This window comes from Sandaracinobacteroides sayramensis (assembly GCF_022014495.1).
Lineage (GTDB): Bacteria > Pseudomonadota > Alphaproteobacteria > Sphingomonadales > Sphingomonadaceae > Sandaracinobacteroides > Sandaracinobacteroides sayramense.
The window spans coordinates 1-112582 of the sequence record NZ_JAKLSQ010000007.1 but is presented as its reverse complement, the minus strand read 5'-3'; the positions used below and the strand labels follow the sequence as shown (position 1 = coordinate 112582).

General features: G+C 68.2%; 100 protein-coding genes, 1 tRNA gene and 1 pseudogene (1 of these 102 cut by a window edge). 61 read left to right on the top strand and 41 right to left on the bottom strand.

Annotated features, from left to right (window positions below; all coding sequences use genetic code 11):
* The 3 genes in view from L6Q21_RS06035 to L6Q21_RS06025 are tightly spaced (at most 23 nt apart) and all read left to right on the top strand, a layout consistent with a single transcriptional unit that may run on beyond the window.
* Positions 1 to 1043, top strand: partial view of an acyl-CoA dehydrogenase family protein gene (locus L6Q21_RS06035; protein ID WP_237829775.1) — the 3' portion only. It extends 142 nt beyond the left edge of the window; the window shows 1043 of its 1185 coding nt (coding positions 143–1185); its start codon lies off the left edge, out of view; its stop codon occupies positions 1041 to 1043.
* Entirely contained in the window at positions 1040 to 2629 is a 1590-nt protein-coding gene (locus tag L6Q21_RS06030) for a long-chain-fatty-acid--CoA ligase (protein WP_237829773.1), read from the top strand. Before L6Q21_RS06035 ends, L6Q21_RS06030 begins: the two co-directional genes overlap by 4 nt.
* Before the next feature lie 23 nt (positions 2630 to 2652).
* Positions 2653 to 3735 (top strand): acyl-CoA dehydrogenase family protein, encoded by a 1083-nt coding sequence (locus tag L6Q21_RS06025; protein ID WP_237829772.1) that lies wholly within the window; start codon positions 2653 to 2655, stop codon positions 3733 to 3735.
* A gap of 20 nt (positions 3736 to 3755) precedes the next feature.
* Here L6Q21_RS06025 and L6Q21_RS06020 read toward each other — a convergent pair whose 3' ends face one another.
* Positions 3756 to 4514, bottom strand: coding sequence for a TetR/AcrR family transcriptional regulator (locus L6Q21_RS06020; protein ID WP_237829771.1), 759 nt, complete (start codon positions 4512 to 4514; stop codon positions 3756 to 3758).
* A gap of 117 nt (positions 4515 to 4631) precedes the next feature.
* Positions 4632 to 5621, bottom strand: coding sequence for an NAD(P)H-quinone oxidoreductase (locus L6Q21_RS06015; protein WP_237829770.1), 990 nt, complete (start codon positions 5619 to 5621; stop codon positions 4632 to 4634).
* 232 nt (positions 5622 to 5853) lie between these two features.
* On the opposite strand from L6Q21_RS06015, the gene L6Q21_RS06010 reads away from it, so the two are divergent.
* The 8 genes from L6Q21_RS06010 to L6Q21_RS05975 all read left to right on the top strand — a co-directional run bounded on the left by L6Q21_RS06010 (position 5854) and on the right by L6Q21_RS05975 (position 16005).
* Positions 5854 to 8277 carry a TonB-dependent receptor gene (locus L6Q21_RS06010; protein WP_237829769.1) on the top strand — a complete coding sequence of 808 codons (2424 nt, stop codon included), beginning with the start codon at positions 5854 to 5856 and terminating at the stop codon, positions 8275 to 8277.
* 156 nt (positions 8278 to 8433) lie between these two features.
* Positions 8434 to 8736, top strand: a complete 303-nt coding sequence (locus L6Q21_RS06005) for an NIPSNAP family protein (protein ID WP_237829768.1) — start codon at positions 8434 to 8436, stop codon at positions 8734 to 8736.
* Complete coding sequence (locus L6Q21_RS06000; RefSeq protein WP_237829766.1) at positions 8733 to 9491, top strand: ThuA domain-containing protein; 759 nt, start codon at positions 8733 to 8735, stop codon at positions 9489 to 9491. The genes L6Q21_RS06005 and L6Q21_RS06000 overlap by 4 nt, the downstream gene beginning before the upstream one ends.
* 15 nt (positions 9492 to 9506) lie before the next feature.
* The gene (locus tag L6Q21_RS05995; RefSeq protein ID WP_237829764.1) at positions 9507 to 10265 is read left to right on the top strand and encodes an SDR family NAD(P)-dependent oxidoreductase; all 759 of its coding nucleotides are present in this window, start codon (positions 9507 to 9509) and stop codon (positions 10263 to 10265) included.
* Positions 10237 to 11106 (top strand): sugar phosphate isomerase/epimerase family protein, encoded by an 870-nt coding sequence (locus L6Q21_RS05990; RefSeq protein ID WP_237829763.1) that lies wholly within the window; start codon positions 10237 to 10239, stop codon positions 11104 to 11106. Before L6Q21_RS05995 ends, L6Q21_RS05990 begins: the two co-directional genes overlap by 29 nt.
* Positions 11107 to 11228: 122 nt before the next feature.
* Entirely contained in the window at positions 11229 to 12929 is a 1701-nt protein-coding gene (locus L6Q21_RS05985; RefSeq protein WP_237829762.1) for an FAD-binding protein, read from the top strand.
* Positions 12926 to 14536: a GMC family oxidoreductase gene (locus tag L6Q21_RS05980; RefSeq protein ID WP_237829761.1), complete on the top strand. Its 1611-nt coding sequence runs from the start codon at positions 12926 to 12928 to the stop codon at positions 14534 to 14536. Before L6Q21_RS05985 ends, L6Q21_RS05980 begins: the two co-directional genes overlap by 4 nt.
* A gap of 320 nt (positions 14537 to 14856) precedes the next feature.
* A complete protein-coding gene (locus tag L6Q21_RS05975) occupies positions 14857 to 16005 on the top strand; it encodes an acyl-CoA dehydrogenase family protein (RefSeq protein ID WP_237829760.1) in 1149 nt (382 codons plus the stop codon).
* A 49-nt stretch (positions 16006 to 16054) separates the two neighbouring features.
* Here L6Q21_RS05975 and L6Q21_RS05970 read toward each other — a convergent pair whose 3' ends face one another.
* Complete coding sequence (locus L6Q21_RS05970) at positions 16055 to 17398, bottom strand: carotenoid oxygenase family protein (RefSeq protein WP_237829759.1); 1344 nt, start codon at positions 17396 to 17398, stop codon at positions 16055 to 16057.
* 255 nt (positions 17399 to 17653) lie between these two features.
* Here L6Q21_RS05970 and L6Q21_RS05965 point away from each other — a divergent pair, with 255 nt between their 5' ends.
* Both L6Q21_RS05965 and L6Q21_RS05960 read left to right on the top strand, forming a co-directional pair.
* Positions 17654 to 18058, top strand: coding sequence for a RidA family protein (locus L6Q21_RS05965; RefSeq protein ID WP_237829758.1), 405 nt, complete (start codon positions 17654 to 17656; stop codon positions 18056 to 18058).
* Positions 18048 to 19214: a pyridoxal phosphate-dependent aminotransferase gene (locus L6Q21_RS05960; protein ID WP_237829757.1), complete on the top strand. Its 1167-nt coding sequence runs from the start codon at positions 18048 to 18050 to the stop codon at positions 19212 to 19214. Before L6Q21_RS05965 ends, L6Q21_RS05960 begins: the two co-directional genes overlap by 11 nt.
* Before the next feature lie 21 nt (positions 19215 to 19235).
* Here the strand turns inward: L6Q21_RS05960 and L6Q21_RS05955 are convergent, their stop codons facing one another.
* The gene (locus L6Q21_RS05955) at positions 19236 to 21365 is read right to left on the bottom strand and encodes a M3 family metallopeptidase (RefSeq protein ID WP_237829755.1); all 2130 of its coding nucleotides are present in this window, start codon (positions 21363 to 21365) and stop codon (positions 19236 to 19238) included.
* 236 nt (positions 21366 to 21601) lie between these two features.
* Here L6Q21_RS05955 and L6Q21_RS05950 point away from each other — a divergent pair, with 236 nt between their 5' ends.
* The 7 genes from L6Q21_RS05950 (at position 21602) to L6Q21_RS05920 (ending at position 26995) form a co-directional block, all read left to right on the top strand.
* Positions 21602 to 21991, top strand: coding sequence for a BlaI/MecI/CopY family transcriptional regulator (locus L6Q21_RS05950; protein ID WP_237829753.1), 390 nt, complete (start codon positions 21602 to 21604; stop codon positions 21989 to 21991).
* Positions 21988 to 23739 carry a M56 family metallopeptidase gene (locus tag L6Q21_RS05945; RefSeq protein WP_237829752.1) on the top strand — a complete coding sequence of 584 codons (1752 nt, stop codon included), beginning with the start codon at positions 21988 to 21990 and terminating at the stop codon, positions 23737 to 23739. The genes L6Q21_RS05950 and L6Q21_RS05945 overlap by 4 nt, the downstream gene beginning before the upstream one ends.
* Before the next feature lie 115 nt (positions 23740 to 23854).
* Entirely contained in the window at positions 23855 to 24406 is a 552-nt protein-coding gene (ppa, locus tag L6Q21_RS05940) for an inorganic diphosphatase (RefSeq protein ID WP_237829751.1), read from the top strand.
* 65 nt (positions 24407 to 24471) lie between these two features.
* The gene (gene leuD / locus L6Q21_RS05935) at positions 24472 to 25071 is read left to right on the top strand and encodes a 3-isopropylmalate dehydratase small subunit (RefSeq protein WP_237829750.1); all 600 of its coding nucleotides are present in this window, start codon (positions 24472 to 24474) and stop codon (positions 25069 to 25071) included.
* A gap of 39 nt (positions 25072 to 25110) precedes the next feature.
* A complete protein-coding gene (leuB, locus tag L6Q21_RS05930) occupies positions 25111 to 26169 on the top strand; it encodes a 3-isopropylmalate dehydrogenase (RefSeq protein ID WP_237829749.1) in 1059 nt (352 codons plus the stop codon).
* Positions 26166 to 26846, top strand: a complete 681-nt coding sequence (locus tag L6Q21_RS05925) for a DUF502 domain-containing protein (RefSeq protein WP_237829748.1) — start codon at positions 26166 to 26168, stop codon at positions 26844 to 26846. Before leuB ends, L6Q21_RS05925 begins: the two co-directional genes overlap by 4 nt.
* Before the next feature lie 74 nt (positions 26847 to 26920).
* Positions 26921 to 26995, top strand: a tRNA-Val gene (locus L6Q21_RS05920).
* A 137-nt stretch (positions 26996 to 27132) separates the two neighbouring features.
* On the opposite strand, the gene L6Q21_RS05915 is transcribed toward L6Q21_RS05920, so the two are convergent.
* The 4 genes from L6Q21_RS05915 to L6Q21_RS05900 all read right to left on the bottom strand — a co-directional run bounded on the left by L6Q21_RS05915 (position 27133) and on the right by L6Q21_RS05900 (position 31814).
* Complete coding sequence (locus L6Q21_RS05915; protein WP_237829747.1) at positions 27133 to 29556, bottom strand: TonB-dependent receptor; 2424 nt, start codon at positions 29554 to 29556, stop codon at positions 27133 to 27135.
* Positions 29540 to 30490 (bottom strand): FecR family protein, encoded by a 951-nt coding sequence (locus L6Q21_RS05910; RefSeq protein WP_237829745.1) that lies wholly within the window; start codon positions 30488 to 30490, stop codon positions 29540 to 29542. The genes L6Q21_RS05915 and L6Q21_RS05910 overlap by 17 nt, the downstream gene beginning before the upstream one ends.
* A gap of 33 nt (positions 30491 to 30523) precedes the next feature.
* The gene (locus L6Q21_RS05905) at positions 30524 to 31039 is read right to left on the bottom strand and encodes an RNA polymerase sigma factor (RefSeq protein WP_237830022.1); all 516 of its coding nucleotides are present in this window, start codon (positions 31037 to 31039) and stop codon (positions 30524 to 30526) included.
* A gap of 127 nt (positions 31040 to 31166) precedes the next feature.
* On the bottom strand, positions 31167 to 31814 hold the full coding sequence (locus L6Q21_RS05900; RefSeq protein WP_237829744.1) for a M23 family metallopeptidase: 648 nt from the start codon (positions 31812 to 31814) through the stop codon (positions 31167 to 31169).
* Positions 31815 to 31962: 148 nt separating this feature from the next.
* On the opposite strand from L6Q21_RS05900, the gene L6Q21_RS05895 reads away from it, so the two are divergent.
* The 9 genes from L6Q21_RS05895 (at position 31963) to L6Q21_RS05855 (ending at position 42048) form a co-directional block, all read left to right on the top strand.
* Entirely contained in the window at positions 31963 to 32772 is an 810-nt protein-coding gene (locus L6Q21_RS05895; protein ID WP_237829743.1) for an aldolase/citrate lyase family protein, read from the top strand.
* A 3-nt stretch (positions 32773 to 32775) separates the two neighbouring features.
* Positions 32776 to 33609, top strand: a complete 834-nt coding sequence (locus L6Q21_RS05890; RefSeq protein WP_237829742.1) for an inositol monophosphatase family protein — start codon at positions 32776 to 32778, stop codon at positions 33607 to 33609.
* Complete coding sequence (locus tag L6Q21_RS05885; RefSeq protein WP_237829741.1) at positions 33606 to 35474, top strand: SLBB domain-containing protein; 1869 nt, start codon at positions 33606 to 33608, stop codon at positions 35472 to 35474. The genes L6Q21_RS05890 and L6Q21_RS05885 overlap by 4 nt, the downstream gene beginning before the upstream one ends.
* Positions 35471 to 36571 carry a capsule biosynthesis protein gene (locus L6Q21_RS05880; protein WP_237829740.1) on the top strand — a complete coding sequence of 367 codons (1101 nt, stop codon included), beginning with the start codon at positions 35471 to 35473 and terminating at the stop codon, positions 36569 to 36571. Before L6Q21_RS05885 ends, L6Q21_RS05880 begins: the two co-directional genes overlap by 4 nt.
* A complete protein-coding gene (locus L6Q21_RS05875; protein ID WP_237829739.1) occupies positions 36568 to 37527 on the top strand; it encodes a glycosyltransferase family 2 protein in 960 nt (319 codons plus the stop codon). Before L6Q21_RS05880 ends, L6Q21_RS05875 begins: the two co-directional genes overlap by 4 nt.
* A gap of 6 nt (positions 37528 to 37533) precedes the next feature.
* The gene (locus L6Q21_RS05870) at positions 37534 to 38817 is read left to right on the top strand and encodes a hypothetical protein (protein ID WP_237829737.1); all 1284 of its coding nucleotides are present in this window, start codon (positions 37534 to 37536) and stop codon (positions 38815 to 38817) included.
* The gene (locus L6Q21_RS05865; RefSeq protein ID WP_237829735.1) at positions 38814 to 39845 is read left to right on the top strand and encodes an NAD-dependent epimerase/dehydratase family protein; all 1032 of its coding nucleotides are present in this window, start codon (positions 38814 to 38816) and stop codon (positions 39843 to 39845) included. The genes L6Q21_RS05870 and L6Q21_RS05865 overlap by 4 nt, the downstream gene beginning before the upstream one ends.
* A complete protein-coding gene (locus L6Q21_RS05860; RefSeq protein ID WP_237829734.1) occupies positions 39842 to 41662 on the top strand; it encodes a thiamine pyrophosphate-binding protein in 1821 nt (606 codons plus the stop codon). The genes L6Q21_RS05865 and L6Q21_RS05860 overlap by 4 nt, the downstream gene beginning before the upstream one ends.
* The gene (locus tag L6Q21_RS05855; protein ID WP_237829732.1) at positions 41659 to 42048 is read left to right on the top strand and encodes a GtrA family protein; all 390 of its coding nucleotides are present in this window, start codon (positions 41659 to 41661) and stop codon (positions 42046 to 42048) included. The genes L6Q21_RS05860 and L6Q21_RS05855 overlap by 4 nt, the downstream gene beginning before the upstream one ends.
* Before the next feature lie 19 nt (positions 42049 to 42067).
* Here L6Q21_RS05855 and rfbG read toward each other — a convergent pair whose 3' ends face one another.
* Positions 42068 to 43198, bottom strand: a complete 1131-nt coding sequence (gene rfbG, locus L6Q21_RS05850; RefSeq protein ID WP_237829731.1) for a CDP-glucose 4,6-dehydratase — start codon at positions 43196 to 43198, stop codon at positions 42068 to 42070.
* Entirely contained in the window at positions 43195 to 43968 is a 774-nt protein-coding gene (gene rfbF, locus L6Q21_RS05845; RefSeq protein WP_237829730.1) for a glucose-1-phosphate cytidylyltransferase, read from the bottom strand. The genes rfbG and rfbF overlap by 4 nt, the downstream gene beginning before the upstream one ends.
* Positions 43969 to 43997: 29 nt before the next feature.
* Between rfbF and L6Q21_RS05840 the strand changes: the two genes are divergently transcribed.
* Positions 43998 to 45650, top strand: coding sequence for an ArnT family glycosyltransferase (locus L6Q21_RS05840; RefSeq protein ID WP_237829729.1), 1653 nt, complete (start codon positions 43998 to 44000; stop codon positions 45648 to 45650).
* Here L6Q21_RS05840 and L6Q21_RS05835 read toward each other — a convergent pair.
* Genes L6Q21_RS05835 through L6Q21_RS05815 form a run of 5 tightly spaced genes read right to left on the bottom strand, consistent with a single transcriptional unit; the run spans position 45635 to position 50195 of the window.
* Positions 45635 to 46471 carry a ChaN family lipoprotein gene (locus L6Q21_RS05835; protein WP_237829728.1) on the bottom strand — a complete coding sequence of 279 codons (837 nt, stop codon included), beginning with the start codon at positions 46469 to 46471 and terminating at the stop codon, positions 45635 to 45637. The genes L6Q21_RS05840 and L6Q21_RS05835 overlap by 16 nt on opposite strands.
* An 11-nt stretch (positions 46472 to 46482) precedes the next feature.
* Positions 46483 to 47241 carry a heme ABC transporter ATP-binding protein gene (locus L6Q21_RS05830; protein WP_237829727.1) on the bottom strand — a complete coding sequence of 253 codons (759 nt, stop codon included), beginning with the start codon at positions 47239 to 47241 and terminating at the stop codon, positions 46483 to 46485.
* Positions 47238 to 48311 carry a FecCD family ABC transporter permease gene (locus tag L6Q21_RS05825; RefSeq protein WP_237829726.1) on the bottom strand — a complete coding sequence of 358 codons (1074 nt, stop codon included), beginning with the start codon at positions 48309 to 48311 and terminating at the stop codon, positions 47238 to 47240. The genes L6Q21_RS05830 and L6Q21_RS05825 overlap by 4 nt, the downstream gene beginning before the upstream one ends.
* A 1-nt stretch (position 48312) precedes the next feature.
* The gene (locus L6Q21_RS05820) at positions 48313 to 49131 is read right to left on the bottom strand and encodes a heme/hemin ABC transporter substrate-binding protein (protein ID WP_237829725.1); all 819 of its coding nucleotides are present in this window, start codon (positions 49129 to 49131) and stop codon (positions 48313 to 48315) included.
* On the bottom strand, positions 49128 to 50195 hold the full coding sequence (locus tag L6Q21_RS05815; RefSeq protein ID WP_237829724.1) for a hemin-degrading factor: 1068 nt from the start codon (positions 50193 to 50195) through the stop codon (positions 49128 to 49130). The genes L6Q21_RS05820 and L6Q21_RS05815 overlap by 4 nt, the downstream gene beginning before the upstream one ends.
* 141 nt (positions 50196 to 50336) lie before the next feature.
* Between L6Q21_RS05815 and L6Q21_RS05810 the strand changes: the two genes are divergently transcribed.
* On the top strand, positions 50337 to 52577 hold the full coding sequence (locus tag L6Q21_RS05810; protein WP_237829723.1) for a TonB-dependent hemoglobin/transferrin/lactoferrin family receptor: 2241 nt from the start codon (positions 50337 to 50339) through the stop codon (positions 52575 to 52577).
* A gap of 226 nt (positions 52578 to 52803) precedes the next feature.
* On the opposite strand, the gene L6Q21_RS05805 is transcribed toward L6Q21_RS05810, so the two are convergent.
* From L6Q21_RS05805 to L6Q21_RS05795, 3 genes are read right to left on the bottom strand one after another with little or no spacing between them, the layout of a single operon-like run.
* Positions 52804 to 53412: a DUF938 domain-containing protein gene (locus L6Q21_RS05805; RefSeq protein WP_237829722.1), complete on the bottom strand. Its 609-nt coding sequence runs from the start codon at positions 53410 to 53412 to the stop codon at positions 52804 to 52806.
* Entirely contained in the window at positions 53409 to 54425 is a 1017-nt protein-coding gene (locus L6Q21_RS05800) for a YeiH family protein (RefSeq protein ID WP_237829721.1), read from the bottom strand. The genes L6Q21_RS05805 and L6Q21_RS05800 overlap by 4 nt, the downstream gene beginning before the upstream one ends.
* Positions 54426 to 54431: 6 nt before the next feature.
* Entirely contained in the window at positions 54432 to 54911 is a 480-nt protein-coding gene (locus tag L6Q21_RS05795) for a DUF2244 domain-containing protein (RefSeq protein ID WP_237829720.1), read from the bottom strand.
* A 21-nt stretch (positions 54912 to 54932) separates the two neighbouring features.
* Here L6Q21_RS05795 and nth point away from each other — a divergent pair, with 21 nt between their 5' ends.
* A complete protein-coding gene (gene nth / locus L6Q21_RS05790; RefSeq protein ID WP_237829719.1) occupies positions 54933 to 55643 on the top strand; it encodes an endonuclease III in 711 nt (236 codons plus the stop codon).
* Positions 55644 to 56033, top strand: a complete 390-nt coding sequence (locus tag L6Q21_RS05785; RefSeq protein ID WP_237829718.1) for a DUF6491 family protein — start codon at positions 55644 to 55646, stop codon at positions 56031 to 56033.
* A gap of 6 nt (positions 56034 to 56039) precedes the next feature.
* Here L6Q21_RS05785 and L6Q21_RS05780 read toward each other — a convergent pair whose 3' ends face one another.
* A complete protein-coding gene (locus L6Q21_RS05780; RefSeq protein WP_237829717.1) occupies positions 56040 to 57215 on the bottom strand; it encodes an acetyl-CoA C-acyltransferase in 1176 nt (391 codons plus the stop codon).
* On the bottom strand, positions 57212 to 58732 hold the full coding sequence (locus L6Q21_RS05775; RefSeq protein ID WP_237829716.1) for an ABC transporter substrate-binding protein: 1521 nt from the start codon (positions 58730 to 58732) through the stop codon (positions 57212 to 57214). Before L6Q21_RS05775 ends, L6Q21_RS05780 begins: the two co-directional genes overlap by 4 nt.
* Positions 58733 to 58787: 55 nt before the next feature.
* Here L6Q21_RS05775 and L6Q21_RS05770 point away from each other — a divergent pair, with 55 nt between their 5' ends.
* The 19 genes and pseudogenes from L6Q21_RS05770 (at position 58788) to ftsZ (ending at position 79600) form a co-directional block, all read left to right on the top strand.
* Entirely contained in the window at positions 58788 to 59798 is a 1011-nt protein-coding gene (locus L6Q21_RS05770) for a cysteine synthase A (RefSeq protein ID WP_237829715.1), read from the top strand.
* Between the two features lie 86 nt (positions 59799 to 59884).
* Positions 59885 to 60217 (top strand): hypothetical protein, encoded by a 333-nt coding sequence (locus L6Q21_RS05765; protein ID WP_237829714.1) that lies wholly within the window; start codon positions 59885 to 59887, stop codon positions 60215 to 60217.
* A 21-nt stretch (positions 60218 to 60238) separates the two neighbouring features.
* Positions 60239 to 61024 carry a hypothetical protein gene (locus tag L6Q21_RS05760; protein WP_237829713.1) on the top strand — a complete coding sequence of 262 codons (786 nt, stop codon included), beginning with the start codon at positions 60239 to 60241 and terminating at the stop codon, positions 61022 to 61024.
* A gap of 282 nt (positions 61025 to 61306) precedes the next feature.
* Positions 61307 to 61744, top strand: a complete 438-nt coding sequence (locus tag L6Q21_RS18120; RefSeq protein WP_237829712.1) for a division/cell wall cluster transcriptional repressor MraZ — start codon at positions 61307 to 61309, stop codon at positions 61742 to 61744.
* Entirely contained in the window at positions 61741 to 62736 is a 996-nt protein-coding gene (rsmH, locus tag L6Q21_RS05750) for a 16S rRNA (cytosine(1402)-N(4))-methyltransferase RsmH (RefSeq protein WP_237829711.1), read from the top strand. Before L6Q21_RS18120 ends, rsmH begins: the two co-directional genes overlap by 4 nt.
* Positions 62724 to 63311 (top strand): hypothetical protein, encoded by a 588-nt coding sequence (locus tag L6Q21_RS05745; protein ID WP_237829710.1) that lies wholly within the window; start codon positions 62724 to 62726, stop codon positions 63309 to 63311. Before rsmH ends, L6Q21_RS05745 begins: the two co-directional genes overlap by 13 nt.
* Before the next feature lie 3 nt (positions 63312 to 63314).
* Positions 63315 to 65018, top strand: coding sequence for a peptidoglycan D,D-transpeptidase FtsI family protein (locus L6Q21_RS05740; protein ID WP_237829709.1), 1704 nt, complete (start codon positions 63315 to 63317; stop codon positions 65016 to 65018).
* Positions 65015 to 66451, top strand: a complete 1437-nt coding sequence (locus tag L6Q21_RS05735) for a UDP-N-acetylmuramoyl-L-alanyl-D-glutamate--2,6-diaminopimelate ligase (RefSeq protein ID WP_237829708.1) — start codon at positions 65015 to 65017, stop codon at positions 66449 to 66451. The genes L6Q21_RS05740 and L6Q21_RS05735 overlap by 4 nt, the downstream gene beginning before the upstream one ends.
* A pseudogene (locus L6Q21_RS05730) lies at positions 66448 to 67738 on the top strand (UDP-N-acetylmuramoyl-tripeptide--D-alanyl-D-alanine ligase). Before L6Q21_RS05735 ends, L6Q21_RS05730 begins: the two are co-directional and overlap by 4 nt.
* Complete coding sequence (gene mraY, locus L6Q21_RS05725; protein WP_237829707.1) at positions 67735 to 68808, top strand: phospho-N-acetylmuramoyl-pentapeptide-transferase; 1074 nt, start codon at positions 67735 to 67737, stop codon at positions 68806 to 68808. Before L6Q21_RS05730 ends, mraY begins: the two are co-directional and overlap by 4 nt.
* Positions 68808 to 70145, top strand: coding sequence for a UDP-N-acetylmuramoyl-L-alanine--D-glutamate ligase (gene murD, locus L6Q21_RS05720; RefSeq protein WP_237829706.1), 1338 nt, complete (start codon positions 68808 to 68810; stop codon positions 70143 to 70145). Before mraY ends, murD begins: the two co-directional genes overlap by 1 nt.
* On the top strand, positions 70142 to 71311 hold the full coding sequence (locus L6Q21_RS05715; protein ID WP_237829705.1) for a peptidoglycan glycosyltransferase FtsW: 1170 nt from the start codon (positions 70142 to 70144) through the stop codon (positions 71309 to 71311). The genes murD and L6Q21_RS05715 overlap by 4 nt, the downstream gene beginning before the upstream one ends.
* Complete coding sequence (locus L6Q21_RS05710; protein ID WP_237829704.1) at positions 71308 to 72405, top strand: UDP-N-acetylglucosamine--N-acetylmuramyl-(pentapeptide) pyrophosphoryl-undecaprenol N-acetylglucosamine transferase; 1098 nt, start codon at positions 71308 to 71310, stop codon at positions 72403 to 72405. Before L6Q21_RS05715 ends, L6Q21_RS05710 begins: the two co-directional genes overlap by 4 nt.
* Complete coding sequence (gene murC / locus L6Q21_RS05705) at positions 72402 to 73853, top strand: UDP-N-acetylmuramate--L-alanine ligase (RefSeq protein WP_237829703.1); 1452 nt, start codon at positions 72402 to 72404, stop codon at positions 73851 to 73853. Before L6Q21_RS05710 ends, murC begins: the two co-directional genes overlap by 4 nt.
* Entirely contained in the window at positions 73853 to 74773 is a 921-nt protein-coding gene (gene murB, locus L6Q21_RS05700; RefSeq protein WP_237830020.1) for a UDP-N-acetylmuramate dehydrogenase, read from the top strand. Before murC ends, murB begins: the two co-directional genes overlap by 1 nt.
* Positions 74770 to 75717: a D-alanine--D-alanine ligase gene (locus L6Q21_RS05695; protein WP_237829702.1), complete on the top strand. Its 948-nt coding sequence runs from the start codon at positions 74770 to 74772 to the stop codon at positions 75715 to 75717. The genes murB and L6Q21_RS05695 overlap by 4 nt, the downstream gene beginning before the upstream one ends.
* Positions 75714 to 76667 carry a cell division protein FtsQ/DivIB gene (locus tag L6Q21_RS05690; RefSeq protein ID WP_237829701.1) on the top strand — a complete coding sequence of 318 codons (954 nt, stop codon included), beginning with the start codon at positions 75714 to 75716 and terminating at the stop codon, positions 76665 to 76667. Before L6Q21_RS05695 ends, L6Q21_RS05690 begins: the two co-directional genes overlap by 4 nt.
* Entirely contained in the window at positions 76667 to 77974 is a 1308-nt protein-coding gene (gene ftsA, locus L6Q21_RS05685) for a cell division protein FtsA (protein ID WP_237829700.1), read from the top strand. Before L6Q21_RS05690 ends, ftsA begins: the two co-directional genes overlap by 1 nt.
* A gap of 15 nt (positions 77975 to 77989) precedes the next feature.
* Complete coding sequence (gene ftsZ, locus L6Q21_RS05680) at positions 77990 to 79600, top strand: cell division protein FtsZ (RefSeq protein WP_237829699.1); 1611 nt, start codon at positions 77990 to 77992, stop codon at positions 79598 to 79600.
* A 246-nt stretch (positions 79601 to 79846) separates the two neighbouring features.
* Here ftsZ and L6Q21_RS05675 read toward each other — a convergent pair whose 3' ends face one another.
* The 4 genes from L6Q21_RS05675 to L6Q21_RS05660 all read right to left on the bottom strand — a co-directional run bounded on the left by L6Q21_RS05675 (position 79847) and on the right by L6Q21_RS05660 (position 83156).
* Entirely contained in the window at positions 79847 to 80617 is a 771-nt protein-coding gene (locus tag L6Q21_RS05675; RefSeq protein ID WP_237829698.1) for a M48 family metallopeptidase, read from the bottom strand.
* Positions 80614 to 81453, bottom strand: a complete 840-nt coding sequence (locus L6Q21_RS05670) for a GNAT family N-acetyltransferase (RefSeq protein WP_237829697.1) — start codon at positions 81451 to 81453, stop codon at positions 80614 to 80616. The genes L6Q21_RS05675 and L6Q21_RS05670 overlap by 4 nt, the downstream gene beginning before the upstream one ends.
* A 133-nt stretch (positions 81454 to 81586) precedes the next feature.
* Positions 81587 to 82900 (bottom strand): AmpG family muropeptide MFS transporter, encoded by a 1314-nt coding sequence (locus tag L6Q21_RS05665; protein WP_237829696.1) that lies wholly within the window; start codon positions 82898 to 82900, stop codon positions 81587 to 81589.
* Positions 82901 to 82958: 58 nt separating this feature from the next.
* The gene (locus L6Q21_RS05660) at positions 82959 to 83156 is read right to left on the bottom strand and encodes a YdcH family protein (protein WP_237829695.1); all 198 of its coding nucleotides are present in this window, start codon (positions 83154 to 83156) and stop codon (positions 82959 to 82961) included.
* A 295-nt stretch (positions 83157 to 83451) separates the two neighbouring features.
* Between L6Q21_RS05660 and L6Q21_RS05655 the strand changes: the two genes are divergently transcribed.
* Entirely contained in the window at positions 83452 to 83610 is a 159-nt protein-coding gene (locus L6Q21_RS05655) for a YdcH family protein (RefSeq protein ID WP_237829694.1), read from the top strand.
* 89 nt (positions 83611 to 83699) lie between these two features.
* On the opposite strand, the gene dksA is transcribed toward L6Q21_RS05655, so the two are convergent.
* From dksA to hemB, 4 genes are all read right to left on the bottom strand, one after another.
* Complete coding sequence (gene dksA, locus L6Q21_RS05650) at positions 83700 to 84128, bottom strand: RNA polymerase-binding protein DksA (protein WP_237830018.1); 429 nt, start codon at positions 84126 to 84128, stop codon at positions 83700 to 83702.
* A gap of 282 nt (positions 84129 to 84410) precedes the next feature.
* A complete protein-coding gene (locus tag L6Q21_RS05645) occupies positions 84411 to 85277 on the bottom strand; it encodes a C40 family peptidase (protein ID WP_237829693.1) in 867 nt (288 codons plus the stop codon).
* A complete protein-coding gene (locus tag L6Q21_RS05640; RefSeq protein WP_237829691.1) occupies positions 85274 to 86671 on the bottom strand; it encodes a leucyl aminopeptidase family protein in 1398 nt (465 codons plus the stop codon). Before L6Q21_RS05640 ends, L6Q21_RS05645 begins: the two co-directional genes overlap by 4 nt.
* On the bottom strand, positions 86668 to 87663 hold the full coding sequence (gene hemB / locus L6Q21_RS05635) for a porphobilinogen synthase (RefSeq protein WP_237829690.1): 996 nt from the start codon (positions 87661 to 87663) through the stop codon (positions 86668 to 86670). Before hemB ends, L6Q21_RS05640 begins: the two co-directional genes overlap by 4 nt.
* Before the next feature lie 48 nt (positions 87664 to 87711).
* Between hemB and L6Q21_RS05630 the strand changes: the two genes are divergently transcribed.
* Positions 87712 to 88065: a ribose-phosphate pyrophosphokinase gene (locus L6Q21_RS05630; protein ID WP_237829689.1), complete on the top strand. Its 354-nt coding sequence runs from the start codon at positions 87712 to 87714 to the stop codon at positions 88063 to 88065.
* Between the two features lie 12 nt (positions 88066 to 88077).
* On the opposite strand, the gene L6Q21_RS05625 is transcribed toward L6Q21_RS05630, so the two are convergent.
* A complete protein-coding gene (locus L6Q21_RS05625; RefSeq protein WP_237829688.1) occupies positions 88078 to 88455 on the bottom strand; it encodes a DUF4345 family protein in 378 nt (125 codons plus the stop codon).
* A gap of 66 nt (positions 88456 to 88521) precedes the next feature.
* Entirely contained in the window at positions 88522 to 89301 is a 780-nt protein-coding gene (locus L6Q21_RS05620) for a helix-turn-helix transcriptional regulator (RefSeq protein ID WP_237830016.1), read from the bottom strand.
* 183 nt (positions 89302 to 89484) lie between these two features.
* Here L6Q21_RS05620 and L6Q21_RS05615 point away from each other — a divergent pair, with 183 nt between their 5' ends.
* From L6Q21_RS05615 to L6Q21_RS05595, 5 genes are all read left to right on the top strand, one after another.
* Complete coding sequence (locus L6Q21_RS05615) at positions 89485 to 90168, top strand: hypothetical protein (RefSeq protein WP_237829687.1); 684 nt, start codon at positions 89485 to 89487, stop codon at positions 90166 to 90168.
* A 77-nt stretch (positions 90169 to 90245) separates the two neighbouring features.
* Positions 90246 to 90629, top strand: a complete 384-nt coding sequence (locus tag L6Q21_RS05610) for a VOC family protein (protein WP_237829686.1) — start codon at positions 90246 to 90248, stop codon at positions 90627 to 90629.
* Between the two features lie 41 nt (positions 90630 to 90670).
* The gene (locus L6Q21_RS05605; RefSeq protein WP_237829685.1) at positions 90671 to 93058 is read left to right on the top strand and encodes a ligase-associated DNA damage response DEXH box helicase; all 2388 of its coding nucleotides are present in this window, start codon (positions 90671 to 90673) and stop codon (positions 93056 to 93058) included.
* Positions 93059 to 93202: 144 nt separating this feature from the next.
* A complete protein-coding gene (locus tag L6Q21_RS05600) occupies positions 93203 to 94807 on the top strand; it encodes a hypothetical protein (RefSeq protein ID WP_237829683.1) in 1605 nt (534 codons plus the stop codon).
* 74 nt (positions 94808 to 94881) lie between these two features.
* Entirely contained in the window at positions 94882 to 97554 is a 2673-nt protein-coding gene (locus L6Q21_RS05595) for a TonB-dependent receptor domain-containing protein (RefSeq protein ID WP_237829681.1), read from the top strand.
* Positions 97555 to 97859: 305 nt separating this feature from the next.
* Here the strand turns inward: L6Q21_RS05595 and L6Q21_RS05590 are convergent, their stop codons facing one another.
* The 6 genes from L6Q21_RS05590 to gyrA form a co-directional block, all read right to left on the bottom strand.
* Complete coding sequence (locus L6Q21_RS05590; RefSeq protein ID WP_237829679.1) at positions 97860 to 98927, bottom strand: glycosyltransferase family 4 protein; 1068 nt, start codon at positions 98925 to 98927, stop codon at positions 97860 to 97862.
* Complete coding sequence (locus tag L6Q21_RS05585) at positions 98924 to 99823, bottom strand: UDP-2,3-diacylglucosamine diphosphatase (protein WP_237830014.1); 900 nt, start codon at positions 99821 to 99823, stop codon at positions 98924 to 98926. Before L6Q21_RS05585 ends, L6Q21_RS05590 begins: the two co-directional genes overlap by 4 nt.
* Positions 99824 to 99958: 135 nt before the next feature.
* Complete coding sequence (locus L6Q21_RS05580; protein WP_237829677.1) at positions 99959 to 100939, bottom strand: NAD(P)H-dependent glycerol-3-phosphate dehydrogenase; 981 nt, start codon at positions 100937 to 100939, stop codon at positions 99959 to 99961.
* On the bottom strand, positions 100939 to 101646 hold the full coding sequence (locus L6Q21_RS05575) for a hypothetical protein (protein ID WP_237829676.1): 708 nt from the start codon (positions 101644 to 101646) through the stop codon (positions 100939 to 100941). Before L6Q21_RS05575 ends, L6Q21_RS05580 begins: the two co-directional genes overlap by 1 nt.
* A gap of 24 nt (positions 101647 to 101670) precedes the next feature.
* Positions 101671 to 102705 (bottom strand): tRNA (adenosine(37)-N6)-threonylcarbamoyltransferase complex transferase subunit TsaD, encoded by a 1035-nt coding sequence (gene tsaD, locus L6Q21_RS05570; protein WP_237829675.1) that lies wholly within the window; start codon positions 102703 to 102705, stop codon positions 101671 to 101673.
* Complete coding sequence (gene gyrA, locus L6Q21_RS05565; protein WP_237829674.1) at positions 102702 to 105452, bottom strand: DNA gyrase subunit A; 2751 nt, start codon at positions 105450 to 105452, stop codon at positions 102702 to 102704. Before gyrA ends, tsaD begins: the two co-directional genes overlap by 4 nt.
* Positions 105453 to 105537: 85 nt before the next feature.
* Here gyrA and L6Q21_RS05560 point away from each other — a divergent pair, with 85 nt between their 5' ends.
* Positions 105538 to 106164, top strand: coding sequence for a hypothetical protein (locus tag L6Q21_RS05560; RefSeq protein WP_237829673.1), 627 nt, complete (start codon positions 105538 to 105540; stop codon positions 106162 to 106164).
* A 211-nt stretch (positions 106165 to 106375) separates the two neighbouring features.
* On the opposite strand, the gene L6Q21_RS05555 is transcribed toward L6Q21_RS05560, so the two are convergent.
* The 5 genes from L6Q21_RS05555 to L6Q21_RS05535 form a co-directional block, all read right to left on the bottom strand.
* Entirely contained in the window at positions 106376 to 107311 is a 936-nt protein-coding gene (locus L6Q21_RS05555) for a peptidoglycan DD-metalloendopeptidase family protein (RefSeq protein WP_237829672.1), read from the bottom strand.
* A 452-nt stretch (positions 107312 to 107763) separates the two neighbouring features.
* Positions 107764 to 108807: a FecR family protein gene (locus tag L6Q21_RS05550; RefSeq protein WP_237829671.1), complete on the bottom strand. Its 1044-nt coding sequence runs from the start codon at positions 108805 to 108807 to the stop codon at positions 107764 to 107766.
* A 57-nt stretch (positions 108808 to 108864) separates the two neighbouring features.
* On the bottom strand, positions 108865 to 109410 hold the full coding sequence (locus tag L6Q21_RS05545; protein WP_237829669.1) for an RNA polymerase sigma factor: 546 nt from the start codon (positions 109408 to 109410) through the stop codon (positions 108865 to 108867).
* Entirely contained in the window at positions 109410 to 110162 is a 753-nt protein-coding gene (locus L6Q21_RS05540; protein ID WP_237829668.1) for an STN domain-containing protein, read from the bottom strand. Before L6Q21_RS05540 ends, L6Q21_RS05545 begins: the two co-directional genes overlap by 1 nt.
* A complete protein-coding gene (locus L6Q21_RS05535) occupies positions 110159 to 110842 on the bottom strand; it encodes an energy transducer TonB (protein ID WP_237829667.1) in 684 nt (227 codons plus the stop codon). Before L6Q21_RS05535 ends, L6Q21_RS05540 begins: the two co-directional genes overlap by 4 nt.
* Positions 110843 to 111135: 293 nt before the next feature.
* Between L6Q21_RS05535 and L6Q21_RS05530 the strand changes: the two genes are divergently transcribed.
* Complete coding sequence (locus tag L6Q21_RS05530; protein ID WP_237829666.1) at positions 111136 to 112005, top strand: AraC family transcriptional regulator; 870 nt, start codon at positions 111136 to 111138, stop codon at positions 112003 to 112005.
* Positions 112006 to 112582: the final 577 nt, after the last annotated feature.

Here is a 112582-nt window from a genome sequence, read left to right as displayed (position 1 = left end):
ACTGGCACCTGACCCTTTATCAGAAGGGCTGGATCACTCCGTCCTGGCCGGTCGCCTATGGCGGCACGGGCTGGACGGCGGCGCAACGGCTGACTTTCGAGGTGGAGTGCGCCGCCGCCAATGCCCCGGTGCTTCCGGCCATGGGCCTGCAGATGTGCGGCCCGGTGCTGATCGGCCATGGAACGGACGAGCAGAAGGCCCGCTTCCTGCCAAGGATCCGCTCGGCCGAGGATTACTGGTGCCAGGGCTATTCGGAGCCCGGCGCCGGTTCGGATTTGGCCAGCCTGCGCTGCCGGGCCGTGCGCGATGGTGATGATTATGTCGTGAATGGAACGAAGATCTGGACCACGCACGCGCAGTTCGCCAATTGGGTGTTCCTGCTGGTGCGTACGTCTTCGGAAGGGCCGCAACAGGCCGGAATTACCTTCCTTCTGGCACCGATGGACAGCCCCGGGCTGACCGTCACTCCGATCATCTCCATGTCTGGCGAACATGAGGTTAACCAGCTTTTCTTCGACAATGTGCGGGTTCCTGTGGCGCTGCGCGTGGGCGCGGAGAACAATGGCTGGGAAGTCGCGAAATATCTGCTGCAGTTCGAGCGCGGTGGCGCGGCGGCCGGCGGCCGGCCGCTGCGTCTGCTGCGCAGCATAAGTGCACTTATGCAGGATGCCGCCGGCGAGCCGGAACATGTGGTGCACAGCCCGCAGTTCCGTCGCCGCCTTACGCTTCTGGAAATCGAATTGTCGGCGACTATGTGGACCCAGCGACGGGCGCTTTCGGCTGTTGCCTCCGGCGACCCAATGGGGGTGACGGCTTCGTCGATCCTGAAACTGAAGGCCACGGAAATGACCCAGATGGCATCCGAACTGGCGCTGGAAGCGCTGGGGCCTTTCGCTTCGGTGGACCAGTCGGTGGCGGCGGTAGGGCCGGTCGCCGGGAGATCGGTTGCGGCCCGCTATCTGAACATGCGCGCAGTCAGCATTTTCGGCGGCAGCAGCGAGGTGCAGCGGACCATCCTGGGCAAGGAGCTGCTGCGGCGATGAACTTGCCTCGCATCGCTTCGCAACCGCGCTGGATCACCTTGCCCGACATGGCAATGGAACAGGCGGAACGGCTGGGGGAGAAGCCCGCCCTGGATTTTCGTGATCGCAGGATCAGCTACGCCGGACTTGCGCGCAATATGTGGCGTATATTCCACGCTCTGCGGTCGGCGGGCTGCGCACCGGGAAGCCGTGTGGCCTGGTTCGGTAAAAATCGCGACGTTTATTATGAATTGTTGTTGGGCGCTGCCGCCGCTGGCGTGGTGGTGGTGCCGGTGAACTGGCGGCTGGCCGACCCGGAAGTCGAATGGATTCTTCGGGATTCGGAATGCCGGATCATCTTTGCCACCGCAGAGTTCGTGGAGCGAATAGCAGCCTTGGCCTTGCGTCTCCCGTCCGATGTCACCGTGATCGGCGTCGATGCCGCGGAAGGCCTTGCCTATTCCGATTGGCGGGATAGGCAGCCGTCGACACCGGTGACTGGCACGACGGATCCGGATTCGGCGGTCGTGCAGCTTTATACCTCCGGCACCACAGGCCATCCCAAAGGGGCGCTTCTCAGTCAGAGGGCCCTGCTGGTTTTCCGCTCTATTCCGGCGGCGCAGCAACCGGAATGGAACCGCTGGAGCGATGACGATGTCAGCCTCATCGTCATGCCGCAATTCCACATCGGCGGCACTGGTTTCGGCTTGCAGACGCTATGCTCAGGAGCGACCGGACTGGTGGAGGAGGAGTTCGATGCCGGTGCCGTGCTCGAAGCCATCGCGAGCCGGGGGCTGAGCAAGTTCTTCACTGTTCCTTCCGCCATTCAGATGCTGCTTCAGCACCCTCGTGTGCGCCAGATCGATTATTCGCGCATGCGTGCCATCGTATATGGCGCTTCGCCAATCCCGCTAGAATTGCTGCGCGAGGCGATGGACGTGTTCCGCACGGATTTCGTGCAGCAATATGGTATGACCGAGATGTGCGGCACGATCGCCGTGCTGGGGCCGGAGGCGCATGATGCCGCCGGGAATCCGCGCATGCTTTCTGCGGGGCGAGCGCTGCCCGGCGTGGAAATCGCCATTCAGGCACCGGATGGTGAATCGCTGCCGGCTGGCGTCACCGGCGAAGTCGTCATTCGCTCGCCGACCTGCATGCTCGGCTACTGGAAGATGCCTGAGGCCACCGCCGCTGCTCTTGACCCAGAGGGTTGGTTCCACACCGGCGATGCGGGTTATCTGGACGAAGAAGGCTATCTGTTTCTTCGGGACAGGCTGAAGGACATGATCGTGTCCGGCGGGGAGAATGTGTTTCCGGCGGAAGTGGAGAATGCCATCTTCAGCCATCCTGCCGTTCGCGAAGTGGCGGTGATCGGCGTTCCCGATGCGCGTTGGGGCGAGACGGTGAAGGCCGTGGTGGCGCTCCATCCCGGCGCGCAGGCGGATGCGGAAGAAATCCGCACTTGGGCGCGTGAGCGCATAGCAGGCTTCAAAGTGCCGAAATCGGTGGATTTCATTGCCTCCCTGCCGCGCAACGCCAGCGGTAAGATTCTCCGCCGCGAACTGCGCCAACCATATTGGGCCGGGCATGACCGGGCCATCAACTGACAGAGTTCCGGGAAGTGGCCGCAATGAGTGATGCACAGGAAAGCCGCGCGATCCTGAAGGACATGCTGAGGCGGATGCTGTCGAACAGGCAGGGCGAGGGCGATATGATGGCCCGCTGGCGGCAATTGCGCGACGAACTTGGCTTGCTGGCAGCGCCTCTGCCGGAAGCGCGCGGCGGGCTGGGCGGTGGCTTTGCCGACAGCGCGCTGATCGCGGAAGAACTGGGCTGTTGGCTGATGCCCGTGCCCTTTGTCGCGACTTCTGTGATCGCGATTGGCTTGTTCGATGCGCTGAGTCGAGAGGATCTGTCCGATCAGGTGGTGTCGGGCGACATTCTGCCCGTGCCTGCGCTGATGGAGGATGGGCGGGTAATGCGCGTGCGGCCAACAGCCACGATGTTGCGCGAGGAGGATGGCGTGTTGCGTCTGCGGGGGCGTAAGGAACTCGTGGAAGATGTGGACATGGCCAGCCATCTCCTTGTTCCCGCATGCGCCGATCGCAGCGGCGAACCCTTGCTGCTTCTCTTGCCTGCGGCTTTGCCTGGCATGGGCTGGAGCCGCTATCGTCTGCTGGACGGCCGGGAAGCCGCGACTGTGGTGTTCGACGACATCACGATTGCGCCAGATGCGGTAATCGGTAGAGGAGAAGCGGATTGGCAGCGGTTCGAGGCTGTACTGGACCGCGCCATGGTGGCCACATGTGCGGAAGCCTTGGGGCTCATGCGCGCAATGCTCGGGCAGACGGTAGATTATGTGAAGCAGCGGCGGCAATTCGGAAAGACGATCGCCAGTTTCCAGGTGGTCCAGCACCGGCTGGCAGACATGCTGATCGAGGTTGAGCAGGCCGCTTCCGTAACCGCAATGGCCGTGCAGGCGTTGCCCGACCCGATCGCAGCTTCCACGGCCAAGGCGCGGACGTCGCAGGCATTGCGCTTCGTGGCGCAGAATGCCGTGCAGCTTCACGGCGGTATCGGCACGACCGAGGAACTGGCGCTTTCCCGATATTTCAAGCGCGCGATGCTGCTGGAAACGCAATATGGTTCTGCCGAACAGCACCTCGCTCGGGTGGAGAGATTGCGCGAGGTGGAACGGTCGTTGATCGGTTAGGTGCGGCTCGCGGATGCCATTCAGACAGCAGCTTCTTCTTCCACGGAGACAGGCGGCGTGTAGACTGGCTTCGGATATTCCGGGAGCTTTCCTGTTTCACGGATGTTGCGCAGCATGGCACGTGCCTGTTTTTGTGTGTTTCCGCGCGTAACGCCGGCCGCGAGCGACAAAACCGCTGTGATCAGGCGGCGGACATAATCTTCATCGGAGATATGCCCCTTGGCCCAATCGTTGATCACGGCATATTCCAGGTTGGCGAAGTCGCCCGCCACCTCGTCCAGGATGACCCATTCCTCCAGGTCTCCATCTGCCGCCACACGGTTCAGCCATTGCTGCAGATTCAGGAAAGCCATGCCCCGCAAGGCGTCCCAAACGTCGCGGCTGCTGTTTTGCGAAAAGTAGATGGAGGTCACGGCCTGGGTGTAGTTGCGGGCTTTCAGGTTGCGGCGATTGACGGCGATGAGCCTGTCCACGATGCCCTCCAGCGTGTCGGCCGAGGTGCGATAACGCATATAGGCGTTCACCTCTTCATAGGCCTCGCGGATGGCGAGCGCGATGATCCGGTCCTTGTCGTGAAACGCATTATACAATGTGCGTTGCGCGACATCGGCCTGGCGGCACAAGGCTCTTATGCTGAAACCTTCGATGCCTTTTTCCGCAATCATCTTGCGTGTTTCGCGCAGAATACGCCTCCGCCGCTCCTGAATGCTGCTGCTGCTGTAAATCAGCGGCTTTTCCGGATGGGCTGCAAGGATCGCCGAACCTTCAGCATCATTCATCACATCGATCCCACTTCGGAAATGGTCAGAGACAATAGGTCCATGTTTATACATCGGTTGAGTGCCGAGAATAGCGCAGGAAATATGCCAGGGATTTAGCGGGGCAGGCCGGACAAGTCACGGAATCAACGTGACCTTGCCGAACTGGCTGCCGGTTTCGAGATGGCGATGGGCCGCGGCGGCCTCCGACAGCGCGAACTCCCGATCCACCGGCGGTCGCACTTTCCCATCCTTTACCCACGGCCAGACATGCGTCTCAATTTCGCGTGTGATACGGGCTTTTTCTTCGGCCGGCCGAGCCCGCAGAGTGGAACCGGTGATGGTGAGACGCTTGAACAACAGCAGGCCCAGATTGAGCGTGACTTCCGCGCCATCCAGAAAGGCGATCTGCGCCAGCCGCCCGTCCGGCTTCAGGGCGGCAATGTTCCGATCAAACCAGGAGCCGCCGCCAATGTCGAGTATCACATCCGCTCCGCCCAGTTCCGTTACGACGGCTACGAAATCTTCGGCCGAATTGTCCACTGGACGATCCGCCCCGAGTTGTCTCGCCCAAGCGGCCTTTTCCGCGTTGCGCGCGGTGGCGACCACGCGCGCGCCAGCGGCCTTTGCCATGAGGATGGCGGTCGTGCCGATGCCACTGTTCGCGCCGTGGATCGCCACGGTTTCACCGGCTTGGAGCCGGCCCCGCTCGAACAGGTTCGCCCAGACCGTGAACAGCGTTTCCGGCAAGGCCGCAGCTTCGGAATAGCCCATACCGTCCGGTATCGGGAGTGCGTGGCGGGCGTCGACCACGGCATATTCCGCGTAACCGCCGCCAGGCAGCAGGGCTGTCACTTTGTCTCCGATTGTCCAGCGCGGGGTATCCGGCCCCATGTCGACGACATCGCCGGCCACTTCGAGCCCGATTATCTCCGACGCGCCGGGCGGAGGGGGGTAATTGCCTTCGCGTTGCGCGATATCCGGTCGGTTGACTCCTGCCGCGCGCACACGGATCAGGATCTGCCCAGGCCCGGGCCGTGGCATGGTGACGGTGACGACATGAAGTGCTTCGGCGGGCCCCTTGCCCTCGCGCACGGCAATGGCGCGCATGGTATCTGCTCTGGTCATGCAGCCACTGTTCGCAGCGGCGGCAAAAGTGTCAAGGCAAAATATATAGCGCGATATTCAATTATTTCTCAAACGACTTGCGGCACGAGCGTCATGCTCTGCCGCCGGTGTGCGAGATACAAGATCGGGCAAATCTTATAACGCGATACATGTTTGTTGACAGTAGAGATATTGCGCGTTATCCATTTGCTGCCGTCGCCGGAAAAATGAGCGATGCCCGATGGGAGGGAATATGAAAAAGAGCGTTCTGATGCGGGAACGAATCGTGGCCGCTGCCGCCATTGCGCTGCTCGCGGGGCCTGCCCCGTCTTTCGCGGCAGCGGATGGGGCTGCGGATACCGGGTCGTCGGTGAGCGAGGCCGATATCATCGTCACCGCTCGCAAGCGCAGCGAAAGCCTTGTGGACGTGCCGGTGGCGATCAGCGCCCTCTCCGGCGACCAGCTCGCGCGCTACAATGTGAACGACTTGAACCGGGTCGCGATCATGCTGCCCAATGTGACCATTGTGAAGGCCGCTTCCGGCACCGGTGCCAGCATGACCATCCGTGGCCTCGGCTCCACCTTCAACGATTTCGGCATCGATCAGACGGTTTCGGTGAACATCGACGGCATTCAGATCAGCCGAGGCTTCATCACCAACGTCGCTTTCTTCGATGTGGCGCAGGTGGAGGTGCTGAAAGGCCCGCAGGCGCTCTTCTTCGGCAAGAACAGTCCGGCAGGCGTCGTTTCCGTCCGTTCGAATGATCCCGGCGCGGAGTTCGAGGCTTCCATTCGTGGCGGTTACGAATTCGTGGCGGACGAGGCTTATCTGGAAGGCTATGTCTCCGCTCCGCTGACCGACACGCTGGGCGCGCGGCTGGCGGTGCGCTACTCCGACATGAAGGGCTATCTGCGGAATACCTCCGGTCCGATCCCGGACAATCCCCTGGAGCCTTCGGCGCCACTGCCGGGCGGCCCCGACCGCGCGGTGGGCAGCGATACCCTTACAGGTCGTCTGACCCTGAAATGGGATCCGATGGACAGATTCACCGCGAACCTGAAAGTGCTGGGCAACCGCTATCGTGACAATGGCATGGGGCAGATTGCCCAGTCTGTCCGCTGCGCGGACGGCTATGACCTGCCCACCACGACCAATGGCGTTCTGCGCGTGACCGATCCTTATGGGGACTGCCGCGCCGATAACCGTATCCAGGCCGGCAACCTGCCCGAGAATGTGGCCGCCGGCTATCCGGGCGCGCGCGACGGCAAGATGTACTCCGAAGTCGACGCCGTTCTGGCCACGCTCAACATGAACTATGATCTGGGGTCGATCGCCCTTACCTCTGTCACCGGTTATAGCTGGGGGGATTTCGAGACCTTCTCCAACTATGGTTACGACAGTTTCATGCGTTTCCCGGGCTATGTGACGGAGACGTCGCGTCTGTTCACCCAGGAACTGCGGGTGAACAGCGATTTCGACGGCCCTGTGAACTTCGCCGTCGGCGCCTATTTCGAGAAGTCCAAGCGCGAGGGGCAGATCAATACGCGGGGGCCCGGATCGCCCCAGCCGGATCCGGCGACGGGGCTGACCGTCTCCAACCTTCGGGTGCATAGCATCCGTAACGAGGCCATCTCCGTTTTCGGCCAGATGATATGGGATATTACGGACACCATCGAACTGGCGGGTGGCGCGCGCTTCACGCATGAGACCAAGGATACGGTGCAGGGCAATACCTATGTGCACCCGACGTCGATAAATGTGCTGCTGCCAGCCGGATTGATGCTGAAGCACAATTTCAAGGACGACAATATCTCGCCCGAGGTCACGCTGAGCTGGCGTCCCCAGGATGACCTGACGATTTACGCTGCCTACAAGACTGGTTACAAATCTGGAGGCGCCTCGATCCCCACGGGCATGACCATGTCGCTGCTGGAGACGGACCTTGGTTTCGGGCCGGAAAAGGCGAAGGGCGGCGAAATCGGCATCAAGGGTCTGGCGCTCGACCGGCGGCTTTCTTTCAGCGCCGACGCCTATAGCTACAATGTGAGCGGTCTTCAGCTAGTGGCGGTGGAGAATTTGCCGAGCGGTATATTCACCAATGTGGTTCGAAATGCCGCCGAGGCACGCACGCGCGGGGCAGAGGTGGAGGTGAGCTATCGGGCGACCGAGGATCTGTCCGTGCGCTCCTCCCTGTCTTACAACGAGGCCATCATCACCAGCTATCCGGCGGCGCCCTGCTGGGCTGGCCAGACTGCGGCGACGGGCTGCGTGACTTCCACCGGGCCTGGAGGCGCTGTCGTCCGCACCACGGACAGGGCGGGCGATCCGCTTTCCAAGGCCCCGAAATGGACCTTCACTGCAGGTTTCGACTATGATGTGCCGATCAGTTCCAGCCTTTATCTGGGTGTGTCTGGCGCAGGCAAATATGTAAGTTCCTATCGCACCCAGGACGATGGCGCCCCCTATGCGTTCCAGCCGGCCTATATGACCGTGGACGCCACGCTTCGCCTGCGGGAAGCAGACGACAAATGGGAACTGGCGGTGATAGGCCGCAACCTGACCAACGAATATTATCTACAGGTGTCGTCGGCGAAGCCGGGCGGTTTGCCCGGTGAGTTGCATGGCGTGATCGCGCGACCGCGCGAAGTGGCCCTGCAGGCGACCGTGAAGTTCTGAGTTCCTCCCTGGAAGGGCGTCCGTCCATCCCATGGGGCTGGACGGTACGCTTCTTCCGCGAGGGGCTGTGTCATATCATGGCTGACTGCCCGGTTGCCGCATGTGATCTTGGCGGAGGACCGGAAAAGGTCGGCTGAGAAGGAAGGGCGTTCGGGAATGGCCGTTTACCTGCACAATGTGATCCGCGCAGTGCCGGGCAAACGGGCCGAATTGCTGGAGGTGATCCAGACCGAGCTGAAACCGATGATGGAGCGCGAGGGCTGGAAGCTGCTGTCGGTCTATTATGGGCTTTCCGGGGCCATCAACCATTACACGGCCTGGTGGGAACTCGCCGATGTGGACAGCTATGAGCGGGGTCGTGCGGCGGTGGCCGCGCATCCGGATTTCCCACGTGTGCGCGCCTTGCTGGATTCCTGCCTGGCGGACGAGACCATCACCCTGATGGATCGACGCTTGTGACGGCGAGCCCCACGATGCGGCGCGATGCGGTGCTCGTGGCGTCGGGCCGCTATCACGACATAGATTACGCCCGCGCGGAGTTGCTGATGCATCTGGGCGAGCGGATGGAAATCCGCACGCGCGTGCGAGAGGACTATGCCGATATAGGGCTTCTAGCCGCGTCGAGCATGATGATTTCCTATACCTGCGACGTGGTGGCGACGCCCGAGCAGGTGGCCGGCATCCGGGATTGGCTGAGCGACGGAGGACGCTGGTTCGCTCTGCATGGCACCAACTCCATTCTCCGCTTCACCGACGATGGGCGCGTCGATACGCCGGATGAGGCCCCGGAGTTCATGCAGCTTCTGGGTTCCCGCTTTGCCGCGCATCCGCCTATCGAGCGCTATCGGGTGGATGTGGCCGACCCGGCCCACCCGCTGGTGCGCGGGATCGAGCCATTCGAGGTGACGGACGAGCAGTATCTCGCCCATCTCACCGCCCCCGTGCATGTGTTGCTGGACACCTGGTTCGAGGGGGAGACGCCGCGTTTCGTCGACAGCCAATGGCCGGGGCGGCGGCATCCGATATTCTATCTGCGGCGCGTGGGGCGTGGAGGCATTCTCTATCTGACGCTGGGCCATTGCCGTGGCCATCACGACATGCAGCCGCTGACCGATTGGTGGCCCGATGTGGATCGCGGAAGCTGGGAGGAGCCGGCTTTTCGCGAACTGGTGCGCCGGGGCATCGGCTGGGCGGCCGGCGACGGATCAATCTAACCACGGGAGTTTGCAATGGATCTGGGACTGAAGGGGCGCAAAGTCATCCTTACCGGCGGCAGCCGGGGCATCGGCCGTGCGGCTCTGGAACTGTTTGCCGCCGAGGGCGCCGACGTCGCTTTCTTCTCGCGGAATCCCGAGCAGGTGGCGGAGGCGGTTTCCAGTCTGCAGCGCCATGGCGGCAAGGTATTCGGCGAAGCCTTCGAGCTTGCCGATCCCGACGCTTATCGCTCCTGGCTCGTGCGTGCTGCCGAAGCCTTGGGTGGAGCGGATATTTTCGTCCACAATGTAAGCTCGTCGGGTTCGGGCGCTGGCGGCGACTGGAACGCCACGTTGAATCTGGACATTCTGGGCGCTGTGCATGGGGTGGAGGCGCTGACCCCCTTCCTTGAAAAGTCCGACCATGCCTCGGTGATCTTTCTCACTTCCACCGCGGCGCTGGAGACCTTCCTGTCGGCCAATGCCTTCAACGCGCTGAAGGCGGCGCTCATCACCTATGCCAAGCAGCTTTCGCAAGCACTCGGGCCGAAGGGAATCCGGGTCAATTGCGTGGCCCCGGGGCCGATCCTGTTTCCAGGCGGAAACTGGGAAAAGATCAAGGCCGGACGGCCGGAATTGTTCGAACAGACGGCGGCGAAGATGGTGCATGGCCGCTTCGGCAGCGCCGAGGAAGTGGCGAAGAGCATCGTCTTCCTGGCCAGCCCGGCCTCTTCCCATACCACCGGCGTCAATCTGGTCGTGGACGGTGGCTATACGAAACGCGTGCAGTTCTGACGGTATCACCCCCATCGCGCTCCACCAGCTGAGCGCGATGGAGGTGCGGCCGATGGAGGCCTTTGTCCGCCTGGCGGCCGAGGCCGGTTATACTGCTGTCGATATCTTCGTTCGCTGGCGCCCTGCGATGATCGCAGGCCCGGCGATGATCGACGGCGCACAGGAACTGCAAGAAGTGCGGGCCATATTGGCGGACAATGGCCTTGTTGTCAGCAACCTCGAATCCTTTCCGATCGTGCCGGAGTTCGATTGGCAAGCCTTCGAGCGGGCGGTGGCCTTGGGCGGAGAATTGGGCGCACGCAGCCTGACCATGTTCCTGTGCGACCCGGACATGGCGCGCGGCTGGGCGACATTGGCACGTGCCGCCGAACTGGCGGCCAGCCATGGCTTGTGGATCGGCATAGAGACCACCCCTATCAACCGCATTCCGAGGCTGACCGATCTGGCAAGGGCAATCATCGCCGAAGGAATCGGCAACCTGCGCTGCGTCGTGGATATCCTGCACGCGCACCGCAATGGGGAAGGGCCTGCCGACATGGCGGAAATCGCCCCCGGGCTGGTGGGAGGCGTGCAAGTGATGGATGCGCCGCTGGCGCTCCCGGGGCCTGCCGACCATGAGCCCTTCCAGCGGAGGATGATGGAAGCGCTGACGCAGCGGCTCTTTCCGGGAGAGGGCGAACTGCCCCTTGCCGGCTGGCTGGCGGCACTCCCCGCAGGCGCGCCTCTTTCACTGGAGGTGCCACATGCCCGTGCGGCGGAACATATGGATGCTTCGGCCCGCGCCCGTGCTGCGTTGTGTGGGTTGCGGGCGATTCTGGCCCAGATGTCCGACCATCCCTGACACATGTCATAAGAACCGAAATTCTGGACTTGTCCGGCAAATGGATAGAATATAATGCGTGTTATATTAATTGGGGAGATGGGAATGCGCAGACGTCGCCGGTCTAAGGGAAAGCTGCAGCCATGACCGCGGCCGCGCAGGCTGACAGCGTGGACGTGCTGGTCGTCGGAAGTGGAGCGGCCGCCTTTGTGGCGGCGATCACCGCCCGCAAGGCCGGGCTCGACGTGCTGATGGTGGAGAAGGCCGACATCTATGGCGGCACAAGCTGCTTTTCCGGCGGCGTGCTTTGGATTCCCGGCAACCATCATTCCGCGACCCTTGGGCCTGACAGCCGCGAGGCCGCGCGCACCTACATCGCCCATGAGGCGGGCAATCTGTTCGACGCCGAGCGCGTGGACGCCTTCCTGGAAAATGGGCCGGAAATGGTGGCCTTCCTGGAGCGGGAGACGGAAGCTGAGTTTTTCCCTTTCCCCTATCCCGATTATCATCCGGACTATCCAGGGCATAGCGCTGTGCGCTCGCTGGGGATCAAGGATTATGAGGCATGGCGGCTGGGCGAGCATCGCAAACGGCTGCGCCCCGGTCTGACCCAGATGAACTTCATGGGGCTGGCCGTCGGCTCCAATGTGGAGATGAAACAGTTGATGAGCGCCGGTCGGTCCCTGAAAGGACTGGCCTTCGTCGCGCGGAAGTTCGGGCTGCTGCTGAAGGACCTGCTGCGCTATGGTCGGCCGGACCCTGTGGTGCGCGGACGCGCGCTGATTGCCCGGCTCTCGCGCACCGCCTTCGATATCGGCGTGGAACTCTGGCTGGAGGCGCCGGCAACGGAATTGACGATGGAGGGGGGCCGGGTGACGGGGGCCGTCATCTCCGTTCGCGGCCAGCCCACCGAGGTGCGGGCAAGGCGCGGCGTGGTGCTTTCCAGCGGCGGCTTTCCACATAATGCCGAGCGCACGGCAAAAGCCTATCCGCATGTGGCGGCCGGCCGGCGCCATCACAGCCTTTCCGTCCCGACCAATACGGGCGATGGTGCGAGTCTCGCCGAAAGCGCCGGCGGTTTCGTCGAGGAAAAGGTGCAGCAGCCGGCAGCGTGGATGCCCGCTTCCGTCATCCCCGGGCGTCAAGGGCCGGCGGCGATGTGGCCGCACATCGTGGACCGGCAGAAACCTGGCTATCTGGCCGTGACGGCGGACGGGCGGCGCTTCACCAATGAATCCGCCCCCTATCACGACTTCGTGCCGGCCATGGTGGCCGCTACCGCGCACCTGCCGGAAACCTGCGCTTGGCTGGTGTGCGACAGCCGCACCATCCGCCGCTATGGCCTGGGCTTCGTGAAGCCCGCGCCGGTGCCGTTCGGCCAGCATGTGCGTTCGGGCTATATCCTGCGCGGCGAGACGCTCGCTGAACTGGCGGCGCAGGCCGGGATCGACGCCAATACCTTTGAGGCGACCGTGGAGCGATTCAACCGCTTCGCGCGGCTGGGACAGGACCCGGATTTCCAGCGCGGGCAGGACAGCTACGACCATTCCCAGGGCGACCCCGAGGCGCCGCACCCCAATCTCGGGCCGGTGGAGCAGGGGCCTTTCTATGCCTTGAAACTGGTGCCGGGGGACATTGGCACCTTTTCCGGAATCCGCACGGACGGCCGCGCGCGGGTGGTGGACTCGCATGGGAGGCCAATTCCCGGCCTTTACGCTGCGGGGAACGACGCGCTGAGCTGCATTTCCGGCGGCTATGCCGGGGCGGGCGGAACGCTGGGGCCGGGCATGACGCTGGGCTACATCGCCGGCAAGGAACTGGCGACGCTGGAACCGCAGGCATGAGCGCGCCCTGGGACTATATCATCGTCGGCGCCGGATCCTCCGGCTGCGTGCTGGCCGAGCGGCTTTCGGCCGACCCGCGCTGCCGGGTGCTGCTGCTGGAAGCGGGTGAGGTGGATGACGCTTTTCTGGTGAGTATGCCCAAGGGGATAGGCAAGCTGGCTTCCAACCCGCGCCACGCCTGGATCTATCCCGTCGAGCAGCGGCGCGTCGCCGATGTGCCGTCCACGGAAAGCTGGGTGCGTGGAAAGGGCCTGGGCGGCTCTTCCGCCATCAACGGCATGATCTGGGTGCGCGGCCGACCGGAGGATTACGAAGCCTGGGAAAGGCTTGGCGCCACCGGTTGGGGAGCCGACACTATGCGCGACGCCTTCATGGCGATCGAGGACCATGAACTGGGCGCGGGGGATGGGCGCGGCGTGGGCGGGCCGGTGCATGTGAGCAGCGGCAAGTTTCGCTATCCGCTGGCCGAAGCGCTTATCGAGGCGGGCGAGACCATGGGGCTCCGCCGCAAGGAAGATCTGAACAGCCCCGGGCAGGAAGGGATCGGCTATTATGCGCACAACATCCGGCACGGGCGCCGGCAGAGCGCGGCCACGGCCTTCCTGAAACCGGCGCGTCGTCGCCCCAATCTGCAGATTGAAACCGGTGTGGCGGTGGAGCGGATTCGCTTCGACGGGCGCCGGGCGGTGGCGGTGGAGGCGCGAGGGCCGGAAGGGCCGCGTGTCTACACCATCGGTGGCGAAGTCATCCTGTCGACCGGGGCGGTGGTGTCTCCGGCGATTCTCCAGCGCTCGGGCGTGGGGCCGGGGGCGTTGCTGTCCGGGCTGGGGATCGACGTCGTTGCCGACCGCGCCGGGGTTGGGCGGCACATGCAGGACCATCTGGGCTTCTCCATGCCTTTCCGCCTGCGCGGCGTGGCGGGAAACAATCGCGAGTTCCATGGGCTTGGCTTGGCGCGCAACGTGCTGCGCTACCTGCTGACACACAGCGGGCCGCTGGCGACCGGGCCATATGAAATCGGTGCTTTCCTGCGCTCCCGCCCGGAGGTGGCGCTGCCGGACATGCAGCTTTTCGGTTCCGCCTTCACGTTCCGCCGTGTGTCCAACGCCAATTATCCGGTGCAGCTTGCGGCGGTGGAAAAGGAGCCGGGGCTCACCCTCTATGCCCAGCTCATCTCGCTGGAGAGCGAAGGCGAGGTGTATATCCGTGGCGCCGGATCGGACGATGGTCTGGTGATCAAGCCCAACTGGCTCTCCACCGCCAATGACGAGGCAACGGCTGTGGCGGCGGTGCACACCATGCGCCGGCTGATGGCGCAGCCGGCCATCTCCCGGTTCCTCAGCGAGGAACTGGCTCCCGGCTCCACCGTGGAAACCGACGCGGAAATCCTGCAAGCGTTCCGCCTGCTTTCCCGCTGCGGCACCCATGCGGTCGGAAGCTGCCGTATGGGCGGCGAGGCGGAGGTGTGCGACCCGCGGCTTCGTGTGCGCGGCGTGGAGGGCGTGCGCGTGGCGGACTGTTCGGTGATGCCGGGGCTGGTGTCCGGCAACACCAATGCCCCGGCCATGGCGCTGGGGTGGTACGCGGCCAGCCTGATCCGGAGTTGAGTGTTAGCCCTGCAATATGAACGCACGGGCTGACGCCGTGGCAATTTCGCTGCCGCGCGGCAGCGAGCGACCCATCTGCCTGCATGTTTGCAGCCCATATATGCAATTTCGCCGATTGCCTGCGCGCTTGCGACACCGCAGGAGTGAGGTGGGAGATCACGCGGCGAAAAGCGGTGAGGGGGGGGCGAATATGGCGCATCCGGTCGCCGGTAAGTCGGCCTTGCCCTGTCTGCGCTTCGGCGGCGATAACCCGCACCATATGATCCGTGCTTCCGGACCGAAGGGGAACATCTTCGGCCATTCGACCTTGAGGTGACGACATGCCGCAATTCGCCCTGACTGAGGACCAACTCGCCATCCAGGACATGGCGCGCCGCTTCACCGCGACGGAGATCACCCCCTTTGCGGCCGAGTGGGACGAGAAGCACCACTTCCCGCGCGAAACCATCGTGAAGGCGGCGGAACTGGGCTTCGGCTCCATCTACGTCAGCGAGGAATCGGGCGGCATCGGCCTCGGCCGGCTGGAATCGGCGCTCATCATGGAAGCGATGGCCTATGGCTGCCCCTCCACCTCCGCCTTCATCTCCATCCACAACATGGCGAGCTGGATGATCGACCGCTTCGGCGACGCAGCGGTGAAGACGAAATACCTCCCCCGGCTGGTGCTGATGGAGCTGATCGCCAGCTATTGCCTCACCGAACCCGGCTCCGGCTCCGACGCGGCGGCGCTGAAGACCAGCGCAGTGCGGGACGGAGACCATTATGTCGTAACCGGCTCCAAGGCCTTCATCTCGGGCGGCGGTGCCAATGATATCTATGTCACCATGGTGCGCACCGGCGACGGCGGCGCCAACGGCATCTCCTGCCTGGTGATCGAGAAGGACATGCCCGGCGTCTCCTTCGGCGCCAATGAGCGCAAGCTCGGCTGGCGCTCGCAGCCCACCTCGCTGGTGCATTTCGATGGGGTACGTGTGCCGGTGGAAAATCGCGTGGGCGAGGAAGGCCAGGGCTTCCGAATCGCCATGGCCGGGCTGGACGGTGGCCGCCTCAACATCGGCGCCTGTTCGCTGGGCGGCGCCCAGCGCGCCATCGACGAGACCCTCGGCTATGTCCGCGACCGGCGGCAGTTCGGCAAGGCCATCGCCGACTTCCAGGCGACGCAATTCACCCTATCTGACATGGAAACCGAGCTTCAGGCGGCGCGTGCGCTTCTCTATCTCGCCGCCGCCAAGGTGACGGCGGGGGCGCCCGACAAGACGAAGTTCGCGGCGATGGCCAAGCGCTTCGCCACCGACACCGGCTCCGCCGTCGTCGACCGGGCGCTGCAATTGCACGGCGGCTACGGCTATCTGATGGATTATCCGATCGAGAAGCTGTGGCGCGATCTCAGGGTCCATCGCATCCTCGAAGGCACCAACGAGATCATGCGCGTGATCATCGCCCGCGAACTGCTGCGCGAAAACGGCTAGGCTCCCCTGTATTCAGGTCGCTGTTCCGCTTCTGAGCGAATGCAAGCGGTCAGCTCGCCACCCAGTTGCCGTGGAAGCCTGGTGGCACCCGGTGGGGGATATGGATTCGCGCGACAGGCTCAGCTTCGAACGCCTGCGCGTCTAGGATGACGAGGTCGGTGTTGTCGTTGCGGCTGTCGATCACCAGCCCGATCAGCCAGCCCTGCTGTTCGGCGGCATCGGCGCCTTTGGGCACGAACATGAATTCGCCCGGGAAGCGGCCTTCGCCGAAATCGTGAATCTCCTTCGCGCCGCTTTCAAGATCGTGGCGGTAGAGGGCGCTGCCGCCCGGCGCCGTGTCGGCGGGATCCCGCGGCTGTGAGAGGGTGTGGATCCAGCGGTGCTGCCGGCCGAGAAGCCGCTCGTCTATCCGGGGGAACTCCTGCGGCGCGCTGTCGATGACGCGGATGGAAATGGTTCGCGCGTCCGGGTCGATCGTCCAGCGCTCCAGTCCCCGGCATCGGTCCGGATGCTCGGCGAACATGGTTTCGAAGGCGCAGACATCTAGGGTCACCTTACCGTCGTCCGCGTCATAGGCATTGGCTACGTGATAGACATAGGAAAGCGGCGCCTCGCACCAGAGGATGTCGGCGGCCGTGCCGTTGCGCGGCAGCAGGCCGACGCGGCAGGGTAGATCAGGCTGCCAGGCATAGGGCAAAGGGCTTCCGGCTTTGGCCGCTTCGGGCACGAAGGCGGCGGGCATGTCCAGCAGGATCAGGAAGCGTCGGGTGATGGCGCAGTCGTGGATCATCGGCCCGTGCGGCAGGCCCAGCGGCTCCTCCCGCATAACCTTCCCCGCCGCGTCGATCACCACATGCGCGGCCTTGCCGGGCTCCATCCACTGGTAGCTGACGGCATGGGTTTCGCCGGTCAGCGGGTCCAGATGCGGGTGGGCGCTGTAGGCGCCGGCCAGCGTGCCGCCGAAGTCGCTGTAGCGCTGGTTGCGCAGATCGGCCGACAGGGCGACCGGGGTGCTGCCGCTTTCGATCAGGCCATAGAGCTGCCCGGCGATCGGGGCGACATTGGTGTTGACGGTGTCCGCCACGCCATGGCGCGGGCCCGGTGCCGGTTCCTCGCCCAGCGCCTCGGCCACGCGGTGCGAGCGGATGAAGCGGTTGCGATACCAGAGCGCCTTGCCACCCGAGACGGCGATGCCATGCACCATGCCGTCGCCGATGAAGGGGTGGTAGAAGCTCGGGTCGGCGCGCAGCGGGTTCGGCCCCATCCGGTAATAATGGCCCTGGAGGTCCGCCGGAATCGTGCCGGTCACGGCCAGTTCGCCAAGGTCCAGTTCGTCGCGCATCGGGGCCCAGAGGCCCGACAGAAAGGGGTTCGCAGGCAAATCCCGGGTCATGCGGGCCGGTCCTCCACAAGCTGCTCCAAAGGCTGGTCCTGCATTGATCGTGTCTCACTTGCCGATGTCTGGTGCCAAGGGGTCCGTTGACCCCTTCCTGAAGCTGGCTTCTAGAAGCTGGCCGGGCGGCAAGTCTTGTCGCTTTCCCGCCTGTCTCTTTGCATTTTTCCGAACCTGCCCTGTCAGAGCGGGGAGTGGCAGTTGTGCCCATGCCGCGGCTTTCCATCCGGCCGGGCGGCGGCTAGAGCCCGGGGCATGGCCAGCCCGCTTCCCCGCACCACCGCTTCTTCTGGCTCGCCCTATGAGGCGAGCATCGGTTTTTCCCGCGCCGTGCGCGTGGGGAATCGTATCCTGGTTTCCGGCACCGCGCCTGTCGAGGCGGACGGTTCCAGCACGCCGGGCGATGCGGAAGTGCAGGCGGCGCGCTGCTTTCAGTTGATCGTGCAGGCGGTGGAAACGCTGGGCGGAACTGCCGCCGACATCGTGCGCACACGGATGTTCCTGGTGGACGCCGCCGACGCTGAAGCGGTCGGCCGGGCGCATGGAGCCGTTTTCGCGGCCATCCGCCCCGCCGCCACGATGGTGGCCGGCGCGGTGTTGCTGCGGCCGGAATGGCGGGTGGAAATCGAAGCGGAGGCGATCGTCGGCGATGATGGCTGAACGACGCAAACCCCGCCTTTCCCCGATGGCCGGCCGGCTGGCGGCGGGCGGGCAGTCCTCCGCCTGGGCGATCGCCGACGAGGTTCTGCGGCGGACATCGCTCGGTGAGCCGCTGCTGCTGCTGACGCTGGGCGATCCCGTCTGCCCGCCGCACCCGGCCATCGTCGCGGCGACGAAGGCGGCGCTGGACGCGGGCCGCACCCATTACACGCCGCTGCTGGGCGAACTGGCGCTGCGCGACGCCATCGCCCGGCGCGAAGGGGCCGACGCCGCCAATGTCGCCGTGGTGCCCGGCGCCCAGCACGCCTGCTACGCCGCGCTGGCGCTGCTGGCGGGGGAGGGGGACGAGGTTATCCTGTCCGACCCTTATTACGCCACCTATCCCGGCGCGGTGGCGGCGACCGGCGCCCGCGCGGTGATGGCGCGCGCCCGGCCGGACCTGTCGATCGACATCGACGCCATCGCCGCCGCCATCACGCCCGCCACGCGGGTGATCTTCCTGAACAGCCCCGCCAACCCCAGCGGCGCGGCGCTTTCGGTGGCCGACTACGCCCGCCTGTCGGACCTGGCCGAGACGCGTGACCTGTGGCTGATGGTGGACGAGGTTTACGCGAGCTTCGGTTTCGGCGCCCCGCCGCCGCGCGCCTGGGCGCATGGCCCGAAGGGGCGGACCATCGTCGTCAACAGCCTGTCGAAGAGCCACGCCATGACCGGCTATCGCATCGGCTGGGTGCTGGCGCCCGAAGAGGTGACGGTTGCGCTGGGCGACTGGAGCGCCGCCGCGCTGTTCGGGGTGAGCCAGTTCGTGCAGGACGCGGCGCTAGAGGCCCTGGGCCTGCCGGAGGCGGAACTGGCGGATTATCACGGCGGCTTCGCGAAGCGCGCGGCGCTGGTGGTGGAGCGGGCCAACGCCATCCCCGGTCTGAAGGCCGCCATGCCGGCCGGGGGTATGTTCGTGATGATCGACTGCCGCGGCGTCGAAGCCGACGATGTGGCCTTCGCCTATAGGTTGCTGGAAAAAACCGGTGTCGCCACCATGCCGGCGAGCGGTTTCGGCGACGTCGGGCGCGGGCATCTACGGATCAGCCTGACGCCAGATGCGGCGACGCTTGAAGAGGCGTTCGACCGCATTGCCCAACATCTCCGGCGGGGCTGACCCCGCCGGAGAGATCAGAGCCTATTTCAGGCCACGGTTGCGCAGCAGCGCGTCGGGCGTCGGCATGCGGCCGCGGAAGGCCAGATAGCTTTCCTCCGGCGGGCGGCTGTTGCCGACCGAGAGGATGTTCTTGCGGTAGCTGTCGGCGATCGAACGGTCCCAGATGTTGCCGGCTTCTTCCCATTTCGCGAAGGCGTCGGCCTCCAGCACTTCCGCCCAGGTGTAGGCGTAATAGCCGGCCGAATAGCCGCCGTTGAACAGATGGCCGAAGTGCGACAGGCGGTGGCGCATCCCCACCGCGTGCGGCACGCCATATTTCGCCAGCGTGTCGCGCTCGAACGCCTGCGGGTCGAAGTCGGCGGGGATCGTCTCCAGCTTATGCAGTTCCATGTCGACGATGGCCGAGGCCAGTTGCTGCACCGTCAGATAGCCCTGGTTGAAGTTGCGGGCCTTGTTCAGCGCATCGAGCAATTGCGTCGGCATCGGCTCGCCCTTCGCGTTGCGGGCGTGGCGCTCGAGGATGCCCCGGTCCGACAGCCAATGCTCATAGACCTGGCTGGGGAACTCCACGAAGTCGCGATAGACGTTGGTGCCCGAAAGCGAGGCGTAGCGGGTGTTCGACAGCAGGCCGTGCAGCGCATGGCCGAATTCGTGGAACATCGTTTCCGCATCGTCGTAGGAAATCAGCGCCGGCTGGCCGGCGGCGGGCGGCGTGTAGTTGGTGTTGTTGGCGACCTGCGGTGTGGCGCCGGTCAGGCCGTTCTGCATGCGGACTTCGTTCATCCAGGCGCCCGGCGCCTTGGTGTCGCGGCCGAACCAGTCGCCGTAGAAGAGGCCGATGCGGCGGCCGTCCGCCTCGAACACGTCGAAGGTGCGCACGCCCTGCGTCCAGGTGGGGATGTCCTTGCGCTCGACCAGCTTCACGCCGAACAGCCGCTCGTTGGTTTCCTTCAGGCCGTTTAGGATGCCTTCCAGCGGCAGATAGGGCTTAAGCTGATTCTCGTCGAAGGCGTAGCGCTCGGCCCGGACCTTTTCGGAATAGAAGCGCCAGTCCCACGGCTCCAGCGTCTGCACGCCGTCCGAGGCGGCGAGTTTCAGAAGATCGGCTTCCTCGATCTTCGCCTGCCGCAGGCCGGCGCCATAGACCTGGTTCAGCAGCGCCATCGCCGCATCGGGCGTGCGCGCCATAGAATTTTCCAGCGCATAATCCGCGTGCGACTTGTAGCCGAGCAGCTTCGCCCGCTCCAGCCGCAGCGTCACCATTTCCCTGATGAGGGCGTTGGTGTCGTTGGCGTTGCCATTGTCGCCGCGGTTGTCGAACGCCCTGAATATCTTTTCCCGCGCGGCGCGATTGCTGCCGAGCGTCAGGAAAGGCTCGAAGTCGGAGCGGGTGGCGCTGATCAGATATTGCCCCGGCTTGCCGGCGGCGGCCTTGGCGGCGGCGGCGGATTTGAAGGCTTCGGGCAGGCCGGCCATCTCGTCGGCGCCGAGCAGCGTGTCGCCCGCCTTCTGGTCGGCGAGCACGCGCTTGCCGAACTCGAAGCTCAGCTTCGCCAACTGCTCGTCGATGGCGGAGAGGCGCTTGCGCCCGGCCTCCGGCAGGGCGGCGCCGGCGCGCACGAAGTTCATGTGCGTGACCTCCAGCAGCCGTGCCTGCTCGGGCGTGAGGTTCAGCTTCTCCCGCTGCTTGTAGAGCGTGTCGATGCGGGAGAAGAGAATGGGGTCGAGATAGGTGTCGCTCTGGAAGCGGGCGAGCCTGGGCGAGATTTCCTCTTCCACCTTCTGGATTTCCGGAGTGCCGTCGCTGGGGGCGACGGTGAAGAAGGCGAGAGAAGTGCGGTTGAGGAGCTGGCTGCCGCGTTCGATCGCTTCGATCGTGTTCTCGAAGGTCGGCGCGGAGCGCTGGCGGCCGATGCTGTTCAGCTCCTGTCGGGCGAGGCGCATCCCTTCCTCGAAGGCGGGGAGATAATGTTCCGGCTTGATCCGGTCGTAGGGCGGGGCGCCGTCGGGCGTGGTCCAGTCGCCGACCAGCGGGTTTGCGGCGAGCGCGGCGTTGGCCGCATTCTGGCCGGGGGCGGCGAGAGCGGGAGCGCTGGACATCATGAGGAGCGCCGCGAGGGCCGCGGCGGAAACGGAATCGGATAGTCGCAAGGAAATTCTCCTGTGGGAGCCATGGCGCGTTTCAACTCCAAAGGGGAGCGCTTGTCCAGTCCATGGGAAATGGGGGGCGGGCCAGTTTGAATAGAACAGGACGAGTCGTCGCCCCGGGTCAAGCCCGGGGTGACGAATGTAGACGTTTCGTTCAAACCGCCCCGGCGGCGGGAAATGGGGTCTTTTCCCGCTGCTACATTTGTGGCATGTGACAAATGTAGCATTGAGAGGATGCCATGATTCCCGTCCTTCCCCGCCGAGAGCGCGAGATATTCGAGATATTGTGCGGCCTCGACGAAGCGACGGCCGCCGAGGTGCGCGAGCGCATGGCGAATGCGCCCGGCTATTCGGCGGTGCGCACCATGCTGGCGCGACTGGAAGCGAAGGGGCTTATCCGCCACCGGGAACAGGATGGCGCTTATGCCTATGCCATCGTCCCGCGCGAAAGCGATGTGCGCGAATCGGCGCTGAAGCAGATGGTGAAGACCTTCTTCGACGGCTCGGCCGCCAGCGCCGCAACGGCGCTTCTGGGCCTGACGCGCGGCCTGGCGCCCGACGAAGTGGAAAGCCTGCAGCAGGCGATCGACCGAGCGAGAAAGAACCAGGCGGCGGAGCAGCAGGCATGACCCCCGCCTTCTTCCTGGAGATGGGCTGGAAATCCGCCCTGGTCGTGTTGCTGGGGCTTTCGCTTCTGCTGCTGCTTCGGCACCGTTCGGCGGCGGACCGGGTGTTCCTGCTGCGGCTGACGGTGTTCCTGCTGCTGGCCTTGCCGCTGGCGGCGGCCTTCGGGCCGAAGCTGGAGGTGGAACAGCCGGCGGCGCTGGCCGGGCTTGCGCCCGCCCATGCTCCGGCGCTGGCGCCCGTCGGCGCGCGCCTGGCGCCAGCGGACGAAACCATGGCCGTTGCCGCCGTCGAAACCGGCGCATTGCTCGATTGGCCCTTCCTGCTGCTGGTCGTCTATGGCCTGGGCGTGGGGGCGGTGCTGTCGCATCTGGCGACCGGCATCTGGACGCTGCGGCAATGGACCCGGAACGCCAGCCCGGTGGTGCATCCCCTGTGGGATGCGGCCGAGGAGCGGGCGAAATACCGCACCGGCGTGAAGCGCCCTGTCCGGGTGCTGCAATCGGCGGATGTTCCGGCGCCGCTCGGCTGGGGCCTGCGCCGCCCGGCCATCCTGCTGGACCGGCGGACGGTGAAGCGCGACGAGCAGGCCGAAGCGGTGCTGGCGCATGAATATGCGCATATCGCCGGCGGCGACTGGCCGATGCTGATCCTGTCCCGGCTGGCGCTGGCGCTGTTCTGGTTCAATCCGCTGGTCTGGCTGCTGGACCGCAGGCTGGCCGAGCAATCGGAGGAGGCCGCCGACATGACGGCGGTCAGGCGGCTGGACCCGGGCAGCTATGCGCAGGCGCTGCTGAGCGCGGTCGCCTTGCCGCCGTGCAACGCCTTGCCCGCCACGCCGATGGTCGCCTCCAGCGGCCTCGGCCGCCGCATACACCGCATATTGGACGATGGCGCCCGCAACCGCCTGTCCGGCTCGCTCTGGACGGTGCTGGCCGGACTGGCGGTGTTCGCGGGCGCGGTTTCGCTGGCGATGCTGCAGATCGTGCCGGCGCCCGCTGTCGCGGCAAGGCCGGGCGTTCCGCCGGTTCAGGCGCTTGCGCCGGTGGAGGCGGTGCCGCAGCCCGAAGATGTGGTGGCCCCGGTCGTCTTCGCCGACCAACTGGTGGAGACGGAAGAGCCGGCGCTGGTCGCCGATGTCGCCGTGGCATGGCCGGAACCCGAAACTCCGGCTCCCGCCTCGCCACCCGTGGCGGTTCCCGCAGCCGCCATCGCCCCGCCCCCGCCCGTGCCCCCGGCGCCGCCTGCGGATATGGCCGCCGATGTGCCGGACGCCTGGGACGTGGCGGCACCGCCCCGGCCGCCGATCCCGCCTCGCCCGCAGGTGCGGGTCGTGGTGCGGCAGCAGGCGATGCAGGATCCCGCGCTGTGGGCCATGGGGGTGACGCCGGCCTATCTCGCGCAGATGGCGCTGGCCTTCGGGGTTCCCCGGATCAGCGCCGACGATGCGGTGGAGATGAAGGCGATGGGGCTGAGCCCCGGCTTTGTGCGGGGTATCGTGGCGGCCGGCTACCCCGGCATCTCGCTCGACGAGCTGCACGAGTTGATCGCGATGGGCGTGACGCCCGGATATATTCGCGGCCTTGCGGCGGCGGGTTTCCAGAAGCTCAGCGTCGACGAGCTGGTCCAGCTGCGCGCGGTGGGCGTGACGGTGGAATTCGCCCGCGACGCGCACAGGAAGGGGCTGGCCGGCTGCGCCGACGAGCTGGCGGAGCTGCGGGTGTCGGGTCTGTCCGATCGGGTGGCGGGCTGATTTTCCGCCGAACGCCTGTTTTTCTTTGAACGCATGGCTCATGCCCGCCATGGGCATAAGCCATGCCGTTTGTCTGGCTTGACGGATCGGCCTCGCGCCATCATGGCCCCCGGACATGGATATCAGCCAGATCCCGACCGGGGAAAATCCGCCCAAGGACCTCTACGCCATCATCGAGATTCCGATGGGGGGCGTGCCGGTGAAATATGAGCTGGAGAAGAAGTCCGGCGCCATGTTCGTCGACCGCTTCCTGCACACGGCGATGTATTATCCGGGCAATTACGGCTTCGTGCCGCACACCCTGTCGGACGATGGCGACCCGATCGACATCATCGTCATCGGCCCGCACGCCGTGGTGCCGGGCGCGGTGATCCGCGTGCGGCCGGTGGGTGCGATCCTGATGGAAGACGAATCGGGCGGCGACGAGAAGCTGCTGGCCGTGCCGGTGGACAAGCTCCACCCCTTCTATTCCAATGTGAAGAACTACACCGACCTGCCGCCGGTGCTGATCGAGCAGATCGGGCATTTCTTCCAGCACTACAAGGATCTGGAAAAGGGCAAGTGGGCGAAGTTCGGCCGAATCGTCGACGTGGCGGGCGCCGAGGCGCTGCTGGTCGCGGCGGTCGAGCGCTACAAGGCCAGCAAGGAAGCCAAGGCTGCCGAGTAATCGGCCGGCTGGCCGGCCGGAGAGGCTGGCATCCGGCGGTTTCCCGGTCTAGAGGCGGGCGCATCATGCAGCCCGTCTCCACCCTTTCCGGCCGCGCGGTGCCGTTCGGCGCCGCCAATGTCGACACCGACGTCATCATCCCCTCGCGCTTCCTGAAGGCCGTCACCCGCGATGGTCTGGGCCGTGGCGCCTTCGCGGCGATTCGCGAGAATCCCGACAATCTCTTCGACCGGCCGGAGAACAAGGGCGCGCCGATCCTGATCGTCGGCGACAATTTCGGCTGCGGCTCCAGCCGCGAACATGCCCCCTGGGCGCTGATGGACCTGGGCTTCCGCGCCATCATCGGCCCCAGCTTCGCCGACATCTTCTCGGGCAACAGCTTCAAGAACGGCCTGCTGCTGGTGAAGCTGCCGCAGGAGCAGGTGGACCGGCTGATGCAGGTGGCGGCCGAAGGTCAGCCGATCACCGTGGACCTGGAGAATCAGGTGGTGACCACCCCCTATCAGGACCGTTTCGAATTCCCGATCGACCCGTTCCGCAAGCATTGCCTGCTGAACGGGCTGGACGAGATCGGCCTGACGGAAGCGATGGCGCCCGAGATCGCCGCCTATGAAAGCCGGCTGCAGAGCGAACGCCCCTGGATCGCGGGCGCCGCCGGCCGCTGACGGTTTGCATTTGCGGCGCGGCCGCTTATGGCAGGCGCCATGTCCACCCTGCTCCTCCTCCCCGGCGACGGCATCGGCCCCGAAGTGACGGCGCAAAGCCGTCGGATCCTCGATGCGCTGGCGCTGCCCGGCCTTGAAATCACCGAAGGCGCTTTCGGCGGCGCTTCGATCGACTCCCATGGCGTGCCGCTGACGGACGCGGTTCTGGACCGGGCGCTTTCCAGCACGGCCGTGCTGATGGGGGCGGTCGGCGGCCCGAAATGGGCGGACACCGCTTACGACAAGCGCCCCGAGGCCGGCCTGCTGAAGCTGCGCGAGGCGATGGCGGTCTATGCCAATCTGCGTCCGGCGCGCTGCTTCGCGGCGCTCGCCAGCGCCTCCACGCTGAAGCCGGAGGTGATCGAGGGGATCGACATCCTCTTCGTGCGGGAACTCGTGGGCGGCGTCTATTTCGGCCAGCCGCGCGGGATCGAGACCCTGCCCAATGGCGAGCGGCGCGGCTTCAACACGCAAAGCTACACCACGCATGAAATCCGCCGCGTGGCCACCACCGCCTTCGAACTGGCGCGGGCGCGGGGCGGCAAGGTCTGCTCGGTGGAGAAGGCCAATGTGATGGAATCGGGCGTGCTCTGGCGCGAGGAAGTGCAGAAGCTGCGCGACGAAAGCTATGCCGATGTGGCGCTCACCCATATGTATGCCGACAATTGCGCCATGCAGCTGGTGAAGGCGCCAAAGCAGTTCGACATCATCCTGACCGACAATCTGTTCGGCGACCTGCTATCCGATCTCGCCGCCATGTCGACGGGATCGCTCGGCATGCTGCCGTCCGCGGCGCTGGGCGAAAAGTGCAGGCCCGGCCTCTACGAGCCGATCCATGGCTCCGCGCCCGACATCGCCGGGCAGGGCGTCGCCAACCCCTGCGCCTCGATCCTCAGCCTGGCGATGGCGCTCCGCCATTCGCTGGGCGCGCCGGAAGCGGCCGACAGGCTGGAAGCGGCGGTGGAGGCGGCGCTGGACTCCGGCGCCCGCACGGCCGATCTCGGCGGCCGGCTTTCCACCCGCGAGATGGGCGACGCCATCCTCGCGCGGCTGGCATGAAGCTGCCCCGGGTCTACACCTTCGGGACGATAACCCGGGCTTTCCTCACCGGCCTCGCCTTTCTGGGACCGCTGCTGCTGACGGCGATCGTGCTGGCCTGGGTGTTCTCCCAGCTCATCGGCTTCGTCGGCCCGGATTCGCTGGTGGGCCATGTGCTGACCGCCGGCGGCCGCCTGTTCGCGGGCGAGCGGGCGCATCCGCTCTTCTCCTTCGCGATCGGCGTGCTGCTGGTGGGCGCCTTCGTGACGGCTTTGGGCTTTCTGGTGCAGGACCGGGCGAAGAAGGCGCTGGAGGAGTGGGTCGACGGGATGGTCGGCCGCATTCCACTCCTGGGCAATGTCTATCGGCCGGTGGCGCAGCTTCTGCGCTCGATGGGCGGCGGCAAGGCGGAGGAGATGCAGTCGATGGGGGTCTGCCGGGTGGAGTTCGGCGGCGGCGTGGAGACCATCGCTTTTCTAGCCTCGGCGGAGACCTATGACGTCGGCGGCGGCCCGGCGCGGCTGGTGCTGATCCCGACGGCGCCGGTGCCGATCGGCGGCGCGCTGCTGCTGGTGGCGGCGCACAAGGTGCATCCCATCCCGGAGATGAAGTTCGACGATCTGGCGCGCCTCTATCTCACCATGGGGATGACGCCGCCGGCGCATTTCAGGACGGTCGCCCCGGCCGCGCTCGACTGAGCGGCCGGGGGCTTGCCCTTTCGGGCCGGCACGGCTATGGCCGCCTCCCCGATGCCTTTGCATCGGCCAAGTGTGGGCGCGTAGCTCAGTGGTAGAGCACTGTGTTGACATCGCAGTGGTCGCAAGTTCAATCCTTGCCGCGCCCACCATTTCCATTTCCGTCGAATCCTGCTTTTTCAGGCGGCCGGCAGATGCAAGGCGGGATTCCCCTGTGCCGGCCCAGTAAGGGTCTGTCTCGGAATTCCGCAGGTCGGCGCCGTCGATTTCTTCTGCCGGACGTGACCGATCAGAAGCTGGTTTCCAGCCCCAGCCGGATCCGGCGGGGCTGCAGCGGCGTGATCTGGTTATGGTCCCGCACCAGGAAGGGAGAGCCCAGCGCGAAGCGGTTGCCGCGTGAATCGAGGATGTTGGTGACCGAGAGGCTGAGCGCATGCCGTTCGCCCGAGATTCGGAATTCCAGCCCGGTGTCGAGATAATTGCCCTGCAGCTGGCCCAGGATCGGCCCGACGCCCAGGGTGGATTTGCCGACATAGCGGCCATAGCCGCTGGCGGCGAAATCCAGCGAGGCGGTCATCGCCGTCTGATAGCTGAAGCCCAGGCGGCCCGTCGCGTCCGCGACGTTGGGCAGGCGGTCGAAATCCTGCGGCACGGCGGTTTCCGCCCCCGAAAGCGCCGAGACATAGGAAGTGACATGGCTGTCGTTCAGATAGAGCGCCGCATCCAGTTCCAGCCCCGGCAGCGGCCGCCAGCCGGCGAAGAAGCCGACCGAGCGGACCCGCCCGTCGCCGATGTTGAAGGTGGTCGGGAAGCCGAAGCCGTCCACCAGATCGGCCTGGATGTCGTGCCAGCGGGTCCAGGAAAGGCTGACCGAGATATCCAGACGCTCGTCGCCATAGCGCGCGCCGCCTTCGATCGATTGCAGGCGGTCGCCGTCGAAGCGCTGGATGAAATCGCGCCGCACCACGATCCCGCCGGGGCGGAAGCCCTGCTGGTAGCGCGCGAACAGCGTGAGGTCGTTCGCCGGCCGCCAGGCGGCGGCGAAGGAAGGCAGGAAGCGGGTTTCAGTGCGGCTGCTCGCGGCTTCCGGGTCCATGCGCAGGGCCATCACCGGCAGGGTGTCGCGCGACTGGCCGGAAAGCCGGGCATGCGCCAGCCGGCCGCCGAAGGTGAGCACCAGATCGGCCGCCGGCTCGAACGCGGCATCGCCGTAGAGCGTATATTCGTCGACCTTGTTGTGGACCCCGGTCAGCGGCAGGCGCATCATGTCGGTCTGCATCTGCCGGGAGACGGCGGCCACATTGTGCAGCAGGCTGGCGCCGATCAGCCAGCCGGTGCCGTTGGGGCCGCGGCGGGAAAGGCGCGTCTCGGCCGACAGCATCGAGATCCGGTCCCGCTGCGAAAAGCGCGCCGCCATCGCTTCCCGGCTCGGCTCCAGCTCCGGATCGGCGAGCGCGGCTTTCGTGGAATCGCTGGCGGCGACGACGACCAGCGGCGGGCCTTCGAACCGCTCGAACACATTCTGCCGCGCGTAGCCGAAGGAGGATGTCAGCTCCAGCTCGTCCCATTGCTTGCGAACCACCAGGTCGGCCAGCCAGAAGTCGTTTCCATGCGGCTGGGCGTGGCGGCTGGAGCGGCTGAGCCCGTCGCCATCGCGTTCGGCATATTGGCTGTCCGCCCCGGCGATATGCTGGCCGACCGCGCTCAGGTTCACCGACCAGCCGTCGCCCGGCTCGAAGCGCAGCGCGGCGCGGCCGCCATAGGTGCGCACCTCGTTCACATCCTTGAGGTCGCGCCCCTTGTCGTCGATGTAGCCGCCGTCGATGGCGCCGAAGGCGAGCGCGCGCAGAGCGAGGCGGCCTTCGGAGAGCGGCAGGTTGAGGATCGCGCCGGCATCGCCGCCGGGCTGTCCATGCGCGACCGTCTGCGCCCCCACCCACGCTGTTCCGCCTGTCGACCTGAGATCGGGCTCGCGCGGCACCACCCGCACCACGCCGCCCAGCGATCCGGCGCCGTAGAGCGTGCCCTGCGGCCCCTCCAGCACTTCGATCCGGCCGACGTCGTAAAGCCGCAGGCTCGGGTCCGGCGCGCTGTAGGAGATGCGGCTGTTGCCCCAATATTGGCCGACCGTCGCCTGCGTGGGGCCGACGAAGCTGGAATCGGCGACGCCCCGGATGAACAGCTTGTTGCGCCCCGGCCCCAGATGCGTGGTGGCGACGCTGGCCGCGCGCGCCTCGATCGCATCGGAGCCGCGCGCGCCGTCGGCGATCGTCAGGCGCTCGCCGTCGATGATCTGGATTCCGCCGGGATAGAAGCCGATGGGAACGGCGCGCTTGGTGCCGGTCACCAGGATTTCGGGCTCGGGCGGCGGCGGGGCGGCGGCAGCCGGCGGTGGGACGGTGACCGGCGCGCGGGGCGCTTTTTCCACCAGCCAGGCGCCGGGCGCCACGCGGCGGGCGCGGGCGCCACTTTCGCGCAGCATGGCGTCGAGCGCCTGCTCCGGCGTGTAGCGGCCGCGCACCGCCTTCACCTTCAGCCCTTGCAGCGAAGCGTCGTGGAAGCCGACGCTCACCCCGCTCTGGTCCCCCAGCCTGCGGATCGCCTCGGCCAGCCGGCTTTTGGGAATATCAATCGGAACCGCCGGTTCCTGGGCGAGAACCGGCGGGGCAAGAAGCAGGGCTGTGGCGGCCAGGAGGCTATTTCGACATGGCATTGGCCGGTGTCATCGTCCAGGCTTCGCCTTGGGGGGTGAATTTCACCCCCAGCAGCGGGGCGGCGCGCGTCAGCACCTGTTCGGGGGTTCCCTTCACCATCAGCGTTCCGGAAAAGCGCATATGCTCGGCCCGGCCGCTGGGGTGGATCGGCCGGCCGATGTTGCGCGAAAGGTCGCGGGCGACGTCGGCCAGCCGCGCATTCTCATATTGCAGCCGGCCCTCCTGCCAGCCGCCGATGCTGCGGGCATCCACCTTGCCGACGACGGGGGTGGCGCCGGGTTCGGACAGCGCCAGCGTCTGGCCGGGATCCAGGCGGATTTGCTTCGGACCGGGCTCGAACACCACCGCGCCCTCGGCCACCGCCACCTGCATCGCCTTGCCCTCGGCGACGACGTTGAAGACGGTGCCGACATCCAGCAGCCGCGCACCGCTGGCGACCACCAGGAACGGGCGGGCTTCGTCATGCTCCACATGGAAAAGCGCTTCGCCCCGATCCAGCGTGACGGTGCGCGGCGATTTGGGATCGAAGCGGATCCGGGTGCCGCCGTTGAGGGTGATGGTGGAACCGTCCGCCAGAGCGACGGTGCGATGTTCGCCAGGCGCGGTGCCGATTTGCTGCAAGGGGTCGGGGCGCAGCATCGTGAGGCTTCCGACCAGCGCCACCGAAGCGGCCAGCGCGCCGAAGGCCGCCACCGACAAGCGCTTCCACGGGCGACGGACCGGCTCCGCCGCCGGCGGCGCGGGCTGCGGCGTGGCCAGTGTGGCATCCGCCCAGGCCGCGTCCTCCGCCGCCTTTTCATAAGCGGCGAGGTGGCGGGCGTCGGCCTCCAGCCACCGGGTGAAGCCATCCCAGTCCTGGAAGGCGGGGTCCTGCACCCGGATCGCCCACAGCCGCGCGGCTTCGGCCAAGGCTTCGCTATCGTTCATATTCATGCCCATGACCTTGAGAGGACGGAGGCGGGCCGGTCACTCCGCATCATATTTCGCTTTCAGTTCGGAAAGCGCGCGATAGGCCTTCTGCAAATCCTTTTCCACCGAGCTGAGGCTGATCCCCAGCTCGCGCGCGACGGCCGGTTGCGAAACCCCCTCCAGCCGGCAGCGGCGGAACACCAGTTCCACGCGATGGCCGAGCCCCGCCAGCACGGTTTCCGCTTGGCGCAGCCGCTCGCGGGCGATCAGCACCCGCTCGCCCAGCGGCGCGTCCGCATCGCTGTCGCCGCTTTCGAACCAGTGCTGCTGCCGGCGCGCGCGGCTGAGGTTGGAGCGATGCCGGTCGCGCATCAGATTCTCCGCCGCGCGGAACACATAGGATACCGGCTCGGCGACGGGCTGCGCCGGGGCCGAGCCGAGGCGTTGCAGCAGGTCCTGCACCACATCCTCCGCTTCGTCTCCGGCGCCGCGCGCGATGAGGAAGCGCAGCAGCCGCGCCCTTTCCCGAAGGACGATACCCTGCAATCCAGAGCTTTCCCGATCCTGCGTCATTTCGCGCTGCGGTCCATATCCTGCCTGATCGATCCGGGCTGCCGTGCGGGCCATCATCGCCGTGGCCCGGAGCAATTTCGAAGCCTGCCCGCGATATTCAAGGGGAGCGGCTGCGGGGAGTGGCCGTTCACGGGGCCGCCTCGGCCACGGCCGCGATGGAATCGCGCTGCCGCGCGAAGGCGGATCGATGTGGCAGCGCCCCTGCCTGCTGCGAGGGCGGCGCGTCAAGCTGGAAGTAGCCGTCCGGGGCAACGGCGCGCCCCGCTTCGCGGACCTCGAAATGCAGATGGCTGCCAGTCGCGCGGCCGCTGGAGCCGACGAGCCCCAGCGTCTCGCCCCGGCCAACCCGGGCCCCGGAGCGGACCAGACGGCGGGAAAGATGCGCATAGCGGGTGACGAGGCCGCCGCCATGGTCCAGCTCCACCATGTTCCCATAGCCTCCCGCCTCGCCCGAGAAGCGCACCACGCCCTCGACCGAAGCGCGGACCGGGGTGCCGTGGCGGGCGGGAATGTCGATGCCGCCATGGTGCCGCGCGCTGCCGTCCAGCGGGTCGCGGCGCGGGCCGAAGGGCGAGGAAATGGCGGGAAATGCTTCAGTCGGGCGGAGCTTCGGCCTGGACGGGTCGGGGGCCTGGCCCGTCCAGGCCAGCATGCGTTCGCGAAAGCGGGCTCCATTGCCCTCGGGCAGGGCGGAAGCTTGCGCGAACGCCGGCGCTCCGTCTCCGGCGGGAGACAGGATGATGAGGACCAGAAGCAGGGGTGTCGCAGGTCTCATTATGCTTTCCGACGGAGGCGTCGGGGCGATCCCGTAAGACTCCCCGCGAAAATTTTTCGCGGCGCCGTTCCTTGCGGGACAGCCGCCGACGCTCCGTCTCCCCTTCCAGCCACATGGTTTTGCTGAGGGCTTTGCTGAGGAGGTGCTTGTGAACCAGACCGAACGCCGCATGCTGGACATGCTGAAGAGGGGGCGGGACCAGTTCGGCGTCGTCGCGGTGAAGGCCGAGTTCGAGGCGGAGGGAACCCGCCCGGACGAGCTTCTGCGCTTGCTGGAGCTGGCTTGGCGCGCCGACCTGGGGCTGGCGCTGAAGATCGGCGGCTGCGAGGCCGTGACCGACCTTCACGCCTCGCGCCTCTATGGCGCCGACCATATTATCGCGCCGATGGTGGAGACGCCCTATGCGCTCTCCAAATTCGTCGATGCCCGCGCCAAGGTTTATGGGGAGGCGGACGACAGCGGCGCGCATTTCCTGTTCAATCTGGAAACCCAGACGGCGCTGGAGAATCTGCCGGCTATGCTGCCGCTCGCCCGGAAGGGGCTGCACGGCATCGTCTTCGGACGGGTGGATTTCACCCTGTCGCGAGGAATGCCGCGTGGCGCCATCAACGAGCGCTCCATCACCGACGCGGTGCTGGAGGTGGCCAAGTCTTGCGCCGCCAGCGACTTGGAACTCGTCGTCGGCGGATCGGTGGCGCTGGAGGCGCTGCCGGCGCTGCGCGAGATCCGCTCGGTCAGGCTGGACCGTTTCGAGACGCGCAAGGTGATCTTCGACGGCGCCGCCGTCGAAAGCGCGCAGATCGAAGCCGGGATCGCCAATGCCGTCGAGTTCGAGCTGGCCTGGCTGGAGAACAAGCGCGATTATTACGCCGCCATCGCCGACGAGGACATGCCGCGCATCCGCATGATGCGCGAGCGCAGCCTGGCCGGCAAGCGCAGGCGGCTGGCGGCGGCCTGAACCATGCCGCTTGCCGAAAGGGTCGCGGCGCTGATGCGCGAGGTGGCGGCTGAGGTGGTGATGCCGCGCCACCGGGCGCTGGCCGCCGGCGACGTGCAGGAAAAAAGCCCCGGCGAGATCGTCACCGTGGCCGACCGCGAGGCCGAGCTGCGCCTGCGCGACGGGTTGGAAGCGCTCGACCTCGGCATCCGCATCGTCGGCGAGGAAGCGGCCGCCGAGGATCCGGCGCTGCTGGACGATGTGGGGCAGGGCCTGCTGTGGCTCGTCGACCCGCTGGACGGCACCGCCAATTTCGCCTCCGGTAACGGCCCCTTCGGCATGATGGTGGCGCTGGTGGAGGATGGGGTGCCGCTTCTGGGGCTGATCCTCGATCCGCGCGACGGGCGCCTGTGCCTCGCCGAGCGCAACAGGGGCGCGACTCTGGACGGCGAGAAGCTGCGCGCGCGGCCAAGCGGCCGCAGGCCGCCGGTTGCGGCGCTGGGCACGCATTTCCTCTCCGCCGGGGAGCGGGCGAAGGTGCACGCCCATGCGCAAACGCATCTGAAAGTGGTGCCGGTGCCGCGCTGCGCCGCCGCCAGCTACCCCCGGCTGGTGACGGGGGAAGAGGACATCGCCCTGTTCCAGCGCAACCTGCCGTGGGACCATGCGCCCGGCGCCCTGTTCCTGACCGAGGCCGGCGGGATGGTGACGGACTGGTCGGGTGAGCCCTATCGCGTCGGCCGGGGTTTCGGAATCCTCGCCGCCTCCGATCCCGGGACATGGGCCGATGCGGCGGGCCTGCTGCTGGCGCCCGAAGCCGGGCTTCCCATGGGCGACGGTTGGAAAAATCCCTGGTGACGGTTTCGAAACGGCTTTTCGCGGCGGCGGTGTCCGTCTTTCTGATGGTTCCGGCGCAGGCGCAGTTCATGCCGCCCGTTTCCGCCGCCGACCAGGCGCAGTCGGGCGCGGCGGAGCAGAGCGGCCGCCGCGCCGCGTCGCGGCAGGTGGCGGTGCCCGCGGTCGAATCCGCGCCCTTCGCGCCGGCGGTGATCGAGGGATCGGCAGCCCGGCCGGCGGCGAAGCCCGCCGAGCCGCCGCAGGCCTCGCCGCCTCCGCCGCCCGAGCCGAGCGAATATGAGCGTTTCGTTTCCGATGCGGCCGGAACGCCATTGCGGCGTTTCGGCGCCAGTCTGCTGGTTCCCGGCGCCGGCGATTTCGCCGCGCCCGTCACCGCCGCCGTCCCGCCCGACTACCGGATCAACCCCGGCGACGAACTGCTGCTGGGGCTGACCGGCTCGGTGCAGGCCAGCAACCTTCGGCTGAAGGTGGACAATGACGGGCGAATCTTCATCCCGCGCGTGGGCGCGGTGCGCGTTGGCGGGGTGGCGCAGCGGGATCTGCACGATGCGGTCGCGGCGGCCGTCTCCCGCCAGTATCGCGGCTTCGACCTCACGGTCTCGGTGGCGCAATTGCAGGGCATCACCGTCTATGTCACCGGCTTCGCGGCGCGGCCGGGCTCCTTCACCGTCAGCAGCCTTTCCACCCTCGTCAACGCCGTGCTGGCGGCGGGCGGGCCTTCGGCCGGCGGCAGCTTCCGCTCCATCCAGCTTCGGCGCGGCGGGCAACTGGTCAGCGACTTCGACCTCTACGACCTGCTGCTGAAGGGCGACAAGAGCGGCGACTCCGTGCTGCGCAACGGCGACGTCATCTACATCGCCCCCGCCGGCGTGCAGGTGGCGGTGATCGGCAGCGTCAACCAGCCGGGCATCTTCGAAGTCGGCGCCGGGGAGACGCTGGAGGATGCGCTGCTCTACGCCGGCGGAATCAACACCGTCGCCGACGGCAGCCGGCTGATGCTGCTGGACGCGCTGGGCGCCGGCAACGCCGGCTGGCAGGAACTGGGTGCCGGAGAGGCCGCCAGCCGCAAGGCGCGGCGCGGCGACGTGATCCGCGTGCTCTCCGGCGTCGGCATCGCTCGCCCGGTCGAGCAGCAGCCGGTGCTGGTGACCATCAGCGGCGAGGTGGCGAAGCCGGGCCGCTATTATTTCGCGCCGGGCACAAGGCTCGCCGATGTGGTGGAAAAGGCCGGCGGCCTGACCGGCGGCGCCTTCCCCTTCGCCAGCGTCATCACCCGCGAAAGCGTGAAGGCGCAGCAGCGCGACAGCTTCGATCGCGCCATCCGCGACATGGAACTGCAACTGAGCGCGGAGCCGCTCACCTCGGTCAACCGCGCGCAACTGGCGAACACGCAGAATCTGGAACTGGTGCGCGCCATCGTCGCCCAATTGCGCGCGCGCGAGCCGGACGGGCGGCTGGTGTTCGACCTGCCGGTGAACGCCACCACGCTGCCCGAAGAGCTGATCCTGGAGAATAACGACAGCATCTATGTGCCGCCGCGCCCGATCACCGTCGGCGTGTTCGGCGCGGTGCCGAGCGCGGCCTCCTTCGCCTGGCGCGAGGGCGAGAGCATCGGCGACTATCTGAAAGCCGCCGGCGGAGTCCGCAAGATGGGCGACAAGGGCGAGATCTTCGTGATCCGCGCCAGCGGCCGGGTGGAGGCGGGCGGCGGCAGGCTGCTGTCGGCGAAAGCGCTTCCGGGCGATCTCATCTATGTGCCGGTCGACGCCAACCGCGGCGAATTCTGGGCCCGCATGCGCGACATTTCCGGCACGCTGTTCGGCGGGCTGGTGGGCGCGGCCTCCATCAAGTCGCTGGTGGAATGATGGCGTTCGGGGGATGGTGGGCGCGCCTGTCGGAGGCGCGGCTGCGCCGCCGGCTCTATGCGGCGGCCGCGCTGTTGCTGGCGGTGCTGGCGGTGGTGCCGCAGCCCTATGTGGCGCGCGCGAAGCTGGTGCCGCAGGACAGCAACAGCCTCGGCCTCGGCTCGATGATGAGCGCCATCGGCGGGCAGTTGCAGGGCTTCGCCGCGCTGCTGGGCGGCGGCCGGCAGCCGGTGGATTTCTATCTGGCGATCGCCCGCGGCGCGGAAGTGCGCGACGATGTGATCGAGCGGCTGAAGCTGGTGGGGCCAGGCGGCTATGCCAGCGCCGACAAGGCGCGCCTGGCGCTGATCCGCGACGTGGACATCCATTCGCTGACCGGCGGCATCGTCGAGATCGAGGTGGAAACGCACAGCGCCGCCCGCTCGGAAGCGCTGACCGCCGCCTATCTGGCGGCGATCACCGAGCGCATCCGGGCGCTGGGGCATGAGCGGATCGAGCGCAAGCGCGAACTGGTGCTGGGGCGCTTCCGCGAGGCTTCCGCTCGGGTGGCGGAAGCGGAGCAGGCGCTGAACGCTTTCCGCAAGCGCAACAATCTCGCCGAGCCGGAAGCGCAGCTCGGCTCGGAGCTGTCGCTGCGCGTCGGGCTTCAGGCGCAGCTGCAGGCGAAGCAGGTGCAACTGGATACGCTCGCCCAGTTCCAGGGGCCGGACAATCCCGAGCAGCAGGCGCTGCGCGCCGAAATCGCCTCGCTGCGCGCGCAGATCGGGCGCAGCACGCGGCCGGATGTGGGCGCCGCCGGGCCGAACGTCGCCGGCCTTTCCGACGTGCACAGCCAGTATCTGAACCTTTACCGCGACTATCGTTTCGCGCAGGCGCTCTACGAAATCTACGCCCGTTCCTCCGAACAGGTGACGGTGGAAAGCCTCGCCTCCGAAAGCGTGTCGGACGTGCAGGTGATCGAGGCGCCCCGGCTGGACCCTGACCGCAAATATAATCTGCCGGCGCTGGCGCTACTGGCCTTGTTGGCGCTGCTGGCCTTCTTCACCGAAATTTATGCGCCTGCCACCGGAATCCGCCTCTGGAAGGATAGGGGATGACTTCGGAGCCGGAGCTTTCCATCGTCATCCCCTGCTTCAACGAGGAGACGAATGTCCGCGCCATCTGCGCCGCCGTCACGGCGGAGGCCGAGCGGCACGCGCAAAGCCATGAGATCATCCTGATCGACAACAAGTCGACCGACCGCACCCGCCAGTTGATCCGCCGTCTCTGCGCGCAGGACCGGCGGATCCGGGCGATCTTCAACAACCGCAACTATGGGCAGATGCGCTCGCCCACCCATGGCATCTATCAGGCGGGCGGCCGGGCGGTGATTGGCATGTGCGCCGATTTCCAGGACCCGCCCGAGATGATCGGCCCCTTCCTGGAAGCCTGGCGCGGCGGCGCGGAGATAGCGCTGGCCCAGCGGTTGAGCGAACGGGCCTCGCCGCTCAACAGGCTGGCGCGCAGCCTTGGCTATGGTTTCCTGCGCCGCTTCGGCGACTATCCGGTGATTCCGGGCGCGACCGGCTTCGGCCTTTACGACCGCAAGGTGGTGGACGCGCTGGCGCAATGGGACGAGCCGGAGCCTTTCTTCCGCGGAATGCTGGTGGAAAGCGGCTTCCGCCTGACGCTGCTTCCCTTCCACCGGCCGGAGCGGGCGGCGGGGGCCAGCAAGAACGGTTTCGCCAGCCTGCTGTCCTTCGCGCTGTCGGGGTTGGCGGGGTCCGCGAAGTCGCTGCTGCGGCTGCCGCTGATGCTGGCGCTGTTGGTGCTCCCTCTGGCCGTTTGCTGCGCTTTTGCTGCAATTCTCGTCGCGGTTTTCGGTGGCCCCGCCTGGCCGCTGGCGGCGCTCTCGTTGGGCCTTCTTCTTTTCGGTACGATCCTGCTGTTCCTCGGCCTCATCGGCGAGCAGGTGCGGCTGCTCGCCGAGCGGAGCCGCAATGTGCCGCTGGTGATCGAGGAGGAGCGAATCAACTTCNCCTCCCCCCATAGGGGGGAGGGGGTCGGCCGCTAAGCACTCGTGGCGCGCCTTCCCCGCCTTGTCGAAGCGCTTCTGGCGCTCGGCGTATTGGCCAGCCTCGTCTCTACGGCGCTGTTCTTCCGCGCCCACGGCTATCTGCCCCAGCCCTTCGTGTTCGACACCAATGACACCTTCATGGACTGGTTCAACACCGCCTATTGGGCGAACAACGCCGGGGCCTATGATGTGTGGCGCAGCATCTATCCGCCGCTGTCCTTCGTCTTTCTCGACCTCGCCAGCCTGCCGGGCTGCTATCTATCCTCTCCCTTCCATGCCCGGGATTGCGACGGCTTCGCCCGCTTCACCATCTACGCCCTCTATGCCCTGAATGTCTGGCTGGGCTGGCTGAGCTTTCGCCGCGCCGATCGCGCAACCGCGCCGATGCGGGCCATCGCCTTCGGGCTGGGGCTGCCGCTGCTGTTCACGCTGGAGCGCGGGAACCTGATCCTGGCGGCGCTTCCCTGCTTCATGCTCGCCCATGGCCCCTTGCTGCGCTCGGAAGGCTGGCGGGCGCTGGCCGTTGCCGCGACCATCAACTTCAAGCCCTATCTGCTGCTGCCGGCGCTCGGCCGCGCCTTCAGCCGCGAATGGCGGCCGCTGGAATGGGCCGGGCTCGCCACCATCGGGCTTTACCTGCTGACGCTGGCCGCCGTGGGCGGCGGCACGCCCGGCGAAATCGTCTCCAACACCGCCAACTGGATCGTCTATCAGGGCGGGCAGGTGTGGAACGAGGTGAATTATTCCACCAGCTACGCGCCGCTCCTGATGCTGCGGCTGGCGCCGATCCCGCTCCTCGATTTCGTGCCGTCGCAAACGGTGGAGCGGATCGAATGGCTGGTGCCGCTTATCATCCGCGCCAGCCAGGTGGTGGCGCTGCTGGCGCTGGCCGCCGCCTGGGTGCAGCCGCGCGCGCTTTCCCCGCAGCGGATCGCCGCGTTGCTGCTGGGAGTCTATCTCGTCACCCAATCGCCGGGCGGCTACACACAGGCCTTCCTGCTGTTTCTGGTGTTTCTCGAGCGATGGAAGGGCGCCGGGCCGATCGCGGCCATCGTTTCGGCCTATCTCCTCTGTCTGGTGGCGGACTGGCCGCTTGCCAGCATCCTCGAGCTGAACAGCAACGGCTGGCTTAGCGGCCGTCCGGTCATCCCCAGCTTCGGCCTGACCGCCGGGCATTTCCTGCGCCCCGGGCTCGTCGTGCTGATCCTCTGGGCGCTCAGCCTCGACAGTCTGGCGCGCGTCGCCCGCGCCCACCGGCTGCACCGCCCGACATTGGGGCTGGCATGAACCCGATACTGGAAGAGGATCTCGCCCGCGTGGGGGCAGCGCTGGCGCCGCTCTGGCCGCGCCTCAGCGGCGCGCGCCTCTTCATGACCGGAGGAACGGGCTTCATCGGCCGCTGGATGCTGGAGGTGCTGGCCCGCGCCGACACGGATGCGACGGTCACCCTGCTCAGCCGCAACCCTGCGGCCTTCGCCGCGCGCGCGCCGCATCTCGCCCGGCGGTTCGAGATGGTCGCGGGCGATGTGCTGGATTTCCTGCCTCCCTCCGGTCGCTTCACCCATGTCATCCACGCCGCGACCGACGCCAGCGCCGACCTGAACGCCCGCGACCCGCGCCGCATGTTCGACACCATAGTCACCGGCACCCGCCGCGCGCTGGACATGGCGGTGGCGTGCGAAACCCGGCGCTTCTTCTTCCTCAGTTCCGGCGCGGTCTATGGCCCGCAGCCCTGGGAAATCTCCCATGTGGGGGAGGACTGGCGCGGCGGCCCGGACCAATGCGACCCCCGCTCGGCCTATGGCGAAGGCAAGCGCGCAGCGGAAATGCTCTGCGCCATCTATGGCAGGCAATTCGGGCTGGATGTGGTGAACGCCCGCATCTTCGCGCTGCTCGGCCCGCTGCTGCCGCTGGACATCCATTTCGCCGCCGGCAACTTCATCCGCGACGCGATGACCGGCCGGACCATCCGCGTGCAGGGCAGTGGGCAGGCGGTGCGCTCCTACCTCTACGCCGCCGACCTCGCGCAATGGCTGTGGACGCTGCTGCTGGCCGGAGAAGCAGGCGCGGTGTTCAACATCGGTTCCGAGGAAGCCGTCAGCATCGCCGATCTCGCCCGCCGCACCGCTGGCCTGCTGGGCGGCCCCGGAGTCGAGATTCTCGGCCGCCCCGACCCCGGCTGGAATCCCGGCCGTTATGTGCCCTCCACCGCCGCCATCCGCGCGGCGCTCGGGCTTTTTCCCCGCATCGGCCTCGACGAGGCGATCCGGCGCACGGCGCTGGCGAATGGATGGACCCCCAGAGAGATCCCATGACGAAGATGAAGCTTTCCAACTGGCTCGCGCAGTTTCTGGCCGACAAGGGCATCGAACAGACATTCATGCTAACCGGCGGCGGCGCCATGCACCTCAACCATTCGCTGGGCACGCACCCGCGCCTGAAGACGTTGTTCACCCACCATGAGCAGGCGCTTTCGATGGCGGCGGAAGCCTATTACCGCCTGACCAACCGGCTGGCGGTGGTGAACGTCACCTCCGGCCCCGGCGGCACCAACGCCATCACCGGCGTCTATGGCGCCTTCGTCGATTCGATCGGCATGCTGGTGCTGTCCGGGCAGGTGAAATATGAAACCACCGTCCGCTCGACCGGCCTGCCGCTTCGGCAATATGGCGATCAGGAACTGGACATCGAGGAACTGGTCCGCCCGATCACCAAATATGCGGCGATGGTGACCGAGCCGGACAGCATCCGCTGGCATCTGGAAAAGGCGCTGCATCTGGCCGTCAGCGGCCGCCCCGGCCCGGTGTGGCTGGACATTCCGCTGAACGTGCAGGCGGCGATGATCGAGCCGGAGAAGCTGCGCGGCTTCGACCCGGCCGAACTGGACGAGCCGTGGCGGCAAACCGATTTGCAGGCGGCCGCGCGCGAAATACTGGCCCGCCTGCGCGCTGCGAAGCGCCCGGTAGTGTTCGCCGGTGGCGGGGTGCGGCTTTCGGGCGCGCATGCGGACTTCCTGAAGCTGATCGAGCGGCTGGGCGTGCCGGTCGTCACCGGCTGGAACGCGCATGACGCGCTGTGGAACGCGCATCCGCTTTACTGCGGCCGGCCGGGCACGGTGGGCGATCGCGGCGGCAATATGGTCACGCAGAGCGCCGACCTGCTGCTGGTGCTCGGCAGCCGGCTGAATATCCGGCAGGTGAGCTACAACTGGCAGAGCTTCGCCCGCGAGGCGTTCAAGATCTGGGTGGATATCGACCCGCTGGAATTGCAGAAGCCCAATGTGGTGCCGGACATGCCGGTGGTCGCCGACCTCAAAGACCTGATTCCGGCGCTGCTGGCCGAACCGGATGCCGGCCGAAGCGCGGAACAGGCGGAATGGCTGGATTGGGCGCGCGAGCGCGTCCGCCGCTTTCCCGCCGTGCTGCCCGATTATCGCGCGCATGGCCCGCTGATCCACCCCTATGTGGCGATGGACGAGCTGTTCCGGCAGCTCCAGCCGGAGGATGTCGTCGTCACCGGCAACGGCAGCGCCTGCGTCGTCAGCTTCCAGGCGGCGGAGATCAGGGAAGGCCAGCGGCTGTGGACCAACAGCGGCTGCGCCACCATGGGCTATGACCTGCCCGCCGCTATCGGCGTCGCGGCGGCGACCGGCGGGGACAAGCGGGTGATCGCCATCGCCGGCGACGGCTCGATCATGATGAACCTGCAGGAGATGCAGACGATCGCCGGCTATGGCTTCCCGGTGAAGGTGTTCCTGCTGAACAACAGCGGCTATGTGTCGATCTTCCAGACGCAGCGGAACTTCTTCAACGGCGTGGAAGTGGGCGGCGGGCCGAAGAGTGACGTCACCTTCCCCGATTTCGCCAAAGTGGCCGCCGCCTTCGGCTTCGCCTATTGTCGCGCGGCAAACCATGCGGAATTGCCGGGGGCGATCGCGCAGGCGCTGGCGACCGACGGGCCCGTGATCTGCGAACTGATGCTGGACGAGCATGTGGGCTTCGCCCCCAAGCTGGGCGCCAAGGCCCATCCGGACGGGCGGATCACCTCGCCGGCGCTGGAGGATCTGTCGCCGTTCCTGCCGCGCGAGGTGCTGCGCGAGAATATGCGGATAGAGCTGATGGACGAGGCATGAGGGAGAAGGCCCGCCGCCCCTTGCGCTTCCTGCTGGCGGGCGGCGTGAACACGCTGTTCGGCCTCGGCGTCTATCCGCTGCTGCTGGCGGTGGCGCCGGCCTTGCATTATCTCGTGGCGCTGGGGGTGGCGCAGATGCTGAGCCTGTGCTTCGCCTTCACCACACACAAGCTGTTCGTGTTCCGCTCGCGCGGCAATATACTGCGGGAATTTCTGGCCTTTTCCAGCTTTTACCTGTCCACTTACGCCGCGAACTGGCTGGCCCTGCCGCTGCTGGTGGAAGTGGCGGGCCTGAAGCCGGTGGTGGCGCAATTCTGCTTTGCCATCCCGGTGGTGGTCGGCAGTTACTTCTGGCACTCCCGCGTGAGTTTTCGAAGCCGTTCCTGAAACCGGGGGTGCAGGGGCGTCACGTCCCTGCCGGGGTAAAGGGGCGGAGCCCCTTCGAGCTTTCTTCTGCCGTCATCCGGCGACGGGGGATAGAGTCCGCCCCGCCGGAGGCAAGCGCAGCATAATCCGCGATCTGCCGCAAACTGATGCCGCGCGCATCCTCGCCGCCAGCCACCGCCTTGTGCCACGCCACCAGCCACTCCAGCGCCTGCTCCAGCCGCAAAGCCGGCCGCCAGCCAAGCGCCGCCTGCACCTTGGCGCAATCCAGCCGCAGCACGCCGGCCTCATGCGGGGAAGGGCCGGTGTCGGCCACCGGCGCCTCCCCCCCCCAGAGCGCGCGCATCCGCTCCACGATCCACGCCACGGCCCGCGCATCCTCGGGCGCCGGGCCGAAATTCCAGCCGTCGGCGAAGCGCGCCTCTCCGGCCAGCATCCGCTCGCCGATCATCAGATAGCCACCGAGCGCTTCCAGTACATGCTGCCAGGGCCGCACCGAACGCGGCGAGCGGATGCGGGGGGGCATGCCCGCCTCGAAGGCGCGCACCAGATCGGGCAGCAGCCGGTCGGCCGCCCAGTCGCCGCCGCCGAACACGTTGCCGGCCCGCACCGAGGCGATGGCCGGGCCTTCCGGGTAGGAACGCCGCCAGGCCGAGACCACCAGTTCGGCGGCGCCCTTGCTGCTGCTGTAGGGGTCGTGCCCGCCCATCGGGTCGCTCTCGCGATAAGGCCAGACCCATTCGCGATTCTCGTAGCATTTGTCGCTGGTGACGCAGACGACCGCGCGCACGCCGGGAACGCGGCGCGCGGCTTCCAGCAGATGCACGGTGCCCATCACATTGGTGGCATAGGTTTCCACCGGCTCGGCGTAGGACAGCCGCACGAGGGGCTGGGCCGCCAGATGGAAGACGATCTCCGGCCGTTCCGCCTCCACCGCCCGGCGCAGGCCATCCGGGTCGCGCACATCGCCTTCGTGGTGGCGGATCAGCTCGCCGATCCGCGCCGCCTCGAACAGGCTGCGGGCGGTGGGCGGCGGCAGGGCGAAGCCGGAAACTTCCGCTCCCAGCGCGTGCAGCCAGAGGCAGAGCCAGCTGCCCTTGAAGCCGGTATCTCCCGTGACCAGAACGCGGCGGCCCGCCCATGCGGCGCTCACCAGCGCTTCCATGGCGCGCGGTCGGTCTTCCAGAGCTCTTCCAGATAGAGCTTGTCGCGCAGCGTATCCATCGGCTGCCAGAAGCCGTCGTGGCGATAGCCCATCAGTTCACCGCCATGCGCCAGCGCTTCCAGCGGCCCGGTTTCCCAACTGGTCTGCGGCCCCTCCACGAGGTCGAGCACGGAAGGGTCGGCGACGAAGAAGCCGCCGTTGATCCGCCCGCCGTCTCCGGCCGGTTTTTCGCGGAAGCTGGTCACCCGTTCTTCCTCGAACTCCAGCGCGCCGAAGCGGCCGGGCGGGGTGACGGAGGTGATGGTCGCGCGCCGGCCATGGGCCTTGTGGAAGCGCACCAACTCGCCGACGTCGATATCGGCCACGCCGTCGCCATAGGTGAAGCAGAAGGGCTCGTCCGGGTCCAGATAGTCGCGCACGGCGGCGAGGCGGCCGCCGGTCATCGTCTCGGCGCCGGTGTCGACGAGGGTGATGCGCCAGGGCTCGCTACGAGCGTGGTGGACGTTGAGGCCATTGCCGCCGCGCAGGTCGATCGTGACATCGGAACTGTGCAGGAAATAATTGGCGAAATATTCCTTGATCAGCCAGCCCTTGTAGCCGAGGCAGATGATGAAGTCGTTGAATCCGCTGGCGGAATAGATCTTCATGATGTGCCAGAGGATCGGCTTGCCGCCGATTTCCACCATCGGTTTCGGCCTCACGACGGTTTCCTCGCCCAGGCGCGTGCCCAGGCCGCCGGCCAGAATTACGGTATGCATCGTTGCTCCACGTCTTGGCTTTCGACAGCATGACGGAACCGTTCGCCCCAGCCCGCAACACGCAACCGGCAACCCGGGGGGAAGCCTGGTTGCTGGCGCTGATAATGTGCGCGGGGGCGCTGCTGCGGCTGAATGGCATAGGCTTCGGCCTGCCGGCGCTGAACGACCCGGACGAGCCGCTGTTCATGACGACCGCGCTCGACATGCTGCGCAACAAAAGCCTGAATCCGCACTGGTTCGGCCATCCGGGGACTGTGACGCTATATAGCTTGGTGCTGGTCAGCCTGGGCGTGGCGGCGCTGGGCCTTGCGACAGGGCGTTTCGCGGATACCGACGCCTTCGTGGCGGCCGTCTATGCCGATCCCGGAATCCTCTTCCTGCCGGCGCGGATTTTCATCCTGCTCTGTGGGCTGGGCTGTATCTTTCTGCTCTGGCGGATCGGCCGGCGGATCGGCGGGGCGCGGCTCGGACTCGTCGCGGCGACGCTGCTGGCGGCCAGCCCGCTGCATGTCGGCTATTCGCAGCTCATCCGCACCGATGTGCAGGCGAGCCTCTTCATGCTGCTTTCGAGCAGCGCCGCGCTTTCCATCGTGGAGCATGGCCGGCGCGGCGACTATCTGCGCGCCGGCCTCTGGGCGGGGCTGGCCTGCGCCACCAAATGGCCGGCGGCGCTGGTCCTCGCCAATCCGCTCGGCGCGGCCTTATGGCGGCGCGGCGGCTGGCGGCGGATCGCGCTGCTGCTGGCGGCGGCGGCGGCCGGGCTGCTGCTGGCCTCTCCCTTCCTGCTTCTCGATCACCAGACATTGCTGCGCGACCTCGCCGGCGAAGCCCGCCCGGCGCACCCCAGCGCGACCGGGGAAGGGCCGATCGGCAATCTTCTCTGGTATCTGCGCGGGCCTTTGCGCACGGCGTTCGGCGCCGCCGGGCTGCTGCTGTCGGTGGCGGGTGTCGGCCTCATGTGGCGCAGGGCGCCGCAGGCGGCGACCGCGCTGTTCCCGGCGGCGCTGCTGCTGGCGGCGGTGATCGTGGCGCAGCCCCTGCGCTGGGAACGGTGGGTGGTGCCGCTGCTGCCTTATATGGCGCTGGCGGCGGCCTATGCCCTGTCCGCGCTTTCGAACGCCTTTCGCCTCCGCTTCGGGCGCAGGCTGCCATGGGCGGAAGCCGCCGGCCTGTTTTTGCTGCTGCTGCCGATGCTGCACGGCACGCTTTCCCGCGCGCGGGAACGGCAGAATGACACAAGGCAGATCGCGTCGGACTGGGTGCGCGCGCATGTCCCGCCGGGCAGCAGCATCCTGATCGAGCATGCCGCCTTCGATCTGTTCCAGGGCCCGTGGCGGTTCCGCTTCCCGCTGGGCGCGGCCGGCTGCGTCGACCCGAAGGCGGCGCTGGCCGGCAAGATCGGCTATGACAAGGTGGAGGCGCAACGGGTGGGCCGGCCGGTGATCGACCTCGGCAATGTCGCCCCCGAGCGCATGGAAAGCTGCCGCGCCGACTATGCCCTGTTCGTGAACTACGATCGCTACCGGCAGGAACCGCAGCATTTCCGCCGGGAACTGGAGCGTTACCGCGACGTGCTGCGCGGCAGTTGCGAGGTGAAGGTCGTGCGGCCGGAGGCCGGCGTGTCGGGCGGCTGGGCCGTGCGTATCCTGCGCTCCGGCCCCTGCCCTCAGCCGGCGCCGTAGAGCAGGTCTCCGGCGGTCGCGGGCGTGTCGCAGCCGGCGGCCGGAACCGCCGTCAGCACCTGTGGCAGCCCCAGCGCCCGCAACTGGTGCGCGGCGCCATGGCCATTTTCCACATGCCCCTGGCCCATCACGCCGACGGCGAGGGCCCCGGGGTGGGCGGCCAGCGCGTCGCGTAGGCCTTCAGCGAAGGCCCGGTCCCACACCGTCTGCGCGGCGATGAACCGCGCGACCGCCTCGGGGCTTGCCTCGCGGGCGTGCTGGCGGAACACGTCGGTCAGCGATTGCGCATAGGCTGGGTCCGGCTCGGCCGGCTTGCCGACCGGCGCGCCACCCGGAAAGCCGGCGGCGGCCTTGTCGAAGCCCTCGCGGCTGACCTGGCGGATGAAATCCCGGTCTATGTTGAGGGCGAGCATGGGAATCTTCCGCTCCCGCGCCAGGTCGAACAGCGGGCGATAGGCGTCGAAGTCGTGCCGCCACAGCTCCGCCCAGCGGCTCTTCTCGAAAAAGGCTTCCGGCGTCAGTTCGCCGGCCACCCACTGGTCCAGCACCGACTGCATGGAGCGCGGCAGATATTCGATTCCGATCACCACCGGCTGGCCGGAATCGAGAAGCGCGCGGATCGTCTGCGCATGCCATTGGTGGTGGGCCGGAGTGGCGTGCTTCTCGCCCAGCAGCAGCACGCGGTTGGCGCGGATCGTCTGCAGCGCGGCGTCGGCGGCGAGAGGCGCGCTTCCCGCCTGCCACTGCCCGGCCGGCACGCAGACGCCTTCGGCAAGGGCGGGAAAGGCCAGCAAAGCCAGCAGCAGTACCAGCGATTTCATATGTCGTCCTTTCAAGCCGCCTGCGGCACAAGCCCGGCGGCGGACCGGCTGTCCAGCCCGTAAAGCCCGGCGATGCGCTCCGCCGTCAGCAGCTCGGCGGGCGGGCCGTCGCCGACGATGGCGCCCGATTCCATCAGCAGCAGCCGGTCCGCCACGCGCGCCGCCAGCGCCAGATCGTGCAGCGAGACGATCACCGTCGCGCCGTTCCTCGCCGCGCGGCGCAGCACGTCGGCGAGCGCGAACTGGTGGCGATAATCGAGACCGCCGGTGGGCTCGTCCAGCAGCAGCAGCGGCCGTTCCATGGCGCGGGCCTGCACCAGAATGCGGGCGATATGGGCGCGTTGCTGTTCCCCGCCCGAAAGCCGGGTGACGGGGCGGGCCGCCAGATGCCGCAGGTCCATGTCGAGGATCGCGTCTTCCACCAGCCGCTGCCCGTCCGGGCGGCTGGCGGCGATGCCGTGCGGGTGGAGGCCCATTTCCACCACCTGCCGCACGCTGAAATCGAAGGCCACCCCGGCGCGCTGCGGCAGCATGGCCCGGCGGCGGGCGCGGCTTTCCAGCGAGACCTGCGCCAGCGGCTCGCCGTCCAGCAGCAATTCGCCCCGGCTAGGCAGCAGTTCGCCGCAGAGCGTGTCGAGAAGAGTGGACTTGCCGGCGCCGTTCGGCCCGGCCAGCGCCACCACCTCGCCGGCGGCGAAAGCCAGCGTCACGCCGGAAAGCACCGGGTTCGCGCCCCGGCGGACGTGGATGTCGCGCGCCTCGATCCTCACGACAGGCCCCGCGCGTTCTTCAGCAGCATGGCGATGAACAGCGGCGCGCCGACCAGCGCGGTGACGATGCCCACCGGCACTTCCGCCGGCAAGGCGATGAGACGGCCGACGAGATCGGCGGCGGAAAGCGCCAGCGCTCCGCCCAGCGCCGCCAGCGGCATCAGCGCCCGGTGCGCCGGGCCGACGGCAAGGCGCACCATGTGCGGCACCACCAGCCCCACGAAGCCGATGATCCCGGAAATGGAAACGGCGGCGCCCACGGCCACCGCCGTCAGCAGCCCCAGCCGGCGGCGCAGGCGGTCGGTGTCGATGCCCAGATGTCGCGCTTCGGCCTCCCCCAGCGCCAGCAGGTCGAGAAGGCGCGCGGTCCGCATCAGCCCGAAGGCGGCGAGCGCCATCAGCAGCAGCGCCGGGCCCAGCACCGGCCATTCCACCTGCGCGAAGGAGCCGAGCAGCCAGATGGAAAGGGCGCGCATCTCGGTGTCGGTGCCCATGAAGGTGGCAAGGCCGATCACCGCCGCGCCGATCGCGTTCACGCCGATCCCCACCAGCAGCATCAGCACCGTCGCCCCCGGGCCGCCACGCCGGCCGAGCGACAGCACGGCCAGGATCGCCAGCAACGCCCCCAGAAAGGCAAGCCCCGGAAGCAGGAAGGGTTGCAGCCAGGCGATGGCGACAAGCGGCGCCAGCAGCGCCGCGCCGAACACGAACCAGACGGCGGCGCCCATCGCCGCGCCCGTGGAGACGCCGAGCAGGCCGGGCTCGGCAAGCGGGTTGCGGAACAGCGCCTGCAACGCCGCGCCCGCCAGCGCCAGCGTCGCCCCCACCGCCAGAGCCGAAAGCAGGCGCGGCAGGCGGATTTCCCGCAGCACCATCACATTGCCGGCGTCCCCCTCGCCCAGTCCCAAGGCGCGCAGTCCCAAAGCGTCCAGCATGTCGGCGGTGGAAATGGGCACCGCGCCGAAGCGCAGGTTCAGCAGCACCGAAAGCGCCAGCAGCCCGGCCAGCACCACGCCGGCAAGGGCAGGGCGCGCCAGCCGGACCGGCGGGTTCGCGGCGATCGTCGCCACCTCAGCGCGTCTGCTGCGCGAGCTTCGCCACCGCTTCCGGCAGGCGCGGCCCGAAGTTCAGCGCCGCCAGACTGTCCACCACGATGATCCGCCCGGCCGTCGCCGCCGGCGTGCGCGCCAGCGCCGGATCCTTGCGGATGGCGTCCAGGCCGCCGGCCAGCCCCAGCACATGGCTGGGAATCAGGATATAGTCGGGCTTGGCGGCCAGCGCGCCTTCGGCCGAAAGCGGCTTGTAGCCGCTGCCGGGAAAGGCGTTGGTGCCGCCCGACAGGCGGATGAAGCTGTCGCCGGCCGTCTCCGATCCGGCCGCGAGCAGCCGGCCCGGCGCCTGCGCCAGAAGCAGCAGCATGCGCGGCTGGCGCGGGTTCGCCGGCACCTTCGCCAGCCGGGCGGCGATGTCGGCCGCCAGCTTCTCCCCTTCCGCCGTGCGGCCGGTGGCGGCGGCCACGGTGCGCACCTTGGCGGAGACGCCGGCGGGCGTGTGCGGCGATTCCAGCCGAACCACCTTCACTCCGGCGCTTTCCAGCTTCGTCAGCACCGTCGCCGGGCCGGCGCCGTCGGCGGCGATCACCAGAGTCGGCTTCGCGGCGAGGATCGGTTCGGGCGCGAGCGCGCGGAAGTAGCCGAGCTTCGGCAGCTTCGCGGTGCCGGCCGGATACATGGAAGTGTCGTCCACCCCGACGATCTCGTCGCCCTTGCCCAGCGCGTAGAGGATCTCGGTCGCGTCGCTGCCCAGCGAGACGATGCGCTCCGCCGCCAGCGCGGCGCCGGGCGCCGCCAGCAGCAGCGCGGCAAGGAGGCAGGCAAGCAGCCGCTTCATGCGAGGCTTTCCACTTCGCGCACCAGCGCCTGCCAGCTTTCCAGTTCGGGAAGGCCGGGTTTGCGCTCGCCGAAGAACTGGGCGATCAGCTCGCCCTCGGCGTCGAACAGCTCGATCGAGTGCACGGCGCTGTCCTTCTGCGGCTTCCAGACGGCGAAGGCGCGGGCGATATGGTCGGTGCGCAGGTGCAGGTTGAAGCCCTTGTCCAGCACGTTCAGCCACGGCCCCATCACCTTGATGTTGCGAACCGGGCCGCTGTGGATCTGGATGCAGCCCCTGTTGCCGACGAAGCACATGATCGGCACTTCGCGCGCCGAGGCCTGCTCCAGAACCGTGCGGATCGCGTCCGCCGGCACTTCGCGGGCGTAGGGGGCGCCGACCAGCCGCATCGCCTGCTCCCGGCCGACCTTCAGCTTCTTCAGCAGCGCGAAGAAGTCGTGCACGTCCTGCAGCTTCGCCCAGCCGTCGCGCAGGGCTTCGAGGTCGATCTCGCTATCCGGGCGGTCGGCGACCGGCACCGGCGCCGGGGAGACGCTGAGCGGCCCAGCGTCGGCGTCGGTGAAATCGGCCACCAGCCGGTCGAAGGCGGCCATGTCGGTCGCCGGGCGGGCGAACAGCTTGAACACGGCGACGCCGCTGGCGTCGAAGAACTGCAGGCTGCGGCGCACCGAGCCATCGTCCAGCCGGCGGGAAACGGCGAAGCCCGAAACCCAATGGTTCAGGAAGATGCGCAGGTCGATGTCGTGGTTCAGCACCACGCCCATCACCTTGCCCAGATCGACATGGTCGAAGCGGCCGTCCTTCTCGTGCACGCAGGAGGCGTTGCGGGTCAGCACCATCACCTCGCCCAGCTCGGGCATGCGGCGGATGATGTCGGCGGCGGGAAGCCGCAGGCGGACGGCGTCACCGGCTTCCTGCCGGGCGATCAGCTCGCCTTCGGAAATGCCCAGCTCGGCGGCGCGATCGACCGGGCGGACGGTGCGGGCGGCCGCGGCCAGCGCGGCGGTGGAGTCTGCCGCGCTCTGCGCGGCGGCGGAATCGGAAACGGGGGAGGAGGCGGACATCGGCAGCTTTGCGCTTTCTGCAACAGTGGATGTGAAATCGCAGATGCCACTATTGAGAGTCACTTGCAATCTTGTCTCGCCGCTTGCATGGAGCCGCTAATGAGAACCGCTAGCAGATAGCGGATTGCGAAAGGAAAAAGGATGAACCGCACCAAGGGGTCGCCGGCCGGGATCGCCGGGCTTTTGAGGACCCTTTCCCTGCTTCCGATGCTGGCGATGGCCGTTGCGGCGCAGGCCGAAGCCGATGCCGCCGCCGATACCGCGCCCGCCGACTCGCAGCTTCTGCCGATCACCGTCACCGCCACCCGCGCGCCCGTGTCGCTGCTGGAAGCGCCGGCCACCGTCACCGTGATCGACGCCGAGGAAATGGCCGACAATATGGTCAGCGACATCCGCGACCTCGTCCGCTTCGAGCCCGGCGTTTCCGTCCGCCGCGCGCCCGCCCGCTTCGGCGCCGCCTCCGGTTCCACCGGCCGCGACGGCAATTCGGGCTTCAACATCCGTGGTCTGGACGGCAACCGCGTGCTGCTGCTGGTGGATGGAATCCGCGTGCCGGACGGCTTCGATTTCGGCGCCCAGCTGGCCGGCCGGGGCGACTATGTCGATCTGGCGCTCATCAAGCGGGTGGAAATCCTGCGCGGGCCGGCCTCGGCGCTCTACGGCAGCGACGGCCTTGCCGGCGTCGTCAGCTTCCTGACCGCCGACCCTCAGGATTTCCTGAAGGACGGCCGGAATATCGCCGGAATGGCGCGCGGCGGCTATGAAAGCGCCGACGACAGCTGGTCGGCGACGGGCGTGCTCGCCGGGGGCACCGGGGCGCTTTCGGCCATGGTCGCCTACACCCGGCGGCAGGGCCATGAACTGAAGAACATGGGCGAGAACGACGCCCCGAACTCCACCCGCACCAAGCCGAACCCGCAGGACATCAAGTCCGACTCGGTGCTGGCGAAGCTCGTCTATGATGTCGGCGGCGGCCACAGCCTGCGCGCCACCTACGAGCATCTGAGCGACCGGGTGGACACCGACGTGCTGAGCGGCCGCGCTCCGAACCCGATCGCCGGCACCGCCGTCATCGACCTCCAGGCCTTCGACCGGGTGAAACGCGACCGCGCCTCCCTCGACTGGCGCTATGTGGGCGACGGTCTGGTCGAAAGCGCGCAGGTCACAGGCTATTGGCAGCAGGGGCGCAACCGCCAGGAATCGCACGAGGACCGGCTGACCGCCGCCGACCGCACCCGGATCAACACCTTCGACAACCGCGTCTGGGGCGCGGCCGGCGACGTGACCCTGGGCTTCGACACCGGCGGCGTCAGCCACCGGCTCTCGGCCGGGGGAGACATGAGCTTCACCAGGCAGGAAGGCCTGCGCGACGGCACCGTGCCCACGGCGCCCGACGTCTTCCCCAGCCGCGCTTTCCCGGTGACGGACTATACGCTGGTCGGCGCCTTCGTCGGCGACGAGATCCGCTTCGGCGACAGCGGCCTGATCCTGTTCCCGGCGATCCGCTTCGACCATTTCAAGCTGGACCCGCAGGACGACCCGCTGCTGCCCGATTTCCAGGGACTCGAAACGTCCGGCTCGCGCTTCTCGCCGAAGCTGGGCGTGACTTGGCGGGTGTCGGAGGGCTTCTCGCTCGTCGGCTCCTACGCGCGGAGCTTCAAGCCGCCGGCGCCGGGGCAGATGAACCAGTTCTTCGAGAATCTGACCTCGCCATTCGCCGCCTACAAGGTGGTGCCGAACCCCGAGCTGAAGCCGGAAACCAGCGAGAGCTTCGAAGGCGGAATCCGCATCGCCTCGGGGCCGGTGACGGGCATGGTGACGGCCTTCACCGGACGCTACAAGAATTTCATCAGCCGCGAGGCGGTGGGCGGAACCGGCAGCATCAGCAATCCGCTCCTCTTCCAGTTCATCAACCTCGAATCCGCGAAGATCCATGGGGCGGAAGCGCGCTTCTCGGTGGTGCCGGTCGCGGGCGTGACTCTGGACGGCGCCATGGCCTGGGCCAAGGGCACGACCGACCGCGACGGGGTGGAAGCGCCGCTGGAGTCGATCGACCCCCTGAAGTTCGTGCTGGGCGCGGGCTGGGACGACAGCGAACAGCGCTTCGGCGGGCGGGTGATCGCCACCTTCGTCGGCGCCAAGGAGGCGCGGCTGACGAGCACCATTCCGTCCGACGGCCACACGGTGATCGATCTCACCGCCTATGCGAAGCTGGGCGAGCATTTCACCCTGCGCGCCGGCCTCTTCAACCTGCTCGACGAGAAATATATCGAATGGTCGGACCTCAGGAACCTTGCCGACACCGCGGCCAATCGCGCCGTAATGGACGCCTGGACCCAGCCGGGCCGCAATCTGAGCGTATCGCTGACAGCGCGCTTCTAGGTTGGGAACCCATATAAGCCACTGTTGTATTTTCCCGTCACCCCGGGCTTGACCCGGGGCCCAGCTTTTCTGCTGGCGCCGAGCTTGAGGAAGAAAGCGGGACCCCGGGTCAAGCCCGGGGTGACGAAGGATAAGAGAGGTGCCGAAGGGGAATTTGAGTCCCCGACCTAGATAGCTGCCTGAGCGGCCGGCGGCGCCCTTCCGAGGGGGGCCGCCGGCACCGCCTTCAGCCCGTCCGCTGAAAGAGGAGGGCGAGGTTGTTGGCCGGAAGCGCGTGGCGGGCAACCGGCCGCAGGCCGTGGGCGAGGCCCGCGCCTTCCACCTCGTGCCGCCAGCGCAGGCCCCATTCGGGATCGCGCGCTTTCAGGCTGGCGTCGAAGGCCAGATTGGAAGCGGCGGTTTCCACGCCTTCCTCCAGATAAGGCCCATAGATCAGAAGGCGCGCGCCGGCCGGCAGAACGCGGGCCGCGCCTTCGAACAGGCCGAGCGTCGCCGTCCATGGGCTGATATGCAGCATGTTGATGCAAAGCGCTGCGTCCGCCCGCTCGATCGGCCAGCGCAGGGGCGCGGTGGCGTCCAGTTCCATCGGCGGCAGGATGTTGGAAAGGCCGCTGTCGGCCACATGCGCGCGGATGGAAGCGCGGGCTTCGGCCGACGGATCGCTCGGCTGCCAGTAAAGGCCGGGCAGAGCCCGGGCGAAATGCACTATATGCTCGCCGGAGCCGCTCGCCACTTCCAGCACGAGGCCTTCCGCCGGGAAGGAGTCGCGCAGCAGTTGCAGGATCGGCTCCCGATTGCGCCGCGCCGCCGGGGAGGAAAGCCGCGCCTCCCTCATGCGCCGATCCAGAGGATCAGCGCCGTCACCACCAGAAGCTGCCAGCCGGTCTGCGCCAGCAGAGTGAGCGCCAGCGTCGGCCGGGCGGCGCGCAGTTCGCCGAAGCCGGTCTTCAGGCCGATGGCGCCCACGGCCGCCGTCAGCAGCCAGGCGGCGGCGGTGCCGGCCAGTTGCGACACCTGCGGCGGCAACAGCGCCGTGGAGGTGACGACGGCGAACAGGAAGAACAGCACCAGGAAGGTCGGCGGCCGGACCGCGCGCCAGCGGCGGCCGGCCTGCGCGTCGCCGCTGCCCAGGAAGGCGAAGGCGATCCCCGTCACCACCGGCAGCAGGCAAGCGACCCGGATCATCTTCACCGTCACCGAGCGGACGCCCACCTCCTCGGAAACGGCGAAGCCGGCGCCCGCCACCTGCGCCACGTCGTGGATGGCGCCGCCCAGCAGCAGCGCGGTGGCGCCGGGGCTGAAATCCAGCGCCCGAGCGATCAGCGGATAGCCGAGCATCGCCGCTGTCGACATCAGCGAGACGATGAGGATCACCAGCACCGTCTCCCGCTCCAGCCCCGGCCGGCGCGGCACGGCGGCGGAGGCGGCGAGCGCGGCGGACGCGCCGCAGATGGCGACCGAAGTCGCGGAAACGGTGGCGAGGTCGGCCGGCTGGCGCAGCAGCCGGGCGATGCCGATCCCCCCCAGCACCGTCGCCGCGACCGAGGCCAGCACCAGCGCCAGCGCCGGCCAGCCGAGCGCCAGAAGATCGTCCGCCACCACCCGGAAGCCCAGCAACGCCACGCCGGCGCGCAGCACGGTGGCGGAGGTGAAGCCGATCCCCGGCGCCGCCCAGGCCGTCAGCCGTGGAAGCGCCAGCCGTGTCGCCATGCCCAGCGCCAGCACCACCAGCATCGCCGGCAGGCCGGCAAACGCGCTTGCCAGCAGCGCGAGCTTGGCGATCAGCGCGCACAGCAGCAGGCCGCCGGCAAAGGCGGAGGGGAATCGGCGGCGGGCGGCTTCGGTCATATGGTCTCAGCGATGGCCGGCGCGGAAGCGGGCCAGGCCATCCTCGATCACGTGGGCGATCTCGGCTCGCTCGGCCGGGGACAGAAAGGCGCCGAGCGGATGCCGGGCGCCGCGCGCCGTCAGCCACAGCCGGTTGCTGCCCTCGCCCTGCGACTCCAGTTCCACCTTGGCCCAATAGGGCTCGATCCGCATGCGGCGGACGGGGCCGTGCGGCTGGATGCGGATCAGTTCCAGCCCGTCCGAATCCAGCCGCAAATGTTCGGACTGGCGGCCGGAGCGTTTTGATTCCCCAAGCGCCCACCAGAGCAGGCCGAGGTCGAGCAGCATGAAGGGCAGGATCGGCCAGGCGCCAAGGAACAGGAAGCGCAGCCCCATCAGCCCGAACAGCAGCGCCACGCCCGCCAGCAGCAGCCACATCTGCCGGGGCTGCATCGGCCGGCTGGGGCGCAATTCCAGATCGAAGATGGCGGGCTTGCGGGGCGGCATGGCCCTGCTCTAGCAGCAGCCATGCGCGAAGCAAAACGCCCCCGATCCACCGCGAAACGCCTGCCGCAGGCCGAGGTGGACGCCATCTTCGACATCCTGGGCGCCGCCAACCCGGACCCGAAGACGGAGCTGGAGTTCGTGAACCCCTACACGCTGCTGGTGGCGGTGGTGCTGTCGGCGCAGGCGACCGATGTCGGGGTCAACAAGGCCACCCGCCAGCTGTTCCAGGAAGTGCGGACGCCCGAGCAGATGCTGGCGCTGGGGCTGGACGGGCTGAAACGGCATATCCGCACCATCGGCCTCTTCAACGCCAAGGCGGCGAACGTCATCCGCCTGTCGGAACAGCTGATCGAAAAGCATCATGGCGAAGTGCCCCGCGCCGAGGCGGAACTGGTGGCGCTGGCCGGCGTCGGCCGCAAGACCGCCAATGTCGTCCGCAACGAAGCCTTCGGCGAGCCGACGCTGGCGGTCGACACCCATGTGTTCCGCGTGGCGCACCGCATCGGCCTTTCCGCCGGCAAGACCCCGGATGCGGTGGAGCGTGACCTGCTGGCGCAGGTGCCCGCCCGCTGGGCGCGGGCGGCGCACCACCTGCTGATCCTGCATGGCCGCTATCTCTGCAAGGCCCGCACGCCGGAATGCTGGCGCTGCCCGATTGCAACGCTCTGCCGTTTCACGGCAAAGTCGCTGCAACCGCCGGCGCAAAGGCTGGCCACCCCGGGGAGAGCCTGAATGAGGAAATCCATTGCATTCCTGCCGGCCATGGCTTTGCTGGCCGCCTGCTCCAGCCAGCCACCGCGCCAGCCGCAGCCCATGGCGCCCGCCGGCGATCCGCTGAGCTGCATCCAGACCAACCGTATCCGCAGCACCCAGATCGTCGACGACCAGACGGTGGATTTCCGCATGTCGGACGGCACGATCCTGCGCAACACGCTGCCCAACAACTGCCCCGGCCTCAGGATGGCGAACGCCTTCAGCTACAGCAGCAGCCAACCGCGGCTCTGCAGCGTGGACGTGATCCGCGTGCTCAACACCTCGGGCGGGCCGCGCCTCGGCGCCGCCTGCGGCCTTGGCCAGTTCGTGCCGGTGAAGCCGGCCGGGGAAAACGCTCCGGCCGGCTGACCGGCCTCAATGCACCTGAAGCGCGACGGCGGTGGCTTCGCCGCCGCCGATGCAGAGCGAGGCGACCCCCGTGCCGCCGCCGCGCTTCTGCAAGGCGTGAATCAGCGTGACGAGGATTCGCGCGCCGGACGCGCCGATCGGATGGCCGAGCGCCGTCGCCCCGCCGTTCACATTCACCCGGTCGTGCGGGATGCCCAGTTCGCGCATGGCGACCATGGTGACGACGGCGAAGGCCTCGTTCACTTCGAACAGGTCGATGCCCTCCACCGTCCAGCCCAGCCGCTCGACCAGCTTGCCGATGGCGGGAACCGGGGCGGTGGTGAAAAGCGCCGGCTTCTGCGCGTGCACGCTGTGGCCGAGGATGGTGGCGATGGGGGAAAGCCCGCGCGCCTCGGCGGTTTCCCGCCGCATCAGCACCAGCGCCGCGCCGCCATCCGAGATGGAGCTGGAATTGGCCGCCGTCACCGTGCCGTCGGCCGCGAAGGCGGGCTTCAGGTGCGGGATCTTCTCCGGCCTTGCCTTGCCAGGCTGCTCGTCGATCAGCACATCCCCGGCCTTGGTGGCGACGGCGGTGATTTCTTTCACGAAGCTGCCGTCGGCGATCGCCCGCTGGCTGCGGGCCAGCGATTCCAGCGCGAAGGCGTCCTGCGCTTCCCGGGTGAACTGGTAGGCGCGCGCCGTTTCCTCGGCGAAGGTGCCCATGGCGCGGCCGGGTTCATAGGCGTCTTCCAGCCCGTCCAGGAACATATGGTCCATCACCCGGCCATGGCCCATGCGGTAGCCGCCGCGCGCCTTGGGCAGCAGATAGGGGGCGTTGGTCATGCTCTCCATGCCGCCGGCGGCAACGATGCCGGCGCTCCCGGCCTTCAGCGCGTCGTGCGCGTCCATCACCGCCTTCATGCCCGAGCCGCACATCTTGTTGAGCGTCACGCAGGCGGTGCCGAGGTCGAGGCCCGCCTTCAGTGCCGCCTGCCGCGCCGGCGCCTGGCCGAGGCCGGCGGGCAGCACGCAGCCCATCACCACCTGCTCCACGTCGGTCGCGCCAAGCCCGGCGTCGGCGACGGCGGCCTTCAGCGCGGCGGCGCCGAGGTCCGGGGCGGTCACGTCGCGGAAGTCGCCCTGGAAGCCGCCCATGGCGGTGCGGCGGGCGGAGACGACGACGATATCGGAAGAAGCGCTCATCGGATGAAGGTCCTTTCGGGGGAGAGGCTGAGGTGCCGCAGCGAATGGCTGCCGCCGGGGTTGGGGGCAATGCCCGAAATGCGGGGGGAAACGAGCGACCAGCCCAGCGGCTGGACCAGGCCGATGACCGCGCCATCCTCCGCCCAGAGCCGTTCGGCCGCCGCCAGCTTCGAAAGCCGCTCGGCGCGAGTCGCGGCGTTCCAGCTTTCCGCCACCAGCTCGTCCGCCTCGGGCAGGCAGACGCCGTGGCGGTTGCGGTTGCAGAGGTTGGGCAGCAGGAAGGGCAGCGGCGAGTCGATGGGTGTGTCGCGGCGGACGAGGGCAAGGTCGAAATCGCCTTCCCGGATCGCCTTCAGATGCGCTTCCGGGCTGCGGCGGGCCAGATTCAGTTCCACGCCGATCGCCGCCAGATCGGCGGCGACGGCTGTCAGCAGGCGCGCTTCCGCCGGGCTGCTGGTGACGGCGACGGTGAATGTCAGCCCTGGCGGCGCCTCATCCCCGGTCGCGGCCGGCGCCTGCCGGGCTTCGGCCAGCAGCCGGTCCGCTTCCAGCTGGCGGGACGCGAAGGGCAGGTCCACCCAGTCGGGCCGGGGCGGGGTGTAGCCGGCGATGTTGCCCGGGGAAAGCGCCGCCACCGGGGAGGCCGCCTGTGTTCCGAACAGCCCTTGCGCCAGCGAATCCCGGTTGATCGCCAGTTGCAGCGCCCGGCGGACGTTGCGCTCGGAAAGGCCCGGCCGGCGGTGGTTCACCAGCAGCAGCAGCCCGGCGCGCGGGCGTTCCAGCATCAGCGTGTCGCGCTTCGCCGTCACTCTGGCGGTGCCAAGCCCGTCCAGACCGCCGCCGAGCACCAGCAGCGTTTCCCCGCGGTTGAAACGACGAATGGATTCTTCCACGCTGTGGGAAGCGACGATCGCGCCCTCCATCTCGACGGTGTCGGCGGCAAAATAATCCTTGTTGCGCAGAAGGCGCGTGCCGAGAGGCGCAGGCGGTTCTCCCGCATCGGGAACAGGCGCGGCTTGCAGCAGAAAGGGGCCGATGCCGGCGTTGTGCCTGGGGCTGCGGATCGCCAACTGCGGAGTCGCCAGCAGCTCCAGCAATTCCGGCTGCGGCGTGGAGAGCTGGATTTCCACCACCGTTTCCAGCGGCGCGTTCACCTGCGTCACGCCGGCCAGCAATTCGGCGACCTGCGGCCCGGCCTTGCCCTTGCGGGCGGCTTCGATCGCCGCGACCGCGTGCGTGGCCCCGATCGGCGTGCCGTCCGGGAAATGCGCCGGCCGCAGGCGGAATACGATGGAGCGGCCCTCGTCGAACACGCGCCAGCTTTGCGCCAGCGCCGGCACGACGCGCCCGGCCGGGTCCAGCGCCGTCAGTCCGGCGGAAACCGCGTCGGCGACGATGGCGCGCTGGGCGCGCGGGCCGATGGCGTCGACGACCAGCGGCGGCTGCTCCCCCGCGCCCGGGCGGCAGGCCGCCAGCAGGAGGGCGGCGAGGGCAAGGAAAGGCTGGATCGCGCGCATTGCGTGCCTCCGTTCGCGCAAAGAAAGGCGGGTGGCAAGCTCTGTCGGGGCTGATATGAAGGCGGCCATGCTTTCCGTTTCGAACGATATCGCCGGTCTCGTCGGCCGAACGCCGCTGGTGCGGCTGAAAGGCCCCTCCGAACGCACCGGCTGCGACATCTATGGCAAATGCGAATTCCTGAACCCCGGCGGTTCCGTGAAGGACCGCGCGGCCCTGTGGATCATCCGTGACGCGGAGGGGAATGGCACGCTGAAGCCCGGCGGCATCATCGTCGAAGGCACGGCGGGGAACACCGGCATCGGCCTTGCGGTGATCGGCGGCGCGCTCGGCTACCGCACCGTCATCGTCATGCCCGAGACGCAGAGCCAGGAAAAGAAGGACGCGCTTCGGGCCCTGGGCGCGGAACTGGTGCTGGTGCCGGCCACCAGCTACGCCAACCCCGGCCATTATGTGCACACCTCGCGCCGGCTGGCGGCGGAAACGCCGGGCGCCATCTGGGCCAACCAGTTCGACAATATCGCCAACCGGCTGTCGCACATCAAATCCACCGCGCCGGAAATCCTGGAGGCGCTGGAGGGCGGGGTGGACGGCTTCATCTGCGCCGCCGGCACCGGCGGCACGGTCGCCGGCGTCGGGCTGGGGCTGAAGGAAGGCAATCCCGACATCGTCGTCGGCCTCGCCGATCCGGACGGCGCCTCGCTCTACAACTGGTTCGCCAACGGCGAGCTGAAGGCGGAAGGCTCCAGCGTCGCCGAAGGCATCGGCCAGAGCCGCGTCACCGCCAATCTGGAAGGGGCACCGATCGACATCGCCTTCCGCGTGCCCGATCTGGAGGCCTTCCCGATCCTCTACGAGCTGATGGCGCGCGACGGCCTGCACCTGGGGCTTTCCAGCGCCATCAATGTCGCCGGCGCCGAGCGGCTGGCCCGCCACATGGGGCCGGGCAAGCGCATCGTCACCATCCTGTGCGACAATGGCAGCCGCTATCTTTCCACCATCTGGAATCCCGAATGGCTGGAAGCGCGCGGGCTGCCGCTTCCGCCCCGGCGGCAGCCGGGGATCTGAGCTTCGCCGGCAAAGGGTCGGCAAAGGGAATGCCAGTTTTTCGACAAGGCTCGACTTTGCCGTGAACCGTTGCTAAAATGCATCATATGGATCGCGTGCGAGTTGGCCTCTCGGGTCTTGGCGTCGTATTCCTGCTGACGCTCGGCGTTTCGCTGGCGTTTGGCGGGCGCGATGCCCCAACCCCGCTGATCGAGAGCCTGAAGGAGCCGGGCGAGCCCCTGGCGCAGCTCGGCGTGGCGCCCGGCAGTGAAAAGGCTATGGGCGGTGAAAAGACGGAGGAACCGTCCCACCCGCACATCGTGGTCCCCCCCGCGACGCCGGAAAGCGCGCTCGTCCCGCCCGGCAATGGCGCGGTGAACGAAAGCCCCGTGCGCACACCTCCCGGCCAGCGCGCCGACGAGGTGGTCATCGCCATCTGACATCCGGCCGGCCGGCGCGCCTTGGATACCCGCCGCCTGGTTCTGGCGCTGCTTCTGGTGCCCCTCGTCGTTTTCGGCTTTCTGGCCGTGCGCGACCAGGCCGGCCGCGAACGCCTGCTGCCGCGTTTCGATCCGGCCGATGTCGCGCGCCTGGAGTTGTCGCGGGGCGGCGAGGCGCTGGAACTGCGGCGCGCTCCAAGCGGCGAATGGACGATCCCGTCCGCGGCCGACGTGCCGGGCGATCCCGCGCGGATCGAGGCCGCGCTCGACCGGCTGGCGCGGCTGGACGGCCGGCCGATGGAAGCGAAAGCGCCGCGCCCGAACCGCGAGCCCGTGCGCCTGCGCCTGCTCGACGAACAGGGAAAGCCGCTGGCGGAGGCCGCCTTCTGGAGCCGGGAAGCCGAGGCGCTGCCCGATGGCCCGCGGCTGGCGATGGAGAAGCCGCCGGCCCTGCCGCTCTGGCCGTCCGCATGGTCCAGCCAGCAGCCCCCGCGCATCGATCCGGCCGGCGTCGTGAAGGCCGAGCGGCTGACGCTCGCCGGGCCGCAGCCGCTGACCGATTCCGAAACGGCGGAGGTGGCGACGCTGCTGGGCCAGCTTTCGCCCGTGGGCTTCGTGGCGGGCAGCCGCATCGACTGGAAGGGCGCGCGGCTGCTGCGCGTGACGCTGGTCGACGGGTCGTTCATCGATCTGGCGCAGGTGCCCGATGGCGAAGGGCGTTACTATCTGCGCCTCGCTTCCGACACCGATGCCGGGGTGCGCGCCACGCGGCGGCTGGCCTTCAGGGTTTCGAAGCCGCTGCCATGAGGTAAGTTCCGAACAGAGTTATCCACAGTCATTTACATTTTCCGTGCCGGAATCCGGCTTTGGAAAAGCGCCTGTTTTTCAATCTATTGCGACGAAGAGCCCGAATCCGACCATAAAATCCCATTGAATACCCATGAAAGCCCATGCTATCCCTTTTCCACAGGGATCGGCGTGCGGCCGGCCGCTGTTTCCAGGCACTCCCCCGCCTGAAGCGAGCGGCGGCGCAGGCACGGTCCCTGAAAGAGGGGATCCGTCATTCGCGGCTATTTTTCAGGGACTTATGTGAACGGGGTCGATGCCAAGCATCGGCTCTCCGTTCCGTCGTCCCTGCGCGAGACGATCGAGGCGCGCAGCCAGACGAAGGCGCTGGTGCTGAGTCCCGCCGAGCACGCGCCCTGCCTGATCGGCTATGACGTCAGCTATTTTTCCCGCATCGAGGCGCGGCTGGAAGCGGAGTTCGCGCAGGACTTCGGGCCGGGGCGCGGGCAGAAGGCGCGCATGCTGTTCGCCATGGCCGAGCAGCTGAAATATGACGACACCGGCCGCATCATCCTGACGCCGACGCTGCGCGACGCCGGCGAACTGGCGTCGCAGGCGGTGTTCCTGGGCGCGGGCGATTATTTCGAGCTCTGGTCGCCGGACGTGCTGCTGGCCGAGCCGGACCTCGACCCCCGCATGTCGAGGGCGGTGAAGTCGCTGCTCGCGGGCCGCGCGGCATGAGCGGCCTTTCCCATGTCCCGGTGATGCTGGACGAAGTGATGGCGGCGCTTGCCGTCGGGCCCGGCGCGCATGTCGTCGACGGCACCTTCGGCGGCGGCGGCTATGCGGCGGCGGCATTGGCGCGCGGCGCCGAGGTGACGGGCTTCGACCGCGATCCGCGCGCCGTCGAGCGCGGCGCGGCGATGGTCGCGGCTTCCGGCGGCCGGCTGCGGCTGGTGAACCGCACCTTCGCCCATATGGCCGACGAGCTGGGCGAGGCTTCGGTCGACGCGGTGGCGCTGGACCTCGGCTATTCCTCCATCCAGATGGACGATCCCGCTTATGGCCTTTCCTTTCAGGCCGACGGCCCGCTCGACATGCGGCTGTCCGGCTCGGGCGAAAGCGCGGCGGATTTCCTGAACACCGCCGACGAGGCGGAAATCGCCGACGTGCTGTTCCATTACGGCGAGGAGCCGGCGGCGCGGCGCATCGCCCGCGCCATCGTCGCCGACCGGCCGTTCCACGGCACCGGCGAACTGGCCGGCCTCGTGCGCCGGGTGGTGAAGGCGGGGAAGGGCAGCAAGGCGGACGCGAAGCGCGATCCGGCCACCCGCAGTTTCCAGGCGATCCGCATCCGCGTGAACGACGAGCTGGGCGAGCTGGAACGCGGCCTCGAAGCGGCGGAGGCGGTGCTGAAGCCCGGCGGCCGGCTGGCGGTCGTCAGCTTCCACAGCCTGGAGGACCGGATCGTGAAGCGCTTCCTGGCGGAGCGTTCGGGCAGCCTGCCGGCAGGCTCGCGGCACCTGCCGCAACGCGCGCAAGCGCATGAGGCGAGTTTCGGGCGCCCGGCCAGGGCCGAGCGCCCCGGCGAGCGCGAGGTCGCGGCCAATCCGCGCGCGCGTTCGGCGACCTTGCGGGTGGCGCGGCGCAGCGCGGCGCCGGCCTGGGGGGCGATGCGGGCCGGCCCGCAGGCGGAAAAGTCAGAGAAGGAGGCGGTTCAATGGCGCGTCTGATGCGGGCAGCGGATGAGTCGGCGGCTTGGGGGGCGGAATCCGGTTCGCGCTCGGCGGCGCGGCGCAACTGGGCTTCGACCGCCTGGCTGGTCGCGGGCACCATCGCGGTCGCCGTCACCAGCTACAGCCTTTCCCTGAAGGTGGCGAACGAGCGGCGGGAGATGGAGAAGGTGGCCCGCCAGAACAATGCGCTGGCAAGCGAGCTGAAGGCGCTGGACGCCGAGCTGCGCGTGCGGATGCGCATGCCGCAGCTTCAGCGCTGGAACGACAATGTGCTGGGTCTGGTGCCGATTTCCGCCGGGCAGTATCTGGAAAATCCGGTGCGGCTGACGAGCTATGGCAAGCCGCTGGAATCGGAAATCGCGCCCGCGCAGCTTCCGCAGGCGCAGCTTGCGGTGCGCGACGTGGCCCCGGCGCAGGCCGTGGCGCCGCGCCCGCAACTGGTGAGCGCGGAAGTGGCGCCGGCGGCTCCCCGCCCGGTGGCGGCGATCGCCCGCCCGGAAGAGGCGGCCCCGGCCGACCTGCTGCGGCAGGTGGAAATGACCTTCGGCCCCTCGACGGGGGGTCAGCCCTGACGCATGAGCCCGGTCAGCCTCGCCCGCACGCAGATCCGCCTTCCCGGTCATCGCCAGATGGCCCTTGGCGTCGCGCGCCAGCGGCTGGCGATCGGAATCCTGCTGTTCGGCGCCTTCACCCTGCTTCTGGGTCTGCGCCTGGTGGAGCTCGCCATGTTCGATGGCCCGGTGCGGCACAACCGCCCGGCCGTCGCTTCCCCGCATCTGCGCGCCGACATCGTCGACCGCAACGGCGTGACTCTGGCCTCCAGCTTCGAGGCTTACGCGCTGGCCGCCCGGCCGTTCGACATCGTGGGGGACAAGGAAGTCCTGGTCGCGAAACTGTCCGCCATCCTGCCCGAGCGCGACCCCGGTCTCATCCGCACCGCCGTCTATCATGACGGCAAGTTCCGCTATGTGACGCGCCGCATCCTGCCCGAGCAGGCCGAGGCGATCCGCCGCCTGGGCGAGCCGGGGCTGACGCTGGAGCGCGAGGCGGAGCGGCTTTACCCGCATGTCGGGCTCGGCGCCCATTATGTCGGCTACACCGGAGTCGACGGGCGCGGCGAGGGCGGGATCGAGCGCGCCTTCGAGGAGCGGCTGACCGATCCGGCGCAGCGCGACAGGCCGCTGGTGCTGTCGATGGACGCGCGCGTGCAGCAGGCGCTGGAGAGCGAGCTCAACAAGCGCATGCTGGAAACCGAGGCCAAGGGCGCGGCCGGCGTGGTGATGGACGTGCACAGCGGCGAAGTGCTGGCGCTGGCCTCGCTTCCGGCCTTCGATTCCAACCGCCCCGGCGGGCTGGTCGGGATGCCGAGCCACATGAACCGCGCCACGCTCGGCGTCTATGAGCTGGGCTCCACCTTCAAGGCCTTCACCATTGCCATGGCGCTGGACACCGGCGCCGTCACCGATCTGGGCGAGCGCTTCTCGATGGGGCCGATCCGCGTGGGCAATCACACCATCCGCGACCTGCACCCGCGCGCCAGTCCGATCACCGTGCCGGAAGTGCTGATCCTGTCGTCCAACACCGGAACCGCCAAGATGGCGGAGCGGGTGGGCCGGGCGCGGCAGGAGGAATTCCTGAAGAAGCTCGGCATGATGGACCGGGCGTCGGGCGAGATTCTGGAAAAAGGCCGCACGCTCACCCCGCCGAAGAACAACTGGGGCCTGTCGGCGGTGATGACGGTCGGTTTCGGCCATGGCATCGCCGTCTCGCCGCTGCATCTCGCCGCCGCGTATTCGGCGCTGGTGAACGGCGGCGTCTATCGCCCCGCCACCTTCCTGAAGGCCGAAGGCGAGCGCCCGGGCGAGCGGGTGTTCACCGAGCAGACCTCGCATATGCTGAACGGCATGCTGCGCCTCGCCGTGCTGGACGGCACCGGGCGCCGGGCCGATGCCGCCGGCTATCGCGTCGGCGGCAAGACGGGCACGGCGGAAAAGAAGATCGAAGGCGGGCGCGGCTACGACCGGCGGCGCAACATCACCACCTTCGCCGGCGCCTTCCCGATGGACGACCCGCGCTATGTGATCGTGACGATGATCGACGAGCCGCAGGGCGCCAACCGCCAGGCGGGTTTCGTCGTCGGCCCGGTTTCGAAGAATGTGGTGAACCGAATCGCCCCGGTGCTCGGCGTGGCGCCCAGCGACACGAAGGATGTGGACGTCTCCGAATTCGACGGCCTCTGGAAGCAGCGCGCGGTGCGCGGCGAAGCGAGCGTGCGATGAAGCTGCCGGAGTCCATCCGCGCGAAGGTGACGGGCTTCGCGATCGACCACCGGAAGGTGGCGCCGGGCAATGTCTTCGGGGCCTTCCAGGGCGCGCGCTTCGATGGCGAAAGCGTGATCACGCAAGCCGTGGCCGCCGGTGCGATCGCGATCGTCGCCCGGCCGCAGGCGCAAGTGGAGGGCGCGCTGCACATCGCCGCCGACGAGCCGCGCCGCGCCTTCGCGCGGCTGGCCGCCGACTTCTACGCGCCTTTCCCGCCGGTGACGGTCGCCGTCACCGGCACCAACGGCAAGACCTCCACCGTGGAGATCGTCCGCCAGCTCTGGCATCTGGCCGGCGAGCGGGCGGCCAGCATCGGCACGCTGGGGGTGACGACGGCGGGCGAGCAGGTGAAGGCCGGTTCCGGCGGGCTGACGACACCGGACATCGTCACCTTCCTGTCGAACGTCGCGGGCCTCGCGCGCGAGGGGCTGACGCACATCGCCTTCGAGGCCAGCTCGCACGGCCTCGCGCAGTTCCGCACCGAAGGGCTGCCGGTGCAGGCCGCCGCCTTCACCAACCTGACGCGCGACCATCTCGACTATCATGAGACGATGGAGGCCTATTTCGAGGCCAAACTCCGCCTCTTCACCGAAGTGCTGGACGCCGACGGCACCGCCATCGTCTGGCTCGATCGGCAGGCGGCGGGCGCCGAATATAATCTGCGGGTGATCGAGGCGTGCAAGGCGCGTGGGCTGAAGCTGCTGACGGTCGGCCCGGACGGCGACGATCTGAAGCTCACGAGGCGTATCCCGACGCTGCTGGGCCAGTCGCTCACCATTTCCGCCTTCGGCGCCGCGCAGACGGTGACGCTGCCGCTGATCGGCGGCTATCAGGCGGCGAACGCGCTGGTGGCGGCCGGGCTGGCGCTCGCCACCGGCGGCGAGCCGAAGGCGGTGCTGGCGGCGCTCGCCCGCATCGGCGGCGTGCGCGGCCGGCTGGAGCGCGCGGTGCTGACTCCGTCAGGCGCCCCCGTCTATGTCGATTACGCCCACACGCCCGACGCGCTGGAGGCGGCGATCGCCGCGCTCCGCCCGCACACGGCGAACCGGCTGATCCTGCTGTTCGGCTGCGGCGGCGACCGGGATAGGGGCAAGCGCCCGGAAATGGGCGGGATCGCGGTCCGGGACGCCGATCTGGTGATCGTGACCGACGATAACCCCCGCAGCGAGGACCCGGCCGCGATCCGCGCCGAGATCATGGCCGCCGCCCCCGGCGCCACCGAAGTGGCGGGCCGGGCGGAGGCGATCCGCGCGGCGCTGGCGGCGGCGAAGGAAGGCGATGTGGTGCTGCTGGCCGGCAAGGGGCATGAGCAGGGGCAGATCGTCGGCCGCGACGTGCTGCCCTTCGACGATGCGGAAGTGGCGCGCGCCGCCGCGAGGGCGCTCGCATGAGCCGGCCGCTCTGGACCGGCTCCGAAATCGCCGCCGCCACCGGCGGCACGCTCTCCACCGCCTTCGAAGTGGAGGGCGTGGCCTTCGACAGCCGCGAAGTGCTGGGCGGCGAGCTGTTCGTGGCGATGCGCGGCGAACAGGCGGACGGGCATGGCTTCGTGCCGCAGGCGGCGGCGCGCGGGGCGGCGGGCTTCCTCGTCGAGCATCCCGTGGAACAGCCGCATGTGCGCGTGGCCGACAGCTTCGAGGGTTTGCGGGCGCTCGGCCGCGCGGCGCGGGCGCGGGTGGAGGCGACCGTCGTCGGAGTCACCGGCAGCGTCGGCAAGACCGGCACCAAGGAGGCGCTGCGCCTCGCCTTCGAGCGGATGGCGCCGGATGCGACCCATGCCTCGGTCAAGAGCTACAACAACCACACCGGCGTGCCGCTCAGCCTCGCCCGGATGCCGGCGGGCACGCGCTACGGCGTGTTCGAGATGGGCATGAACCATGCCGGCGAGATCGCCGAACTCACGCGGCTGGTGCGCCCGCATGTGGCGGTCGTCACCTGGGTGGCGCCTGCCCATATCGAGCATTTCGAGGATGGCGAAGCGGGCATCGCCCGCGCCAAGGCGGAGATTTTCGAAGGCGTGGAGGCAGGCGGCACGGCGGTCTGGNGGGTGGAAGGCCGAAGCCGACGTCCGCGTTCTGCGCGCGGACGTCGGACCTTTCGCCACCGAACTCGTCGCCGATGTGGCGGGCGAGGAAGTCCATTGCCGGGTCGGCATGGCCGGGCGCCACTGGGTGGGGAATGCGCTTGCCGTGCTGGCGGCGGTGAAGGCGGCCGGCGGCGATCTCGCCGAAGCCGGGCTGGCGCTGGCGGCGCTTTCCGATCTGCCGGGGCGCGGCGCGCGCGTGCCGCTGAAGCTGGCGGATGGCGCGGCGCTCTTGATCGACGAAAGCTACAACGCCAATCCGGTCTCGATGGCGGCGGCGCTGGCCGTGCTGCGCGACGCCCCGGCCAAGCGCCGGATAGCCGTGCTGGGGGCGATGCGCGAGCTGGGCGCCGGCGGCGAGGCGCTGCACGCCGGGCTCGCCGCGCCGATCCGCGAGGCGGGCGTCGCCGAACTGGCGCTGGTCGGGCCGGAAATGCAGGCGCTGAAGCTGGACGGCGCGGCGCATCTGCCGGACGCGGCCGCCGCGCTCGAATGGGCGCGGGCGCAGTTGCGCGACGGCGATGTGCTGCTGGTGAAGGGATCGAATTCGGTGGGATTGGGTGCGCTGGTCGCGGCGCTGAAGGAGGCCGCATGATCTTCCATCTCGCCGAATGGCTCGGCTTCCCCGGCGCGCTCAACGTGGTGCGCTACCTGACCTTCCGCTCGGGCGCGGCCTTGATGACGGCGCTGCTGATCGGCTTGCTGATCGGCCCGCGCTTCATCGCCTGGCTGCGCGCCAACCAGGGCAAGGGCCAGCCGATCCGCGAGGACGGGCCGGCCAGCCACCTCATCACCAAGAAGGGCACGCCCACCATGGGCGGGCTGAAGATCCTGATCTCGATGACCGTCGCCACGCTGCTGTGGATGGAGTGGGACAAGCCCTTCGTCTGGGCGGCGCTGTTCGTGACGCTGGGCTTCGGCGCCATCGGCTTCCTCGACGATTACAACAAGGTGATGAAGCGTTCGACCGCCGGCGTTTCCGGCAAGATGCGGCTGCTGGCGGAATTCCTGGTCGCCGGAATCGCCGTCTATTATGTCTCGCGCTTTTCCGGCACCTCGCTCTACTTCCCGTTCCTGAAGGATTTCGGCCTCGATCTCGGGCTGTTCTATGTGGCCTTCGGGGCGCTGGTGATCGTCGGCGCGGGCAACGCCGTGAACCTGACGGACGGGCTGGACGGGCTGGCGACCATGCCGGTCATCATCGCCGCCATGACCTATGGCGCCATCGCCTATCTGGTGGGGAACGCCGTTTTCGCCGGCTATCTGGGCGTGCATTTCGTGCCGGGCGCCGGTGAACTGATCGTCTTCGTGGGGGCGCTGGTGGGGGCCTGCCTCGCCTTCCTCTGGTATAACGCGCCGCCCGCCGCCGTGTTCATGGGCGACACCGGGAGCCTCGCGCTCGGCGGCGCCATCGGCACCATCGCCGTCATCACCAACCATGAGCTGGTGCTGGTGATCGTCGGCGGGCTGTTCGTGCTGGAAGCGGTCTCGGTGATCGTGCAGGTGGCGAGCTTCAAGATGACCGGCAAGCGCGTCTTCCGCATGGCCCCCATCCACCACCATTTCGAACAGCTCGGCTGGCCGGAATCGACGGTGGTGATCCGCTTCTGGATCATCTCCATCGTGCTGGCGCTGACGGGCCTCGCCACGCTGAAGCTGCGCTGATGCTGGCCGCCCCCTCCCTCGCCGGCCAGCGCTTCGCGGTCTATGGCCTTGCCCGCACCGGGCTTTCGGTGCTGGGCTTTCTCGCCCGCTCCGGCGCCGTCGCGGTGGCGTGGGACGAGGCGGAAGCGGCGCGCGCGGCGGCGCAGACGGCCTTCCCGGATATCGAGCTTCAGGATTTCGCCACTCTCGATCTCGAAGGGCTGGCCGGGCTGATCGTCTCGCCGGGCGTGCCGCTCAACCGCCACCCGCTGGCGGCCCGCGCGCGCGACGCCGGGGTGCCGATCCTCGGCGACATGGAATTGTTCCAGCGCGCCCGCCCGGCCCTTCCCGGCCACAAGCTGGTCGCCATCACCGGCACCAACGGCAAGTCGACGACGACGGCGCTCATCCACCATCTGCTGGTTTCCGCCGGACGCAATGCGCGGTTGGGCGGCAACATCGGCCTTCCCATCCTCGACCAGGAGCCGCTGGCCGAAGGCGGCATCTATGTGCTGGAGCTTTCCAGCTACCAGATCGACCTCTGCCAGACGCTGGCAGCCGATGTCGCGGTCTACACCAATCTGACGCCCGACCATCTGGACCGCTACGACGGGATGCAAGGCTATGCCGCTTCCAAGGCGCGGCTGTTCGCGATGCAGAAGCCGGGCGCGGTCGCGGTGATCGCCATCGACGACGAATGGACGAGCGCCGCCGCCGGGCATCTGCCCGAAGGCGTGCGCCTGGTCACGGTTTCGGCCGCCTCCATCGACGGATCGGCGCAGGCGCTCTGGCCTTCGCTGCAAGGCCCGCACAACGCCCAGAACGCGGCGCTCGCCATCGCCGTCGCCCGGGCGCTCGGCCTCAGCCGCGAAGAGGTCGGCGCCGGGCTCGAAAGCTTCCCCGGCCTCGCGCACCGGATGGAGATCGTCGGCACGGTGAATGGCGTGCGCTATGTGAACGACAGCAAGGCCACCAACCCCACCAGCGTCGCCCCGGCGCTGCAGGCGTTCGAGGGCATCCACTGGATCCTGGGCGGCCTCGCCAAGACCGACGAGCTGGACGCCTGCCTGCCGCACCTCGCCCATGTCCGCGCCGCCTATGCGATCGGGGAGGCGGGGCCGCTCTTCGCCTCCATCCTTCGGCCCTGGCTGCCGGTCAGCCTCTCGGGCACATTGGCGGCGGCGGTGGCCGAAGCGTCGGCGGCCGCGAAGCCCGGAGAGACGGTGCTGCTGTCCCCGGCCTGCGCTTCCTTCGACCAGTTCCAGAGTTTCGAAGCGCGCGGCGAAGCCTTCCGCGCCGAGGTGGAAAGGCGCGCCGCAATGGAAAGGCGCTCCGCAATGGAAAGGCCGGGGCCATGAAGCTCTTCTCCTTCGGCCGCGCCGACCGCAACCCGCTCGCCCGTTGGTTCTGGACGATCGACCGGCCGCTGCTGGCCATGCTGCTGGTGCTGATCGGCTGCGGCCTGATCGCGGTCGCCGCCGCGTCGCCAGCGGGCGCCATGCGCCTTTCCGACAGCACGACGCGGATTCCGCCGCTCTTCTTCCTCCAGCGCCAGTTCCTCTGGGTGCTGATGGGGGTGCCGCTGATGCTGGGCGTCTCCATGCTGGCGAAAGACGCCGCCCGGCGCTTCGCGCTGGGCGGCTTCGCGCTGTTCCTGCTGCTGCTGGCGCTGGTGCCCTTCGTGGGCGTCGAAACCAATGGCGCGCATCGCTGGATCCAGTTGCCCGGCTTCCAGTTGCAGCCCATCGAGTTCCTGAAGCCCTTCTTCGTGGTCACCACCGCCTGGCTCTTCGCCATGCGCTTCGAGGACCGGACGCTGCCGGTGATTCCGGCCGGCGCCGTGCTGCTGGTGCTGATCGTCGGCCTGCTGGTGGTGCAGCCGGATTTCGGCCAGTCGGCGCTGGTGGCCGCCGTCTGGCTGGTGCAGGCGGTTCTGGCCGGGCTGCCGCTCGTCGTGCTGGGGCTGGCGGTCGCGGCGCTGCTGGCCGGCCTGGTGATCGCCTACCAGTTCGAGCCGCATATCCGCAACCGGATCGACGGCTATCTGCACGGCGAGGGGGACACCTATCAGGTCGACCGGGCGCTCGACTGCTTCCGTTCCGGCGGCCTCTACGGCACCGGCCCGGGCGAGGGCACGGCGAAGTTCCGCCTGCCCGAAGCGCAGACGGACTATATCTTCTCGGTCATCGGCGAGGAGTTCGGCGCGATAGTTTGTTTCGCGCTCGCTCTACTATATCTTGCGATCGTGCTGCGCGTTCTGCTACAAATGCTGGATGAAGACGACCCCTTCACGCTGATCGCGGCGACGGGTCTCGTCGTGCAATTCGGGGGTCAGGCGCTCATCAACATGAGTGTGAATTTGGCGTTGGCGCCGTCCAAGGGAATGACGCTTCCATTCGTGAGCCACGGCGGCTCCAGCTTCCTCGCGACCGCCATCGCGATGGGCCTGCTGCTGTCCATCACCCGCCGCAACCGCCACCTGAAGGCCAGCCCCTATCTGCACGCGGGGGCGGCCGCGACATGAGCCTGTCCGTCCTCATTGCGGCGGGCGGCACGGGCGGGCACATGATCTCCGCCCATGCGCTTTCGGACGAGCTGATGCGGCGCGGCCACAAGGTGACCCTGCTGACCGACGCGCGCGGCCTGCGCTTCCCCGGGCTGTTCGAGTTCGCCGACCGGCATGTGCTGGAAAGCGCCACCGCTTCCGGTTTCAACCCGGTCGCCTGGGTGAAGGCGCTGCTCTCCGTCTGGAAAGGCCGTTCGGCCGGCAAGCGCATCGCCCGCGAGGCCGGCGCCGACGCGGTGGTGGGCTTTGGCGGCTACCCCTCGCTTCCGGGCCTGCTGGCCGGGGTGGCGCTGGGGCTGCCAAGCCTCATCCACGAGCAGAACGCCGTGCTGGGCCGGGTGAACGGCAAGCTGCAGGGCCGCGTGTCGCGCATCGCCCTTTCCTATGCGAAGACGGCGGGGCTTTCCGCTGCGGCCGAGGCGAAGTCCGTGCACACCGGCAATCCGGTGCGCGAAGCCATATTGGCCGCGCGCGACGCGGCCTTCGAAGCCCCGGCGCCGGGCGAACCCTTCCGCCTGCTGGTGGTGGGCGGCAGCCAGGGCGCGCGCATTCTTTCGCAGATGGTGCCGGCGGCGATCGCCGACCTGCCGGAGGTCGAACGCCGGCGGCTGAAGCTGGTGCAGCAGTGCCGCGTGGAGGATCTCTCCGCCGTCGACGCCGCCTATCGGGAAGCCGGGATCGACGCCGAGTGCGTCACCTATCTGGAGGATTTCCCTAGGCGTCTGGCGCAGGCGCATCTGGTGGTGGGCCGGGCCGGCGCCTCCACCATGGCGGAGCTGATGGCGATGGGCCGCCCGGCGATCCTCATTCCCTTCGCCGCCGCCACCGACGACCATCAGACGGCGAACGCCGCCGGCTTCGTGTCGGCCGGGGCCGGTTTTACGCTGGTGGAGGCGGAAGCGACCCCGGCGAAGCTGACCGGGCTGCTGAAGGGTTTCATGGAAGCGCCCGAGGCGCTGCAACAGGCGGCGGCGGCGGCGAAAGGGCTTGGCATTCCCGACGCGGCGGCGCGGCTTGCGGATCTGGTGGAGAAGGAGGTCCGCGCGGCATGACGGTCTTCGCGAAAGCGGGCGGCGGCGCCGCGTTCAACAATAAGGTCGGGCCGATCCACTTCATCGGCATCGGCGGCATCGGCATGTCCGGCATCGCCGAGGTGATGGCGAACCTCGGCTTCGAGGTGCAGGGCTCCGACATCGCCGAGGGCTATGTGGTGCAGGGCCTGCGGGCGAAGGGCATCACCGTCCACATCGGCCACAAGGCGGAGAATCTGGGCGATGCCGCCGTGGTGGTAGTCTCCACCGCCATCCGCAAGGGCAATCCGGAAGTCGATCTGGCGCTGGAGCGGCGGATTCCCGTGGTCCGCCGGGCGGAAATGCTGGCCGAGCTGATGCGGCTGAAGTCCACCGTCTGCGTCGCCGGCACCCATGGCAAGACGACGACGACCTCGATGGTCGCGGCGCTGCTGGACGCCGGCGGGCTCGATCCCACCGTCATCAACGGCGGCATCATCAACAGCTATGGCTCCAACGCCCGGCTGGGCGACGGCGACTGGATGGTGGTGGAAGCCGACGAGTCGGACGGCAGCTTCCTGCGCCTGCCGCCGACTCTGGCCGTCGTCACCAACATCGACCCCGAGCATCTCGACCATTATGGCGACTTCGAGGTGGCGAAGGCGGCTTTCCGCACCTTCATCCAGAAGGTGCCCTTCTACGGCGCGGCGGTGCTCTGCCTCGACCATCCGGAAGTGCAGGCGATGATCCCCTCCGTCTCCGACCGGCGGATCGTCACCTATGGCTTCGCCGGCCAGGCCGATATCCGCGGCGACCGGGTGGAACCGATCCCCGGCGGCAACCGCTTCGACGTGACTCTGCGCACCTTCGGAACCGAAGAGCGGCGCTACGAAGGGCTGGTGCTGCCCATGCCGGGCCGGCACAATGTGCTGAACGCGCTGGCCGCCATCGGCATCGCCGACCAGCTCGGCATTCCCGAAGCGAAGATCCGCGAGGGCTTCGCCCGTTTCGGCGGCGTGAAGCGGCGGTTCACGAAGGTCGGCGAGCTGCCGCTGGGCGACGGCGAGCCGGTGACGATCATCGACGATTACGGCCACCATCCGGTGGAGGTGAAGGCGGTGCTGGCCGCCGCCCGCGAAGGCGCGCGTTCGAAGGTGGTCGCCGTGGTGCAGCCGCACCGCTACACGCGGCTGCGCGACCTGTTCGACGAATGGCGCACCGCCTTCAACGACGCCGACACGGTGGTGCTGGCCCCGGTCTATGCGGCGGGCGAGCCGCCGATCGAGGGCGTCACCCATGAAGCGCTGGCCGACGCGCTGCGCCGCTCCGGCCATCGGCAGGTGCTGACGATTTCCGGCGAGGCCGATCTTGCCCCCACCATCGCCCCGCTGCTGGGCGAGGGAGACATGGCGATCTGCCTCGGCGCCGGCGACATCACCAAATGGGCGGCCAATCTGGCGGCCGGGCTTCAGGCCGCGGGCGTGAAATGATGGCGCTGGACGAACGCCCCCGGAACATGCCCCGGCCAGCCGGCCGGCTGACGGCGGATGCGCCGCTGGCGCCGCTCATCTGGTTCAAGGCCGGAGGCGCGGCCGACTGGCTGTTCGAGCCGAAGGACGGGCAGGATCTGGCGGACTTCCTTTGCGCGCTCGACCCGGCCGTGCCGGTGATGGCGCTGGGGCTTGGCTCCAACCTCATCGTCCGCGACGGCGGCGTGCCGGGCGTGGTGGTGCGGCTGGGCAAGCCCTTCGCCTCCGTCGAGGCGCTGGACGAAAGCAGCATCCGCTGCGGCGGCGGCGCTTCGGGCATTTCGGTTTCCTCGGCCGCGCGCGACGCGGGCATCGCCGGGCTGGAATTCCTGCGCGGGATTCCCGGCACCGTCGGCGGGTTCGTGCGGATGAACGGCGGCGCCTATGGCCGCGAGGTGGCGGATGCGCTGGTCGAGTGCGAGGTAGTGCTGCGCTCGGGCGAACGCCGGACGCTGCCCGCCGCCGCGCTCGGCTACACCTACCGCCACAGCGAATTGCCGGAAGGCGCGACGGTGGTTTCCGCCACCTTCCGGGGCACGCCGGGCAACCCAGCGACGATCCAGATCGAGATGGACCGCATCGCCGCCGCGCGCGAGGAAAGCCAGCCGCTGCGCACCCGCACCGGCGGCTCCACCTTCAAGAATCCGCCCGGCCACAAGGCCTGGGCGCTGGTGGACGAAGCCGGCTGTCGCGGGCTGAAGCTCGGCGGCGCGCAGGTTTCTGAAAAGCACACCAATTTCCTCATCAACGCCGAGGACGCCAGCGCCGCCGACATCGAGGCGCTGGGCGAGGAAGTGCGCCGCCGGGTGAAGGCGAAATCCGGTGTCGAACTGGAATGGGAGATTCAGCGGGTCGGCCGCCGGAAGGACGGTCTCCAATGAAAGTCACTGTCCTCATGGGCGGCTGGTCCGCCGAGCGCGAAGTCAGCCTCGTGTCCGGCAAGGGCATTGCCGGAGCCGCGCGCGCGCTCGGCCACAGCGTCACCGAACTGGACATGGGCGCAGCGCCAGCCGACGGGGCGACGCTCGCCGAACGGCTGCTGGCGACCAAGCCGGATGTGGTGTTCAACGCGCTGCACGGCACCCCCGGCGAGGATGGCACGGTGCAGGGGCTGATGGACCTGCTAGGCCTGAAATATACCCATTCCGGCGTCACCACCTCGGCCGTCGCCATCGACAAGGAACTGACGAAGAAGATGCTGGTGCCCGCCGGCGTGCGCATGCCCGGCGGCCGCATCGTTGCTTCCGAAAGCCTCTACGAGCGCGACCCGCTGCCCCGGCCCTATGTGCTGAAGCCGGTGAACGAGGGCTCGTCGGTGGGGGTGGCGATCGTCACCGCCGAAAGCAATTACGGCACGCCGATCGCCAGCAATGCGCCCGGCCCCTGGCAGCAATATCCGCAACTGCTGGCCGAGCCTTTCATTGCCGGGCTCGAACTGACGGTTGCCGTGCTCGACCATCTGCCGACCGGCATCGGCGAGCCGCTGGCCGTGACCGAACTGAAGCCCGATACCGGCTTCTACGACTATGAAGCGAAATACACCGACGGCCGCACCACCCATATCTGCCCGGCCCAGATCCCGCCGCTGGTGACGGTGGCGGCGCTGGAGCAGGCGGCGCTCGCCCACCGCGTGCTGGGCTGCAGGGGCGTCTCCCGCTCGGATTTCCGCTACGATCCATCCGAAGGGCCGAACGGGCTCTACCTGCTGGAGGTGAACACCCAGCCGGGCATGACTCCCCTCAGCCTCGTGCCGGAACAGGCGCGGGTGCGCGGCATCAGCTACGAAGCGCTGGTCGGCCGGCTGATCGAAAGCGCGCTGGCATGAGCCGCAAGCCCGCCCCCCGCAAGCAGAGCAAGGCCGGCCGGCCGGCCGCGACTCCGGTGGCGCTGCCGTTCGCGCCGCGCACCGCGCGCCGGGTGATCCTGGGTTCGCTGGGCGTGCTTGGCATGGCCGCGCTCGGCACATGGGCGGTGGCCGCGCGCGTGCCGGAAAAGGCGCTGATGGCGGCGGCGACCACCGGATCGGAAGCCGGCTTCGTGGTCCGGCAGGTGGAAATCACCGGCGCGGTCAACCAGCCGCGCCTCTCCATCTATCGCGAAGTGCTGCAAGGCGGCAGCGATTCCATGCTGCTGACCGACCTTCCCGCCATGCGCGAACGGCTGAAGGCGCTGCCCTGGGTGAAGGAGGTCAGCATCGCCCGCCGCTGGCCGGACCGGCTGGAAATCCGCGTGGCGGAACGCAAGCCGGCGGCGCTCTGGCAGCAGCATGGCCGCATCCGCCTGATCGACGCCGAAGGGGTGCCGCTTCCGGCCGAGGATCTGGCGCAGTTCCCGAACCTGCCGATGCTGGTGGGCGCCGGGGCGCAGGCGGAAGTGGCGGGGCTGCTGCGCCTCACCACCGCCCACCCCGAACTGGCGCGGGAAATGGAAGCGGCGCTCTGGGTCGGCCAGCGCCGGTGGGACATGCGGATGAAAAGCGGCGAGACGATTTCGCTCCCCGAAGGCCCGGCGGCGGAAGCGGCGCTGATGCGCTTCGCCGAAATCCACCGCGAAACCCCGATGTTCGGGCGCGGCTTCGTCCGCTTCGACCTGCGCATCCCAGACAAGATGGTGGTGCGGGTCGGCGGCGAGCCGGGCACGGTGGCGAAGCCCCGGCCGGAGCCGAAGGCCCCCGCCGGCAACGCGCCCGCCCACAACGCAACGGTGCAGCCGAACCGGGCGCAGCCGCCGGTGCAGACGGCGGCGGCCGAGCAGTTGACGAAGGTGGTGATCTGATGGCGGTCGCGGTTCTGAGCCCAACCCAGCTTCTGAAGCCCAGGGCCGAGCGGGTGATCGCGGCGATCGACGTCGGCTCGTCCAAGGTGGCGGCGCTGGTCGCCATGGCCGATGGCGAGAATATGCCGCGCGTGATCGGCGCCGGCGTGCGCGCCTCCAACGGGCTGAAGCGCGGCCTCGTCGCCGACATGGCGAAGACCGAAAGCGCCATCCGCGCCGCCATGGGCCAGGCCGAAAAGGCCGCCGGGGTGGAGATCGAGAGCGTGATCGTCAGCCTGTCGGCCGGCGGGCTGGACAGCGACGTGACGACGGTGGAAATCGACATCGCCGGGCACCGCATCTCGGAAGAGGATATGGCGACGCTGCTGCAGGCGGGCCGCACCCGGATCGACGAGACTATCAGCAAAGCCGGCCGCTCAACTCTGCACGCCGAACCGACCCTCTACACCATCGACGGGCTGGAGGGCGTGACCAACCCGCGCGGCTTCCACGCCGATCGCCTCGCGGTCGACATCCATGTGCTGACGGCCGCCACCCCGCCCTGCCGCAACCTCGATCTCGCGGTGCGCAACGCGCATCTGGGGGTGGAATCGATCGTCGCGTCCGGCGTCGCCTCGTCCGCCAGCGTGCTGGGCGAGGAAGAACGCGAGCTGGGCGTCGCCGTGGTCGAGATCGGCGCAGGCGTCACCACCGTCGCCGTCCATGGCGGCGGCATGCTGGCGGGCCTCGTCTCCATCCCGATGGGGGCGGGCGACATCACCGCCGACATCGCCGCCAGCTTCGCCACCCGCCGCGCCGCCGCCGAGCGGCTGAAGACGCTTTCCGGCGCCGCCACCGCCGCCCCGCGCGACAACCACGACATGGTGGAAGTGCCGCCGCTCGACAGCGACGACGGGCAGGAAAGCCGCCGCGTGCCGCGCGCCGAACTGATCGCCGTGATCCGCGCCCGCCTCGATCTCATCTTCGGGGAAGTGGATTCGGCGCTGAAGGATATCGGCTTCACCGGCGCCGCCGGACGGCAGGTGGTGCTGACGGGCGGCGGCGCCGAACTGCGCGGAATCGCCGATTTCGCGCAAGGCTCGCTTTCCCGCAACGTCCGCATCGGCCGCCCGCGCGGGCTCGTCGGCCTGCCGGAAGCCCAGTCCACCGCAGCCTTCTCGACGCTGGCCGGCCTCATCCTGCATGGTAGCCAGCCCAGATTCGACCTGGCGCGGATGCCCGTCCGCACCAGCCGGGGAGGCGCCTCCGGCGCGCCGACCGGAAACCCTTTCCGCCGCCTGTTCGACCAACTCAAACGCCAGATCTGATGAGGGAGCCCACCCATGTCCTTTGATTTCGTAACCCCCAGCCTTGTTGAATTGAAGCCCCGAATCAGTGTCATCGGCGTCGGCGGCGCCGGCGGAAACGCGGTCGCCAACATGATCAACGACGGCCTGCAGGGCGTCGACTTCGTGGTCGCCAACACCGACGCGCAGGCGCTGACCCTGTCGCCGGCCACCAACCGCATCCAGCTTGGCCTGAAGATCACGCAAGGGCTGGGCGCGGGCGCGCGGCCGGAAATCGGCGCGGCGGCGGCGGAAGAAGCATTGGGCGACATCGACCAGGTGCTGGACGGCGTGCACATGTGCTTCATCACTGCCGGCATGGGCGGCGGCACGGGCACGGGCGCGGCCCCGGTGGTCGCCCGCGCGGCGCGGGAGCGCGGCGTGCTGACGGTGGGCGTCGTCACCAAGCCCTTCGCCTTCGAAGGGCTGAAGCGCATGCGCTCGGCGGAAGAGGGCATCGCCGAACTGCAGCGGCATGTGGACACGCTGATCGTCATCCCGAACCAGAATCTGTTCCTGATCGCCAACCAGCAGACCACCTTCAAGCAGGCCTTCGCCATGGCCGACCAGGTGCTGAACCAGGGCGTGCGCGGAATCACCGACCTGATGATGCTGCCCGGCCTCATCAACCTCGACTTCGCCGACGTCCGCACCGTGATGAGCGAGATGGGCAAGGCGATGATGGGCACCGGCGAGGCCGAGGGCGACCGCCGCGCCATCGAGGCGGCCGAAAAGGCCATCTCCAACCCGCTGCTGGACGAAGTGAGCCTGCGCGGCGCCAAGGCCGTCATCATCAACATCACCGGCGGCGACGACCTCGGCCTGATGGAAGTGGAGGAAGCCGCCCAGCACATCCGCGAGATGGTCGACCCGGACGCGAACATCATCGTCGGCTCGGCCTTCAACGACGGGCTGAACGGCAAGATGCGTGTCAGCGTCGTGGCGACGGGCATCGAATCGCAGCAGGCGACGCTGCCGGGCGTGCAGCCCGCACGGCAGACCAGCGGCAGCATGTTCGGCGGCCGCACCAGCCCGATCCCGGCGGCGGCGCCCGGCGTCGGCGAGATCGCGCCCACCGAGCCGACCCCGCCGTTCGGCGGCGGTGGCGGCGGCGGCGGTTTCCGCCCACAGACCTCCCCGGCCAGCGGCCCGATGGCGGCCGGCGTGTTCGGCACCGCCGGCGCCACCTTCCGCCCGGCGGCCAGCGCCGCCCCGGTGCCGGTGGCGGAAGCGCCGGCCGAGCCGCAGGCGGACGATGCCGGCCTTTCGGACGAGGACATCCTCGAACTGGAAGAGCCGATGGCGCCCGTCGCCGAAGCTGCGCGCCCTCCGGCGGCCGTCGAGCCGGAGCCGGTCGTCGCCGAGCTTCCGCTCGCCATGCCGCAGCGTCTGGAACTGCCCGAGGCGGAGCAGCGCGCGGTGGAAGCGGAAACCTATGCGGCGGCCCCGCAGCCGGAACGCCGTCAGACCCTGTTCGAGCGGATGATGGACCTGGCCCGCAAGCCGAAGGCGGAGGAAGCGCCGATCGAAACGCTGGCCCCGGAACCCGAAGCGGACTCGGAAGACGAAACCCGCATCCCGCCCTTCATGCGCCGGCAACGGAACTGAGCCAGCCCCAGCCTACACGTCGTCCCGGGCTTGACCCGGGACCCAGCTTTCTACCTCCACCGCCGCACCGTAAAAAGCTGGACCCCGGGTCAAGCCCGGGGTGACGCGATGGGTTCGGATCTGCCGCGCCCCGCCCCAGCGCCGCAGGCAATCGAACGGCCTCCCGCGCACAAGGCCGGGTGCAATCCACCCAAGCAAAACAAAAGAGGGTGCAGGGAAATCATTTCCCTGCCCGCCGGAGGCAGATCACTCCGATCCGGCCTGGCGCTTCGGCAAAGGCTTCGCCCCATAGCTCATCAGCAGCGGCCCGTTCGCGCGCAGCCAGGCGCGGGCTTCGTCGTGCGGCTGCCCGAGCAGCGCGGTGGCGGTTTTCCAGAAGCGCGGGCCATGGTTCGGCTCGACGAGATGCGCCACTTCATGGGCGACGACGGACTGGCGCACATGGCCGGGCGCCAGGATCAGCCGCCAGCTATAGGCGATCCGCCCGTCCGGGGCGCAGCTTCCCCAGCGGCTGCGGAAATCGCCCACGCGCACCTCGCGCACGTCCCGGCCGATGCGGGCGGCGAGCGCATGGGTTTCCGCTTCCAGCCGCCGGGCGGCTTCGGCGGAAAGCCAGCGCTTTACGCGGCCGGCGTAGAGCGCACCGCTTCCCGGCACCAGCAGCCGGTCCCCCTCGCGCCGGGCGACGCGGCCAGGGCCGGTCGCCAGCAGCAGCTTCTCGTCGGCCAGCGGCAGCGCCACGCCGGGCAGGAAGGGAAGGGGCGGCGGCAGGCGCCGGGTGGCCTGCGCCTCCACCCAGCCCCGGTTCGCGTTCAGGAACGCCAACGCCCGCTGGCGGCTGACGCGCGGCGGCACGGTCAGCTTCACGCTGCGGCTGGCGGAACAGAGGCGCAAGGACAGCTTGCGCGCGCGGGGATTCACCGTCACCTGCAAAGGCAGATCGCCGCCCGGGAGGGCCAGCGTCAGTGGATATGCAGGGCTCCGTCCGCCCAGAAGCGTCCGGAGCGTTGCGATCAAAGCGGGTCGTTGGCGGTGGTGAAGCGGTCGAGGTAGCGCCGGGTGATGCCTTCCACCGGCATCACCACGAACACATCCACCGTATTGAACTGCCGGTCCACGAAGGCGCCATCTCCGATCATGGCCCCCACGCGCAGGTAGCCCTTGATGAGCGGCGGCAGCGCCCGCTGCGCCGCCCGCACATCATAGCTGCCGGCGGGGATGCGATCCAGCCGGCAATCGACGAGGGCGCGGGCGCGCAGCTCGGGCGGGGCGAGATGGTGGTGGTAGAGATAGCTGAGCTCGGCGGCATGCTGCGCCGGCTCGGTGCCGTGCAGCGAGGCGCAGCCGAACAGATGGCTGATCCCGTGGGTGGAAAGATAGGCGGCGATCCCGCGCCACAGGAGGCTGATGGTCGCCGTGGTGCGGTGCTCGGGCGCGACGCAGCTGCGGCCCAGCTCCAGAAGCTGCCCGCCGGCGCGGCCGGTGGCCAGCAGCGGGGTCAGGTCATATTCGCCGGCCGAGTAGAAGCCGCGGTTCCGCTCCGCCACTTCCTGCCGCAGCATGCGATAGGTGCCGACCACCTTCGGGCGGCCGTCCAGCCCATGGTCGATCACCAGCAGATGGTCGCAGACATGGTCGTAATCGTCGATGTCGCGCCGGTGCGCGCGCATGGCGAGCGTCGGCTGCGCGCCCATTTCCTCGTAGAAGATCTGATAGCGCAGCGCCTGGGCGGCGGCGATTTCCTCCGCCGAGCCGGCGAGGCGCACGTCGAGCTGGCCTTGCCGCGCCACGAGCGGCGCGCGGTCGAGAAGCTGGGGTGAAATGGCGGTGGTGGCAAGCGACGTCTGGAGCATCGAATTCCTGTTCCACTTGGGCGAGATTCGGCCTCGCGGAGATTGTCATAAACCCGAACTATGACAATCCCGCGCGGTTTGTTCCGCTTTTACGACAAGTGAAAGACAGGCAATGCGGCCCAGGCGATGCGGCTCAGGGCGCTTCGGCGGTTTCCGGCGCCGGCGGCTCCCGCTTCATCAGCAGCCAGAAGAGCAGCACGCCCGGCACCGCCAGCAGCGTCGTCAGCAGGTAGAAGTTCACGAAGCCCAGGCTTTCGATGAGCGAGCCGGCCGTCGTGCCCTGGATGAAGCGGCCGAGGATCGAGGCCATGGCCGAAAGCAGCGCGAACTGCGTGGCGGTGAAGCGCAGGTCGCACAGCCAGCTCAAGTAGGCGACGATGGCGACCCCGCCGATGCCGCTGGCGAAATTCTCGAAGCCGATGGTGACGGCCAGCGCCCAGTTCACCGGCCCCATGGTGGCGAGCCAGGCGAAGCTGAGGTTGGAGACCGCCATCAGGATGAGGCTCAGCATCACCGTCTTCATCATGCCGAGGCGAGTGTAGATGATGCCGCCGACGAAGATGCCGGCCAGCGTCGCGACGAGGCCGAAGCCGACATCGTAGACGGCGATCGAATCCTTGGAAAAACCAAGATCGGCCAGCAGCAGCCGGAACGACAGGTTTGCGAGCGTGTCGCCCAGCTTGTGGACGACGACGAACAGCAGCACCAGCCAGGCGTTGGGCCGCGTCAGGAAATCGGCCAGCGGCGCGACGAAGGTGGTCTTCACCCGGGTGAGGAAGGGCTCGGCCTTCTCTCGCGCCAGCAGCGCGGTGCGGCGCACCGGCTCGCCCAGCAGCATGCCCGCCAGCACGGCCGGAACGGCGAAGAGAGCGGCGGCGGCATAGGCCGTGTCCCAGCCCGAACGCTCGGCCGCCAGCAGCGCCAGGGCGCCGGCGCCGGCGGAGCCCAGCCGCCAGCCATATTGGCTCATGCCCGAGCCGACGCCCAGTTGCTCGGGCTTCAGGCTGTCGATGCGGAAGGCGTCGATGATGATGTCGAAGGTGGCGCCGAAGAAGGCGACCGTCAGCGCGGCGGCCACCATCCGCGAGATGTCGGCGGCTGGGTCCACCTGCCCCATCCAGACGATGGCGGCGAGCGTGCAGGCGGCGATCACGTAAAGCCAGGCGCGCCGCTGGCCCACGGCATCGGCCAGCAGCGGGATGCGGATCCGGTCGATGAACGGTGCCCAGAGGAACTTGAAATTGTAGAGGAGGAAGGTGAGGGCGAAGGCCGTCACCGTCTTCTTGTCGATCCCGGATTCCGCCAGCCGCGTCGTCAGGGTGGAGGCGATCATCGCGAAAGGCGCGCCGGACGACAGCCCCAGCAGCAGCGCCCCCACCGGTTCCTTCTGGAGATAGGGGCGGAGCGCATTCCCCCAGCTTCGACGCTCCGGCGGCACGATGTTCATGGGGGCTGCATGCCCGCTTTTTCGGGCCAAGGGAACCGGGTAACGCCCGGCGGGGGATTCAGGCGATGATGTCGGGAATCAGCAGATCCTGGATCAGCGACATTTCATCCTTCAGCCGCAGCTTGCGTTTCTTCAGCCGCGCGATCTGCAGCATGTCGGCGGTGGCGGAACGGGCCAGCGCCTCGATCGCCGCATCGAGGTCGCGATGCTCCTGCGAGAGGGCGTTCAGCCTGGCCCTGAGTTCCGCTTCATCCATCGAATCCGGCTTCCCTGACCATCTTGCCCGCCCGGGCCTGCCCAAGCTTGTGGCCGACTTGAGCCCAGTCGTGACACAGCGTCAACCTTGCCCCGAGTCGCGCCCCGCCGCCGACCATGCCCGAAACCGGCGGGCGAATATCTTGTGGAGCCACATGTGGCAATCCACCATATATGGCGATCGGCCGCGGCCTGTCCGCCCTGCCTCTTGCGATGGCTGACAAGAGCGGAAAGCCATGATTAACTCCCTTCCCCACCCCATGGAGGGTGCGTTGCAAAGGGAAAGGAACCGCCAAATGGCCAGTGCCCATCTCGAAGCCTTGAACGCCCGTCACGCCCTGCTCGACGGGAAGATTGCAGCAGAGATGAGCCGGCCCGTGCCGGACTCCGCCACGATCGGTCAACTGAAGCGGCAGAAGCTGAAGGTGAAGGAAGAGATCCAGCGCGGAGCCTGATCCTCCACCGAAAACGGACCGGACAGCGGGCGGCGAAAGTCGCCCGCGAATCCCGGCCCTGAATCCAGGCCCCGAATCCAGACCGGGCCTCAGTCGTCGCGGCTGACGCGCTCTTCCCGCTCGTGCCGCTCCTGCGCTTCCAGGGTCATGGTCGCGATCGGGCGGGCTTCCAGGCGCGGCAGCGAAATCGGGTCTCCGGTGATTTCGCAATAGCCATAGTCGCCGCTGTCGATCCGCCGCAGCGCCGCGTCGATCTTGGAAATCAGCTTGCGCTGGCGATCCCGCGTGCGAAGCTCCAGCGCCCAGTCCGTCTCGGACGAAGCCCGGTCCGTCTGGTCCGGCTCCTGCAGCGGGCCTTCCTTCAGCGTGTTGAGCGTCGCCTTGGCTTCCGCCTTGATATCGGCCTTCCACTTCAGCAGCTTGCCCTTGAAATAGGCCAGCTGCCGGTCGTTCATGAACGGCTCGTCGTCCATCGGCCGATAGCCTTCCGGCAGTTCCAGCCGCTCCAGTTCCGCCATCAGGTCGCTGGAATCGAAAATGTCGGCTTCGTCGTTCTTTGGCTGAGCATCCGACACGAACACACCCTCCTCGCCAATCCGCGTTCCGGGCTTGCCAGTGCTGTCGGCCGTCATGCGCGCCATCCGGTCGCTGGAAGCCGGGCCGCTGGAAGCCGGGTCGTTCGGGGAAGAAACATCATCAGACCACTCCCTCCCCCCAATAGCCGCGCCCTTAGCGGAGCCTCCGGGAGGGGGCAAGCGAACTGGCCCGCAAATTGCAGAAAAAACAATGCATGTGGCGTGTCAGAAACGGCGAAGCCCCGGTTCCGCGCCCGCGCGGGCCACCACATCGGCCAGAGGTTCCACCACACAGGCCATCCAGTGGGCGTTGGCGTGCAGCAGCGTGCGCGCGTCGAGCAGGATGCCGATATGCCCCGGCCACCAGGCGATGTCGCCGCGCCGGGCGTCCGCCGGGGCCACTTCGTCGGGCGCGTCGGCGAAGATCATGTCGCTGTCCCGCCGGCAGCCATGGCCGGCCACCTGCCGGGCGATCTGGATCAGGCCGGAACAATCCACTCCGGCGCGGCTGCGCCCGCCCCAGCGATAGGGGGCTCCCCGGAAGGAGAGGGCGATTTCCACCCAGTCGGCCGCACCCGCCAGGATGTGCCGGCGGTGGAGATGAAGCCCTTCCCCCGGCCCGGCCGTCAGCCGCACGAAATTCGCGCCGGCATCGGCGCACTGCACGCGCGCGCCCAGCGGCAGCGCGCCCAGCACTTCGGACTTGATCGCCGGCTCGCGGAACAAAAGCGCGTCGCCCGGCCCGATCCGCGCGCTTTTCCCGGGCAAAGCCGGCCCCAGCGCGTCGAGCGCCACATGGCCGACGTAGCGGTCGGCGGTCGAATAGCCCCAGGCGAAGCCATGGCCGCTGTCCAGCACGGCGAAGCCCTCGCCCGGCAGAAGCTCGCTGACGGCGACCGCATCGGCCCGGTCCTCGCCCAGCACCGGCACCTGCCGCAGCGCCCGCATCTCCATCGGCACCACATAGCTCGCCACCGCCACCCGGTCGGCCAGCGCCAGATCGGCGAGGTCGGCGCGCCAGGCATGGTCGCGCGGGTCGAGCGGCCCCAGCGGCCCGGCCTCACGGGGGCCGGTGATGCGGCTCGTCTTCATGCGAAGCGGCTTTCCAGATGCGCCAGCGCCGCGAACAGCGCCATGGCGGCGGCGCCCTTCGGCCGGCCGGGGCGCGGCGTCGGGTTCCAGGCGTAGATGTCCATATGCGCCCAGGGGGTGCCCGCTGCCACGAAGCGCTCCAGGAACAGCCCGCCGACGATGGCGCCGGCGAAGCCGCTTTCGGCGTTGTTGTTGAGGTCGGCGATGTCGGAACGGAACAGCCGCCGATAGCCCTGCCACAAGGGCAGCCGCCACAGCGGATCGTCCACTTGCGCGCCGCCGGCCAGCAGCCCGTCCGCCAGCGCCTCGTCGTTGGCGAAGAGGGCGGGGAGGTCGGGGCCGAGCGCCACGCGGGCCGCCCCGGTCAGCGTCGCGAAGTCCAGGATCAAAGCCGGCTCGGCCTCCACCGCGAAGGCCAGGGCGTCGGCCAGCACCAGCCGCCCTTCCGCATCCGTGTTGCCCACTTCCACGCTCAGCCCCTTGCGGGTGGCGATCACGTCGCCCGGCCGCAGCGCGTCGCCGGAGACGGCATTGTCGACGGCCGCCACCACCAGCCGCAGCCGCAGCTTCAGCCGCCGCGCGATCACCAGCTTCGCCAGCGCGATCGCATGCGCCGCGCCGCCCATGTCCTTCTTCATCAGGCCCATGGAATTGCCGGGCTTCAGGTTGAGGCCGCCGGTGTCGAAGCAGACCCCCTTGCCGACGATCGCCAGCAGCGGGTGCCCGGGATCGCCCCAGTCCATCGCCAGCAGCCGCGGACGGCGGGGCGAGGCGCGGCCGACGGCGTGGATGGCGGGGAAATTCTGGTCGTTGAGCGCTTCGCCCGTCACCACCGTCAGCCGCCCGCCCAGCGAATCCGACAGGGCGCGGATCTCCGCTTCCACCTCGCCCGGGCCCAGATCCTCGGCCGGCGTGTCGACCATGTCGCGCAGCGCCGCGGCGATTTCGGCTTCCGCCAGGGCGCGCTCGATGGCGGCGGGGTCGGCCAGCAGCAATTGCCGGGGGCCTTTCGCATCCTTGGCCTTGCGGTAGCGCTCGAAACGGTGCTGCGCCATCAGCCAGCCGTGCAGCGCCAGAGCCGGCCCCGGCGCCGGCACCGGCCCTGTCAGCCGGTAGCGGCCTTCGGGCGCCAGCGCCGCGGCCGCGGCCAGCGTCCAGCGGCCGGGCACTTCATCCTCGCCCAGCCCGGCAGCCAGAAACCAGTCGCGGCCATTGCCCTCGGGCACGAACAGCGCCGTGTCGGCCCGTCCCCTGAAGCCGGCGGCGGCGACCGCCGCCCGCCCCACTTCGGTCAGGCTGGCGCGGAAGGCGTCGAACCCCTGCCGGCTCACCAGCCGGATGGCCACCGCCTCTTCCCCATGGTCGGCTGCCAGCAGCCGGCGGAAATCGGTCATGCGCCCAGCAGCCGGGCGGCGAGCGGCGCATGATAGGTGAGAACGCCCGACGCGCCGGCGCGGCGGAAGCCGGTCAGCAGTTCCAGCACCACCCGCTCGCGCTCCAGCATGCCGGCGGCGGCGGCGGCTTCCACCATCGCATATTCGCCGGAGACGCAATAGGCGAACACCGGCACGTCGAAGCGCTCGGCGACGCGGCGGACGATGTCCAGATAGGGAAGGCCGGGCTTCACCATCACCGAATCGGCGCCCTCGGCGATGTCCAGCGCCACTTCGCGCAGCGCCTCGCGGCCGTTGGCCGGGTCCATCTGGTAGCTTTTCTTGTCGCCCTTCAGATAGCCGCCCGCGCCCACGGCGTCGCGGAAGGGGCCATAGAAGCCGCTCGCATATTTGGCGGAATAGGCCATGATCTGCACGCCGTGCAGGCTCTCCGCTTCCAGCGCCCTGCGAATGGCGGCCACCCGCCCGTCCATCATGTCGGAAGGCGCGACGATGTCGGCGCCGGCCCGCGCCTGGTTCAGCGCCTGCCCCACCAGCGCGTCGACCGTCCGGTCGTTCACCACATAGCCGGCCTCGTCCACCAGCCCGTCATGACCGTGGCTGGTGTAGGGGTCCAGCGCCACATCCGTCAGCAGTCCGACATTGGCTCCGGTGTCGCGCATCGCCTTCAGCGCCCGGCAGACGAGATTGTCCGGGTTCAGCGCCTCGCCGCCATCCTCGCTGCGTTTGTCGCCCGGCGTGTTCGGGAACAGGGCGATCGCCGGGATCCCCAACGCCTCCGCCTCGCGCATCAGCGCCGGCAGCCGGTCCACCGTGTGACGGAAGACGCCCGGCATGGTGGCGATCGGCTCCGCCTCGTCGCGCCCGTCGCGCACGAAGACCGGCCAGATCAGATCGGCGGGCGACAAGGCCGTTTCCGCCACCATCGCGCGCGACCATGGCGCGCGCCGCAGCCGCCGCATCCGCGTTCCCGGAAATTCCCCTATGCTCATCCTTCGGGCGTGTAGCGCGCGGCCGCCGCCTCCGCTAGCCTTTCGCACATGGCGCTTTTTCCCACAGACGAACTGGAGGCCCTGCTGGTGCTGAAGGCCTCGAACGGCAGTGCCATCAGCTATGGCGAGGTCTTCGCCTGGTTCGGCCACCGCTTCCAGCGCTTCCAGGTCGGCCAGCTCTGCGCGGCGCTGGAGGAAGTGGACAGCCGGCAGCGCGCGCAGGACCGGCCGGAGCTGGCCAGCCTGGTGGTGCGCGCCTCGGACGGGCTGCCGGGGCAGGGCTGGTGGCTGTCTAAAGGCCATGACGAATGGAGCGGCCTCTTCGTCGGCCCGGAAGCGGCGGCCTTCGTGAAGCGGCACCAGCAACGCTGTTACGACTATTGGGCCGCCCGCTCCGTCTGAAGCCGAACGAAGCTAACCTCGCCGGAAGGCCTGCATGCCGCCGACGAGGATCAGGATCATCACCGCTTCCGCCAGCATCGGCTGGAAGGCGGTGGCGGCCACGCCGTCCAGCACCAGGCTGACGGTGCGCCCCAGAAGCGCGATGGAGAGCAGCAGCGCCGGCACGCGCAGCGGCGCCGGGTCGGCGCGCACGGCCCCCAGCAGCGCGAACAGGCCGCCCACCAGGAAGAAGGCGGAGAAGTCGGCGCGGATGCTGGCAAGGCCCTGGCTGCCGTGCGGCGTCAGGAAGAATTTCGCCGCCATTTCCGCCGGGCGCAGCAGGAAGGCCACCCCCATGCCGACGTTGAACAGGCCCACCAGCCCGATCAGCAACTGGAAAATCCGCTTCATGGCAATCTCTCCCTCATATCCCTCGGAAGAGAGCTAGCACGCCCGCCTGGCACCACAAGTGTCGATTCATGCGGCGTAGCCCAGATAGCCGAGCTGCGCGGCCTTGAAGATGGTCTGGCTGCGGTTCACCGCGTCCAGCTTCTCGCCGGCGTTCTGGATGTGGAAGCGCACGGTCGCATGGCTGCGGCCGAGGATCATGGAGATTTCCTTGTCGGTCTTGCCGATGGAGGCCCAGCGCAGGCATTCCACCTCGCGCTTGGTGAGCTGGCAGTCGGCGGGCAGCCACTGGCGGGTGCGCAGCGCCTTCACGCAGCCGGCGATGAAGCGATGCGTCAGCAGATAGAGGGCGTCGGCATGTTCGCCATATTCGGCGGAGAGGTCCAGCCGGGTCGGGTCGGCCGCCGCATAGGTGGCGATTCCGATCTGGCCGAAGGGCAGATGCACCGGGATGACGATGGCCGACCTGCAGAGCGCCCGCTTCTCGAAATTGGAAAGGTCGATCGCTTCCAGATAGCGGTTGGGCTGGGGCGTTCGGAACCCCTCGGCGTTCACCCAGAAAGGCTCGCTTTCATAGCGGCAGGCGCGCGGCAGCGGCGAGGAGAGGGCGAGGCGGGTGTCGGCCCACCAGCGCTCGTTGGGGGCGTTCCAGCCGAACACCTCGGCGGCGAGGATGCCGCCATCCTCGTCCATCAACGGCGTCTTGCTGGCGATATTGTCGGCCAGCGCGATGCGCAGATTGGCGCGATCCCAGGCGATGTCGCGCAGGGCCACGGCCGCCGGCCGTATGTCCTTCACCGACATGATGGTGACAAGGGCCACCTGCTGTTTCAGGCTTGAGCTTTCCATGCCCATTGCGCGACACTCCCACTGCGACCCGAACGACCCCTCTCCCTTCGTCAAGCCGCGGACTGCTTATGCGGGCGGCCGGAGTCCTTGCAAGAGCAAGGGCCTCAGGAGAAATGCGACGGGGATGCCGGGAGGGTGCGCGCGCATCTGGCGCGACTCGCGCCCCGCATGGCAGAAGCGGCCATGCGCTTTCTTCCCGCCCTTTTCGCCGGGCTGTTCCTGGCGGCCGCGCCGGCGGCGTTGGCGGCGGCTCCGGGCACCGAAAGCGCCAGCGCCGAAAACGCCAGCCTTGCAGGCCAGTATATGCTGATGGGCGTGCGGGAGGCGGCGGCCGGTCTGGAACTGCTCGGCGACGGCCGCTTCCGCTATGGCCTCAGCTATGGCGCGCTCGACGAGCAGGCCGAGGGAAACTGGCGGCGGGAGGGAAACCGCATCCTGTTGACCACCAGCCCGGAGCCGCGCCCGCCCGAATGGACGCTGGCCGAAACGGAAAAGGGCGAGCCGAAGCAGTTCGCGCTGCTTCTGGAAGGGGCGAACGGCCGGCCGATCCGCGACGTGGAGGTGGAGCTTCGCCTGTCCGACGGCAGCATCGTCGAAGCGCGGACGGGCACGGACTGGCTGGAAGCGCCGCTCGAAGCCGGAGCCGTGCCGGTCGCGGTCCGCTTCCGAATCCCGCTGTTCGATGCGCGATCGCCCGAATTCGCCGTCGATCTTGCCAAAGGGCATCGCCTGCGCTTCCGGCTCGACCCGCGCGACCTAGGCACGCGGGACTTTCGCGACTGGCCGCTGGAGATCCGGGAGGGCGCGCTCGTCCCGCCCGGCGCCCCCGAAGGGCAGGACTTCCGAAAAGTGCGGGTGGACGACTGAAGGCCGGGAAGGCCATGGTGCACGGGCGTGGCGCATCAGGCGCCCCGAACGGACCACCGCAGGGGAGAAGAAAAACCATGTTCAGCCATGTCATGCTGGGGGCGGACGACATCGCCGCGTCCCGGGCCTTTTACGACTCCACTCTGGGCGTCATCGGCGTGCAGCCGGGCTTTGCCGACGACAAGGGGCGGATCTTCTGGATGACGCCCACCGGGGTCTTCGCGATCACCAGGCCGCTGAACGGCGCGCCGGCGAGTTGCGGCAATGGCTCCACCGTCGGTTTCGCCATGGCCTCGCCCGAGCAGGCGGACGCCTGGCACGCGGCCGGCCTGAAGGCCGGCGGCAGCGCCTGCGAAGACCCGCCCGGCGTGCGGGAAGGGCCGGCCGGCAAGCTCTATCTCGCCTATCTGCGCGATCCGGCCGGCAACAAGCTCTGCGCGCTGCACCGCATGCCGGCCTGAGGCCATCGCGCAAGCGGCCATGAACACCTAAATGGGGGGCGATGGCCTCGCTCCCCAAACCGCTGGAAGACTGGTTCGCGGCACGCGGCTGGCGCCCGCGTAGCCACCAGCTTGCCATGCTGGAGGCGGCCCGCCCCGGCCGCCACACCCTGCTCGTGGCGGCGACCGGCGCGGGCAAGACCCTGTCGGGCTTCCTGCCGGTGCTGGCGGATGCGGCGGAAAAGGGGCCGCGCCCCGGCCTGAAGGCGCTCTATGTCTCGCCGCTGAAGGCGCTGGCCGCCGATGTGGAGCGCAACCTCGCCACCCCCATCCGCGAGGCGGGCCTGCCGCTGGGCGTGGAAACCCGCACCGGCGACACCTCCAGCGAAGCGAAGCGCCGCCAGCGGCAGCGCCCGCCCGACATATTGCTGACGACGCCGGAGAGCCTCAGCCTGCTTCTGACATGGCCGGAAGCCGAACGGCTGTTCGCCGATCTGGAAACGCTGATCATAGACGAGATCCACGCCTTCGCCACCAGCAAGCGCGGCGACCTGCTGGCGCTGGCCGCGGCCCGGCTGCGCACGCTGGCGCCGCGCCTGCGGCTGGTGGGCCTGTCGGCCACCATCGCCGACCCGCCGGCCATGGCGAACTGGCTGGCCCCCGGTGCCGAAGTGGAAATCGTGCGGGGGGCGGAAGCGGTCCCGCCCGACATTTCCATCCTGGTGCCGCGCGGTGAAATCCCATGGGCCGGGCACAACGGCCGCCATGCCGCGCGCGAGGTGATGGAACTGCTGGAGGAAGCCCGGCAATCCATCGTCTTCGCCAACACCCGCTCCATCGCCGAGCTGCTGTTCCGCGACCTGTGGACCGAAAACGACAAGGCCCTGCCCATCGGCCTCCACCATGGCTCGCTCAGCGCCGAGGCGCGGCTGAAAGCGGAAGCCGCGCTGGTGTCCGGCCGGCTGAAGGCGGTCGTTGCCACCTCCAGCCTCGACCTCGGGATCGACTGGGGCGATGTCGATCTGGTGGTGCAGATGGGGGCGCCCAAGGGCGCGGCGCGGCTGCTGCAGCGGGTCGGCCGCTCCAACCACCGGCTGGACGAAGCCAGCCGCGCGGTGATCGTGCCGGGCAACCGCTTCGAATATCTGGAAGCGCTCGCCTGCCTGGACGCGGTGGCCGAAGGCGAGCTGGATGCGGAGCCGCACCGCCCCGGCGGGCTGGACGTGCTGGCGCAGCATATCATGGGGATCGCCTGCGCCGGCCCGTTCGAGGCCGGGAGCCTCTACGCGGAAATCCGGCTGGCGGCCCCTTATGCCGGGCTGAGCCGCGACTCCTTCGACCGGGCGCTCGCCTTCGTGGCGACCGGCGGCTACGCGCTTTCCGGCTACGACCGCTACCGCCGTCTGGTGGAGGAGGCGCCGGGCCGCTTCCGCCTGACGCATCCGAAGCTGGCCCAGCAGCACCGGCTGAACGCCGGGGTGATCGTCGAGGCGCCGGCGATGACCGTCCGGCTGGGGCGGGGCCGGGCGCTGGGCCAGGTGGAGGAATGGTTCGCGACGCAGCTGCGCCTGGGCGACCGCTTCCTCTTCGCCGGCCTGACGCTGGAACTGACCGGCCGTTCCGAAACCGATCTTTACACGAGGCTGGCGCGCGGCGCGCCGTCGGTTCCCAGCTATGAAGGCGGGCGCATGCCGCTGTCCACCCATCTCGCGCGCCGCGTGCGGGGCATGCTGGCCGATCCCGCCCAATGGCGGCGCATGCCGGCCGATGTGCGCGACTGGCTGGAGATGCAGCGCCGCCATTCCCGCCTGCCGCCCGCCGACAAGCTGCTGGCCGAGAGCTTCCCGCGCGAAGGCCGGCACCACCTGCTGCTCTATGGCTTCGAGGGCCGCAACGCCCACCAGTCGCTGGGGATGCTGCTGACGCAGCGGATGGAGAAGCGCGGGCTGAAACCCATGGGCTTCGTGGCGACCGACTATGTGCTGGGCGTCTGGGGGCTGGAACCGGTGGAGGATCCGGCCAGCCTGTTCGCCGGCGACATCGTCGCCGAGGAACTGGAGGAATGGATCGGCGCCACCCCTTTCCTGCGCCGGGCTTTCCGCGATGTCGCCATCATTTCCGGGCTGGTGGAGCGGCAGCGGCCCGGCGCCCGCAAGACGGGGCGGCAGATGACGGTTTCCACCGACCTCATCTACGACGTGCTGCAACGCCACGAGCCCGGCCACCTGCTGCTGGAAGCGGCCTGGGCGGAGGCTTCCAGCCGCCTCACCGACATCGCCCGGCTGCACGCCCTGATCGCCCGCGCCCGCGAGGAGCTGGTCGTCAGCCGCCTGGAGCGCCCGAGCCCGCTCAGCATCCCGATCCTGATCGAGATCGGGGCGGAAGGGGTTTCCGGAATGGGGGAGGCGGAGCTGCTGGCGGAACTGCTGCGGGACGACCGCGAAGTGTGAAATAAATCAGAAACAATAACGCAATCTGTTGGTCACATCTTCGAAACGAGACTGCCATTTGCCCCGGCTAGGGAGGCTCGGTCCGCGGGGCCGCCGAGTGCGGAAATGCGGCTGAGATTCGCACATTTCCGAAAAGGGGAACCAATGTCTCATCTTCGTGCCCTGCTCCTGCTTGGGTCGGCCGTGGCGCTCGCCGCCTGCTCCGGCGCCACCGACGTCGCCTCTCCCGGCGACGGTGTGATCGTCGTCCCGACGCCCACCCCGACGCCCACCCCGACGCCGACGCCCACCCCGACGCCGACGCCGACCCCCACCCCGGGCGGCGACGCCTGCCCGACGGGCACGACGGATCAGGGCACGATCACCTCCGGCACGGGTCAGGTTCTCCGCAACTGCGAGCTGAGGGGTGCGGTCACCACGAACCTCGCGCTGCCCAACATCGCCAATCTCGTCTATTCGCTCAATGGCGGCGTTCGCATCGGCCAGGACATCGGCGCCGAAGGCAATAAGACTGGCGGCGTGCGCGCCTCCATCACCATCGATCCCGGCGTGGTGATCTTCGGCTCCTCGGGTGCCGACTACCTGCTGGTCGAGCGTGGCTCGCAGATCATTGCCGTGGGAACCGCCACGCGTCCGATCGTGATGACCAGCCGTTCGAACATCGTGGGTACCGCCACCGAGGATTCGATCGGTGACTGGGGTGGTCTTGTGTTGCTCGGCCGCGCGCCCAACAATCGCTGCGATGCGGCGGGTGCCGAAGGCGGCACCGCCCAGTGCGAACAGGAGATCGAAGGCGCGGGCGGCTACTATGGCGGCGCCGTCGCGAATGACAGCAGCGGCCGCCTGAACTATCTCCAGGTGCGCTACGCCGGCTTCCAGGTGACACCGGGCAACGAGCTGAACGGCATCACCTTGGGCGGCGTCGGCAGCGGCACCACCTTCGAGCATATCCAGGTGCACAACGGTTCGGACGATGGAATCGAATGGTTCGGTGGCACGGTGAACGGACGTTATCTGATTGTGACGGGCGCCGACGACGATTCGCTCGACACGGACAATGGCTATCGCGGCTACAACCAGTTCGTGCTGGTTGCGCAGCGTCCGCTTAACCACACCAGCAACCATGTGATCGAAGCGAACAGCTCGGGCGACGACGCTCTGCGTCCACGTTCGCGGCCGACCTTCGCCAACTTCACCTTCATCGGCCGCAACAGCAATGCCGACAACGCTTCGCACTCGCTGTTCTTCCGTGGCGGCACCGACTATAATCTGGTGAACGGTATCCTCACCTCGCTGGTGCGTGGCGTCCACTTCCGCGAAGCCTCCACGATTGCCGCCCCGAACACCGCGGCTCAGAAGGCAGGCCCGCCGAACTTCCGTTCGGTGATCATCGAGGCCGCCGGTGGCGCTGCTTATGGAGACTCTGGCGTCACCACGGAGCAAGCTACCAACATCCTGACGACCCTGCCCACGGGTGCGGCAGCCTGGGGCGGGGACAGCCGCGGCAATGTGCTGAACGGCGCCAATGCTCTCACCGGCCAATTCTGGCCCGGCAGCGGCGCCAAGGCCGTGGCTGCTTTCGATGCGTCCACCATCAACTCCTATCTCCGGAATGCGAATTATGTCGGTGCCTTCGAGAACGAGGCAGACACTTGGTTCGCCGGCTGGGCCTGCGGCAGTAACAATGTCGGTTTCACGCCTGCTGGCCTGAGCCTCTGCACCGCCCCGCCGCTTCCTATCCAGCCCTGATCCGAAAAGGGGCGGCCGGTATGTCCGGCCGCCCTTTCCGGACCTTTCGCGCGATCATCGGGGGATAAAGAAACATGAAACTGTCCAACTGGCTTCTGCTGATGGGAACGACGGCGCTAGCTTGTATCGTGTCGCCTGCCGCCTGGGCGCAGCAAGCATCGCCCGCCGATGAAGCCGGGCAGGATAGGGGCGACCAGAATGTGGACGTCTCAACTCCCGGTGCCGGAGGCCTTTCTGGTGACGATATCGTCGTCATTGGTCGCAGCATTCCCAATGTCATCAAGGCAACGCCTTCGGTGCTGTCGGTGCTCTCCCAGGCAGACATCGATCGCGCGGGTGACGGCGATATCGCAGGCGCGCTCGCCCGTGTGACCGGTTTGTCGGTCGTCGGCGGCAAATATGTCTATGTGCGGGGCCTTGGAGAGCGTTACTCGCTGGCGCTCCTCAATGGCCTTCCCATCCCCTCGCCGGAGCCGCTGAAGCGGGTGGTCCCACTCGACATCTTCCCGACCGATCTGCTTTCCTCGACGGCTGTCCAAAAGAGCTATTCAGTCAACTATCCAGGCGAATTCGGTGGCGGTGTCATCAACCTCACCACCCGAGCCGTGCCCGAAGAGTCCTTCCTGAATGTATCCGGCTCCATCGGGGGCGATACCATCACCACCGGGCAGATGGGCTATACCTATTGGGGTTCGCAAAGCGACTGGACCGGTTTCGATGGTGGAGCCCGTTCGGCCCCGGCACCTTTGCGCGCGGCAATGAATTCCGGCAAGCTGATCGCGCCTGGCGGCAATTTCTCAGTCGACGAGATGAAGACGATCACGGCCAGCCTGCGCAACGCTGAAACCAATCTCATCCAGCGCAACGATACCATTCCCGCCAACATGTCGCTCGGTTTCACGGGCGGCACGGCTTGGGATGTGGGGGAAGATCGCCTCGGCGTAATCTTCTCGGCTAACTGGTCGAACAGCTGGCAGACGCGCGAGGGTGACCGTCAGTCAGCTCAGCAGATTTCCGAAGACCGCCTCTCGCCGGACCAGGTCTTTCGCTTCGTTTCCACCGAAAACCGGATTCTCGTGAACGGCCTGCTCGGCGTTGGTTATGAATTCGGCGAGCATCAGGTCCGTTTCACCAATGTTTATATCCGCGATGTCCTGAAACAGGCACGGATCGAAGCAGGCGACGACTATCGCAACAGCACCAATAACATCAACCGTGGTGTCACCAACTGGCTCGAGCGACAACTTTTCTCGTCGTCGCTGGTGTCAGAGTTCAAATTCGGTGACTTCAGCCTCGATTTGCGCGGCACCTACGCGAAATCGCAGCGGAACTCACCCTATGAGCGCACCAACACTTATGTCTATTCGTCGGAAGTCGGTGACTATGTGAACAACCTGCGCAGCGGCGGAACGGGCAGCAGCATTGCCTTTTCCAACCTGAACGACACCGTCTGGGCTGGGACTGCGGGGGTCGGCTACTCCTTGCCCACTGCCCGCCCTGTCGTGGTGTCGGCCGGCTATGCCTATTCGAACAACGAACGGGATTCGACCCGCAGGCAGTTCGCCTATTTGCCACAGGCCTCCCTGCCGCTGGCGGTGACGCAGCAGCGGCCGGACTTCTTGCTTTCCGACTTCAATATCTACGCTTACGATATCACCCTTAGCGAGCAGACAGGCGGCGCCGGCGTAGCATCCTATGAAGCTGGGCTGCGCACGCATGCCGGCTATGGCCAGGTGGAAGCCGAACTGGCCGATGGTCTGAAAGTGAACGCGGGTGTTCGCTACGAAAGTGGTCGTCAGTTCCTGCAGATCGTGGATCTGTTCGGGAATGCCGGCGATCCGGCCGCGCTGCGCACCTCGCGCTCGGAAAGTTATTGGCTGCCGGCGGCGACCGTCACCTGGAACTTCGCGGAAAACCAGCAATTCCGCTTCGCGGCTTCGAAGACAATAGCTCGGCCGCAGTTCCGCGAACTGGCGCCGCAGCAATATATCGACACCGATAATGACCGGACCAGCATCGGCAACCGCTATCTGGTCGATTCCGAGCTCTTGAACCTGGAAGCGCGCTACGAATGGTATTTCAACACCGACGAGCGCCTGCTGGTCGGAGGATTCTTCAAGAAGATCGACAAGCCGATCGAAGTTATTGCCTATACCACCGGTAACAGCATCTTCACCAGCTTCGCCAACGCGCCGGAAGCCCAGCTATATGGTGCCGAAGTCGAAGTTCAGAAGTTCCTGTCTCTGGGCGATTCCGGCTTCTTCTCCGATCGTCGGCTGCTTGTCAGCGCCAACTACACCTATACGCAGTCGAAGCTGAAGGTGAAGGCTGGAGACACGACGGTCAGCCCCGGCAGCGGTGGTGTCCCGTCCGAGGCGACGCTCTTCTTCAGCGACGGCGATTCACTGACCGGGCAATCGGATCATGTCGCCAACCTTCAACTTGGCCTGCAGCGTGAAGGCAAGCTTTCCGAGCAGACGCTGCTGGTGAACTTTGCCTCAGACCGCGTGTCGCAACGCGGCCCTGGCGTCACACCCGATTATATCGAGCGGCCGGGGGTCCAACTCGATTTCGTGCTTCGGGAAGAAGTCGATCTCGGTCGTCAGCCGATTGAGCTGAAGTTCGAAGTCCGCAACATCCTGGGTACCAACTATCGGGAGTCACAAACGTTGGGCGACGACCGGGTGCTGATCAACGCCTATGATGTCGGTACCAGCTTCTCCCTCGGCATAACGGCGAAATTCTGATTCATATGACCCCAGGGCAGTGCATCCGCACTGCCCTGGGTTGAAACCTATAGAAATAATTGATATATTTCCCGTTATCCTAGGCTTGACCAGGCATCTTGCATATTTGCCCACGCCGGCCAGAAAGCGCGCCCCGGTCAGGCCCGGGGTGACGAAAGGTCCCCAACCTAGGGTTGCTTCAACGGGACAGACTTGCGCCTATTCGCCTTCCACATGCGTTTACATGGCTGTGCGCCTACTGCGTTTCTCACCTGCGTGCATTCCCTGCTCGGAATGTCGAGTTGGTGAATGTATGAAGAATTGACTCAGGCAGCTAGCGGCAACCCGTCCGTCTTGTCACGGTCCTGTTGCATGACGGCAAGGGTTCCGCAGGCGCGCACGGCTTGCTCGAACTGCGATACCGCCGCTTCCCAGCTATAGCCGCGCGCATGCGCCAGCGCTGCGGCGCGCGGAATGCGCAGCGCGCGTATCACCGCGGCGCCCAGATCTTCGTTCAGTGCGCCCGCGCCGCTGTCGTCCACCACATCCAGCGGGCCGGCGACCGGATAGCCGGCGACCGGCAGGCCGGAGGCCATGGCTTCCACCAGCACAAGCCCGAAAGTGTCGGTGCGGCTGGGAAAGACGAACAGATCGGCGCCGGCATAGGCACGGGCCAGGGCTTCGCCGGAAAGCGCGCCCAGGAACAGCGCGTCCGGAAAGCGGGTTTTCAGCTCGGCCAGCGCCGGGCCGTCGCCCACAACCACCTTGGAGCCGGGCGCGGGCGTCGCCAGGAACGCCTCGATATTCTTCTCCACCGCAACCCGGCCGACGTTCAGCAGGATCGGGCGCGGCAGATTCGCATAGGCGTCCGGCGCCGGAAGGCCCGGACGGAAACGCGAAAGATCCACCCCGCGCGACCACAGGCGGGTCTGCTCCAGCCCATGCCCGGCCAGTTCCTGCGCCAGGCGGGGCGTGGCCACCAGAATGGCACGCGCCGGGCCGTGAAACCAGCGCAGATAAGACCAGCTCGCCCCTAGCGGCAGGCGGAAACGGGCGTGCAGATAGTCGGGAAAGCGGGTGTGGAAGCTGGTGGTGAAGGGACGGCCCCGCCGCAGGCAATGCCGCCGCGCCGCAAGCCCCAGCGGGCCTTCGGTGGCGATATGCACGGCCTCCGCGCCGCTTTCCTCGATCATCCGCCCCACCGCGCCCGGCACGGACATCGCCAGCCGGATTTCCGGATAGGTGGGGCAGGGGAAGGAGCGGAAGCGGTCGGGCGTGACCGCCGTCACCTCCCAACCCCGCTCCACCAGCATCCGCGCGGTCGTCTGCAAGGTCCGGACGACCCCATTCACCTGCGGTGCCCAGGCATCGGACACCAGCGCCAGCCTGCTCATCCGACGGGCACCAGCGCGCCGCGCGACTTGCGGGCCTTCACGGGCTGGCCGGCGGCGATCTCGGCCCGGACCTTCTCGGCCCAGTCCAGTATCTCCATCCGCCCGTCGTCATGCTCGACCAGCGCGGTGCAGCTTTCCACCCAGTCGCCGTCGTTGTAATAGGTGATGTCGCCGAACTGGCGGATTTCGGCCGAGTGGATGTGCCCGCACACCACGCCATCGGCGCCCCGGTCGCGCGCGGCATGGGCGACGGCTTCCTCGTAGCGGCAGACATATTCCACCGCATTCTTCACTCGCTTCTTCAAATGCGCGGAAAGCGACCAGTAGGGCAGGTCGAACTGCCGCCGGCACCAGTTGAAGCCCACGTTCAGCTTCAGCAGCGCGACATAGGCATGGTCGCCGAGGAAAGCGAGCCAGCGATGATAGAGCACCACGCCGTCGAACTCGTCGCCGTGCAGCACCAGCAGCTTGCGGCCGTCGGCGGTGATGTGGATCGCCTCCGGGCGGATCTCGATGTCGCCGAAGCCCAGGCCGATGAAATCGCGCAGCACTTCGTCGTGGTTGCCCGGCACATAGACGACGCGCGTGCCCTTCTTCGCCATCTTCAATATGCGGCGGACCACGTCATTGTGGCGCGTCGGCCAGAACCAGCCGCGCTTCAGCCGCCAGCCGTCGATGATGTCGCCGACCAGATAGAGCGTCTCGCACTCGATCGACTTCAGGAAATCGAACAGCAGCTCGGCGTTGCAGCCCGAGGTGCCGAGATGGGTGTCGGAAATGAAGACGGTGCGGAAACGAAGCTTGCGCTTCGGCTCCTCCTCGTCGGGCGCCTCCAGCCAGGCCGGGGTCGGCAGCGGGTCCGCCAGACGCGGGAAATTTCGGGAACCGTCTTCCATACGGGCGACGCTGACCATGCAATGCCCCTGCCGATTGTGGGTGAGCGATTGCCGAAACGCTATATCTGGAGGTGATGACCAGTCGGTGACAACTGGATAACGGGTTTGTTGCAGAATGCGCCTTAGAAGGGGTTTTTAGCCCAATTCGGCCTTCAGGGGCCGGCTCAGCAGCCGGTCGGTCACCTCGCGGACGTTCGCCCGGCCGGCCAGCAGGTCGGCGACGGCGGCGGCGATCGGCATGTCGACGCCGGCGGAGGCGGCCGCTTCCACCAGCACCGGCGCGGTGGCCGCGCCTTCGGCGACCGAGAGCTTGCCGGAAAGCGCCTGTTCCGCCGTCTGCCCCTGCCCCAGCGCCATGCCGAGCGACATGTTGCGGGATTGGGTGGAACCGCAGGTGAGAACGAGGTCGCCGAGGCCCGACAGACCTGCCAGCGTCTCCGCCCGGCCGCCGCGCGCGACGCCGAAGCGGGTCATTTCCGCGAAGCCCCGGGCGATCACCGCCGCCCGGGCGTTTTCGCCGAGGCCGGCGCCGATCACCACGCCGCAGGCGATCGCCAGCACATTCTTCACCGCGCCGCCGATCTCGCAGCCGGCGACATCGTCGGAGGCGTAAGGGCGGAAGGTCGGCCGGGCGATGCGTTCGGCGAGCGCCGCCGCCGCTTCCATGCTGCTGGCGGCCAGCGTCACGGCGGTCGGCAGGCCGCGCGCGGTTTCGGCGGCGAAGCTTGGGCCGGACAGCACGGCGAGCGGCGCATCCGGCGCCACATCGGCCGCGACCTCCGCCATCAGCCGGTGGGTTCCGGCCTCGATGCCCTTGGCGCAAAGCACCAGCGTCGGCGCATGCGCCAGCGGCGCGCCGGCCAGCACCCGGCCGAGGAACTGCGCCGGCGGCACCACCAGCCAGAGGTCGATCGCGGCAAGCTCGGACAGCGCGTCCGTCGCCCGCACCCGCGGGCTGAGCGGCACATCGGGCAGGAACATCGGATTGCGGTGGCTGCCATTCACGGCCTCCACGACTTCCGGCTCGCGCGCCCACAGCAGCACATCTTCCGCCTGCGCCATGGTGTTCGCCAGGGCCGTGCCCCAGGCGCCGGCGCCGATCACCGCGATGGTCATCAGGAAGCCGCCTTCGCGCCAAGCCGGCCAGCCGAGCGCAGCAGCAGGAACAGGATGGCGATCAGCGGCAGCCCGAAGCTGACGATCCATTCCGCGCCGCCGATCTGCGCGGTCGCCCCGAAGCCCAGCAATTGCAGGCCGATGCCGATACCGAAGCTGCCGCTGGACCAGCCGGCGGAGAAGCTGCCGAAGGTGGCGAGGCTGCCGATCACCCACAGCCATTTCCCGCCCAGCCCCTCCGTTCGGGCGGCGAGGATCGCCGCCGTCAGCGAAGTGAGCAGCGCCGCGATTCCAAGGGCGGCGAACAGCCAGCCAAGCGGGCTTCCGTCCGACAGGCGGAACAGCGGAAAATCGAAGGCCGAGTTGCGCCGCTTCGAAACCTCCACGCTGTCGAACAGATATTTGCCGTGCGATTCCAGATAGTGGAGGGTGACGAGCGTGTAGCGCCCGCGCTCGTCCGCCGCCCCCTGGAAGCTGATGACGGCGCTGGGCCGCTCGTCGATGCTGTTGTCGGCGCGGTAGCCGGCAAGGGTCGCGGGAGGCTCCAGCGCCAGCCTGCCTTCCGCCACCAGCCGGTCGATGTCGGCATTGGCCTGGCGGATCAGGGCGTCGGGCGTGTGCTGCGCCAGCATGTCCTCGTTGAGCTTCTGCGGCGAGCAGGCCGCCAGCAGCGCCAGCAAGGCGATGATCATTGTCCTCGCAGTCATGATGTCCTCCCCTGTCGCGGCATGTCAGGCCTTCACGCCGGCGCCGCGAACCGGCTCGGCGGCCGGGTCCAGCGGCCAGCGCGGCCGGGCCTGCGGGTCTTCTTCGGGCTGGTGCCCGGCGGCAATCCGTTCCTGCGCCGCCCAGGCGATCATCGCCGCATTGTCGGTGCAAAGCCGCAAGGGGGGGGCCACGAAAGGCAGCGCCTGCTCTCCGGCCACCGCTTCCAGAGCCGCCCGCACCGCCTTGTTGGCCGCAACGCCGCCCGCCACGACCAGGGCCGTCGCATCCGGCGTGGCGCGAAGGGCGATCCGCGTGCGGTCCGAAAGGCAGTCGGTGACGGCGGCCTGAAAGCTGGCGGCGATGTCCGCCACGGCATATCGGCCGCTTTCGACGGCCCTCAGAACGGCGGTTTTCAACCCGGCGAAGCTGAAATGCGGTTCGCCCGAACCTACCAGCGGGCGGGGCAGGGGAACGGCGTCGGGGTTTCCGCCCACGGCCGCGCGTTCCACCGCCGGGCCGCCCGGGAACCCCAGCCCCAGCATCTTCGCCACCTTGTCGAACGCCTCGCCCGCCGCATCGTCGATGGTGGTCGCCAGCCGGCGATAGCGGCCAACACCCTCCACCGCGATCAACTGGCAATGGCCGCCGGATACCAGCAGCAGCAGATAGGGGAAGCGCAGATCCCGATCGACGAGGCGCGGCGAAAGCGCGTGGCCTTCCAGATGGTTGACACCCCACAAGGGCTTGTTCGCGGCAAAGGCCAGCGCCTTGCCGGTCACCAGCCCCACCATCACCCCGCCGATCAGCCCCGGCCCGGCGGTGGCGGCGATGGCGTCCACCGCCTCCAGCTCCACACCGGCGTCCGCCAGCACGGATTGCAGCATCGGCCCGATCCGTTCGGCATGGGCGCGCGCCGCCAGTTCCGGCACCACGCCGCCGAAGGGGCGGTGCGCTTCCTCCTGGCTGGCGATGCGCTCGGCCAGCACGCGGCCGTCGTCCGTCACCAGCGCGACGGCGGTCTCGTCACAGCTCGACTCGATGCCGAGCACCAGCCTCATTCGCCGGCAGGCCCTTCGAGAGCGGGCGGAGCCTCTGCCCTTTCCACGCCATCGCCCGCTTCCTCACCGCCTTCTTCATCGTCGCTTTCGCGGATGCGGGCGGCGGAAACCACATGCTCGTCGTTCGCCACCTTGAACAGGGTCACGCCCTGCGTGGCGCGGCCGGCGATGCGGATGTCCCTCACCGGCATTCGGATCAGCTTGCCCTGGTCGGTCACCAGCATAAGCTGCTCGGCCGGCTCCACCGGGAAGCTCGCCACCACCTGGCCGTTGCGCGCCGAGGTGTCGATGTTCACGATCCCCTTCCCGCCGCGGTTCGTGCGCCGATATTCATAGGCGGAGCTGCGCTTGCCATAGCCGTTGGCGGTGATGGTCAGGATGAACTGCTCGTTCGCGGCCATGTCGGCGAATTGCTCGGGCGAAAGCCCTTCCAGCGAAGCGGGTTCCGCCTTCCACGTCGCGGACTTCAGATACTGCTCGCGCGCCTCAGTGCTGTTGCCGCCACGGCGCAACACGGAAAGCGAGATCACCTCGTCGCCCTCCTCTAGGTCCATGCCGCGCACGCCGGTCGCCGTGCGGCTCTGGAACTCGCGCACCGCCGTCACTTCGAACCGCACCGCCTTGCCGCTGCGCGCCGCCAGCAGGATGTCCTCGCTCTCATGGCAGAGCGCCACGCCAATCAGCCGGTCTTCCGAACCTTCCTCGAAGCGCATGGCGATCTTGCCGTTGGAAGGCACGTTCGAGAAGGCGTCCATGGAGTTGCGCCGCACCAGCCCCTTGGCGGTGGCGAACATCACATGCAGCCGGCTCCACTCCGCCTCGTCCTCGGGCAGCGGCAGAACCGTGCGGATGGTCTCGCCCGGCTCCAGCGGCAGCAGGTTGGCCATCGCCCGGCCCTTGGATTGCGGCGTGCCCTCGGGCAGCTTCCACACCTTCATCCGGTAGACCTTGCCGAAGGTGGAGAAGAACAGCACCGGCGCATGGGTCATCGCCACGAACAGCTCGGTGATGACATCCTCTTCCTTGGTCGCCATCCCCTGCCGGCCCTTGCCGCCGCGCTTCTGCGCCCGGTAGCTGTCGAGGCTGACGCGCTTGATCCAGCCGGAATGGGTGACGGTCACCACCATGTCCTCGCGGGCGATGAGGTCCTCGTCCTCCACATCGTCCGCCTGCACGATCTCCGAACGGCGCGGGGTGGTGAACTGGTCGCGCACCTCGATCAGCTCGCCGCGCAGCACCTGCACCAGCCGCGCCCGGCTGGAGAGAATGTCGAGCAGGTCGGCAATGGTCGCCGCCAGCTCCTCCAGTTCCTTGCCGATCTCGTCGCGGCCAAGCGCCGTCAGCCGGTGCAGCCTCAGGTCGAGGATGGCGCGCACCTGCAGCTCGGAAAGCCGGTAGGTGCCGCCGGAGAATTCCTCGCCCTCCAGCTCCAGCTCGGCGTCGTCCACCAGCTTCAGATAGGGGGCGATCTCGGCCACCGGCCAGTTGCGGGCCATCAGCGCCTCGCGCGCCTCGGCCGGCGAGGCGGAGCCGCGGATGATCGCCACCACCTCGTCGAGATTGGTGACGGCGATGACGAGGCCCAGCAACAGATGCGCCCGGTCCCGCGCCTTTTCCAGCAGGAAGCGCGAGCGGCGGCCGATCACCTCCTCGCGGAAGGCGACGAACGCCTCGATCACGTCGCGCAGCGAAAGCTGCTCCGGCCGCCCGGCCCTGAGCGCCAGCATGTTGACGGCGAAGCTGGACTGCGCCGGCGTGTAGCGCCAGAGCTGGTTCAGCACCACGTCCGGCACGGCGTCGCGCTTCAGCTCCAGCACGATGCGCACGCCCTCGCGGTTGCTTTCGTCGCGCAGGTCCGACACGCCCTCGATCCGCTTGTCCTTCACCGCTTCCGCGATCTTCTCGACAAGGCCGGACTTGCCCACCTGATAAGGGATTTCCGTCAGGACGATCTGTTGGCCGGTGCTCCGCCGGTCCTCGATCACATGCCGGCTGCGCATCAGGATCGATCCGCGTCCGGTGGTCATGGCGCTGGCGATGCCGCTGGTGCGCAGGATCAGCGCCCCGGTCGGGAAATCGGGCGCCGGCACATGCTCCATAAGCGCCTCGGCGCTGATCGCCCGGTCGTCCAGATAGGCGAGGCAGGCGTTCACCACTTCGCCCAGATTGTGCGGGGCGATGTTCGTCGCCATCCCCACGGCGATGCCGCCGGCGCCGTTCACCAGCAGGTTCGGGTAGCGCGCCGGAAGCACGCTCGGCTCCTGCTCCTGCCCGTCGTAGTTGGGCACGAAGTCGACGGTGTTCTTGTCGAGATCGTCCAGCAGCGCTTCCGCCGCCTTCGAAAGCCGCGCTTCGGTGTAGCGCATGGCCGCCGGCGGGTCCGGGTCCATCGATCCGAAATTCCCCTGGCCGTCGATCAGCGTCAGCCGCATCGACCAGTCCTGCGCCATCCGCGCCAGCGCGTCGTAGATGGCGCTGTCGCCATGCGGGTGATATTTACCCATCACGTCGCCGACGATCCGCGCCGACTTGCGATAGGGCTTGTTGCTGTTGAAGCCGTTCTCGTGGGAACCGAACAGGATGCGCCGGTGCACCGGCTTCAGACCGTCGCGCACATCGGGCAGCGCCCGCGACACGATCACCGACATCGCATAGTCGAGATAGGAGGAGCGCATCTCCTCCACGAGGTTCACGGGGGCGATATCGCTGCCGGGGGCAGGCGCTTGAGGCTCGACGGTTTCGGACATGGGAACCTCCTAGTCGCGCGGAACGGGATTGGAAAGGCGCAGAGGGCAGGGCAAAGAGTGGGAATCCGATTCGGGAGAAATTCAGATGCGTATTCCGGCCGCTGCCCTTGCCTTTCTGGCGCTCGCCGCGCCTGCTGCCGCCCAGAACAGCCATTGCGCAGCCCTGCCGGCCAGCGCCCGCGTCGAAGTGCGCGGGCCCGACAATGTGATCCCGGCGCAACTGACGCCGCGCGGCTTCACCTGCCCGCGCGGCTTCACCACCGAAACCGTCGGCCCGGTCACCCGCTGCCGCCAGCCCGGCCCGGCCAGCGTCGAAACCCGCGAGCCGCGCCGCGACTGCTACGCCAGCCTGCAGCTCGGCCCCGTCCGCGCCATCTCCGGCCAGCAGCGGCCGACGCTGCAATGCCCTTCCAACCCGTCGATCGACAACATCGTCGCCGTGCGCGGCCGCAACGCCGGCTGGCAGGACGTGACGCTGACGGCGCCTGCCAGCGCCGCCGTCACCATCACCCAGCTCCGCGTTTCCGGCGGCCGCACGCCGCCGGCCGAAGACCCCACACTGAACGACTGCTTCCCGCACGACTGCCGGCTGATCCGCCTGACCACCCGCAGCGGCACGCCGGCCCGCGTGGACCTGACGCTGGCCACCCCGCAAAACGCCAGCGCCACCACCTTCACCGTCCAGACCGAGGCGAACTGCCCCGGACGCTGAATCGGCCTGAGGTGGAACGCAGGGGCTCTGCCCCTGCACCCCGCAAGGGGCGTGACGCCCCTTGACCCCCTTTAAGTTTGCAGAAGAGCCCCCCGGAAACCAAGGTGCGTATCAGCACGTCGGCTTTCGGGGGGCTCTTCTGCAAACTTATGGAGGTGCAGGAGGGTCACCCTCCTGCTGGGGGTCCAGGGGGCAAAGCCCCCTGGCGTTCCTACCTCGGCAGATACTGCATCGGGTCCAGCGTGCGCCGGCCCTGGCGGAGCTGGAAGTGGAGTTGCGGTTCCTGGGCGTTGCCGCTGGAGCCGGCGCGGGCGATGGGCTGGCCGCGTTGCACCTTGTCGCCCCGGTCGGCCAGGGCGTCTTCCAGATGCGCGTAGCCGGTGACGGTGCCGCCGGAGTGGCGGATCAGCATCATCAGCCCGAAGCCGGAGATGGCGTCGCCCACATAGATGACCTCGCCGTCGGCGGCGGCGCGCACGGCGGCGCCGCGCAGCGTCTTGATGTTGATTCCGTCGTTGAAGCGCCCGCCGGGCTTGGCGCCATAGCGCGAGAGGAGCACGCGGCCATCGACCGGCCAGCCGAGGCTGGGAACCGGGGCGGCGGGGGCAGGCGCGGCCGGCCGCGGCGGTGCGGGCGTCTGGCCGGGGCGCGGTGCGGCCGGCCGGCTGGAGACGGCGGGCGCGGAGCCGGTGATGAGGTCGTCCACATCCAGCCGGAAGGCGGCCGCCTGCTCCTCCGGGCTGGCGCCCGGGCGCGGGCGGGGGGGCGTGGGCCTCGGTGTGGAGGGAGTGGCGGTTGCCGTGGGGATGAACAGCGCCTGGCCGATTTCCAGCGTCGCGTCGCGGTCGATCCTGTTGGCGGCGGCTATACGGCTCCAGTTCACGCCATAGGCGCGGGCGATGGCGATCCCGGTTTCGCCGCGCTTCACGATATGCCGCCGGCCGCCGGGCACCGCCACCCCATCGGCTTTCGCGGGCACGGCCTGCCAGCGGGGCCTGGCGGGCTGGTTCGGCACCACGGTGATGCTGCTGCCCGGTTTCGGCTGGCCGCGCGGCGGCTTCGGCGTGGAGCAGGCCGCGAGGCAGAGGCACAGCACCGTCAGCAGGAAGGAGGGGGACGGCAGGATGACAGGGCTGTTCGGGCGCACGCGGGGAGCCTTAGACCATCTGCGTCGCGGAAGGAAACGGCTGATCTGTCAGCCGCTTGGGTTAACCCCGTCGGGAATCTTTACAAACCTTGGCGGCCGATCGGGCGACAGAATTTATTAATAATCTGAATCAAAAGCAAAAATGCCTGTCCCGGATGGTTGGCATGCAATGTGCATTCACAAGCGGGTCGGCGGGGGCAATTGCCGGCACGAGACAGGTTCGTCACGGTAGGGGCGGCGGCGCGGGGGTGCCGCTGCCCCTTTCGGTTTGGTGATCGTGCGGTTTGCAAACCCAGGCGGCGAACGTCGGTTCCGTTGGGAAGTGGCGGCTATGCAACGCCTCGTCACCCCGGGCTTGACCCGGGGTCCAGCTTTTCTGCGGCGCCGCGTTTGAGGAAGAAAGTCGGACCCCGGGTCAAGCCCGGGGTGACGGGTGTTGGAAATGCCCGCTCTCAGCTCAGCACCACCACTCCGCCCGGCAACCGCCGGGCCCCCACATCCAGCAGGCGCTGCAACTGCACCACCGCCAGTTCGATCTGGTCGATATGGAACACGCCCGTCACCGGCCAGTCGCTCTTGGAACTGTCGGCGAGCACCAGCCGGCCGGGGAAATAGCGGTTGATCTGCGGAATGGCTTCGGAAACCGGCGTGCGGCGCAGCACCAGCAGCCCGCGCCGCCAGGCCAGCCGCACCATCTCGTCGGCTTCGGCCTGCCGCATTTCGCCGGCCGCCGTGAACCGGACTTCGCGCCCGGCTTCCAGCGTCTGCCGCCGGTCGCCATGCGCCACCGCCACCGAGCCGCTCACGCAGGTCACGCAGAAATCGCCGTCATAGGATTGCACGTTGAAGCTGGCCTGCCGCGCGCTCACCGTGCCGCCGCCCGCCGTCACGCGGAACGGGCGCCCGTCGCCGTCCACCGACACGAAGGCTTCGCCGCCCACCAGGTCCAGCCCATTGCCGCGCGCGGTGCGATAGGCGCTGGAGCGGGAGTTCAGCTCCACATTCACCCCCGCCATCGGGCTGAAGCTGCGCCGCTCGCCGGGGGCGGTCCGCTCGTCCGCCATCAGCTCGGCGAGCGACGGCCACAGTTCCAGCGGCGGGTTGGTGAGGACGAGACCGCCGGCCAGCGCCGCCGCCAGCGCCCCGCCGCCGCCCAGGAAAGCCCGGCGGTCGAAGCCGCGCGCCGGCTGGCGGGTCTGTGGATGGGCGGACTTGCGGAAGGGCAGGACGCTCGCCGTCTCCGGCGCGGGGGCAAGCGCTTCCACATCCTCCGGCGCGATCTGCAAGGCGACATGGCGCATGTCCCCGCAGAGGTCCGAAGCGGCCGCGAAGGCATGCGCATGCGCCGCGCTGGCGCCCAGCCAGCGCTCGAACGCCTGCTTGTCCGCGTCGGAAAGCTGCCCGACCGTCAGGCGCACGACCCAGTCCACCGCTTCGAGTTCGAGCGGATTCCGGCCCCCCGGCTGGCCTGCGCCGATGCCATTCCCCATGGTCATGGGAAAAGCGGATTTCCGGTCAGCATGTGCGTTCCATACGGCAAAAAAACTATACTCCTATTGGCTAGAGAGATTTACCCGCCTGCCAGCGAAAACATTCTTTCGCCCCAGCCGGTCGGCGCAGTGCAGGATGGCGCCCCTGATGTCGTTCTGGATGGTGCGCACGCTCACCTGATAGCGCTCGGCCAGAAGCTCGGGCGGGGTGTCTCCGCGATAGCATTGCAGGAAGGCGTCGCGCTGGCGCTCGGGCAGTTCGGCCAGCGCCTGCAGCATCCGCTCCACTTCCTGCCGGGAGGAAACGACCCGGTCGGCGAGCGGCGTCTCGTCGGCGGGCTCGGGGATTTCGGCGATGTCGGCATGCGCCGACTGCCGCCGCTCGCGCTTGCCCAGCGCGCTGGCGGTGTTCAGCGCCGCGCGATAGACATAGGCGTCGGCGTCGGCGATCTGCCCCAGTTCCCCGCCTTTCCCCAATTGCAGCCAGGTTTCGCTCAAGGCTTCGCTCGCAAGCGAATCCGAGCCCAGCCGCCGCGTCAGCCGGCGCAGCATCTGCGCATAGCCGTCGACCAGCGAACGCCGAAGCAGGAGGCGGCTCGACTCCGACATCAGCGCCCCGAAAGCTCGAACATCAGCGGCTGGCGCAGCCCCTCGGGCGGCACCAGCCCCAGGTTCGCGCCTTCCAGCAGCGCGGTGGCGCGCGCGTCCAGCGCCTGGTCGGCGCTGCCCTGCACGATCCGCACGTCGTAGAGCGCGCCATCCTCGGCGATCCGCGTGACGATCCGCATGTCGGCGGCCTTGCCGCCCTCGAACATGGCGCCTTCCATCACCATCCGGCGGATCGCCACCACCAGCAGCCGCGCGAAGGCCTCGTCGCCGTCGCCGCGCGGCGCGCCGCCGATCGTGCGCGGCGCCGTCACCCGCATCATGTCCAGATTGAGGAGCGGCCGCCGCTCCCTGCCGCGCACGACATCCCGGCTCCAGGCCTGCTGCGCCTCGGCCTCGGGCAGGATCACGGCGGAGCGGTCGCTGGTGAAGCGCGCGACCAGCCCCGACCCTTCCAGCAGCCGCGCCAGCGCGTCCGCCGGGCGGTAGCGGCCGACGAGCGCCGGGGAAAGGCGGCCGCCATCCGCCGGCGCGCGCAGCAGCACGTCGACACCGCTGATTTCGGAAAAGCGGGCGAGCGCCATGTCCAGCGGCAGGGCCGCCATCTCGTAGCGCTGGGCGGAGCCGGCCGGATCGCCTCCGGCCGCCAGAGCCGGGATCATTGGCAGCAGCGCGGCCAGAAGGCAGGCGCAGAAGCGGGCCAGCGGCATCAGGTCGCGCCCCGGCGCCGGAAGAGGGATGGCGATCGCCATCATTGCAGCGCAAATCCGATCGGCAGCGAAACCCCGAACGTCTGCGGCCAGCCCTGCGGCGGCAAGGGCAGGGGGCGCGCCCGCATCACCGCGGCGATCGCCTCGTCGTCGAGCACCACCGACCCGGAACTCAGTTCCACCCAGGCCTCGATCACGTCGCCCTTGTGGTCCATCACGAACTGGATTCGAACGACGCCTTCCCGGTTCGCCGCGCGCGCCTCGGGCGGATATTGGCGGTAACGCTCGATATGGCGCAGCAGCAGGGCGCGGAAGGCCTGCATTTCGGCGCCGGAAAGCGCCGGCGCCCCATCTTCCTTCGCTTCCAGCCCGTCGAGCCCGGCGCTGCGGCTGTCGCCTTCGTCGCCGCGCGGCGGCGTGCCCAGGCGCGGCGCGTTTTCGGCGGGATGGGCAGAAGGGCCGGCGCCCGCGCCTTCGATCACGCTTTCCTTCGCATGGTCGGCGGGCTTGCGAAGCTCGTCTCCATGGCCTTGCGAGCCGCCGTCCGGCAGCGGCAGCAGTTCCACCACCAGCACGCGCCCCGCCTCGCCGCCGCTCGCCCCGGCGTCCGGCGTGCCGGCGTGCAGGTTCAACAGCAGCGCAAGACCCAGCGCAGCGTGAATGGCCGTCGAAAAGACGACGGCGCCAGATCGCGTCAGCAGCGAACTGTGAGTGGCGTAGCTCATGCAGGCGGGTTCATGGCGGAAGCAGGTTCATGGTGGCGTGCGACAGTCATCAATTTGCCATCGCCATTGCCTGCCGGAGATGAAATCTTCGTGTCAGTCCGATGAAAGCGTCCTCCGGTCGCCGGCAGGGAAATAATTTTCACGCGCCTTTGCGCTAGCTGGCGGCCGCGTCCTCTTCCCAAGTGAAGGGAGCGCCCATGGACTGCCAGTTGCCTGCATCCGCAACCGACCTGCCGCCGCGCTTTCCCATGAAGGCTGCCGGCCCCGCCGGCGGCCCGGCTCCTGGGGGGGTGATGGCTCTGAAGTTGCCGCCGTCCGATCCGGTTCGGGCCATGGGGCGCTACCGCCTGCATGTCGGCGACCTGATCGTCGACATGCGCGCATCCCCACCCCATTCCGGCGCGGATTACCGCGTGCCCGCGCATCGGGCCCTGCTGCTGGTGCCGCTGGGCGGCGATCTGGAGATCCTGACCGAAGCCCACCGCCACGACTGTCCGGAAAACACCCCCTTCCTGTTCGCGCGGGGCGAGGAGGTGACGGCGCTGTGGCGCGAGGGGAGCTGGTGCCTGGCCATTCATCTGCGGCGCGACCGGTTGAACGCGGCGCTGAGCGCCGCGGTCGGCGGCGCCTGCAAATTGACTTCGGTCGCCACCCTTCTCCAGTCCGGCCGGGAGCTGGAGCAAACCCTGCACCTCCTTCTGGCGCTGGTGGCGGACGCCGAACCCCAGCAGCGGCCGGCGCTTCTGGCGATCGAGGCGAATTTCTACCGCCGCCTCGCCGAGCGGCTTCTCCCCGAAAGCGGCGGCGAAAAGCTTTTCACCCCGGTGCGCTCGGTCAGCGAGGCGATGCGGCTGGTGCGCGAGGACCACAGCCGCGCCTACGACACCGAAGAGCTGGCGACGCTCGTCGGTGTGACGGCGCAGACGCTGCGCAAGGGCTTCCGCTTCTGCCTCGGCATGTCGGTGAAGGAATATATCCAGACCGTCCGCCTCGACTGGGCGCATGCCAGGCTTGCGAGCGGCCGCGACGGCCGCCCGATCGCCGAGATCGCCCGGCGCGCCGGTTTCGCGGAAAGTTCGCCTTTCTCCCGCGCCTATATGCGGCGCTTCGGGGAGCCCCCCAGCCAGACGAGGGCAATGGCGGTGCGCGCCGCGACGGTGTGAAATCCGGCGGCGCCCGGCTGGCGCCGCCCGCATGAAATCGTGCAACCCGAAGGCAAGTAAAGCCTTCGGGGATTTTCTGTTATCTGAACAAAAAGATCGTATAACGTCTTTCAATGTTCAATATCCGTTGATGACAATATGATTACTATAGAATATATTTTTCACGATTCAATACCAATCAATTATGTGTCGTAACGAAATTGAAACCATGCTTGCACCCGGGCGGTAGAAACGCATTTCGGCGCCGGGATTTCCCAGATTTGACTTGAGGCGTGTGCAGCGCGCGCTCTAAGGGCGCCTTCGTCGACGGGGTTTGCGTCTTGGCGTGTGTGCGCCGGTTTTCCCCGTCTCTTACGTGTTTGGATCGTTTCGCGGGCATCGCCCGGCTTCGGCCGGGGCGTTGCCTGTGGCTTAGGGGCGCGGATTTGATGCTGAGACGATTTGGGGCGGCGGCGCCCATCGGACGTATGGCGATCGGACGTGGGACGCTGATCCTGGCGCTTCTTCTGGGCTCGGCGCCAGTTTTATCCCAGGAGTCTGTATCGACGTTTGAGATACGAGCGTTTCAGGTACGTGG

What these genes read in the sequence shown, in the direction of transcription:
- L6Q21_RS06020 (WP_237829771.1), bottom strand. Translation starts at nt 4,514, where the DNA reads ATGAATGATGCTGAAGGTTCGGCGATCCTTGCAGCCCATCCGGAAAAG.
- L6Q21_RS05535 (WP_237829667.1), bottom strand. Translation starts at nt 110,842, where the DNA reads ATGAGCTACGCCACTCACAGTTCGCTGCTGACGCGATCTGGCGCCGTC.
- hemB (WP_237829690.1), bottom strand. Translation starts at nt 87,663, where the DNA reads ATGAGCATAGGGGAATTTCCGGGAACGCGGATGCGGCGGCTGCGGCGC.
- ppa (WP_237829751.1), top strand. Translation starts at nt 23,855, where the DNA reads ATGGATATCAGCCAGATCCCGACCGGGGAAAATCCGCCCAAGGACCTC.
- L6Q21_RS05970 (WP_237829759.1), bottom strand. Translation starts at nt 17,398, where the DNA reads ATGACCCGGGATTTGCCTGCGAACCCCTTTCTGTCGGGCCTCTGGGCC.
- L6Q21_RS05805 (WP_237829722.1), bottom strand. Translation starts at nt 53,412, where the DNA reads ATGAGGGAGGCGCGGCTTTCCTCCCCGGCGGCGCGGCGCAATCGGGAG.
- L6Q21_RS05980 (WP_237829761.1), top strand. Translation starts at nt 12,926, where the DNA reads ATGAGCGCGCCCTGGGACTATATCATCGTCGGCGCCGGATCCTCCGGC.
- L6Q21_RS05585 (WP_237830014.1), bottom strand. Translation starts at nt 99,823, where the DNA reads ATGGAAGACGGTTCCCGAAATTTCCCGCGTCTGGCGGACCCGCTGCCG.
- L6Q21_RS05690 (WP_237829701.1), top strand. Translation starts at nt 75,714, where the DNA reads ATGAGCCGCAAGCCCGCCCCCCGCAAGCAGAGCAAGGCCGGCCGGCCG.
- L6Q21_RS05630 (WP_237829689.1), top strand. Translation starts at nt 87,712, where the DNA reads ATGGCGCTTTTTCCCACAGACGAACTGGAGGCCCTGCTGGTGCTGAAG.
- L6Q21_RS05820 (WP_237829725.1), bottom strand. Translation starts at nt 49,131, where the DNA reads ATGAAGCGGCTGCTTGCCTGCCTCCTTGCCGCGCTGCTGCTGGCGGCG.
- L6Q21_RS05735 (WP_237829708.1), top strand. Translation starts at nt 65,015, where the DNA reads ATGAAGCTGCCGGAGTCCATCCGCGCGAAGGTGACGGGCTTCGCGATC.
- tsaD (WP_237829675.1), bottom strand. Translation starts at nt 102,705, where the DNA reads ATGAGGCTGGTGCTCGGCATCGAGTCGAGCTGTGACGAGACCGCCGTC.
- L6Q21_RS05995 (WP_237829764.1), top strand. Translation starts at nt 9,507, where the DNA reads ATGGATCTGGGACTGAAGGGGCGCAAAGTCATCCTTACCGGCGGCAGC.
- L6Q21_RS05765 (WP_237829714.1), top strand. Translation starts at nt 59,885, where the DNA reads ATGGATCGCGTGCGAGTTGGCCTCTCGGGTCTTGGCGTCGTATTCCTG.
- L6Q21_RS05915 (WP_237829747.1), bottom strand. Translation starts at nt 29,556, where the DNA reads ATGCCATGTCGAAATAGCCTCCTGGCCGCCACAGCCCTGCTTCTTGCC.
- L6Q21_RS06015 (WP_237829770.1), bottom strand. Translation starts at nt 5,621, where the DNA reads ATGACCAGAGCAGATACCATGCGCGCCATTGCCGTGCGCGAGGGCAAG.
- mraY (WP_237829707.1), top strand. Translation starts at nt 67,735, where the DNA reads ATGATCTTCCATCTCGCCGAATGGCTCGGCTTCCCCGGCGCGCTCAAC.
- L6Q21_RS05540 (WP_237829668.1), bottom strand. Translation starts at nt 110,162, where the DNA reads ATGATGGCGATCGCCATCCCTCTTCCGGCGCCGGGGCGCGACCTGATG.
- L6Q21_RS05595 (WP_237829681.1), top strand. Translation starts at nt 94,882, where the DNA reads ATGAAACTGTCCAACTGGCTTCTGCTGATGGGAACGACGGCGCTAGCT.
- murD (WP_237829706.1), top strand. Translation starts at nt 68,808, where the DNA reads ATGCTGGCCGCCCCCTCCCTCGCCGGCCAGCGCTTCGCGGTCTATGGC.
- L6Q21_RS05945 (WP_237829752.1), top strand. Translation starts at nt 21,988, where the DNA reads ATGACCCCCGCCTTCTTCCTGGAGATGGGCTGGAAATCCGCCCTGGTC.
- rfbF (WP_237829730.1), bottom strand. Translation starts at nt 43,968, where the DNA reads ATGCATACCGTAATTCTGGCCGGCGGCCTGGGCACGCGCCTGGGCGAG.
- L6Q21_RS05670 (WP_237829697.1), bottom strand. Translation starts at nt 81,453, where the DNA reads ATGCTCCAGACGTCGCTTGCCACCACCGCCATTTCACCCCAGCTTCTC.
- L6Q21_RS05810 (WP_237829723.1), top strand. Translation starts at nt 50,337, where the DNA reads ATGAACCGCACCAAGGGGTCGCCGGCCGGGATCGCCGGGCTTTTGAGG.
- gyrA (WP_237829674.1), bottom strand. Translation starts at nt 105,452, where the DNA reads ATGTCCGAAACCGTCGAGCCTCAAGCGCCTGCCCCCGGCAGCGATATC.
- L6Q21_RS05880 (WP_237829740.1), top strand. Translation starts at nt 35,471, where the DNA reads ATGATGGCGTTCGGGGGATGGTGGGCGCGCCTGTCGGAGGCGCGGCTG.
- L6Q21_RS05795 (WP_237829720.1), bottom strand. Translation starts at nt 54,911, where the DNA reads ATGCCGCCCCGCAAGCCCGCCATCTTCGATCTGGAATTGCGCCCCAGC.
- ftsZ (WP_237829699.1), top strand. Translation starts at nt 77,990, where the DNA reads ATGTCCTTTGATTTCGTAACCCCCAGCCTTGTTGAATTGAAGCCCCGA.
- L6Q21_RS05615 (WP_237829687.1), top strand. Translation starts at nt 89,485, where the DNA reads ATGCGCTTTCTTCCCGCCCTTTTCGCCGGGCTGTTCCTGGCGGCCGCG.
- L6Q21_RS05660 (WP_237829695.1), bottom strand. Translation starts at nt 83,156, where the DNA reads ATGGATGAAGCGGAACTCAGGGCCAGGCTGAACGCCCTCTCGCAGGAG.
- L6Q21_RS05965 (WP_237829758.1), top strand. Translation starts at nt 17,654, where the DNA reads ATGGCCAGCCCGCTTCCCCGCACCACCGCTTCTTCTGGCTCGCCCTAT.
- L6Q21_RS05910 (WP_237829745.1), bottom strand. Translation starts at nt 30,490, where the DNA reads ATGAATATGAACGATAGCGAAGCCTTGGCCGAAGCCGCGCGGCTGTGG.
- L6Q21_RS05575 (WP_237829676.1), bottom strand. Translation starts at nt 101,646, where the DNA reads ATGACTGCGAGGACAATGATCATCGCCTTGCTGGCGCTGCTGGCGGCC.
- L6Q21_RS05550 (WP_237829671.1), bottom strand. Translation starts at nt 108,807, where the DNA reads ATGACCATGGGGAATGGCATCGGCGCAGGCCAGCCGGGGGGCCGGAAT.
- L6Q21_RS05695 (WP_237829702.1), top strand. Translation starts at nt 74,770, where the DNA reads ATGAAAGTCACTGTCCTCATGGGCGGCTGGTCCGCCGAGCGCGAAGTC.
- L6Q21_RS05590 (WP_237829679.1), bottom strand. Translation starts at nt 98,927, where the DNA reads ATGAGCAGGCTGGCGCTGGTGTCCGATGCCTGGGCACCGCAGGTGAAT.
- L6Q21_RS05960 (WP_237829757.1), top strand. Translation starts at nt 18,048, where the DNA reads ATGATGGCTGAACGACGCAAACCCCGCCTTTCCCCGATGGCCGGCCGG.
- L6Q21_RS05890 (WP_237829742.1), top strand. Translation starts at nt 32,776, where the DNA reads ATGCCGCTTGCCGAAAGGGTCGCGGCGCTGATGCGCGAGGTGGCGGCT.
- ftsA (WP_237829700.1), top strand. Translation starts at nt 76,667, where the DNA reads ATGGCGGTCGCGGTTCTGAGCCCAACCCAGCTTCTGAAGCCCAGGGCC.
- L6Q21_RS05815 (WP_237829724.1), bottom strand. Translation starts at nt 50,195, where the DNA reads ATGTCCGCCTCCTCCCCCGTTTCCGATTCCGCCGCCGCGCAGAGCGCG.
- L6Q21_RS05905 (WP_237830022.1), bottom strand. Translation starts at nt 31,039, where the DNA reads ATGACGCAGGATCGGGAAAGCTCTGGATTGCAGGGTATCGTCCTTCGG.
- dksA (WP_237830018.1), bottom strand. Translation starts at nt 84,128, where the DNA reads ATGGCGGAACTGGAGCGGCTGGAACTGCCGGAAGGCTATCGGCCGATG.
- L6Q21_RS05975 (WP_237829760.1), top strand. Translation starts at nt 14,857, where the DNA reads ATGCCGCAATTCGCCCTGACTGAGGACCAACTCGCCATCCAGGACATG.
- L6Q21_RS05600 (WP_237829683.1), top strand. Translation starts at nt 93,203, where the DNA reads ATGTCTCATCTTCGTGCCCTGCTCCTGCTTGGGTCGGCCGTGGCGCTC.
- L6Q21_RS06010 (WP_237829769.1), top strand. Translation starts at nt 5,854, where the DNA reads ATGAAAAAGAGCGTTCTGATGCGGGAACGAATCGTGGCCGCTGCCGCC.
- L6Q21_RS05775 (WP_237829716.1), bottom strand. Translation starts at nt 58,732, where the DNA reads ATGCGCGCGATCCAGCCTTTCCTTGCCCTCGCCGCCCTCCTGCTGGCG.
- leuD (WP_237829750.1), top strand. Translation starts at nt 24,472, where the DNA reads ATGCAGCCCGTCTCCACCCTTTCCGGCCGCGCGGTGCCGTTCGGCGCC.
- L6Q21_RS05860 (WP_237829734.1), top strand. Translation starts at nt 39,842, where the DNA reads ATGACGAAGATGAAGCTTTCCAACTGGCTCGCGCAGTTTCTGGCCGAC.
- L6Q21_RS05530 (WP_237829666.1), top strand. Translation starts at nt 111,136, where the DNA reads ATGGCTCTGAAGTTGCCGCCGTCCGATCCGGTTCGGGCCATGGGGCGC.
- L6Q21_RS05715 (WP_237829705.1), top strand. Translation starts at nt 70,142, where the DNA reads ATGAAGCTCTTCTCCTTCGGCCGCGCCGACCGCAACCCGCTCGCCCGT.
- L6Q21_RS05645 (WP_237829693.1), bottom strand. Translation starts at nt 85,277, where the DNA reads ATGAAGACGAGCCGCATCACCGGCCCCCGTGAGGCCGGGCCGCTGGGG.
- L6Q21_RS05545 (WP_237829669.1), bottom strand. Translation starts at nt 109,410, where the DNA reads ATGTCGGAGTCGAGCCGCCTCCTGCTTCGGCGTTCGCTGGTCGACGGC.
- L6Q21_RS05840 (WP_237829729.1), top strand. Translation starts at nt 43,998, where the DNA reads ATGACGGAACCGTTCGCCCCAGCCCGCAACACGCAACCGGCAACCCGG.
- L6Q21_RS05655 (WP_237829694.1), top strand. Translation starts at nt 83,452, where the DNA reads ATGGCCAGTGCCCATCTCGAAGCCTTGAACGCCCGTCACGCCCTGCTC.
- L6Q21_RS05950 (WP_237829753.1), top strand. Translation starts at nt 21,602, where the DNA reads ATGATTCCCGTCCTTCCCCGCCGAGAGCGCGAGATATTCGAGATATTG.
- L6Q21_RS05665 (WP_237829696.1), bottom strand. Translation starts at nt 82,900, where the DNA reads ATGAACATCGTGCCGCCGGAGCGTCGAAGCTGGGGGAATGCGCTCCGC.
- L6Q21_RS05740 (WP_237829709.1), top strand. Translation starts at nt 63,315, where the DNA reads ATGAGCCCGGTCAGCCTCGCCCGCACGCAGATCCGCCTTCCCGGTCAT.
- L6Q21_RS05710 (WP_237829704.1), top strand. Translation starts at nt 71,308, where the DNA reads ATGAGCCTGTCCGTCCTCATTGCGGCGGGCGGCACGGGCGGGCACATG.
- murC (WP_237829703.1), top strand. Translation starts at nt 72,402, where the DNA reads ATGACGGTCTTCGCGAAAGCGGGCGGCGGCGCCGCGTTCAACAATAAG.
- L6Q21_RS05770 (WP_237829715.1), top strand. Translation starts at nt 58,788, where the DNA reads ATGAAGGCGGCCATGCTTTCCGTTTCGAACGATATCGCCGGTCTCGTC.
- L6Q21_RS05985 (WP_237829762.1), top strand. Translation starts at nt 11,229, where the DNA reads ATGACCGCGGCCGCGCAGGCTGACAGCGTGGACGTGCTGGTCGTCGGA.
- L6Q21_RS05580 (WP_237829677.1), bottom strand. Translation starts at nt 100,939, where the DNA reads ATGACCATCGCGGTGATCGGCGCCGGCGCCTGGGGCACGGCCCTGGCG.
- L6Q21_RS05900 (WP_237829744.1), bottom strand. Translation starts at nt 31,814, where the DNA reads ATGAGACCTGCGACACCCCTGCTTCTGGTCCTCATCATCCTGTCTCCC.
- L6Q21_RS05620 (WP_237830016.1), bottom strand. Translation starts at nt 89,301, where the DNA reads ATGGAAAGCTCAAGCCTGAAACAGCAGGTGGCCCTTGTCACCATCATG.
- L6Q21_RS06005 (WP_237829768.1), top strand. Translation starts at nt 8,434, where the DNA reads ATGGCCGTTTACCTGCACAATGTGATCCGCGCAGTGCCGGGCAAACGG.
- L6Q21_RS05785 (WP_237829718.1), top strand. Translation starts at nt 55,644, where the DNA reads ATGAGGAAATCCATTGCATTCCTGCCGGCCATGGCTTTGCTGGCCGCC.
- L6Q21_RS05925 (WP_237829748.1), top strand. Translation starts at nt 26,166, where the DNA reads ATGAAGCTGCCCCGGGTCTACACCTTCGGGACGATAACCCGGGCTTTC.
- L6Q21_RS05780 (WP_237829717.1), bottom strand. Translation starts at nt 57,215, where the DNA reads ATGAGCGCTTCTTCCGATATCGTCGTCGTCTCCGCCCGCCGCACCGCC.
- L6Q21_RS05800 (WP_237829721.1), bottom strand. Translation starts at nt 54,425, where the DNA reads ATGACCGAAGCCGCCCGCCGCCGATTCCCCTCCGCCTTTGCCGGCGGC.
- L6Q21_RS05560 (WP_237829673.1), top strand. Translation starts at nt 105,538, where the DNA reads ATGCGTATTCCGGCCGCTGCCCTTGCCTTTCTGGCGCTCGCCGCGCCT.
- nth (WP_237829719.1), top strand. Translation starts at nt 54,933, where the DNA reads ATGCGCGAAGCAAAACGCCCCCGATCCACCGCGAAACGCCTGCCGCAG.
- L6Q21_RS06030 (WP_237829773.1), top strand. Translation starts at nt 1,040, where the DNA reads ATGAACTTGCCTCGCATCGCTTCGCAACCGCGCTGGATCACCTTGCCC.
- L6Q21_RS05610 (WP_237829686.1), top strand. Translation starts at nt 90,246, where the DNA reads ATGTTCAGCCATGTCATGCTGGGGGCGGACGACATCGCCGCGTCCCGG.
- L6Q21_RS05835 (WP_237829728.1), bottom strand. Translation starts at nt 46,471, where the DNA reads ATGAAATCGCTGGTACTGCTGCTGGCTTTGCTGGCCTTTCCCGCCCTT.
- murB (WP_237830020.1), top strand. Translation starts at nt 73,853, where the DNA reads ATGGCGCTGGACGAACGCCCCCGGAACATGCCCCGGCCAGCCGGCCGG.
- L6Q21_RS05865 (WP_237829735.1), top strand. Translation starts at nt 38,814, where the DNA reads ATGAACCCGATACTGGAAGAGGATCTCGCCCGCGTGGGGGCAGCGCTG.
- L6Q21_RS06025 (WP_237829772.1), top strand. Translation starts at nt 2,653, where the DNA reads ATGAGTGATGCACAGGAAAGCCGCGCGATCCTGAAGGACATGCTGAGG.
- L6Q21_RS05745 (WP_237829710.1), top strand. Translation starts at nt 62,724, where the DNA reads ATGGCGCGTCTGATGCGGGCAGCGGATGAGTCGGCGGCTTGGGGGGCG.
- L6Q21_RS05855 (WP_237829732.1), top strand. Translation starts at nt 41,659, where the DNA reads ATGAGGGAGAAGGCCCGCCGCCCCTTGCGCTTCCTGCTGGCGGGCGGC.
- L6Q21_RS05605 (WP_237829685.1), top strand. Translation starts at nt 90,671, where the DNA reads ATGGCCTCGCTCCCCAAACCGCTGGAAGACTGGTTCGCGGCACGCGGC.
- L6Q21_RS05625 (WP_237829688.1), bottom strand. Translation starts at nt 88,455, where the DNA reads ATGAAGCGGATTTTCCAGTTGCTGATCGGGCTGGTGGGCCTGTTCAAC.
- L6Q21_RS05640 (WP_237829691.1), bottom strand. Translation starts at nt 86,671, where the DNA reads ATGACCGATTTCCGCCGGCTGCTGGCAGCCGACCATGGGGAAGAGGCG.
- leuB (WP_237829749.1), top strand. Translation starts at nt 25,111, where the DNA reads ATGTCCACCCTGCTCCTCCTCCCCGGCGACGGCATCGGCCCCGAAGTG.
- rsmH (WP_237829711.1), top strand. Translation starts at nt 61,741, where the DNA reads ATGAGCGGCCTTTCCCATGTCCCGGTGATGCTGGACGAAGTGATGGCG.